Genomic DNA, 92,145 nt, shown 5'->3' on the forward strand with positions numbered 1-92,145 from the left:
ACGAACCTCTGGTGTGCCAGTTGTTCCGCCAGGAGCACCGCTGGTTGGCTACGTTCGGAAGGGATAACCGCTGAAAGCATCTAAGCGGGAAGCCTGCTTCAAGATGAGGTTTCCATACCCTACGGGGTGAGAGGCACCCAGCAGAACACTGGGTCGATAGGCCGGACGTGGAAGCGGGGACGAAAGACCCGTGCAGCTGACCGGTACTAATCAGCCGACAACTTCAACACCAACAACTTTTTGCTACGCGTCCACTGTGCGGTTCCCGAACCACCAGCACCACACCCCCACAACCGGGGGTGCCCAGTGTTGACAAAGGTTCCATAGAGTTACGGCGGTCACAGCGAAGGGGAAACGCCCGGTCCCATACCGAACCCGGAAGCTAAGCCCTTCAGCGCCGATGGTACTGCCCTGGAGACGGGGTGGGAGAGTAGGACGCCGCCGGACAACCCTTCACCGAAGGCCCACCCCACACGGGGTGGGCCTTCGGCATTTCCGCATACCCCCATGTTCCGCGTGACCCTGGCCCCACGCGGTCCTGCGTGGAGACGCCTCGCGGGCATGGGTCAAGCCCAGCCGTAGGCCGCCGACCAGCGCACGATCTCCGCGAAGAACCGGGAGCGCGGCTCGGGCGCCGAGAGCGAGAGGTCGTGCATCCCGCCGGGGATCCTGACGATGGTGACGACCCGTCCCAGGTGCGCGGAGCGGCGTGCCAGCGGCTCGACGTCGAGCACGATGTCAGCCGAACGCATCTCCTCGGACCAGCGGGTGCTGAACAGCGACTTCTCGGCGAGGAGCACGAGCACGGGGCAGTCGATCGCGAGTCCGGCCGCGACCCGGGCGTGGCCGGAGATGACCGCACGCAGCCAGCCGGCGCGGACGGGGAACGACGGGACGGGCCGCCAGGCGTCGTCGATGACCCAGGTGCCGTCGTCGCGGTCGCGCAACGTCCGGGCGTAGTAGCCAGGGTCGACGTTCGGCAGCGGCGTGCGCGGTTGGAAGCGTGCGAGCTGACGGATCGCGGGTCCCGAGACGGTTCTCGCGACGGACGATCCCTGGAGCTCGAGCCACGGGCTGTTGAGCACGAGCCCCCGGACGACGGCGGGGTGCCGGTGCGCCCAGAGCGCCGCGACGAGGCCGCCGGTGGAGTGACCCATGAGCATGATCGCCGCGTGCTGGCCGAGGTCCGCCCGGACGACCTCGAGCGCCGCGGCGATGTCGGCGTCGTACTCGGTGAGGTGGTCGGCGTACCCGGGCGTCTGGTGCGGGCGGAGGCTGCGTCCGTACTTGCGGAGGTCGACGGCGTAGAAGGCCGCGCCGAGCGCGTGCCAGGTCTCGGCGAGCTCGGTCTGGAAGAAGTAGTCGCTCCACCCGTGGACGTACAGCACCGCGCGCGCCGGTCGGATCGGCTCGTCGGTCGCCGGCGCGTGGCGGACCACGGTCACGACGACCTCGCCCTCGTCGTCGGGCTCCAGCTCGACCGTGCACTGCTCGTACCCGGCGCCGAGGACGTCCGGACCCCAGCCCGACGACGTCACGGCGTGAGCACCACCTTGCCGAACTGCTCCCCGGCGGCAAGTCGGGCGAGGCCGTCGCGAGCCTGCGTCAGAGGCAGCACCTGGTCGACGACGGGCCGCACCTCGCTCCGCGCGAGGAACCGCAGCAGCGCCGCCAGGTCGTCGCGCGTCCCCATCGTCACGCCCTCGATGCGGATCTCGTGGAAGAAGACGCGGGTCAGCTCGGCGGGCGACGCGTCCCCGCTCGTGGCTCCGGCGACGACGACGGTCCCGCCCGGGCGGACCGCGCGCAGCGAGTGTCGCCAGGTCGCCTGGCCGACCGTCTCGACGACGACGTCGACCGGCGCCGGCAGACGCGCACCGTGCTCGAACGTCGCGGCCGCCCCGAGCCTCACGGCGTCGGCGCGCTTGCCGGCGGAGCGGGAGGTCACCCACATCTCGAGCCCGGCGGCCGCGCCCAGGGCGACGGCCGCCGTCGCGACGCCACCGCCCGCGCCCTGGACGAGCACGCGGTCCCCGGGTGCGGCACCACCGGCGGTGAAGAGCATGCGGTACGCCGTCAGCCAGGCGGTCGGCACGCAGGCGGCCTCGACGAACGTCAGCTCCGGGGGCTTGGGGACGAGGTTGTGCGTCGGGACGGCGACGCGCTCGGCGAGCGTGCCCGGGTAGCGCTCGGAGAGGAGTGACCGACGCTCCGTCGGCCCGACCCCGTGCCCGTCCGCCCCGATCACCGCGTGCACGACGACCTCGCTGCCGTCGGGGGCGACGCCCGCGCCGTCCGTCCCGAGGATCATGGGGAGCCGGTCGGTGGGCAGCCCGACCCCGCGCAGCGACCACAGGTCGTGGTGGTTGAGCGACGCGGCGCGTACGTCGACGGTGGTCCAGTGCTCGCGAGGCTCGGGTTCGGGACGGTCCCCGACGACCAGGCCGGCCAGGGGGTCGTCGGGGTCGAGGTGGTCGGCGTAGGCGGCGAGCATGCCCCCAACCTACGGTCCGGTCCGCGCCGCAACCACGGGAGAGCGCGTGCCGCGCGTCACCCCACCGGTGGAGCGGTCAGAGCAGCGGGAGCATGCGGCCGAGGTCGGGGACCGCCTCGGAGGTGTGCACGGGCTCGAGCGCCCGCGCGAGCTCGTCGACGTCGTAGGGGACGCGGCCGCACGCGAGGCGCAGCCAGAGGCGGGGGTCGCGCACCTCGAGCGCCCAGCCGCCGCGCGTGACGACGACGTGCAGCAGCTCGGCCGCGACGGCGTCGAGCGCGCCGCGGTCCACCGGGTCGGTGACCACGCCCGGGAACGTGCGGGCGAGGTCGTCGGCATGGACGACGAGCTCGAGGACTCGTGAGCGCACCATGTCCTGGAGGGTGATGGGGCCGCGCCGCGCCTGCACGACGTGCTGGTCGCCGAGCTCGTCGAGCCGGGCGAAGCCGGCCGCGGCGAAGGCCTGGACGCGCCCGAGGCGGTCGTCGGCGATCTCCGCGTCGAGGGCGCGTGTCGAGTGCTCGATCTCCTCCGCACGCTCCGGGTACGTGCCGAGGTACTCCGCGAGCGTGAGGGGAACGGTGCCGGCGGGCACCGGCCCGCACAGCGCGAGGGTCTCCATGACACGACCGAGGTGGGTGACCAGCTCGCCGACGGTCCAGCCGTCGAGCACGCTCGCACGACCTGCGTCGCGGTCCAGCTCGCCCTCGAGGTCCCGCAGCCAGCGGTCGAGCCGCTCCCACTGGGTGCGCAGGTGCTGAGCCGCCTCGGTCACGTCGCTGTCCATCTCTTCATCGTGCCAGGACGGGGCGGGCACGCCCGCCACGGAGCCACCTCGTGGACAGGTCGGTCGGCGCGTCAGTCGCGGACGCGCGCCGGCTCCCCGAGGAAGTCCGCGACGATCGGTCCGAGCTGGTCGAACTCGATGAGGAACCCGTCGTGCCCGAAGTCGCTCGTGAGCGTGCGCAGCGGCTCGGCGCCGGGGATACCGGCCGCGATGCGCGCGCAGTCGGCGGGCAGGAAGAGCCGGTCCGTGTCGACCGCGACGACGAGCGCGTGCGCGGCGACCTGCGCGAGCGCCGCCTCGACCCCGCCGCGGTCGCGACCGAGGTCGTGCGTGAGCATCGACTCGGTGAGCACGACGTACGAGTTGGCGTCGAAGCGGCGCGCGAGCTTGTCGCCGTGGTGGTCGAGGTACGACTGCACGGCGTACCGGCCGTCGGTGAACGGGTCCTCGCCGCCCTGCGGGAGGCGGCCGAACCGCTCGTCGAGCTCGCGCGCGGACCGGTAGGTCGCGTGCGCGATCTGCCGCGCGATACCGAGCCCGACGTGCGGGCCGTCGCCGTCCGCGGCGTCGTAGTAGTCCCCGCCACGGAACCCGGGGTCGGCACGGACCGCGCCGAGCTGCGGGTGCGCCCAGGCGATCTGGTCACCGGTCGTCTGCGCGGTCGTCGCGATCGCGGCGAGCGAGACGACGTCGACCCCCGCCTCCGGTCCGAGCAGCGCCCACTCGAGGACGCGGTGCCCGCCCATCGAGGCGCCGACGACGAACGCCCACGACGTGATGCCGAGCGACCGCGCGAGCTCGATCTCGACCGCGACCTGGTCGCGCGTCGTGACGCGCGGGAAGCGGCTGCCCCACGGGCGGCCGTCGGGCGCGGTGGATGCCGGGCCGGTGGTCCCCTGGCACCCGCCGAGCACGTTGGGTGCGACGACGAACCAGCGGTCCGTGTCGATCGGCGCGCCAGGCCCGACGAGCGACTCCCACCAGCCCGCGGTGGCGTGCCCCTCCCCGGCGGGGCCGCTGACGTGGGAGTCGCCGGTGAGGGCGTGCAGCACGAGGACGGCGTTCGACCCGTCCGGTGCGAGCGTGCCCCACGTCTCGAACGCGACGCGGACGTCGGGCAGGCGAGAGCCGGACTCGAGGTCGAACGTGCCGACGTCGGCGAACTGCCGCCGCCCCACCGGGTCGCCCTCGCGCCAGGCGCCCGTCGCCGGGACCGGTGCCTTCACCCGCGCGCGCGACGGCGCGACGCCGCGCCCCGCCGAGGCGTCCGGGCGGTGGTCGCGCCGGGCGTCGGGGGCGGGGGAGAGAAGGTCGTCGTTCACAGGGCTCACCGTCGGCCACTGTACGGCCGGGGCGCGCAGGGCGCCCCGGCTGTCCAGATCCGTCATCGCAGTCCTCGTCGTCGTTTCGCCGGGCGTGCTGGGGTCGTCTCTCAGGTGTCCAGCGACGACTTGGCGGCGGTGAACCCGAGCTCGAGGTCGGCGAGGATGTCGTCGACGTGCTCGATGCCGACGGCGAGGCGGACGAGGCCGGGCGTCACGCCGGACTTCGCCTGCTCCTCGGGGCTGAGCTGGGCGTGCGTCGTCGACGCGGGGTGGATGACGAGCGAGCGCACGTCGCCGATGTTGGCGACGTTGGAGTGGAGCTGGAGCGCCGAGACGAACGCCTGCCCCGCCTCGCTGCCGCCGTCGAGCTCGAACGCGAGGACCGCGCCGGCGCCGCGCGGCAGGTACTTCTGCGCGTTCGCGTGCCACGGGCTCGACTCCAGCCCCGCGTAGTGCACCGTGCGGACGTCGTCGCGCGCCTCGAGCCACTCGGCGACCTTCTGCGCGTTCGCGACGTGGCGCTCGACGCGCAGCGACAGCGTCTCGATGCCCTGGGCGATGAGGAACGCGTTGAACGGCGAGATCGCCGAGCCCAGGTCGCGCAGGAGCTGCACGCGCGCCTTGAGCACGTAGGCCAGGTTCGCGCCGAGGATGCCGTCCACGCCGAGGTCGCGCGCGTAGACGAGGCCGTTGTACGACGGGTCGGGGGTGTTGTAGTTCGGGAACCGCTCCGGGTACGCCGCGTAGTCGAACGTGCCGCCGTCGACGATCACGCCGCCGATGGCGGAGCCGTGCCCGCCGAGGTACTTCGTCGCCGAGTGCACGACGACGTCCGCCCCGTGCTCGAGCGGCCGCAGCAGGTAGGGGGTCGCGACGGTGTTGTCGACGATCAGCGGCACGCCCACCTCGTGCGCGACCGCCGCGACGGCCTCGATGTCGAGGACGTCGGCCTGCGGGTTGGGGATCGTCTCGCCGAAGAACAGCTTCGTGTTCGGGCGTACGGCGTCGCGCCAGGCCTGCGGGTCGTGCGGGTCGGTGACGAACGTCGTCTCGACGCCGAGCTTGGCGAGCGAGTACTGCAGGAGGTTGTAGGTACCCCCGTAGAGGCTCGGCGAGGCGACGACGTGGTCGCCCGCCTCGGCGACGTTGAGGATCGCGAACGTCGTCGCGGCCTGCCCGGACGCGAGGAGCAGCGCGCCGACGCCGCCCTCGAGCGACGCGATGCGGTTCTCCACGACCTCCTGCGTCGGGTTGCCGATGCGCGTGTAGATCGGCCCGAGGTCCTTGAGCGCGAAGCGGTCGGCGGCCACCGATGCGTCGGGGAAGACGAACGACGTGGTCTGGTAGATCGGCAGCGCGCGGGCGCCGGTCGTCGGGTCGGCGGTCTGGCCGGCGTGGACCTGGCGCGTCTCGAAGGACCAGGCGGGTGCGTTCTCGGTGCTCATGGTGCTCTCCTGCGGGTGGTGGGGTGGGACGACGGCGCACGGCGCGCCGGGCGGACGGGTGCCGTGGGGGACGAGGAGGCGGGAGGCCGGCCGTCGACCGCGGCGAGGGGCGCACACGGGACGGGATCGCCACGGCGAGGGCGTCGTCGACGACGGCTCGCGGGCAGGCGAACGTGTGCTGGGGTCAGCGACACATTCGGCGGGACATGCTGGTGAGGCTAGGCCCGATCCGCGCCGCCCGACAGGGGTGTCTCGCGATGCGAGACCACATCCTGAGAAGGTCGGCACCGCCCCGATGGCGCATCGCGGACCTTCTGGGCAGACTCGTGCGGGTGCTGTCAACGGGACACGCCGGACGACCGATCGAAGGAGGGGCGATGGACGACGCGACGTCGGCGCACGCCGCCCGGCCGGGGCTCCTCGGGGGAGCGCGGCGTCGCCCGGCCACCGGTCCCCGTCGGCTCGCGTCCGCGTCCGCGGCGGGCCTGCTCGCGCTCGTGCTCGGCGTGGGGCTCGCGCCCTCCGCGTCGTCCGACCCGCCGTCGGACGACGACGCCCGCGCGGCGCGCGAGGCCGTGGACGGTGCCGCCCGGGACGTCGAGTCCGTCGAGCGTGAGCTGGCGTCGCTGCGGGACCGCCGGTCCAGCGCCGAGGCGGCCGTCGAGACCGCGGCGGAGGAGTACGCGGCCGCGCAGGACGCGCTCGAGACGGCCGACGCGGAGGTCCGCGACGCCCAGGAGGCGCTCGCGACCGCCCGGACGGGAGAGTCGGAGTCGCGCGCCGCGGTCGGTGCGCTGTTCCGTGCGTCCCGGCAGGGGTCGACCGACCTCGACGCGTTGCGTGCCGTCCTCGACGCGGACGGGGTGGGCCAGGTCGTCGAGCGGGAGAACGCCGAGCGCGTCGCCGGCCGGACCGCGGGTCGCGCGGTGGAGGCGCACGCGACGGCGCGCGCCGTCGCCGACACCGCCCGTGCCCGGGCCGACGCGGCGCTCGCGCACCAGGGCGAGGTCGAGGACCGTGCGCGGGACGCGCTCGCCGCCGCCCAGGTCTCGTCCGACGCGCTCGACGACGCGGTGCAGGAGTCCGCGACCCGGCGCGAGACGCTCCTCGCCGAGCTCGCCCGCGCGCGGGCCACGAGCGTCGACGTCGAGCGCCGGCGCCAGGACGCCCTCGACGCGCAGGCCGCGAGCGAGCGCGAGGCCGCGGCCCGGGCGCGCGTCGAGGCCCCGGCGGCGGGGACGTCGTCGCGCGCTCCCGCGGCGCCCCCGACGAGCAGCCCCGCACCCGCGAACCCGGCGCCCGACCCGGCGCCGGCGCCCGCGCCGGCCCCGAGTCCCGCGCCCGCGCCGAACCCCGCGCCCGCGCCGAACCCCGCGCCCGCGCCGAACCCGGCACCCGCCCCGACGCCCGACCCGCCGCCGGTCGTGACGCCGCCCCCGGGCACGGGCGTCGGCAGCGCGGCGCAGGGCCGGGCCGCCGTCGCGTGGGCGCGCACCAAGATCGGCGCCCCGTACGTGTTCGGGGGTACCGGACCGGGCTACGACTGCTCGGGCCTCACGTCGCGCGCGTGGTCCGCGGCGGGCGTCGACATCACCCGCACGTCGCGCTCCCAGTACCAGCGCGTGCAGAAGATCTCCTACGACCAGCTCCGCCCGGGCGACCTGATCTTCTACGCCAACGACACCGCGAACCCGTCGACCATCCGCCACGTCGCCATGTACACCGGGAACGGCAGGATGATCGAGGCCCGTCAGCCCGGCAGCCCCGTGCACGAGGTCGCGATGCGCTGGGCCGACGCGATGCCGTACGCGGGCCGTCCCTAGGCCCCTGCCTCGCGACCTCGGCGGACGACGACGGCCGCTCACCTCGGGAGGTGAGCGGCCGTCGTCGTATCGGGGACCGAGCGCGGGGCGTCAGTGGCCCGGCGTGTGGTACCCGGAGTCGATGGCGCGCTGGAGCGAGCGCTCGATCTCGGCCTCGGCGTCCGCGCGGCCGACCCAGTGGGCGCCCTCGACGGACTTCCCGGGCTCGAGGTCCTTGTAGACCTCGAAGAAGTGCTGGATCTCCAGGCGGTGGAAGTCGGAGACGTCGTCGATGTCCTGGCGCCACGCGGCGCGCTGGTCGCCCGTCGGGACGCAGAGGACCTTGTCGTCGCCGCCGGCCTCGTCGCGCATGCGGAACATGCCGAGCGCGCGGCACCGGATCAGGCAGCCGGGGAACGTGGGCTCCTCGAGCAGGACGAGCGCGTCCAGCGGGTCACCGTCCTCGCCGAGCGTCCCCTCGATGAACCCGTAGTCGTCGGGGTACCGCGTCGAGGTGAAGAGCATGCGGTCGAGACGGATGCGACCGGTCGCGTGGTCCACCTCGTACTTGTTGCGCTGCCCCTTGGGGATCTCGATCGTGACGTCGAACTCCACTGCTTCCTCCAGTCGTACCGGCACCGCGACGCTCGGGCGGTGGCTGGGTCTGTGGACGACGGACCACGCCGTCGTGCGGGAACTAGTGTGACACGTGCCGTCCCCGCGGGAGGGTTCCCACCGGGCTCCCGGGCGGGCGGGCTGAGTGATAATGCGCACGTGCCCGCACCCGACGTCCCGGTCCAGGCACCGGTGCCCGCCGGTGCCCCGGAGGCGCGCGCGCACGGGACGGAACGAGGGAGACGCATGGGCTGGGGGACGCGCACGGGCGTGGCCGTCGGCGTCGTGCTCGTCCTCGCGGGCGGCTACGTCGTGGCGGACGCGTACGACGTCGTCCCCGGCGTGCTGACGACCGCAGCGCCCTACCCGGAGCCGAACCCGTTCCCCGAGGCGCCGGGCGCCGTCGCGGCGCCACCGCTCGAGGTCGAGCTGCCGACCCTCGACCCTGCGGCCCCGGTCCCGGCCACGGGGAGCGTGCAGGACCTCGCGGACGACCTCGCGGCCGACACCCGGCTCGGTCCGCGCGTCGGCGTCCTGGTGACCGACGCCGTGACGGGCGACGTCCTCGGCGCGAGCGGCGACACCGTGGGCCACGTCCCGGCGTCGACCCTCAAGACGCTCACCGCGGCGGCGGCCCTCACGTCTCCCGGGGCGCACGCGACCCTCCCGACCCGCGCCGTCCTCGAGGGGCAGGAGACCGTGTACCTCGTGGGCGGCGGCGACATGATGCTCGCCGCGGGCGCCGGAGACCCGACGGCGGTCAACGGCCGGGCGGGCCTCGGCGACCTCGCCGCGCAGGTCGCGGGCGAGCTCAAGCTCACGGGCCGCACGACGATCTCGCTCCGCCTCGACGACACGCTCTTCACGGGTGCCGCGGTCGCGCCGACCGTCGACCCGGCGAGCGTGCGCAACGGCTACGTCGCGCCCGTCGCCGCGCTCGCGGTCGACGTCGCGCGGCTCGAGGACGAGGAGTACGCGCCGCGCGCGGAGGACCCGGCGGTGGCGGCCGCCGACGCGTTCGTCGCCGCGCTCGCCGAGCAGGGGGTCACCGTGGCCGGGGACGTGGTGCGCGCACCGGCGCCCGACGACGGGCGCGCGGTCGGCGAGGTGGAGTCCGCGCCGCTGAGCGAGGTCGTCGCGTACCTGCTCCAGCACTCCGACAACACCATCACGGAGGTGGTGGGCCGCGTCGTCGCGATCGACGCGGGGCTGCCCGGCTCCGCGGCGGGCGCGACGCAGGCCGTGCGGTCGGCGGTCGAGGGGCTCGGGGTCGACCTCACGGGCGCGACGCTCGCCGACCTCTCGGGTCTCGGCGACGGCTCGGTCGTCACGCCCGCCCAGCTCGACGAGGTCGTCGGCCTGCTCGCGGACCCGGCGCACCCGCAGCTGCGGCCCGGCGCCGTCGGGCTGCCGGTCGCGGGACTGTCCGGGACGCTCGGCGAGCGCTACCTCGAGAACGCGGGCCGCGGCGTCGTGCGGGCCAAGACGGGCAGCCTGCCGAACGTCACGTCGCTCGCGGGCACGGTCGTCACGGCCGACGACCGCCTCCTCGTGTTCTCCCTCATGGCCGACGCCGTGCCCGACGGGGGCACGTACGGCGCGCGCCTCATCTTCGACGACTTCGTCGCGGCGCTCGCGGAGTGCGGCTGCACCGCCTGACCCGGTGGGGCTCAGCGATCGCTCGGCGCTTCCGCCAGCCAGTCCTCGACCTCGAGGCCGGGGACGCGGGAGAGCTCCCGGACGTTGTTCGTCACCATGACGAGCCCGAGCGACCGGGCGTGCCCGGCGAGGAGGGCGTCATAGGGTCCGATGGGCGTGCCGCGGGCCGCGAGGCGCGCGCGGACGCGGCCGGCGTGCATCGCCGCGAGACCGTCGAAGGGGAGCACGTCCACGAGCGACAACAGGTCGTCGACAGCCTGACGGTTGCGATGCGGGTCTTCTGACCGCTCGATGCCGTACTCGAGCTCCATCTCGCTCACCGTCGAGACCGCGACGCGCCCCTCCGCCTCCCGAAGCCTCGGTCGCGCGGCCACGCCGTTCCCACGCAACAACGCGATCAGGACGTTCGTGTCCAGCAGGTAGAGCGAGCTCACAGGGCGCCGCGCTCCTCGGCCGTCCCTTGGTCGCGGTCGGGCAGGAAGTCGTCGGCGACGCGGAGCCCGTGGTCGAACCACTCGTCCCACCCGGTGCCAGCCGGCGTGATCACGCGGGACCTGCCGACGGTCCGGACCTCGACCTCGCGGACGTCGTCGGGCAGCGCGACCGCCTTGGGCAGGCGGACCGCCTGCGTCCTGTTGCTGCGGAACACCGTCGTGCGGACCATCGGGGAGCCTCCTCGGTCGTATATCCCTGGAGTATATCCCCGTCCCTCACATGACCACCGGTCCCGGGATACGGTGAGACGGTGACACTCGTCGAGCAGGACGGCCGTTCGGGCAGCGACCCGTCACGCGGCGACACGTCGATCGTCGACTGGTCGGCCGCCGCCCAGATCGCGGGCCGGCTCGCGCGCCCGGGCCCGCAGGCGTCGCGCGACGAGCTCGCCGACCTCGTCGAGGGGCTGCGCGCCGCGGCGGAGGCCGCCGTTCCCCACGTGCTCGACGTGACGCGCATGAGCCCCGGCGCGGGCGGTCCGACGACGGGCCAGACGGCTGCACCGACGACCGGCCTGGGCACCGTGTACGTCGTGGACCGTGCGCGCTGGGCCCGCGCCAACACCGAGATCATGGCGTCGCTCACCGATGGCGTGACCGACGCGCTCGTCGGCGAGCGCGGACGCGTCCCGCAGGCGACGGCGCTCGTCGGGGCCGCCCAGGTGGGGTCGGTGCTCGCCGTCCTCTCCAGCCGGGTCCTCGGTCAGTTCGACCCCTACAGCGGGCTGGGCGGCACCGCGCCCGCGGCCGCGACCGGCGTCGTGCCCGACGGCGGCCCGTCGCCTGCGGCCACCGGCTCGCCCGGGCGGCTCGTGCTCGTGGCGCCCAACGTGCTGCAGGTGGAGCGCGCCCTGGACCTCAAGCCCGCCGACTTCCGCCTCTGGGTGTGCCTGCACGAGCAGACGCACGCGCTGCAGTTCGCCGCCGCGCCGTGGCTCGCGGACCACCTCCGCACGCGCGCGAGCGCACTCCTCACCGAGCTCTCCGCGTCGTCGCGCCGGCTCGCCGAGGCGCGCCTGCGCGAGAAGCTCGCCACCGTGGGGCGCGCCGTCCTCCACGCCGTGCGCGGCGAGGACGGGACCCTCGTCGACGGCCTCCTCACACCCGAGGAGCAGGACCGCCTCGCCGACGTCACCGCCGTCATGGCCCTGCTGGAGGGGCACGCCGACGTGGCGATGGACGCCGTCGGGCCGCGCACCGTGCGCACGGTGCGGAGCATCCGCCGCAAGTTCGAGGCCCGGCGCGACGGCGAGGGGCGCTCCGGGTTCGACGTCGTGCTCCGGCGCGTGCTCGGCATGGACGCCAAGATCGCGCAGTACCGCGACGGCGCGGCCTTCGTGCGCGCGGTCGAGAAGGAGGTCGGGCGCGACGGGTTCAACGCCGTGTGGGCGTCGCCCGAGAACCTGCCGACCGCCCGCGAGATCGCCGACGCGCGCGCCTGGGTGCGCCGCGTCCACGGCTGAGCCGGTGGGCGGGCCGGCGCCCGTCGTCGCGACCGCGCGCCGCGCCGTGCGTCGCACGCTCGGGGACCTGCGGCCGGGCGACCTCGTGCTCGTCGCGTGCTCGGGCGGTGCGGACTCGACGGCGCTCGCCGCCGCCACGGCGTTCGTCGCGCCCCGGCTCGGGTTGCGCGCGGGCGCCGTCGTCGTGGACCACGGGCTCCAGGCGGGCAGCGCCGGTGTCGCGGCGGACGCCGCGGACCGCTGCCGCGGGCTGGGGCTCGACCCGGTCGAGGTGCGCCGCGTCGTCGTCCCGGCGTCCGGCGACGGCCCGGAGGCGGACGCGCGCGCGGCCCGGTACGCGGCGCTCGACGCCGCGGCGACCGAGCACGGCGCCGCCGCGGTGCTCCTGGGGCACACGCTCGACGACCAGGCGGAGACGGTGCTGCTGGGGCTCGCCCGCGGGGCCGGTGCCCGCTCGCTCGCCGGGATGGCGCCCCGACGCGGCGTCCACCGGCGCCCGCTCCTCGCCCTGCGGCGCGCGGAGACCGAGGCGGTGTGCCGCACGCTCGGGCTCGTGTGGTGGGACGACCCCACGAACGGACCGGCGGCGTCGGGCGACGCCCCGGGGGCTCCGGGCACCGCGGCGCTGCCCCTGCGCTCGCAGGTGCGCGCGCGCGTCGTGCCCGCGCTGGTCGACGTGCTCGGGCCCGGCGCGGTGCCGGCGCTCGCGCGGACCGCGGACCTCCTGCGCGACGACGCCGACCTGCTCGACGCGCTCGCCGCGGACCTCCTCGCGACGGCCCTCGTGGCGTCCCCGGACGACGGCGAGCGCGGGCCGGCGGCGTCGGGTGCCGAGAGCGTGGTGCTCGACGCTGAGGTGCTCGCGTCCGCGCACCCGGCCCTGCGCCGTCGTGCCCTGAGGTCCGCGGCGCTCCGCGCGGGCTGCCCGGCGAGCGACCTGTTCGCCGTGCACGTCGACGCGCTCGACGCGCTCGTCACGGCGTGGCGGGGCCAGGGCCCCGTGCACCTGCCGGGCGACCTGAGGGCCACGCGCGCGTGTGGCAGGCTTTCCCTGGGCCGCGAGACGACGCCCCGGCGCAGCCTCACCCCGCGAACCCTCAGCACCCCCACCCCCACACCTCAGGAGTGACCCCCGTGGAAGCATCGGACGTCGCAGGCGACCTCGAGAACATCCTGCTCACCGAGGAGCAGCTCGGTGCGCGGCTCGACGAGATCGCGGCGCAGATCGACCGCGACTACGCGGGCAAGGACCTCCTGCTCGTCGGCGTCCTCAAGGGCGCCGTCATGGTCATGGCGGACCTCGCGCGCCGCCTGCACAGCCACGTCGAGATGGACTGGATGGCCGTCTCGTCGTACGGGTCGGGCACCAAGTCCTCGGGCGTCGTGCGGATCCTCAAGGACCTCGACGCCGACCTCACGGGCCGCAACGTGCTCATCGTCGAGGACATCATCGACTCGGGTCTCACGCTCTCCTGGCTCCTGTCGAACCTGCGCTCGCGCGGGCCGGCGTCGGTCGAGATCGCGGCGATGCTGCGCAAGCCCGACGCCGCGAAGACGGACGTCGACGTGCGGTACGTCGGGTTCGACATCCCGAACGAGTTCGTCGTGGGCTACGGCCTCGACTACGCGGAGAAGTACCGCAACCTGCCGTTCGTCGGGACGCTCGCCCCGCACGTGTACTCGAGCTGAACGGGAGGCGGGGACGCCCCTCGCCGCGGTGGCGCGGCGGCGTCCCGCGTCCGGGCGCCGTGTCGCCCGCGCCCGGGGGACGTGGGCCACGCCCTGGGCGAACAGAGGCGTGATCCCCAGCAGGCGTCAAGGTCCAGAGTGTAGTTTCGAGCCCGAACACTTGCGCGAGCGGAGGGATCCGGGGCGCACGCCCCGTCGCCGATGAACATCAAGAAGATTCTCAGTGGGCCGATCGTCTGGATCGTCCTGGGCCTCGTGATCCTGTGGATCGCCTTCGCGACGTTGTCGCGCCCGACGGTCCAGCGCATCGACACGTCCCAGGGCCTCGAGCTGCTCTCGGGCGACACGGTCGAGCAGGCCCTCATCGTGGACGGCGACCAGCGCGTGCGCCTCACGCTGTCCGACGACTACGTGGTCGACGAAGGCACGGACACCGAGGAGAACAAGGGCAAGAACGTCGAGTTCTACTACGTCCAGCCCCAGGGCGAGGCCGTGGTCGACGCGGTCGTCGCGGCGGAGCCCAAGGACGGGTACAACTCCGAGGTCGCGCAGCCGTCGTTCTGGTCGTCCCTGCTCGGGCTGCTCATCCCGTTCCTCATCATCGGCGTGCTGTTCTGGTTCCTGCTCTCGCGCATGCAGGGCGGCGGCTCCCGCGTGATGGGCTTCGGCAAGTCGCGCGCCAAGCTGGTCTCCAAGGACACCCCGCAGGTGACGTTCGCGGACGTCGCCGGTGCGGACGAGGCGGTCGAGGAGCTCCACGAGATCAAGGAGTTCCTCGCGGAGCCGGACAAGTTCCAGGCCGTCGGGGCCAAGATCCCCAAGGGCGTGCTGCTCTACGGCCCGCCCGGGACGGGCAAGACGCTGCTCGCGCGCGCCGTGGCCGGCGAGGCGGGCGTGCCGTTCTACTCGATCTCCGGCTCGGACTTCGTCGAGATGTTCGTCGGCGTCGGCGCGAGCCGCGTCCGCGACCTGTTCACCCAGGCCAAGGAGAACTCGCCCGCCATCATCTTCGTCGACGAGATCGACGCCGTCGGCCGTCACCGCGGCGCCGGCATGGGCGGCGGGCACGACGAGCGCGAGCAGACGCTCAACCAGCTCCTCGTCGAGATGGACGGGTTCGACGTCAAGACGAACGTCATCCTCATCGCGGCGACGAACCGCCCCGACATCCTCGACCCGGCGCTCCTGCGCCCGGGCCGCTTCGACCGCCAGGTCGCCGTCGAGGCGCCCGACCTCAAGGGCCGCGAGGCGATCCTGCGCGTGCACGCCCAGGGCAAGCCGATCGTCCCCGAGATCGACCTCGCCGCGGTCGCGCGCCGCACGCCGGGCTTCACCGGAGCCGACCTCGCGAACGTGCTCAACGAGGCCGCGCTCCTCACCGCCCGCAGCGGCGCCCAGCTCATCGACGACCGCGCGCTCGACGAGGCGATCGACCGCGTCGTGGCCGGCCCGCAGAAGCGCACGCGCGTCATGAACGTCAAGGAGCAGAAGATCACGGCGTACCACGAGGGCGGGCACGCCCTCGTCGCCGCGGCCATGCGCTACACGGACCCCGTCACCAAGGTGACGATCCTGCCGCGCGGCCGCGCGCTCGGGTACACGATGGTCATGCCGACCGAGGACAAGTACTCCACGACGCGCAACGAGCTGCTCGACCAGCTCGCCTACGCCATGGGTGGGCGCGTCGCCGAGGAGCTCGTCTTCCACGACCCGACCACGGGCGCCTCGAACGACATCGAGAAGGCCACGGCGATCGCCAAGAAGATGGTCACCGAGTACGGCATGAGCGAGCGCGTCGGCGCGATCAAGCTGGGCACCGGCTCGGGCGAGCCCTTCATGGGCCGCGACATGGGCCACACGCGCGACTACTCCGAGTCCGTCGCGGGCACCGTGGACCACGAGGTGCGCAAGCTCGTCGAGGCCGCGCACGACGAGGCGTGGGAGGTGCTCACGCAGTACCGCGACGTGCTCGACGCGCTCGTGCTCGAGCTCCTCGAGAAGGAGACGCTGAACCAGGCGGAGCTCGCGCGGGTCTTCGCGCCGGTCGTCAAGCGCGACGCGCGCGACGTGTGGCTCTCGAGCGAGCAGCGCGCGGTGTCCCAGCGCGGTCCCGTCCTCACGGACGCCGAGAAGGCGGCGCAGAACGGCGCCCCGGTGATCCCGCAGGACGAGGCCGCCGCCGCGAACGACGAGCTGCCCCCCGAGCGCATCGGCGAGGTCCCGGCGGACAGCCCGCTCGACCGGGCGCTCGGCCGCGACGGCACGGTCGACGCGACGGACGTGCGCGAGCCGGGGCAGGACTGATGGGCACCTCCACGCACCCTGCTCCGGGCACGGGCACGGGCACGGGCACGGGCACGGGCACGGGCACGGGCGCCGCGCCGACCGCCATCACGCGGGCCCGTGCGGCCGAGGACCTGCGCGCCCCGGCGGACGTGCCGCCGTACGACCAGGAGCGTGCCGAGGCGGCGGTGCGCGAGCTCCTGCTCGCCGTCGGGGAGGACCCGGACCGCGAGGGGCTGCGCGAGACGCCCGCGCGCGTGGCGCGCGCCTACCGCGAGATCTTCGCGGGACTGCGCCAGGAGGCGGCGGACGTCCTCACGACGACCTTCGACCTCGGCCACGAGGAGATGGTGCTCGTCAAGGACATCGAGGTGTACTCGACGTGCGAGCACCACCTCGTGCCGTTCCACGGCGTCGCGCACATCGGCTACATCCCCAACGTCGACGGCCGCATCACGGGTCTGTCGAAGCTCGCGCGCCTCGTCGAGGTCTTCGCCCGCCGTCCGCAGGTCCAGGAGCGGCTCACGTCGCAGATCGCGGACGCGCTCGTGGAGCACCTGCAGCCGCGCGGCGCGATCGTCGTGGTCGAGTGCGAGCACCTGTGCATGTCGATGCGCGGCGTGCGCAAGCCGGGGTCGCGCACGGTGACGTCGGCGGTGCGAGGCCAGATGCGCGACGGCGCGACGCGGGCCGAGGCGATGAGCCTCATCCTGGGGCGCTAGTCCCGTGGACCGCTTCGTGGTCGCCGGGCTCGAGGAGCTGGCCGACGTCGGCCGGACGCTCGTCATGGGCGTCGTCAACGTCACGCCGGACTCGTTCTCCGACGGCGGCGAGTGGTACGAGCCCGACGCCGCGGTCGCGCACGGGCGCGAGCTGCTGGGCGAGGGCGCGGACGTCCTCGACGTGGGCGGCGAGTCGACCCGCCCCGGCGCGGGCCGCGTCCCCGTCGAGGCCGAGCTCGCGCGCGTGCTGCCCGTGATCTCCGCGCTCGCCGCGGAGGGTGCCGTCGTCAGCGTCGACACGACGCGCGCGGTCGTCGCCGAGCGCGCGGTCGCGGCGGGCGCGCGGATCGTCAACGACGTCTCGGGCGGCCTCGCCGACCCGGCCATGGCCGACGTGGTCGCACGGACGGGCGTCGCCTACGTCTGCATGCACTGGCGCGGCCACGCGGACGTCATGGACGACCTCGAGGAGTACGACGACGTCGTCACGGACGTGCGCGACGAGCTCGCCGTGCGCGTCGAGACGCTGCTCGCGGCCGGGGTGCGTCGCGACCAGCTCGTCCTCGACCCCGGCCTCGGGTTCTCCAAGGCGGGGTCGTCCAACTGGCCGCTGCTCGCCCGCCTCGGCGAGCTCGAGGAGCTCGGCCTGCCGGTGCTCGTCGGCGCATCCCGCAAGCGGTTCCTGGGGCACCTCCTCGCGCGGTCGGACGGGCAGCCCGTGCCGCCCCTGCTGCGCGACGACGCGACCGCCGCGATCACGACGCTCGCGGCCGCCGCGGGCGCGTGGTGCGTGCGGGTCCACACCGTCCGGGCGTCGGCCGACGCCGTGCGCGTCGCGGCGGCATGGTCCCGCGCCGGCGAGGCAGGGTCGGGTCGGCGGGGCGGGAGCGGGGGCGCGACCGACCGACCGAGGAGCGGGAGCGACTCGACGGCGCGGCCCACCACCTAGCAGGATGGGCGACGGGCCCCGCGGCGCGGCCGGCCCGGCGCAGCACGACACACGCAACGAGACACGGTGCCGAGAGGTCCGTCCGCCCGACCGGCGGGCGGCAGCGGAGCACCGGACGGGAGCACGACGTGACCACAGCGTTCGCAGGAGCGGTCCTCGACGCGGACGGACGGCCGTTCGACCGGATCCGGCTCACGGGCCTGAGCGCCACGGGGCACCACGGCGTCTTCGAGCACGAGAAGGCCGAGGGCCAGCTCTTCCGCGCCGACGTCGTGCTCCACCTGGACACGCGCGCCGCGGCGAGCGGGGACGACCTCGACCAGACCGTCAGCTACGCGGGCGTCGCCGAGGACGTCGTGGCCGTCCTCGCGGGCTCGCCCGCCGACCTCGTCGAGACGGTGGCCGAGCGCATCGCGGCGACGATCCTCACGCACGACGAGGTCGTCGCGGTCGACGTCGCCGTGCACAAGCCGCAGGCGCCGATCACGGTCCCGTTCGAGGACGTCGAGGTCGTCATCCGCCGCGACCGCGTCGTCGTGCCGGTCGTCGCGCCGCTCTCCCGCCGGTCCGAGCAGCTCGTCGCGCCGATCCCCGTGGGCTCGGTCGCGCCGGCCCTCATCCACGGTGTCGGGGACGCCCCGGTCGCCGAGGAGCGGGTCGAGATCGCCCCGGCGCACGACGTCATGCCGCCGAGCATCCCCCCGGGCTCGACCGCGCTCCCCGTCGAGCCCCCGTCGCCCGAGCCGGAGCACCAGGTCGCGGGCGGCGCCCCGGACCTCGACGACGAGCGCGACGCCACGCGCGAGGCCCCGGCGGTGCCCGCGCCGCCCGCACCGGCGCACGAGGTGCCGACGGCCGCCGCGCCCGCCCCCGAGGCACCGGCCCCCGCGCCGGAGCCGGTCCCGGCGCCGTACGAGGCGCTGCTCGAGGCCTCGGCGCCTCCGGCGCCGGCCGAGCCCGCCGCGGAGGGCGGGCCAGGCGCGGTGCCGGTGCCGACGCCGGCCGAGCCGGCCGACCCGCCCGCGTCCGAGCAGCAGGGGCAGGTCCCCGCCGCCGGACCCGTCGCGGAGCACGAGCCGGAGCCGGTCCACGACCAGGCGCCCGCGGTTCCCGCCGAGCCGCTTCCCGCGCCCTTCGGCGAGCCGACGTACGAGCCGACGTACGAGGGGCAGGGCGACGCGGCGCCCGAGGCGCCCGTCGCCGCCGCCGCGGTCGCAGCGGCAGCGCCCGACGCCGGTGCCCCGGTCGCGCCGTCCGAGGAGCCTGCCGCGCCGGTCGCCGCGGAGGAGGAGATCGCTGCTCCGCCCGTCGAGCACGACCGCATGGACGACGTGCCCGCCGGGTTCGTCGAGGTGGTGCTCGCCCTCGGGGCGAACCTCGGCGACGCCCAGCAGACGCTGCGCGACGCGATCACCGACCTCGACCGGATCTCCGGGCTCGAGATCACCGAGGTCTCCCCGCTCGCGCGGACGGCGGCGGTGGGCGGTCCCGACCAGCCCGACTTCCTCAACACGGTCCTGCTCGCCCGCACGCGCCTCTCGGCCCGCGACCTGCTGCACGCGTGCCAGGCCGTCGAGCAGGCGCACGGCCGCGTGCGTGACGAGCGGTGGGGGCCGCGCACCCTCGACGTGGACCTCATCGTGTACGGCACGCTCACGGCCGTCGCCGACGACCTGGAGCTGCCGCACCCGCGCGCCCACGAGCGGGCGTTCGTGCTCGAGCCGTGGTCGCAGATCGACCCGGACGCGGTGCTGCCCGGCCTCGGTGGGGGACCTGTCGCCGCGCTCGCGGCGACGGCGCCCGACCGCGGCGGCATCCGGTGGCTCGCGCTGGACTGGCTGACCGACGCGGCGCCCGAGCCCACGGGCGCGGTCCCGCTCGCGACCGGAGGCTCCGACGCGGCCCCCGCGCCGGCTGAGCCCGTGGTCGTCGACGACCCGTACCGGCAGCCGCCGACCGACGCCGCCCCCGGGCCGCACGACTCACCGTCGACGTCGGGACCGGTCGGTGTGCAGGCGGTCCCGGAGGACGTCCCCGTGCCGGCCGGGCCGCAGCACCCGCCCGTCCCGCCGCAGGCTCCGCACCAGGCGCTGCCCCAGCGGCCCTCGGTGCCGCAGCAGCCGCTGCCCGTGCAGGCCGCGCCGCCGCAGGCGACCTCGGCCCCGGGCGCGGTGCTCCCCGTCGCCCCGCCGCAGGCCGCGGTCCCGCCGCGGGCAGCCCCGGCGGAGCCCGTCGCGGCCCGGCCGGTCTTCGCCCCGGTGTCCGAGGGCGTGGCGCCCTCGGCCGAAGGCGCCCCGGCGGTCGTCCCGGACGGTTCGTTCGGCTCGCACGAGCCCGGGTCGCCGCCCGTCGCGCCGTTCCCCGGCCCGTCGCACCGGCCGGCGGCGCTGCCCGACCCCGAGTCGTCGCAGGACGTCGTGCAGCCTCCGGAGCCGGGCGCCCCCGTCTTCCCCGCCTTCGCGCCCGTCCGCCCGGCAGAGCCCCCGGTCGCTGTGCACCCCGCGGGGGCCCCGCCGGTGGCGGTCCCGCCCGCGCAGACCCCCGCCGACCCGGCCACCCCGGTCGACGACGGCATCATCCGGTCGGTGCCCTTCGCCCCGGTCACGGGGCCGGTCCAGCAGCAGGCTCAGCAGTCGGCGCAGGCGTCGGCACCCGGTCCGCTCGCCGACGCGTCCCTGCACCCGGCGACCGACCCGTGGCCGCCGTTCGGGCCGGTCTCGGGCGGCGCGCACGACGCCGAGCGCTGATGCGGCGCACCTCGGTCCGCACCCTGCTGCTCGTGGCCGTCGCCACGGCGGTCGTGGGCTGGTTCGTCGTGCGGCTCCTCCAGGGCCGCGGCACGCACCTGCCGGCGGTGCCGTGGATCGTCGACGTGGCGGTCGTCGCGCTCGCCGCGGCGGTGTTCTGGGCGGGGTGGACGGTCCGCGCCTACCAGCGGGGCAAGCGGCCCTCGCTCGACGCGATCCGGGCGGCGCGCACGTTCGTGCTCGCCAAGGCCGCTGCTCTCACGGGCGCCCTGCTCGCGGGCTGGTACGGCGCGCAGGTGCTCGTGGCCCTGCCCGACCTCTCGATCGAGGCGCAGCGCGACCGCGCGGTGGCGGCGGGGGTCGCGGTCGCGTGCGCGGTGCTGCTGGCCGTCGTCGGTCTCGTGGCCGAGCGGTTCTGCCAGCTCCCGCCCGAGGACCGCGGCGAGGGCCGCGAGAGCTCGACGACGCGCGAGGACCCGGAGACGCCGGGCGCGAGCACGCCCGCCTGACGTTCGCGTTCTTCGGCACGGCAGCGCACCGCGACCCGGGGGCGTCGGCGGCGCCCTGGCCGGCCGTGACGCGCGACCCCGGGCGCACCGGGACGGGATGGGAGAATCGACGCATGACCGACCCTGCACGGGGCCTGGACGCCCGCGGCACCGGCCCCTTCGACCCGCCCGGCATCGAGTGGACGCGCGTGTCGCCCCGGCTGGTCACCGCACGCCTGCTGTCGGTGGGCATCACGCTCGCGGTGCCGGCCGTCGCGGCGATCGTGCTGGCGATCCTCTTCCCGCACTGGTGGCAGTGGCTCGTGCTCGGGGTGCTCGTGCTCCTCGGGCTGTGGGCGCTCGTGCTGGTCCCGCGCCAGGTGCGCGCGATCGGGTACGCGGAGCGCGACGACGACCTGCTGATCCGGCACGGCATCATGTTCCGCCAGCTCGTCGTCGTGCCGTACGGCCGCATGCAGTACGTCGACGTGCAGGCCGGGCCGCTCGCGCGCAAGCTCGGCATCGCACAGGTGCAGCTCCACACCGCGTCGGCGTCCACCGACGCGACGATCGACGGCCTCGAGCCCGCCGAGGCGGAGCGTCTGCGCGACCGTCTCGCGTCGCGCGGCGAGGCGAGGCTGGCGGGCCTGTGAGCGAAGCACCGGCCACCGACGACCTCGTGTGGCACCGGGTGCACCCGGTCACCCCGCTCGTGCGCGGCTGGACCGTCATCGCGGTGCTGCTCGTCGTCGTCGGGCAGCAGACGCTCAACGGGCTGCCCGAGGGGGAGAACCTCCTCGAGGGGAACCGCTGGTGGATGATCCTCCTCGGCATCCTCGCGGTGGGGCTCGTGGGGCTGGGGTACTCGGCGCTCGCGTGGCGCATGACGAGCTACGCGGTGGACGACGAGTCGGTGCACCTGCGCACGGGCGTGCTCTTCCGGCAGCAGCGCAAGGCACGGCTGGACCGGCTCCAGGCGGTCGACGTCGTGCAGCCGCTCCTCGCGCGCTTCTTCGGCCTCGCGGAGCTCAAGCTCGAGGTCGCCGGGGGCGCGGACTCGGGCGTGAAGCTCGGCTTCCTCAAGGAGGTCGAGGCCAACCGGCTGCGCAACGACCTCCTCGCGCGCGCCGCCGGCCTGCGGGTCGCGCGCGAGCGTCCGGCCGGCGTCCCGACGGCGGCCGCGGAGGGGAGCGGGACGGGCGTCGGTGCCACGTCCCCGGCGGACCCGAGCACCCCGTCGTCGGTGCGGCCGATCGGCGGAGCGGCCGTGGGCGACGAGGTGCTGGTCGCCCCGGAGGCGCCCGAGCAGCCGGTCACCGCCGTCGGTCCGGGTCGGCTCGTCGCCTCGCTCGTCCGGTCGGGCGCGACGGTCGGCCTCGTCCTCGGTGTGCTGGGGATCGCCGGGGTCGTCATCGGCACGCGCGAGATCGGGGTGCTGTTCAGCGCGCTGCCCGCGGTCCTCGGGTTCGGCGGCTTCCTCTTCTCCCGGTTCTCGGGCGAGTTCGGCTTCCGCTCGGCGATCTCGCCGGACGGCATCCGCCTGCGGCACGGCCTCCTGGAGACCCGGTCGCAGACGATCCCGCCCGGCCGCGTCCAGGCGGTGCGGCTGCGCCAGGGCCCGTTCTGGCGCGGGCCGGACTGGTGGCGGGTCGACGTCAACGTGGCGGGCTACGGGGTGAGCTCCGACGGGTCGGACACGACGAGCGTGCTGCTGCCCGTCGGGACGCGCGACGAGGCGCTCGCCGCGCTGTGGCTCGTGCTGCCCGATCTCGGGACGCCCGACCCGCGCGCACTCCTCGACGAGGGCTTGTCCGGCCTCGACGCCGGTCAGCACTACGTCGTGACCCCGCGCCGTGCGCGGCTGCTCGACCTCGTGTCCTGGCGCCGCAACGGGTACACCGTGACCGACCGCGCGCTCCTCCTGCGCGGCGGGCGGGTGTTCCGCAGCCTCGTCGTCGTGCCGCACGAGCGGACGCAGTCGCTCGGGCTCGAGCAGGGCCCGCTCCAGCGTCGGTTCGACGTCGCGACGTTCGCGGTGCACTCGACGCCCGGCCCGGTCTCGCCCAAGGTCTGGCACCTCGACGCGGGCGACGCCGCGCGCCTCCTCGACACCCAGGCCGAGCGTGCCCGCGAGGCCCGTGCGCACGCGGGCCCGGAGCTGTGGATGCGCCGCGACGACGTGCCTCTGGTACCCGCCACCGAGCCGATCCCGGTGTCCGCCGTCGAGCCCGACGCGGTGCCCGCGGCAGACCCTGGTCGCGTGCCCGGTCGCGTGCCAGGCGCGGAAACCGCCGACCGCCGGGCCGAGGACGGGGAGCGGCCGTGAGCGCGGCGGGCGCGCGGCCCGGACGCCTCGGCGTGGGCGTCGTGGGGGCGGGCCGCGTCGGCGCGGTCCTCGGGAGCGCGCTGCGCGCGACCGGGCATGGCGTCGTCGGCGCGAGCGGCGTGTCCGACGCGTCGCGCGAGCGCATCGAGACCCTCCTCCCCGGCGTGCCGGTGCTCGAGGTCCCCCAGGTCGTGGAGCGCGCGGAGCTCGTGCTCCTCGCCGTGCCCGACGACGCGCTGGGCGACCTGGTCCGCGGCCTCGCCGACGTGGGGGCCTGGCAGCCGGGGCAGATCGTCGTGCACACGTCCGGCCGCTACGGGACCGCCGTGCTCGACCCGGCCCGCGCCGCCGGCGCGATCCCGCTCGCGCTGCACCCCGCGATGACGTTCACCGGCACGTCGCTCGACCTCGCGCGGCTCGAGGGCACGACGTTCGCCGTCACGGCGCCGGGGCCGGTCCTGCCGATCGGGCAGGCGCTCGTCGTCGAGCTCGGCGGAGAGCCCGTGGTCGTGGCCGAGGAGTCCCGCGGGCTCTACCACGCGGCCCTCGCGCACGGGGCGAACCACCTCGTCGTGCTCGTCGCCCAGGCCGCGCAGGCGCTCGAGGCCGCGGGCGTCGACCAGCCGGGCCGGGCGCTCGCCCCGCTGCTCGCCGCCGCGCTCGACGGCGCGACCCGCGGCGCGGACGCGGGCGCCGAGTCGGGCACGGGGGCGGGGGCGGGCGCGCTCCTCGGCCTCACCGGCCCCGTGGTGCGCGGCGACGTCGGCACGGTGCGCGAGCACCTGGAAGCCCTCGACGCGCTCGCGGCCACGAGCGACGCGTCCGACGTACCGCCGTCGTACCGCGCGCTGGGCCGCGCGGCGACCCACCGGGCGCTCGCGGGCGGACGTCTCGACGAGCCGACCGCCCGCACGCTCCTCGACGCGCTCGGGGACCCGCCCGACGCAGGGCCCGGTGCCGCACCGCACGACCCGCACGACCCGCACGACGACGAAGGAACGGCATGACCACCACCCCCGCCCCGGGCGTCCCGCCGACGCCCCGGCCGGACACCCCGCGCGTCGTGACGACGCGTGCCGACCTCCGCGCCGCCCTCGACGGCTGGGCGGCCGCCCACCCCGGCGCGCGCCGCGCCGTCGTCATGACGATGGGGGCGCTGCACGCGGGGCACCTCGAGCTCGTGCGCCGCGCGCGGGCCGAGGTCGGCCCGGACGGGCAGGTCGTCGTCACCGACTTCGTCAACCCGCTCCAGTTCGGTCCCGGCGAGGACTTCGAGCGCTACCCGCGCGACGTCGCGGCCGACGTCGCGCTGCTCGCCGCGGCGGGCGACGACGTCGCCGTGGACGTCGTCTTCGCCCCCGCCGTCGAGGAGCTGTACCCGGACCTCGGGCCGGCGGCAGGAGGCGCCGGCCCGATCGTCCGGGTCACCTCGGGCCGGATCGGCACCGTGCTCGAGGGCGCGTCGCGGCCCGGTCACTTCGACGGCGTGCTCACGGTCGTGCTCAAGCTGCTCCACCTGGTGCGGCCCGACGTCGCGGTGTTCGGCGCCAAGGACGCGCAGCAGCTCCTCGCGGTCCGACGCCTGGTCGCCGACCTCGACGTGGGCGTGGAGATCCTCGCGGTGCCCACGGTGCGCGAGGCGGACGGGCTCGCGCGCTCGTCGCGCAACGCCTACCTGTCGCCCGCGGAGCGCGACGAGGCGCTCGCGCTGAGCCGCGCGCTGCGCGCCGGTCGGGACGCGGCGGACGCGGGCGCCGACGCGCCGGGCGTCCTCGCCGCCGCGCGGGGAATCCTGGACGCCGCCGACGGCGTTGACCTGGATTACGTGGTGCTCGTCGATCCCGCTACCGTGGAGGACCTGGCGCCCGGCGCCGTCGGCCCCGGGCTCCTCCTGGTCGCGGCACGCGTGGGCACCACCCGTCTCATCGACAACGCGGCCGTCGAGATCGCGCCGCCCGCGACCCGGGCCGCCGACCCCGACGGCCGTGCCCCCGCACCTGGAGGTACCGCGTGACCGCGCAGACCCCGTCGAGCCCGCAGCGTCGTCCGGCGTCCTTGCAGCGCCCCATGATGATCGGCAAGATCCACCGCGCGACGGTGACGCAGGCCGACCTGCACTACGTCGGCTCGATCACCGTGGACGCCGACCTGCTCGACGCCGCGGACCTCTACCCGGGCCAGCAGGTCGACGTCGTGGACGTCACCAACGGCGCGCGCCTGACGACGTACGTCATCCCGGGGGAGCGCGGCGCCGGCGAGGTCTGCATCAACGGCGCCGCCGCGCACCTCGTGAAGCCGGGCGACGTCGTCATCCTCATCGCCTACGGCATGCTCGACGACGCCGACGCGCGCACCTACCTGCCGAACGTCGTCTTCGTGGACGAGCAGAACCGGATCGTCGAGCTCTCGGACGAGCCCGGCCTCGTGCCCGCGGGACACGGCCTCGAGGCGAGCGGCCTGCCGTTCGCCCCGTTCCGTGGCGGCGACGGCGGGGCCGGCGTCGCGTCCGCGGTGCGCCCCGCGTGAGCGGACGCGGCGGGCCCGGCGCTCCCGTGCTCGCCCGGACCCTCGCGGCCCCGGCGCCGGGCTGGACGACGACGGCGGACGTCGTCGTCGTCGGGTCGGGCATCGCGGGACTCACCGCGGCGCTCGAGCTGCGCACGCGCGTGCCGCGCGTCCTGCTCGTCACCAAGGGCGAGCTGTCGTCGGGCTCGACCGTGTGGGCGCAGGGCGGCATCGCGGCGGCCCTCGACCCCGAGGACTCGCCGGAGGCGCACCTGGCGGACACGCTCGTCGCGGGCGTCGGGGTGTGCGACCCGGCCGCGGTCGAGGTGCTCGTCACCGAGGGTCCCGCGCGCGTGCGCGAGCTCGTGGCCCGCGGCGCGAACTTCGACCGCGCCGAGAACGGCGACATCGCGCTGACGCGCGAGGGCGGTCACCACGCGGACCGCATCGCGCACGCGGGCGGCGACGCGACGGGGGCCGAGATCTCTCGTGCACTGGTCGCGCAGCTCGACGCGGTGCGCAGCGACCCGGGCATCGAGGTCATCGAGAACGCGCTCGTGCTCGACGTCCTCACGGGTGAGGGTCCCGACGGCGCCCCGCGTGCCTGCGGAGCCACGCTCCACGTGCGCGGCGAGGGCACGCGCGACGGCGTCGGCGCGGTGCTCGCGCGCGCGGTCGTGCTCGCGACCGGGGGAGTGGGCCAGGTGTTCCGCTCCTCGACCAACCCGCCGCAGGCGACGGGCGACGGCATCGCCGCGGCGCTCCGCGCGGGTGCGACGCTCGGCGACCTCGAGTTCGTCCAGTTCCACCCGACGGTCCTGTGGCTCGGGCTCGGCGCGCGCGGGCAGCTCCCGCTGATCTCCGAGGCGGTGCGCGGCGAGGGCGCGATCCTCCTCGACACCGACGGACACCGCTTCATGCCCGCGCAGCACCCCATGGCCGAGCTCGCGCCGCGCGACGTCGTCGCGCACGCGATCGTGCGGCAGATGGCTGCCACGGGTTCGGACCACGTGCTGCTCGACGCGCGACACCTCGGCGCCGACTTCCTGCGCTCGCGCTTCCCGACGATCACCGAGCGGCTCGCGGAGAACGGTCTCGACTGGACCGAGGAGCCCGTGCCCGTGGCGCCGGCCCAGCACTACCACTCGGGCGGCGTCGTGACGGACCTGCACGGGCGCTCGACCGTCGACGGGCTCTACGCCATCGGCGAGGTCGCGTGCACGGGGGTCCACGGCGCCAACCGGCTCGCGTCCAACTCGCTGCTCGAGGGGCTCGTGTTCGCGCACCGCGCGGCGCGCCAGATCACCGACCGGGTCGCGGCGGGCGAGCTCGAGCCGGTCGAGCCCGTCCGACGTCCCGGCGCGTCGGCGCTCGTCGCGGCCGCGGCGCGCTCGCGGATCCAGTCGATCGCCTCAGCCGGTCCCGGCGTGATCCGCGACGGCGACGGCCTCGCCGCCGCCGCGGCCCGCCTCGCCGCGGTCCGTACCGACGCGCACGAGGCGAGCGACGTCGTCGCGCAGCCGCAGGCCGCGGAGTGGGAGACGACGAACGTGCACCAGGTCGCGACCGCGCTCACCGCGGCCGCGGCGCTGCGCACCGAGAGCCGTGGCGGCCACTTCCGCACCGACTTCCCGGACACCGACCCGGCGTGGGAGCGCCGCGTGCTCGTGTCTCTCGACGCGGACGGGACGCTGCTCGTCCGTTGACGGACCCGCTCCGCTCGGCCGTGGCCGCCCCGCCGAACCCGGGGTTGTCGACGGGTTCGCGCCCATGTCGGACGACAACCCCGGGCTCGGCGCGGGTCGACGGGACGCGACCGCCGCCCCTGCCGGACGCGGAGCCTCTGCTCGCGGACGAGCGGATACGGTGGGGGACCGTGAGCAGCCCTGCCGAGCCCGTACCCGCCTCCCCGTCCGACGGCGCCGCGCCGCCCGCCCCGTCACGCGTCGAGCCGGGGCTCGACCCGGCGTGGATCGCCGAGACCGTCGCGCGGGCGCTCGACGAGGACCTGGGCGTCGCGCCGGGCCGCGACGTCACGACGCAGGCGACCGTGCCGCCGTCGGCCACCGGGACGGCGCACCTCGTGGCGCGCGCGGACGGGGTCGTCGCGGGGCTCGTCGTCGTCGAGGAGGTGACGCGGCAGGTCGCCGAGCGGTTCGGGCTCCCGCCCGTCGAGGTGACGTTCGTCGCGTCCGACGGCACGGCAGTGGGTCGCGGCCGCGTCCTCGCCGCGCTCACGGGGCCGGTCCAGGTGCTCCTCGCGGCCGAGCGCACGCTGCTCAACCTCGCGAGCCGCGCGTCGGGCGTCGCGACGGCGACGCGCGCGTGGGCGCGCGAGCTCGCCGGCACGGGCGCGCAGGTGCTCGACACGCGCAAGACGACGCCCGGCCTGCGCGCCCTGGAGAAGTACGCGGTGCGCGCCGGCGGAGGCACGAACAAGCGCATGGGCCTCTACGACGTCGCGATGGTCAAGGACAACCACGTCGTGGCCGCCGGCTCGGTGAGCGCCGCGATCGACGCGATCCGCCGCACGTTCCCCGACGTGCTCGTCCAGGTCGAGGCGGACACGACGGCGCAGGCGCTCGAGGCCGTCTCGGCGGGCGCGGACTTCCTCCTGCTCGACAACATGCCGACGCCGGTGCTCGCCGAGACGGTCGCCGCCGTCCGGGCCCGCGAGGGGAAGGACGGCGTCCCGGCGAAGGTCGAGCTCGAGGCCACGGGCAACCTCACCCTGGACCGCGCGCGCGAGGTCGCGGGCACCGGGGTCGACTACCTCTCGGTCGGCGCGCTCACCCACTCGGCCCCGATCCTCGACCTCGCCCTCGACCTCCTGCCCACCCTCCCGCCGAGGTAGAGCCCTGGTACCGCGAGGTAGAGCCCTGGTACCAGGCCTCTACCTCGACGGCGTGCGAGCGTCGGTAGAATCCTCGGGTGACCTCCCCCGCCGGAACCCCTTCTCCTGACGCGCGCGAGCCCGAGGAGCACGTCGACGACGTGCCGGAGCAGATGCAGGTCCGCCGCGAGAAGCGCGAGCGGATCCTCGCGCGCGGCGACCAGCCGTACCCCGTGTCCGTCCCGCGCACGACGACGATCGCCGACGTCCGGGCCGCGTACGCGCACCTGGAGACGGGCGAGGAGACGCAGGACGAGGTCGGCGTCGCCGGTCGCGTCGTGTTCCTGCGCAACACGGGCAAGCTGTGCTTCGTCACGCTCCAGGACGGCGAGGGCAACCGCCTCCAGGTCATGCTGAGCCAGGCCGTCGTCGGCGAGGAGTCGCTCGCGTCGTTCAAGGCGGACGTCGACCTGGGAGACCACCTCTTCGCGCACGGCCGCGTCATCAGCTCGCGCCGCGGCGAGCTGAGCGTTTTCGCCGACCGGTGGCAGATCGCCGCGAAGGCGCTGCGCCCGCTCCCCGTGCTCCACAAGGAGCTCTCGGAGGAGGCGCGCGTGCGCCAGCGCTACGTGGACCTCATCGCGCGCCCGGCCGCCCGGGACACGGTGCGCCTGCGGGCCGCCGTCGTGCGCTCGATCCGCGAGAACTTCTGGGAGCGTGGTTTCGTCGAGGTCGAGACGCCCATGCTCCAGACGCGTCCGGAAGGCGCGGCGGCGCGCCAGTTCGAGACGCACATGAATGCTTTCGACATCGACCTGTTCCTGCGTATCGCGCCGGAGCTGTTCCTCAAGCGCGCGGCCGTCGGCGGCGTCGAGAAGGTGTTCGAGATCAACCGCAACTTCCGCAACGAGGGCGTGGACTCCACGCACTCCCCGGAATTCGCGATGCTCGAGGCGTACGAGGCCTATGGCGACTACGACACCATGGCGGCGCTCACCCAGAACCTCGTGCAGCGGGCCGCGCAGGACGCGCTCGGGACGACCCTGGTCACGCTTGCCGACGGCACGGAATACGACCTCGGCGGCGAATGGACGCAGCTGAAGATGTACGACTCGCTCTCGGACGCGCTGGGCGAGGCGATCACGCCCGAGACGTCGGTCGAGTCGCTGCTGACGTACGCCGACAAGTTCGAGCTCACCTTCGACCCGAAGAACGTCAACCACGGAAAGCTCGTCGAGGGTCTCTGGGAGCACCTGGTGGGCGACCACCTCGTCGCGCCGACGTTCGTGCGCGACTTCCCCGTCGAGACCTCCCCGCTCACGCGCGACCACCGGGCGGTGCGTGGCCAGGTCGAGAAGTGGGACCTCTACGTGCGGGGCGTCGAGCTCGCGACGGCATACTCCGAGCTGGTGGACCCGGTGGTCCAGCGCCAGCGCTTCGAGGCGCAGGCGCTGCTCGCGGCCGCCGGCGACGAGGAGGCCATGCGCATCGACGAGGACTTCCTCACCGCGATGGAGTACGCGATGCCCCCGTCGGGCGGTATGGGCCTGGGCATCGACCGCCTGCTCATGGCGCTCACCGGCCTCGGCATCCGCGAGACCATCCTCTTCCCGCTCGTGAAGCCCGCGCAGCAATAACGCGCCCAAGACCTAGGATCGACAGCATGGACATCTGGCCCACCGTCGCGGCACTGATCCCCTCGATCGGTGTCGGCGTGCTCTTCTACGTGGCGATGCGCGCCATCGTGCGCGCCGACCGCAACGAGCGCGCCGCCCTCGCGCGCCTGGACGCGGAGCAGGAATCGGGTGTCGGCGGGAATGTCGCGCCCGCGCGCGACTCCTGAGCATCGCCCGTTAGCGCGTGCAAATAGCCGCGAGATGATGTACTTGCGTCCAGGAATGGTGGGCTAAGCCGCGAGAGACACGTGCCGGACAACGGCGCGGCCAATTGACGGTCCCGAGTTTTCGATGCATCCTGACGAGGACAATCATTCCTGTGAAGCGTGAGGTAACCACAGTGGCCCAGAAAGTCCAGGTAATTCTCGTCGACGACCTCGACGGGGGCGCGGCCGACGAGACCGTCACGTTCGCGCTCGACGGCGTCTCCTACGAGATCGACCTCAGCACCAAGAATGCGCAGGAGCTGCGCGACGCATTCGCGTCCTGGGTCGGCAACGCGCGCAAGGTCTCGTCCCGCACGAGCACGGCCCGCCCCGCACGCCGCAGCGGCCGATCCTCGGGCTCGGCCCGCGCGACCGAGGTCCGCGAGTGGGCACGCGCCAACGGCTACACGGTGAACGACCGCGGCCGCATCTCCCAGGAGATCCAGACGGCGTTCGACGCCGCGCACTGACGCGACGCCGCACGAGCACCGGAGCGCCCCGCCGACGAGTCCGTCGGCGGGGCGCTCTCGCGTCCGCGGACGTCGAGCCGACCGCCGGTCACGGTCCGGCGGGTGCCGGTGGCACGCGTCCGGAGAACTAGGCTCGGGTCATGACCTCCGCGACCCGCGCCCTCTGGATCGGCACCTACCCGCACCCGGCGAACGGCGGTGCGGAGGGCGTCTGGCGGGTCGGGCTCGACGTCGACGCCGCGGCCGGGACCGGGTCGTTCGTGGGCGGGGTGCTGGCAGCCGAGTCGCCGTCGCCGTCGTTCCTCGCGCTCGACGACGACACGCTGTACGCGGTGGGGGAGACGGAGGCCGGCTCGGTGTCGGCGTTCGCGGTCGGGCCCGACGGCGGCCTCGCGCCCCGGGGCGAGCGCGTCGCCACGGGCGGCTCGTACCCGTGCCACGTCGTCGTGAGCGGGGACGTGCTCGTCGCGAACTACGGGGACGGCGTCCTGACCGCCGTCGCGACCGCCGCGGACGGCGCGCTCGCCGCAGCGGACGACCGGCCCGGCACCGCGGTGCGCCGCCAGGGCCACGCGGGAACGGGTCCGGTCACCGACCGCCAGGAGGGCCCGCACGCCCACTTCGTCGCCCCGCTCGCGCACCTCGGCGCGGCGGACGACGGCAGCGGCGACGTGCTCGTCGTCGACCTGGGGACCGACGAGCTGCGCCGGCACGACCCCGCGGCACCCGACGGCTCGGCCCCGCGCGTCGTCGCGACCTTCCCGCCGGGGACCGGTCCGCGCCACCTCGCCGCGCTGCCGTCCGGGCACCTCGTCGTGGTCGGCGAGCTCGACCCGGCCCTGTTCGTCCTCGCCCCGGTCGACGGCCCCGACGGCGCGCGCACGTACGACGTGGTCGCGCGCTACGACGTCACGCACGCCGCCGCCCCTGCAAGCGGCGGGAACTACCCCTCGCACGTCGCGGTCTCGGCGGACGGCACGCGCGTCCTCGTCGCGGTGCGCGGCGCCGACGTGCTCGCCGTGCACGCGGTCGAGCCCGGGCCCGACGGCGGCGTCCCCTCGCTGCGCCACCTCGCGGACTCCCCGGTGGGCGGCGCCTGGCCGCGCCACTTCGCCGTCCTCGCCGGCTCCGGGGCTCCCGACGAGCCGCTGCACGACCTCGTCGTCGTCGCGAACCAGAACGACGACCCGCTCATCGAGCGGCCGGAGTCCGCCTCCGCGGGGGAGGGGCCGACGTCGAACCTCGCGCTCCTGCGCGTGCGCCGCTCGGACGGTGCCGCCCACGTGGTCGACGTGCTCGCGCTGCCCGCCCCGGCGTGCGTCGTGGAGGCCTGAGCCGCCGTGACCGCGCTCGAGCTGCCGGAGGGCGTCTCCCCGGACCCGTCGACCCCGCTGCGGGTCGCCATGCTCTCCGTGCACACGTCGCCCCTCGACCAGCCGGGCACGGGCGACGCGGGCGGCATGAACGTCTACGTCACGGAGCTCGCGCACGCGCTCGCCCGCCGCGGCACGCAGGTCGAGATCTTCACGCGCGCCACGGCCTCGAGCCAGCCCCGCAAGGTCGAGGTGTCCGACGGTGTGACGGTGCGCCACGTCGTCGCCGGGCCCTTCGAGGGGCTCGACAAGAACGACCTGCCCGGCCAGCTCTGCGCCTTCACGGCGGGGGTGCTGCGTGCGGAGGCGCGGCACCACGAGGGCTGGTACGACGTCGTCCACACCCACTACTGGCTCTCCGGGCAGGTGGGCTGGCTCGCGGCCGACCGCTGGGACGTCCCGCTCGTGCACACCATGCACACGCTCGCGCGCGTGAAGAACGCCGCGCTCGCCCCGGGCGACGCGCCCGAGCCCCTGGGGCGGATCATCGGGGAGGAGCAGGTCGTCGCCGAGGCGGACGCGCTCGTCGCGAGCACGGACGCCGAGGCGGACGACCTCGTGCGCGACTACGCCGCCGACCCCGCGCGCGTGCACGTCGTGCCGCCGGGCGTCGACCTCGACCTGTTCTCCCCGGACCCCGGCAGCGCGTCGGCGGCCGACGGCGCCGCGCGGCGGGAGCGGCGCCGGGCGCTGCGTGCCGGGCTGGGACTGCCGACCACCGGCGGCCTCGTGCTCTTCGCGGGGCGCGTGCAGCCGCTCAAGGGCCCGGACGTGCTCGTCCGGGCGCTCGGCGTCCTCGCGGAGCGCGGGGAGCCCGTGCCGACTCTCGTCGTGCTGGGCGGCCCGAGCGGGCGCCCGACGGCGGTGCGCGAGCTCGAGGCGCTCGCCTACCAGGTCGGGGTGAGCGACCGGCTCGTCGTGCGCCCGCCGGTCCCACGGGACGAGCTCGCGCAGTGGTACCGGGCGGCCGACGTCGTCGCCGTGCCGTCGCACAACGAGTCGTTCGGGCTCGTCGCGGCCGAGGCCGAGGCGAGCGGCACGCCCGTCGTCGCGGCCGCCGTCGGCGGGCTGCGGACGGTGGTCGAGGACCAGGTCTCCGGCGTCCTCGTGCCCGACCACGACCCGCAGACGTGGGCGCGCGTGCTCGGCGACCTGCTCGCCGACGACGAGCGCCTCGCCACGCTCGGCGACGGCGCCCGGCGCGCGGGCGAGCGGTTCGGCTGGGACACCGCCGCGCTGCGCATGCTCGACGTCTACGCGCAGGCGCGCAAGGTCCGCGCGGCGCGCTGACGCCGCGCGGACCTCGCTGCGGGTCAGGCGTCCGGTGCGGTGCGCTCCAGGACCAGGACGGGGATCTCGCGCGACGTCTTCTGCTGGTAGTCCGCGTACGGCGGGTAGGCCGCGACGGCGCGCTCCCACCAGAGCGCCTTCTCCTCGCCGTGGACCTCGCGCGCGACGTAGTCGTGGCGCTCGGCCTCGTCCTGGAGCTCGACCTGGGGGTGCGCCAGGACGTTGTGGTACCAGACGGGGTGCGCAGGGGCGCCGCCCAGCGACGCGACGACCGCGTACGCGCCGTCGTGCTCGACCCGCATGAGCGGCGTCTTGCGGACCTTGCCGGTGCGTCGGCCGAGGGTCGTGAGCACGACCACCGGCATCCCGTTCAGGGTCGTGCTGCGCGTCCCTCCGGACGACTCGTAGGACTCGGCCTGCTTGCGGGACCAGGCGCTCGGGCTGGGGGCGTACTCTCCGTCGATCGGCATGTCCGGGGCAACGTGCGCGCCGTCCGCCCGATTCCCGGACCTTCGTCCCACGCCCGACGGCGACGGTCACCACCACGTGGGACGCGGGTGCCCGCGCGGCGGGCCGTGCGGCAGGATGGAGCCCATGACCTACACCCTCGTGCTGCTCCGCCACGGCGAGAGCGAATGGAACGCCAAGAACCTGTTCACCGGCTGGGTGGACGTCGCCCTGTCGGAGAAGGGGACCGAGGAGGCGAAGCGCGGCGGTCAGCTCCTCACCGAGGCCGGCGTCCTGCCCGACGTCGTGCACACCTCGCTCCTGCGCCGCGCGATCACGACGGCGAACCTGTCGCTCGACGCCGCGGACCGTCACTGGATCCCCGTGAAGCGGTCGTGGCGCCTCAACGAGCGCCACTACGGCGCCCTCCAGGGCAAGAACAAGAAGCAGACGCTCGAGGAGTTCGGCGAGGAGCAGTTCATGCTCTGGCGCCGCTCGTACGACGTCCCGCCGCCCGAGATCGAGCTCGGCTCCGAGTTCTCGCAGGACGCGGACCCGCGCTACGCCGACGCCCCCGTCGTGCGCACCGAGTGCCTCAAGGACGTGCTCGAGCGCGCCCTGCCGTACTGGGACGGCGAGGTCGTCCCGGACCTGAAGGCGGGCAAGACCGTCCTCGTCGCGGCGCACGGCAACTCGCTGCGCGCGATCGTCAAGCACCTCGACGGCATCTCCGACGAGGACATCGCCGCGCTCAACATCCCGACCGGCATCCCGCTGCTCTACGAGCTCGACGAGGACCTCAAGCCGATCACCAAGGGCGGCCGCTACCTCGACCCCGAGGCCGCCGCCGAGGCCGCTGCCGCGGTCGCCAACCAGGGCCGCTGACAGCCCGCACGCAGAGACGACCGTGGCCCGTCCGGGAATCCGGACGGGCCACGGTCGTCTGTCGTGCGTGCGGTAGAAGCGTGGTCCCGCGAGGTAGAACCAACGGCACCGACGTAGAGCTTCGCGGGCTCTACCTCGAGGCCTGAGGCTCTACCTCGGGGGCAGGGCCGTGGCCCCGTCGTCAGGCAGACGCGCGGGCGGAGCCGGCGGGGGTGCCGCGGTCGTCGGCGAAGTCGCCGGTGACGAGGTACGTCACGCGCTTGGCGATGGAGACGCCGTGGTCGCCGAAGCGCTCGTAGTAGCGGCCCACGAGCGTGACGTCGACCGTCTCCTGCGGGGTCCCCGTCCACGTGCCGTCGAGCAGCGCGGTGAAGGTGTCCTGGTGGAGCTTGTCCAGCAGGTCGTCGTCGCGCTCGATGTTCGCGGCGACGGTGAGGTCGCGCGTGGTGAGGAGCGTCGTCGTCCGGCGGGCGACGCGCACGGCGGCGTCGTGCATCTGCTCGAACGTCCGGTGGAGCGACGGCTCGATGGCGCGGGCCGGGTAGCGGCCGCGCGCGACCTGGGCGATGTGCCGGGCGAGGTCGCCCATGCGCTCCAGGGTGGCGCTCATGCGCAGCGCGCTGACCACGACCCGCAGGTCGGTGGCGACGGGCTGCTGCTGCGCGAGGAGGAGCACGCAGCGCTCGTCGAGCTCGCGCTCGAGGGCGTCGATCGTGTGATCGTCGCCGATGACCGACTGCGCGAGCTGCAGGTCCGCCGTGAGCAGCGCCTGCCCGGCGCGGTTCACAGCGGACTCCACCAGCCGGCTCATCTCGGCCAGGTCGTCGCCGACCTGCTTCAGCTCGGCCTCGAAGATCTCCCGCATCGCTTCCCTCTCGTCGTGACCGGTCGGTCCGGTCCGTGACGGCGTGCACCCCTGCGCGCCGGGCGGCGCCCGGGCACGCCGTCGGCTCCTGTCACGCTCGCAGGCGCGGTCGACCGGGCGGTGAACTCCAGGGCGCCGCCAGGTGAACTCTTGGCGGCTCGCGCCTGCGGGGCGCCGTATCGACCGGTCGGGCGCGCACGCGACCGTAGGCTGGAGGTGTGCAAGCCGAGAGTCTCATCGAGGGCGCGACCGTGCTGGCCGCCGGCGTCGTGGGCGTCGTGGTCGGCGTGATCGCGGCCATCGCGTTCCGCGTGAGCGAGCGCCAGCAGCGTGCTGCGCGGGCGGAGCCGGCACCCGAGCTCGACGAGGGTCTCGTCCGGGTGCTGGCCGTGCTGCGGTCGGCCGCCGTCGTCCTGGACGAGGAGGGCGAGGTGGTGCGGGCCAGCCCGCCGGCGTACGCGCTGGGCGTGGTGCGGGGCGACGCGATCGCGCACGCGGCCATCCGGGACATGATCGACGACGTGCGCCGGGACGGCGTGATCCGTGACGAGGAGCTCGAGCTCCCGCGCGGTCCGGTCGGCCGGGGCACGGTCATGCTCCAGGTCCGCGTCGCGCAGGTGGGCCCGCAGCACATGCTCGTCCTCGCGGAGGACCGCACGGAGGCGCGGCGCGTCGAGGCGATCCGCCGCGACTTCGTCGTGAACGTGTCCCACGAGCTGAAGACGCCGGTCGGGGCGCTCGCGCTGCTCGCCGAGACGGTGCAGGACGCCGCCGACGACCCGGTGGCGGTGCGGCGGTTCTCCGCGCGCATGCAGTCGGAGGCGACGCGCCTCTCCGCGCTCGTGCAGGAGATCATCGAGCTCTCGCGGCTCCAGGTCGCGGGTGCGCTCCAGGAGGTCACGGTGGTGCCGGTGCGGGGCGTGATCGAGGAGGCGGTGGACCGCGCGCGCACGACCGCGCAGGGCAAGGGCATCACGCTCACGACCGGGGGAGAGCTCGACGCCGCCGTGTACGGGGACCACAACCTGCTCGTGACCGCTGTGCGCAACCTGCTCGACAACGCGGTCGCCTACTCGGGCGAGAACACGCGCGTCGGCGTCGGCGTCTCGCTCGCGGACGACCTGGTCGAGATCGCCGTGGTGGACCAGGGCATCGGCATCTCGGCCGACGAGCAGGCCCGCGTGTTCGAGCGGTTCTACCGGGTGGACCCCGCGCGCTCGCGCGACACCGGCGGGACAGGCCTCGGCCTCAGCATCGTCAAGCACGTCGCGGCCGACCACGGTGGCGAGGTCACCATGTGGTCCGAGCCCGGGCGCGGCTCGACCTTCACGCTCCGGATCCCCGCGGCGGACGTGCCGGCCGGGCAGGCGCACGTCGCGCCGTCGGGCACGGTCCACGACGCGGCGCGGGACGAGGGCACGGCCGGGGCCGTCCCCGTGCCCGTGCAGCACGACGTGCGGCGGGCCGTGGAGACCCCCGCACCCGACGACGTTCAGAACAAGGAGGTAGGCGCGTGACGCGCATCCTGGTGGTGGAGGACGAGGAGTCGTACCGCGACCCGTTGACGTACCAGCTGCGACGCGAGGGCTTCGACGTCGTCGAGGCGGCGACGGGCACCGAGGCGCTGGAGCGGTTCGACGCGGACGGGGCGGACCTCGTCCTGCTCGACCTCATGCTCCCCGGGCTGAGCGGCACCGAGGTGTGCCGCGAGCTGCGGCAGCGCGGCGACGTGCCCGTCATCATGCTCACGGCGAAGGACTCGGAGATCGACAAGGTCGTGGGTCTCGAGCTGGGCGCCGACGACTACGTGACGAAGCCGTACTCGTTCCGCGAGCTGCTCGCGCGCGTACGCGCCGTGCTGCGCCGCAAGGGCGGCGAGAACGGGGGCGAGGTCGTCGCGGAGAGCGCGCTCGAGGTCGGTCCGGTCCGCATGGACGTCGAGCGGCACACGGTGAGCGTCGACGGCGAGGTCGTGCCGTTCCCCCTCAAGGAGTTCGAGCTCCTCGAGCTGCTGCTGCGCAACGCGGGGCGCGTGCTCACACGCGGGCAGCTCATCGACCGGGTCTGGGGCACGGACTACGTGGGCGACACGAAGACGCTCGACGTCCACGTGAAGCGCATCCGGTCGAAGATCGAGCCCGAGCCCGCGAGCCCGCGCTACCTGCTCACGGTGCGTGGCCTGGGGTACAAGATCGCGGACGGCGTCGGCCAGGCCTGACCCCTCCGGCACAGCGCACGAACGGCCTCGGCGCGTCCCTCACGGACGCGCCGGGGCCGTCGTCGTGCGGCGCGGAGGCCCGGACCGACGCCTGCCCGACCCGGCCGGGAACGTGGCACGGAAGGTCTGTGCACTGTTCATCCCTCGTTCACCCGCTCTCGGGGAACGCGTCACCCGGCGCTCCTAGCGTCGGGCTCGTCACCGGCGCTCGCTGGTGCCACGAGACGCTTGAACAGGATGGAACGAAGAGTGAAGCTCAGCCGATTCTCCCGTGCTGGATCCGCCGTCGCGATCGGTGCGCTCGCGCTGACCCTCGCCGCCTGCGGGTCGGACGACCCCGTCGGCAGCGCCGACGGTGCCACCGACGGTTCCTCCGAGGGCTCCTCCGAGACCGCGAGCGACCTCAGCGGTGAGCTCAACGGTGCGGGCGCGAGCTCGCAGGAGTCCGCCATGGAGGCGTGGCGCGCCGGGTTCCAGAGCGCGAACCCCGACGTCACCGTGAACTACGACCCGGTCGGTTCCGGTGGCGGTCGCACCCAGTTCCTCGAGGGCGGCGTCGCGTTCGCCGGCTCGGACGCGGTGCTCAAGGAGGAGGAGATCACGCAGTCGCAGGCCGTGTGCGGCCCCGACGGCGCGATCGACCTCCCCGTCTACGTCAGCCCGATCGCCATCATCTACAACCTGCCGGACGTCGCGGAGCTCAACCTCGCGCCGGCCACGATCGCGGGCATCTTCAACGGCACGATCACGCAGTGGAACGCGCCGGAGATCGCCGCCGACAACCCCGACGCGACGCTCCCGGACCTCGCGATCACGCCGGTCCACCGCTCCGACGAGTCGGGCACGACCGAGAACTTCACCGAGTACCTCGCCGCGACGGCGGGCGACGCGTGGGGCCACGAGCCGAGCGGCGACTGGCCGACGCAGGGCGGCGAGTCCGCGCAGGGCACGTCCGGCGTCGTGCAGACCGTCCAGGGCGGCGAGGGCACGATCGGCTACGCCGACGCCTCGAAGGCCGGCGACCTCGGCACCGCGAGCATCAAGGTCGGCGAGGAGTGGGTCTCGTACTCGCCCGAGGCCGCCGCGAAGGTCGTCGACGCGTCGCCGCGCGTCGAGGGTCGTGCCGAGCACGACATCGCGGTCGAGCTGGACCGCACGACGACCGAGGCCGGCGCCTACCCGCTGGTCCTCGTCTCGTACGCGATCGCGTGCACCAGCTACGAGGACGAGGCGGCGGGCAACCTCGTCAAGGCGTTCCTCACCTACATCTCGAGCGAGGAGGGCCAGTCGGCCTCCGCGTCGGCCGCGGGCAACGCGCCGATCTCGGAGGACCTGCGCACGGACGTCCACGCGGCCATCGAGTCCATCACGGTCGGCGCCGCCGGCTGACGACTCTCGGACCAGGGGGGCGGCGGGGCCTACGGGCCCCGCCGCCCCTGATCCGCGAGATCGTCCGCAGCCCAGACCTCACGCAGCAGGACCGCATGCACCGGGAGCACGAGTGACCACCACAGCCCCACCCACGACGCCGGGCCCCGCGCCGGGCGGCCCGTCCGGCGCGCCACGCCCGGGCGCCCCGCGCCGTCGTGCGCGGAACACCGACCGCGGCGTGAACCGTGCGTTCCGATGGACGGCGACCGGCGCCGGGGGGCTCATCCTCGCCGTCCTCGCCGCGGTCGCGATCTTCCTCGTGCTCCGCGCGTGGCCCGCGCTCACCGCGGGCGGGGACGTGCTGTCCGAGGAGGTGTCCTGGTTCCCGGAGGGCGCGTCGCTCGTGTCCTTCGTGGGGCCGCTGATCTTCGGCACGCTCCTCGCGGCCGCGCTCTCGCTCCTGCTCGCGACGCCGGTCGCCATGGGGATCGCGCTCTTCATCTCGCACTACGCGCCGCGCCGTCTCGCGTCCACCCTCGGGTACGTCGTCGACCTGCTCGCGGCGATCCCCAGCGTCGTCTACGGCCTGTGGGGCTCGCTCGTGCTCCCGCCGATCGTCGTGCCGGTGTGGTCGTGGCTCGCGGACACGTTCGGCTGGTTCCCGCTCTTCGCCGGGCCTGCCTCGCCGACCGGCCGCGTCCTGCTCACCGTCGCGCTCGTGCTCGCCGTGATGATCCTGCCGATCATCACCGCCGTGAGCCGCGAGGTGTTCCTCCAGACGCCCAAGCTCCACGAGGAGGCGGCGCTCGCGCTCGGCGCGACGCGCTGGGAGATGATCCGCACGGCGGTCATCCCGTTCGGCCGCTCGGGCGTCATCTCGGCCGCGATGCTCGGCCTCGGTCGTGCGCTCGGCGAGACGATGGCCGTGCTGATGATCCTCTCGCCCGGGCTCCTCTACTCGTTCAAGATCCTGCAGGCCGGGCAGCAGCAGACGATCGCCGCGAACATCGCGGCCGACTTCCCCGAGGCCAACCCGCTCGGGGTGAGCGCGCTCATCGCGACCGGCCTCGCGCTGTTCCTCATCACCCTGCTCGTCAACATGGGCGCCCGCGCGATCGTCGCGCGGCGCAAGGACTTCTCGGGAGCCAACTGATGAGCGCCCTCAGCACCAGCCCCGCGCGCGGGGCCTCCGCCCCCGACCCGGAGCGCACCGCGTCCGTCCGCGCGCTCCTGCGCGGCGCGGACGCCCGCCGCCGCCGCAAGGACCGCACGATGACGGTCCTCATGTGGAGCGCGTTCGCCCTCGCGATGGTGCCGCTCGTGTCGGTCGCGTGGACCGTCGTCGTGCACGGCATGGAGCGGTTCGACGTCTACTTCCTCACGCACTCCATGCGCGGGGTGTTCGGCGGCATGGACGCAGGCGGCATCTACCACGCGATCCTCGGCACGCTGCTCATCACGCTGGGCGCCGCGGTGATCTCGGTCCCGATCGGCCTGCTCGCCGCGATCTACCTCGTCGAGTACGGCCGCGGGCCGCTGGCGCGCGCGGTGACGTTCTTCGTCGACGTCATGACGGGCATCCCGTCGATCGTCGCCGGCCTCTTCGCGTACGCGCTCTTCGCCGTGATCTTCGGGCCGGGGGTGCGCATGGGCATCGTCGGCTCGGTCGCGCTGTCCGTCCTCATGATCCCCGTCGTCGTCCGCTCGTGCGAGGAGATGCTCCGCCTCGTGCCCAACGAGCTGCGCGAGGCGGCCTACGCGCTCGGCGTGCCCAAGTGGCTCACCGTGGTGCGCGTCGTGCTGCGCACGTCGATCGCGGGCATCACGACGGGCGTCATGCTCGCCGTCGCGCGCGTCATCGGCGAGACCGCGCCGCTCCTCATCACCGTCGGCGTCGTCGACTCCATCAACGGCAACCTCTTCGAGGGCCGCATGATGACGCTGCCCGTGTACGTGTACCGGCAGTACAGCCAGGGCCTGGTGCCCTGCAGCAACGTCACCGACGTCGTGTGCATCCCCGACATCAACTACGACCGGGCCTGGGCGGCCGCCCTGACGCTGATCCTCATCGTCATGCTGCTCAACCTCGTCGGGCGACTCGTCACCCGCTGGTTCGCCCCCAAGACCCTCCGCTAGAACAGGACAGCTCCGATGGCACAGCGCATCGACGTCAAGGACCTCAACATCTATTACGGCGACTTCCTCGCCGTGCAGGACGTCGGCATGACGATCGACCCCAAGTCCGTGACGGCCTTCATCGGCCCGTCCGGCTGCGGCAAGTCGACCTTCCTGCGGACCCTCAACCGCATGCACGAGGTCATCCCCGGCGCGCGCGTCGAGGGGACGGTCGCGATGGAGGGCGTCGACCTCTACGGGGACGACGTCGACCCGGTCGCCGTCCGGCGTCAGGTCGGCATGGTCTTCCAGCGGCCCAACCCCTTCCCGACGATGTCCATCAAGGAGAACGTCCTCGCCGGGGTCAAGCTCAACAACAAGCGGATCTCGAAGTCCGACGCCGAGGACCTCGTCGAGTCGTCCCTGCGCGGCGCGAACCTGTGGAACGAGGTGAAGGACCGTCTTGACCGCCCGGGGTCGGGCCTCTCCGGCGGGCAGCAGCAGCGCCTGTGCATCGCACGCGCCATCGCGGTCAAGCCGCAGGTGCTCCTCATGGACGAGCCCTGCTCGGCGCTCGACCCGATCTCGACGCTCGCGATCGAGGACCTCATCGCGGAGCTCAAGGACGAGTACACGATCGTCATCGTCACGCACAACATGCAGCAGGCCGCGCGCGTGAGCGACCGCACGGCGTTCTTCAACATCGCGGGGACCGGCAAGCCGGGGCGCCTCATCGAGATGGACGACACCGCGACGATGTTCTCCTCGCCCACCCAGCAGGCCACGGAGGACTACATCTCCGGCCGCTTCGGGTGACCTGACCTCCGGCGGCCCTGGCGGGCCGGGCGAACCGACGACGGCGCCCCTCCCCATGCGGGGGAGGGGCGCCGTCGTGCGGGGCGTCAGGTCAGGACGCGGAGCCCTGGAGCGACCCGGTCACGTCTGTGCCGTTGGTGTCGAGGACGCACTGGACGACGCGGTCGCCCTGCGCGTTCCACCCGTCCTCGAGAGGCGTGAAGTACCAGTACTCGTGCGCCGACTCCTCGTACGGCAGGCCGACGAACGGCTCGAACTCCCCGGCGCAGAACTCCTCGGCGCTCGCCGTGATGGCCTCCTCGCCGGGGTATTCGCCCTCGGGGAGCTCGGTCTCGGCGTAGATCTCGAGGTCGTGCGGCTCGGCGCACGGGACGACGGGTACCGACTCGATCTCGGCCGCGTCGTCGAGCCGCGAGGACACGATGCAGTCGCCCACCTGGACCGAGAAGACGTCGGCGTCCGACGCCTCGGTCACCTCGCCACCGGGCTCGTCGCGCTGGGCCTCGGACGGCCCGCTGATCTCGTCGAGGATCGCGCCGCAGCCCGACGCGGTCAGGGCGAGGGCGACGGCGCTCACGACGAGGAGGAGCGGCCGACGGGTGGTACGGGACAGGGTCACCTGGGTTCCTTCGTGGAGGTGCCCCGACCACGACGGTCAGGGCGGGCACGCGAAGGCTAGCGGCAGCCGGTGACACGGCCCGAGCCCTTTTCCGGCCCGGGCCCGCACGTCACGGCAGCAGGTGCGCGTACTCCTCGAGGGTGCCGTCGAGGACGGGCAGCGACATGGCCTGCTCCTCGCCCGAGGTCACGCTGACCGTCACGGGCAGGACGCCGCCCGGCGCCGCGTCGACGCGGCCGATCTGCGCGTCGAACCCGTCCTCGGTGCCGAGGTAGACGGTCTCGCCGGCGGCGACGGGGATGGTCACGGGGTCGCCGCCCTCGGGCGTCACGTCGAACTCCACGTCCTCGGTCGAGTCGTTCGCGAAGGCACCGACGAGCGCGCCGGCGTCACCCTCGGCCGCGCTCACGACGAGGAGGTTGAGGCCGCGCAGGTCGTCGGTGAGGTTGACGCGCAGACCGTCCGACGGCGAGTAGGGGCGGTTCGTCTCGATGGGGGAGCAGGCTGCCGCGACGGCCACGCTCGCGACCACGAGGGGAACGGCCCAGTAGCGCGCGCGGCCGGTCGCTCGGGACGCCGCACGGGTCGCTGCTCGGGGGGTCGGGATGCGGGTCACGTGCACTCCAGGGCTGCGAGAGGGGGGACTGGATTCCGCGCCCAGCCTAGTGCGTCGGGCGAGGCGGGGCGGCCGGAACCGGCGCTGCGGGGCGTGGGCGTGAGCGGCGTCACGCGGCGTCGTGCGGGCGTCGGGAGCGGCCGGCGGCGGTCGGCGGGGCCCTGTGGCCCTCCCCGCGAGGTTCGTGAGGCGCGCTGACACGGCGCTGACCTGGGGAAACGTTGTCCTGGGCGGGTTGTCAAGGGGCGCAGGGGCTCGGATTTCCGCCCTTCCGCGTGGTAAGGTGGACCACCGCGAAAGGGGACATCTACAGATGACGTTCACAGTAGGCGAGACCGTTGTCTACCCGCACCACGGAGCCGCACTGATCGAGGAGATCAAGACGCGCACCATCCGCGGAGAGGACAAGATCTACCTCAAGCTCAAGGTCGCGCAGGGCGACCTGACCATCGAAGTCCCAGCCGAGAACGTCGACCTCGTCGGCGTGCGTGACGTCGTCGGCCAGGAGGGTCTCGACCGCGTTTTCGAGGTGCTGCGTGCACCCTACACCGAGGAGCCGACCAACTGGTCGCGTCGGTACAAGGCGAACCTCGAGAAGCTGGCGTCGGGCGACGTGATCAAGGTCGCGGAGGTCGTGCGCGACCTGTCGCGCCGCGACGCCGACCGTGGCCTTTCGGCGGGGGAGAAGCGCATGCTCTCGAAGGCCCGGCAGATCCTCGTCTCGGAGCTCGCGCTGGCCGAGCACACCGAGGAGGAGAAGGCCGAGGCCATCCTCGACGAGGTGCTGGCCTCCTGACGTCCCGGGCCTCGGCCCGAGCGACAGACCACCGGGGAGGGCGCCGTCCGTGCGGACGGCGCCCTCCCCGTCGTCCGCCCGGGTAGCGTGTGCCCGTGCCGACTCTTGCCGTCCTCACCGCCGCGGGCTCCGGGACCCGTCTCGGGCTCGACCTGCCCAAGGCCCTCGTCGAGCTCGACGGCCTGCCGCTGGTCGTGCACGCCGCGCGACGGCTGTGCGCGTCCGGTGCGGTCGACACGATCGTCGTCACGGCACCGCCCGGCCTGCGGGAGCACGTCGCGGCGCTGCTCCGGGACGACCCGGTGGTCGACCGGCCCGTGCGGGTCGTCGAGGGCGCGGGCACCCGCCAGGCCTCCGTCGCCGCGGGCCTGCTCGCGGGGCTGGACGCCGACGGGATCGACGCCGGGACCGGGGAGCGCTCGACCCCCGGGCAGCCCGCGGTCGACGTCGTGCTCGTCCACGACGCGGCGCGGCCGCTCGCGCCGCCCGCGCTGGTCCGCCGGGTCGTCGAGGCCGTGCGCGCGGGCCACGCCGCGGTCGTGCCGGGGCTGCCGGTCACGGACACGATCAAGCGCGTGACGGCCGCGCGGGCGGGCGACCCGTCGCACGCGGAGCCCGTGGCCGAGACCGTGGACAGGGCGGTCCTGCGCGCGGTGCAGACCCCGCAGGGGTTCGACCGGGCGCTCCTCGTCCGGGCGCACGAGTCCGCGGCCCACCGGGCGGACGACGAGCGGTCCGCCGCGACCGACGACGCCGGCCTCGTCGAGGCGCTCGGGCTCCCCGTCCACGTCGTGCCCGGGGACACCGCGGCGGCCAAGATCACCACCGCCCACGACCTGCGCGTCGCCGCGCTGACCCTCCGGGAGGAACGATGACGACGCCCGCCGAGCACCCCGAGGGCGCGCCGCCACGCGCCACCCTGCCGCTGCCGCGCACCGGCGTCGGCGTCGACGTGCACGCGTTCGCCCCTGAGGGCGAGGTGCGGGAGCTGTGGCTCGGCGGGCTGCTCTGGCCGGGCGAGCGCGGCCTCGCCGGGCACTCGGACGCGGACGTCGCGGCGCATGCCGCCGCCGACGCGCTGTTCTCGGCGACGGGGCTCGGGGACCTGGGGTCGAACTTCGGCACGAGCGCGCCCGAGTGGGCCGGGGCGAGCGGGTCGCGACTGCTCGCCGAGGCGGCGCGCCGCGTGCGCGCGGCGGGGTTCGAGATCGGGAACGTGGCCGTCCAGGTCATCGGCAACCGTCCGCGGCTCGGGACCCGGCGCGCGGAGGCCGAGGCGGCCCTCGGGGCCGCCGCGGGGGCCCCCGTCACGCTCACGGCCACGACGACCGACGGGCTCGGCCTCACGGGCCGCGGCGAGGGCGTCGCAGCCGTCGCGACGGCCCTCGTCGTCGCGGTCGGGGCGCCGACCGCATGAGCTCAGCCCGTGGGGGCGAGCTGCACGCTCTCGAGGATCGCGCGCGTCTGCGCGGCGGCGTCGTCGTCCCCGTCGGCGTACGAGGCCGTGAGGTCGACGACCCAGTCGTCCGGCGCGTCGCCCGTCCGGACCGCCAGGATCTCCTGCACGACGACCGTCCCGGCCGTCTCGTACGTGCCCGCGACCCGGAACGCGGGAAGCTCGCCGAGGGTGGTCGTGCCCTGGCCGTCGGCGTCCAGGATCCAGCCCGGGATCGCGTCGACGGACGTGGCGGTCCTCGTGCCGGCCTGCTCGAGCGTGGCCGCGGACTGGGTGCCCGTCACGACGACGTTCGCCCGGAAGCCCTGCGACCCCGACCCGCTCGGCGCGCGCAGCACGAAGGCTCCGTCGCGGGTGACGCGCTCCCAGCCCGGGGGAGCGGTGACCCGGACGGGGACCTCGGGGACGTCGTACGTGACCGGTGCGTCGTCGGCCCCGGCGTCCGCAGGACCACCACAGCCCGCGAGGGCGAGCGCCGCGGTCGCGAGGGTCGCGAGGGTCGCGAGGGTCCTGAGGGTGCGAGGGGGGCGCGGTCGGGGCACGGTCGTCCTTCGTCGGGAGCAGGGGGCGTGACGGGCTCAGCGGGCTCGGCTCGCCATTCTCGCCTCCCGGCGTCCCGGGTGCCAGGCCCACGAGCAGACACTACGATCGCTGAGAGCGCATCGATGTGTTTGACTTTCCCAAGAACGACACATGGGATGAATCGCACATGAACCGAATGTCCGTCGAAGAACGCCGAGCCCAGCTCGTCGACGCGGCGATGACCATCGCCGTCCGGGAGGGCGTCGAGGCCGTCACGATCCGTGGCGTCGCGGCCGAGGCCGGCGTGTCGCTCGGCGTCGTGCACTACTGCTTCGAGGACAAGGACGAGCTCCTCCAGGCGATGGGCAACAGCCTCGCCCTCGTCGCGTCCGAGCCGGTGCGCGCCGCCCTCGACGTCGACGGCGACGTCGTCCAGCTCGCGCACGCGGCGGCCGACGGGCTCTGGAGCGGGCTCACGCCCCGCCGGCACATGCGCCTCCTCACGTTCGAGTTCGCGACGGCGGGCGTGCGCAGCCGCGCGCTGCGGTCCGTGGCGCACACGCACCTGGAGCAGACGTGGGCGATGACCCGCGGCTTCCTCGAGAACGTCGCCGAGCGCGGGAACGTCACCTACTCGATGGACATGGGCTTCCTCTCGCGCGTCGTCGCCGGGTACATCGACGGCATCGAGATCGCCTGGCTCGTCGAGCAGGACGACGAGACCGCGGTCCGCAGCTTTCATGCGCTCGCCGAGTACGTCCTCTCCCTCATGCTCCGTCCCGACGGCTCGCCGGTGCGCGAGCACGGCCCGGAGCCCGTGTCCTGACCGACGGGCCCGCGGGCCGGACGAGCGGCGGTCAGCCGCGCGGGGCCGCGCCCGGCGCGCGCCCGAGCACCTGGTCCGTGTATGCGTTCGCGAACACCCCGTCGGGGTCCGCCGCGTCGCGGACCGCCACGGCGTCGTCGAACCGGGGGTAGAGCTCGCGGAACCTGTCGGCGCCGAGCCCGTGGAGCTTGCCCCAGTGAGGGCGCCCGCCGACCTCGGCGACGATGCGCTCGACGGCGTCGAAGTACCGCTCGTGCGGCAGGCGCGCGTACTGGTGCACCGCCACGTACGCGGTCTCGCGCCCGTGCGCCGTGGAGAGCCAGACGTCGTCGGGCGCCGCGAACCGGACCTCGACCGGGAAGGGCACGTGCTCGCCCGACCGGTTCAGCCAGCCGTCGATGCTCGACAGGACGTCCACCAGGTGCTCGCGCGGCACGGCGTACTCCATCTCGCGGAACCGGACGCGGCGCGAGGTGACGAAGACCTGGTGCGACGGCGCGACGTAGGTCCGGGGTGCGAGCGCGCGGGCCGAGACGGCGTTGAGCCGCGGCGTGACGCGCGGCACCGCGGTCGCGAGCCGGTTGACGAGCTCGAACGCGCCGTTGGACAGCAGCTCCTCGTCGACCCAGGTGCGCGCCCGCGCGACCGGCCCGGGGCCGGTGGTCCGCAGGCGCTCGAGCTCTGCCGCCTCCTCGTCGGGCGCGAGCCGGTTGTTGCGCTTGGTCAGCGCCCGGCGCGTGTGGGGGAACCAGTAGAACTCGAAGTGGTCGTTGCCCCCGACGAGCCCGTCGGGGTCGTCCGGCGTGCCGAGGCCCTCCAGCACGCGGTCCAGCGGCCACGGCTCCTCCTGCGCGCGGAGCAGGAACGCCGGCACCACCTCGAGCGTGACGGCCGACAGGACGCCCGTGACGCCGAGCCCCAGGCGGCTCACCTCGAACAGGTCGCGGTCCTGCGTCGCCGACGCCTCCCGCACCTCGCCGTCCGCCCCGACGACGCGGACGCCGCGCACCTGCGTGGCGAGCCCGCCGAGGCGGGCCCCGGTCCCGTGCGTGCCCGTGGAGATCGCGCCGGCGATCGACTGCCGGTCGATGTCGCCGAGGTTGCGCATCGCGAGACCCGCGGCCGCGAGGGCCTCGTTGAGCCGGTGCAGGCGGATGCCCGCCCCGACGGTCACGAGGATCGCGTCGGCGTCGGCCGCACCGGGCGCGCCCGTGCCGCGGGTGATCCGCTCGACGAGGCCGATGCGGTCCAGGTCGAGCAGGAGCCCGTCGGTGACGGCCGCGGGGGTGAAGGAGTGGCCCGCGCCGACGGCGCGCACCGGCACCCCGTCGGCGGCGGCGCGGGCGACGAGCTCGCCCAGCTCCGCCTCGTCGCGCGGCGAGGCCCGACGGCGCGGGGTGGCGGAGGCCGTGCGGGCCCAGTTGGTCCAGGAGAGGGCGTCGTCGCTGCTCACAGGTCGTACTGTCTCACGCTCCCCGGGTGGCGTACGTTCTCCCCATGACGAGCGACGCGGCACCCGGGACGAACGTGGGGACGGCCGACCGGGCCGCGGACGAGCGCGGCGCGACGCCGTCGCTGCTCGCCCGGCTCACACGCGCGACCGCCGACCTCGACGGGCCGCTCGCCGTCGTCGACCTCGACCGGTTCGACGCCAACGCCGACGAGCTCCTTGCACGCGCGGGCGGGGTACCCGTGCGGGTCGCGTCGAAGTCGGTGCGCGTCCGCTCGCTCGTGACGCGCGCCGGGGAGCGCGGTTTCCAGGGCGTCATGGCGTTCTCGGTGCGTGAGGCGCTGTGGCTCGTCGACGCGGGCGTCCGCGACGTCCTGGTGGGCTACCCGTCGGTGGACCGCGGCGCCCTCGCCGCGCTCGCGCGGCACGAGGCCGGGCGGCGCGAGATCACGCTCATGGTCGACGACCCCGCGCACCTCGAGCTCGTCCGGCAGGCGCTCGCGGAGACCGGCACGGGTGACGAGCCGCCCGTGCGCGTGTGCCTCGACGTCGACGCGTCGCTGCGCGTCGGCCTCGGGCTCGTCACGGTCCACCTCGGCACGCGGCGCTCGCCCCTGCACGACCCCCCGGACGTCGCGTCGCTCGCGGCGCGCGTGGCCTCGACGCCCGGCCTCGCGCTGCGCGGCCTCATGTTCTACGAGGCCCAGGTCGCCGGGATGCCCGACTCGAGCCTCGCCGTCCGCGCGGTCAAGCGGCTCTCGGTGCTCGAGCTGGGCGAGCGCCGCGGCGAGGTCGTCGCGGCGGTGCGCGACGTCGTCGGGCACGACCTCGAGCTCGTGAACTCGGGCGGCACGGGCTCGCTCGAGACGTCGTCGGCGGACGGCGTCGTCACGGAGGTCACCGCAGGGTCGGGGCTGTACGTCCCCGGGCTCTTCGACGAGTACCGATCCTTCCGGCCGCGGCCGTCCGCCTTCTTCGGCCTCGACGTCGTGCGCGTGCCGGCTCCCGGCTGGGCGACGGCGTTCGGCGGCGGGTACGTCGCGTCGGGTCCCGCGTCGCGCAGCCGCCTCCCGCGCGTCGCGACGCCCGGCTGGTCGCTCACGGGCCGCGAGGGGGCGGGCGAGGTCCAGACGCCGCTGCACCGGACCCGGGGCGCCGTGGGCGCGCCCGACCTCGGCGTCGGCGACCGCGTCTGGTTCCGGCACGGCAAGGCGGGCGAGGCGATGGAGCGGTTCGACCGCGTGCACCTCGTGCGCGGGGACGAGGTGGTCGACGTCGTGCCCACGTACCGCGGTGAGGGCAAGAGCTTCGGCTGACACGGGCCGGTCGTGGCCGCACCGGGATCGGCCGCGAGACCTGCCCGTGCCGCTTCGGCCGGGGTGGTACGTCCCCGGTACCCTTGCGGACGTGACTCTTCGCCTGTTCGACACCGCCACGCGGGACGTGCGCGACTTCGTGCCCCTGACTCCGGGCGAGGTCGGCATCTACCTGTGTGGCGCGACCGTCCAGGCGGCCCCCCACATCGGCCACATGCGCTCCGCCGTCGCGTTCGACGTGCTCGTGCGCTGGCTGCGGCGCGGCGGGTCGCGCGTGACGCTCATCCGCAACGTCACCGACATCGACGACAAGATCCTCGTGAAGTCCGCCGACGCCGGCGAGCCGTGGTGGGCCTGGGCCGCGACGTACGAGCGCGCGTTCACCGCCGCGTACGACGCGCTCGGTGTCCTGCCGCCCACGTACGAGCCGCGCGCGACCGGGCACGTGCCGGACATGGTCGAGCTCATGGAGCGGCTCGTGGAGCGCGGGCACGCGTACACGACCGGCCCGGGCGACGTGTGGTTCGACGTGCGCTCCTGGTCCGAGTACGGCTCGCTGACCAACCAGCGCCTCGAGGACCTCAACCCCGTGCCCGACGACGTCCCCGCGGACGCGGAGGAGGCCGCCGCCAAGCGCGACCCGCGCGACTTCGCGCTCTGGAAGGCCCCCAAGGACGGCGAGCCGGAGACCGCGTCCTGGCCGACGCCCTTCGGCCGCGGTCGGCCTGGCTGGCACCTCGAGTGCTCCGCGATGGCGCGCCGGTACCTCGGCGACACGTTCGACATCCACGGCGGCGGGCTCGACCTGCGCTTCCCGCACCACGAGAACGAGCAGGCGCAGTCGCGCGCCGCGGGCTACGGGTTCGCGCAGCACTGGCTGCACAGCGCGTGGGTCACGCAGGGCGGCGCCAAGATGAGCAAGTCCCTCGGCAACGGTCTGCTCGTGCGCGAGGTCCTCGCGACCACGAGCCCGGCCGTGCTGCGCTACGCCCTCGGGTCCGTGCAGTACCGCTCGATGCTCGAGTGGACGCCCGCGACGGTCGTCGAGGCCGAGGCCACGTGGGAGCGCCTCGCCGGGTTCGTCGAGCGCGCGACCGAGCGCGTGGGCGACGTCGGCGACGTGACCGAGGCCGAGCTGCCGACCGCGTTCACCGCCGCGATGGACGACGACCTCAACGTCCCGGCGGCGCTCGCCGTCGTGCACGAGCACCTGCGTGCGGGCAACGCGGCGCTCGCGGACCGCACGACCGCCGCCGACGCCGTCGCGCGGCACCACCTCGTCGCGGTGCGGGCCATGCTCGACGTCCTCGGGCTCGACCCGGGGGACGCGCAGTGGGCCGACCGCGGGGACTCCCGCTACGCGGCGGTGCTCGACGCGGTCGTGGGTGCGGAGCTCGCGGCACGCGCCGAGGCGCGCGCGGCGCGCGACTTCGCGACCGCCGACGCGATCCGCGACCGGCTCGCCGCGGCGGGCGTCGCGGTCGAGGACTCGGCCGACGGCGCGCGCTGGACCCTCGCCTGACGACCATCTCCGCGAGGTAGATGCCTGGCACCGCGCGGTAGAGGCGTGGTCATGACCATGCCTCTCCCTCGGTGGACCACGGCTCTCCCTCGGCGGGGTGTCTGAGGGACACTGGACTCGGTGGCGCACCTGCGCTCGCACGAACCGACCGACCTGACCGACCGGACCGGTGTCGATCCACCTGACCGACACCGACCGACCTGACCACGACACGACGGGTACACCCATGGCTGGCAACTCACAACGACGCGGCGCGACCCGCAAGCCCGGCAGCAAGAAGGGCGCGACCGTCGGCTCCGGTGGACAGCGCCGCAAGGGGCTCGAGGGCCGCGGGCCGACGCCGAAGGCCGAGGACCGCGTCTACCACGCGGCGCACAAGCGCAAGGTCGCGGAGGAGAAGCGCGCCACGACGCCGACCGGCCGCGGGGGCGCGACGCGGGGCGGCCCCGCCAAGGGCGGCGCCTCGCGCGGCGGCGGCCCGAAGGGCCGTGGCTCGGTGCAGGAGGTCGTGGCGGGCCGGAACTCCGTGCTCGAGGCGCTGCGGGCGCGTATCCCCGTCGAGGTCGTCTACCTCGCGTCGCGCCTCGACGCCGACGACCGCACGCGCGAGATCGTCGACATCGTCGCGGGCCGAGGCTACGACCTCCTCGAGGTCGGCAAGCCGGAGCTCGACCGCCTCACCGACGGCGCCGTGCACCAGGGCGTCGCGATCAAGGTGCCGCCGTACGAGTACGCCGACGTCGACGACCTGCTCGACGCGGCCGAGGCGACGGGTCGTCCGCCGCTGATCGTCGCGCTCGACGGCGTGACGGACCCCCGCAACCTGGGCGCAGTGCTGCGCTCGGCGGGCGCGTTCGGGGCGCACGGCGTGCTCGTCCCCGAGCGGCGTGCGGCGGGCGTCACGGCGTCCGCGTGGAAGGTCTCGGCCGGCGCCGCCGCCCGGGTGCCCGTCGCGCGCGCGACCAACCTCGTCCGCGCGCTCGGTGAGCTCAAGAAGGCGGGTTGCTTCGTCGTCGGGCTCGACGCCGGCGGCGAGACCGCGATCGGCGACCTCCAGCTCGCGACCGAGCCGCTCGTCGTCGTCGCCGGGTCCGAGGGCAAGGGCCTCTCGCGCCTCGTGCGCGAGGCGTGCGACGTCGTCGCGTCCATCCCCATCGGCTCGGACACCGAGTCGCTCAACGCGGCCGTCGCGACGGGCATCTCGCTCTACGAGGTCGCGCGCCTGCGCCGCGAGGCCTGACGGCCGCTCGACCAGTCAGCGCCCCACCGGTCCCTGACCCGTGGGGCGCTGACAGGTCTCAGCCGTAGTACTCGGGGTCCTTCTCGCCGGGCGCGAGGCCGAGGATCGCCTTCTCGTCCGGGCGGTGGCGCAGCACGTTCTCTACGTACGACTGCGTCGCCTCCGCCATCGGGACGTCGCGGCCCGCGCGCTCGGAGATGAACCAGCGGTGGTCGAGGATCTCGTGGAAGAGCTGCGCCGGCTCGAGCTTGCGGCGCAGGTTGCGCGGCACGGCCTGGATCGTGGGCTCGAACACGCCGCTCAGCCAGTCGTGCGCGACGAACTCCTCGTCGTCGTTCTGGCGCTCGGCCGCCGCCCGGAACGAGTCCAGGTCGTTCAGCAGCCGGCGGGCCTGGTTCTCCTGCACGTCGAGGCCGGTGAGACGCAGCAGGCGGCGCGAGTGGTGCCCCGCATCGACGACCTTCGGCTGGATCTGCACGGTCGTGCCGTCGATGTCGGTCGTGATCGCGAGTTCGTCCACGTCGAACCCGAGGTTGTTGAGGTGCTCGATGCGGGCCGCGACGCGCCACCGCTCGTTCGCGTCGAACGACTCCGACGTCGTCAGCGCCTCCCACAGCTCCTCGTAGCGCGCGACGAGCGCGTCGCCGATCGCGACCTCGTCCACGTCCTCGTCGAGCAGCTCGCCCGCGGAGAGGTCCATGAGCTCGCCGATGATGTTGGTGCGCGCGAGGTCGACGTCGTACGAGCGCTGACCGGGGGAGAGCTCGCGGTGCAGGTCGCCCGTCTCCGCGTCCACGAGGAACGCCGCGAAGGTCTCGGCGTCGCGCCGGAACAGCGTGTTCGACAGCGACACGTCGCCCCAGTAGAAGCCGATCAGGTGCAGGCGCACGAGGAGCACCGCGAGCGCGTCGATGAGGCGCGTCGCGGTGTCCGGGCGCAGGGACTGGCTGAACAGCGCGCGGTAGGGGAGCGAGAACTGGAGGTGCTCCGTGATGAGCACCGCCTCCAGCCGCTCGCCGTTCGCGTCCTGGCGCCCGGTGATGACCCCCACCGGGACGACGCTCGGCACCTCGAGCCGGCGGAGCTGGCGGAGCAGCTCGTACTCGCGGTACGCGACCGTCTCGCCGATCTCCTTGATCGCGATGACGCGCCCGGAGAGGCGGACGAACCGCACGATGTGCCGGGAGATACCGCGCGGCAGCGCCGCGAGGGTCTCGGCCGGCCACTCCTCGAGCGGGATGTCCCAGGGCAGGTCGAGGAGGGCCGGGTCGGGGGCCGACGCGGTGATCTGCAGGTTGTGCACCGTCACGGGGTCCATTGTCCACGGTCTCCGTCGGGCGGCCGACGTCCGTGCGTCGTCGTCCCTCGGCACGACGACGGCGCCCGTCGGCCTCAGGTCGAGGCCGGCGGGCGCCGGGGTCGGGCCGGGGTGCTCCCGGGTGCGGGCCGACGGCCCACGCACCCGGGAGCCGTCAGGCGCAGTCGAGCGCGTCGTGCTCGACGTCGACCGTCGAGGTGACCTTCTCGCCGTCGACCGTCGCGGTACCGCTGACGGACACCGAGCCGCTCGCGACCGAGGTCGAGCGCACCGCGAACGACTGGTACGCGTTCGAGCCCGGCGCGACGTCCGCGAACTCGCGGGTGCCGTACGCGGTCGCGAGGGTCACGTCGACCGGCGAGTCCTCGCCGTTCGCAGCGCGGACCGCGAGGTACGCCTGGCCGGCGAGGCACCGCGCCTGCACCGTGACGTCGAGGTCGAGCTGCCCGCGCGGGGTGCCGTAGACCTCGAGCTCGTAGAGCGAGAAGCCCCACTGCGTCGCGCGCTCGGTGAGGTAGAGGCGCACGTGGCGGCCCGTGCCCGCGACGTCCAGCTCGTCGTACCCACCGTCACCGTCGGCCACGGTGTGCACCGTGGTCCAGGTCTCGCCGTCCGGCGAGGTCTGGACCTCGTACCCCGACCCGTACGCGGTCTCCCAGTCGATCACGACCTTGCTGAGGTCGTAGCTCGCTCCGAGGTCCACCGCGATCCACTCCGGGTCGTTCCACGCGCTGCTCCAGCGGGTGCCGGCGTTGCCGTCGACCGCCATCTCGGGCTCGTGACCGGCCTCGTCGATGCTGGAAGCCGTCACCGGGCGGCCCAGGGCGAGCGACTCGTCGCCCTCGTTCCCGCCCCCGTCCTCGGACTCGAAGCAGCGGAGGTAGCGGTAGGACTCTGCCGAGGTCTCGAACGACGGCGCCCAGTCCCACTCGTAGGTGTAGTACTGCACGTACGGCTCGGCCGCGGCGATGATCGCCGGGAGGTCCAGGTCGCCCCGGCCGAGGGCGACCTGCCGCATGTCGCCCGGCGCGTTCACGTTCACGGCGTCCTTGATGTGCAGCAGCTCGATGCGGTCCCCGTGCTCCTCGATCCACGCGGGCACGTCGAGGCCGGCGTCGGCCGCCCAGCCGACGTCGAGCTCGAACGTGACGTAGCGCGGGTCGGTGTTCTCCTCGATGACCTCCCAGGCGCTGACCATCTCGCCCGTCACCGGGTCGGGGTACCGCGTGGTGAACTCGCTCTGGTGGTTGTGCAGCACGATCTTGTTCGCGCCGTTCTCGTGCGCGTACTGGCCGAGCTGGTTGACGTAGGCCGCGGTCGCGACCGCCTCGGCGTAGGTGCCGTAGCCACCGGCCATCCCGCCGGTCCCGATGTAATCCTGACCCAGCGCGACGGCGTACGCGACGGTCTGGGGCCACGAGCCCCAGTCCGTGCTGCCGTGGCTGGACGACACCGCGAGGCCGTGCTTGTCGAGGATCGCCTGGTACTCCTCGACGGGCATCGAGTAGGGCTGGTTGTACGGCTCCACGTTGGTGAACCCCGCGTTGGCCACCTCCCCGAGCACGCGGTCGATCGTCTCGGCGGACGGGGTCCCCGAGCCCCCGAGCTCGCCGACGTGCGTGTAGAGCTGGATGGAGATCTTGGAGTCGGGAAGCCCGTCTTCCGGGCCGCACGTCTCGGCCGCGGCGAGGGCGGTCGGGGGGCTGGTCTCCGCGGGCGGGGTCGCCACGGCCGGGGCGGCGGCGAGCGTGCACGCGACGAGCGCGCCGCCCGTCAGTGCCGCGCCGAGGCGCCGTGCGCGAGACGAAAGGTGGGGGATCTGCATGAGGCTCCAATTGACAGCGTTGTCGATTTGGCTGACGAACATGCGACTTCTGATGTCACGTGTGCAAAAGTAGTCTTGTGGCCGGCCATGACCCTGTCAAGGGCGATCCGACCGGCCGCGGCACGGGCACGGCACGGCACGCGAACGCTCAGCACGGAAACGCCGCAGGGCGGGTCCTCCCGATCGGGAGGACCCGCCCTGCGGCGGTACGGAGTGGCGGTGTCAGCTGCTGATGCGCTGGCCCGACGCCGCGCCGAAGACGTGCGAGTGACCCGGGCGGATCGTCACGTAGATGCGCTCGCCCTTGGCCGGGACGTTGCGCGGGTCGACGCGGACGATCACCTGGTTGTCGCCGGCGCCCGAGTGGACGTCGGCCTGCGCGGCCAGGTCGCCCTTGAGGGTGCCGTAGACGAACGCGTCGGAGCCGAGCTCCTCGACGATGTTCACCTCGACCGGGAACGCGGCCTCGTTCGCCTGCGACACGACGTCGAGCGACTCGGGGCGGAAGCCGATGGTGACCTTGCCGTTGTCCGCCTCGGTGAGCTTCGCGGCCGTCTCGCGCTCGAGCGTGATGCGGGCCGGGCCGACCTCGGCGACGCCGTTCTTGACCACGAACGTGCCGATGTTCATGGCCGGCGAGCCGATGAAGCCGGCGACGAAGACGTTGGCCGGGGTGTCGTACATCTCGCGCGGCGTGCCGACCTGCTGGAGCAGGCCGTCCTTGAGGACCGCGATGCGGTCGCCCATGGTGAGGGCCTCGGTCTGGTCGTGCGTGACGTAGACCGTCGTGACGCCGAGGCGGCGCTGGAGCGACGCGATCTGCGTACGGGTCTGGACGCGGAGCTTGGCGTCGAGGTTCGACAGCGGCTCGTCCATGAGGAACACCTGCGGCTGGCGGACGATCGCGCGGCCCATGGCGACACGCTGACGCTGACCACCGGAGAGCGCCTTCGGCTTGCGGTCGAGGTACTCGGTGAGGTCGAGGATCTTCGCGGCCTCCTCGACGCGCTGGCGGATCTCCGCCTTCGGCGTGCCGGCGATCTTCAGCGCGAAGCCCATGTTGTCCGCGACGGACATGTGCGGGTACAGCGCGTAGTTCTGGAACACCATCGCGATGTCGCGGTCCTTCGGCTGGACGTCCGTGACGTCGCGGTCGCCGATGTAGATGTGTCCGCCGTTGACGTCCTCGAGGCCCGCGAGCATGCGGAGCGAGGTCGACTTGCCACAGCCCGAGGGGCCGACGAGGACGAGGAACTCGCCGTCCTCGATGTGCAGGTTGAGCTGGTCCACGGCGGGACGCTCGGTCCCGGGGTAGAGCCGGGTTGCGTGGTCGTAGGTGACCGTAGCCATGACTGGTACATCCCTCCACCGGCAGGTACGTGCCGGACGATCCGTTGTGCAGTGACGTGCCACGTCGACGTAGCTGTTCGCGATGGCGGACGAGCGTGTCTTCGACGACACAGAAGAAGTCGGACCCCCTCTGGTTCGAGCAGGGGACCCGACGTCATCGTGGACCCGATACTACTCCGGCTTCTGAGTGCTTCGTCACAGCGCCGGTCACGATCGGGTAGCGGTTTCGTGGCGGCCCGTGACGCGCCCGTCAGGCCTCCGCGCGTCCCAGCAGGTCGGCGAGCAGGTCGAGCGCCGCGGCCAGCCCGTCGGCGTCGGGCACGCGCACGGTCGCCCGGGTCTCGCCGTCCCCGACCTTGACCCCCAGGTCGCCCGGGCCGAGCACGGCGAACGCGGTCTCGTCCGTGGTGTCGTCACCGGCGTACAGCACCCGCGTCCGCCCGTCGGCGAGCCCGGCGTCCTGCCCGACGACGTCCCGCAGCCGGTCGACCGCCTCGCCTTTGGACGTCTCGACGACGGCGACCTCCACCACGTCCTTGCCGTGCATCGCGTGCAGCCCGAGCCGCTCGGCCACGGCGTCCGCGACGTCCTCGGCCGCGCGCGTGTCCGCCGGGGACGCGAGCCGCGTGTGCAGGACGGCGGCACTCGGCTTGTCCTGGACCCACGCACCCTCGCGGCCCGCCACGGCGTCCGCGAGCCCCGCACGCAGCGTCGCGAGGGCGTCGGCCTGGTCCGCGGTCAGCTCGAGCGGGACGGCCTCGAGGCCCGACGGCGTGACGACGCCGGTCTCGGCGCCGTGGCTGCCCACGAGGAAGGTCCCGACGGGCGGCTCGCTCCGCTCGGCGAGGTCCGCGAGGTGGCGCCCCGAGACCAGGGCGAGGCGCGTCGTCGTCCCCGCGAGCACCCTCCCGAGGCGGTCGACCGCGGCCCGCGCCGAGGGCGCCATGCGCGCCGCGTGCGGGTCGTCCACGAGCGGCGCGAGCGTCCCGTCGAAGTCGAGCGCGACGAGCCGGGCGTGCGGGGAGTCGCTGCCGTCCGCCGCGAACGCGCGGACGGCGTCGGCGACGGGCCGGGGCAGGGACGGTGGCAGCTCGGGGCCGCCGTCGGGCCGGGTCACGCGCCCGCCTCCACGGCGAGGTCGGCCTGCGCCCCGTCGTGGCCGGCGTCGTCCGGCCGGCGGTGCGGCACGCGCGACGGCATGGCCGTGAGGACGCCGAGGAACGACTCCGACCACTTCGCGACGTCGTCGCTGAGGACCTTGCGGCGCAGGCGGCGCATGCGCTTGCGCTGCTCGCGGTGGTCCATGTGCGCGGCGGCCACGATGATGTCCTTCATCCCGTCGATGTCGTGCGGGTTGACCAGGAGCGCACCGGAGGAGAGCTCGTCGGCGGCCCCCGTGAACTCCGAGAGCACGAGGACGCCCCGGTCGTCGGAGCGCGCGGCGACGTACTCCTTGGCGACGAGGTTCATGCCGTCGCGCAGCGCGGTGACGAGCATGACGTCCGCCGCGAGGTACAGCGCGGCCATCTCCTCCGGGGGGTAGGAGTGGTGCAGGTAGTGGATCGCGGCGTGCCCGATCTCGGCGTACTCCCCGTTGATGCGCCCGACGGCGCCCTCCACGTGCTCGCGCAGCTCCTGGTAGGCGTCGACGTTCTCGCGGCTCGGGCTCGCGACCTGGACGAGCGTGGCGTGCTCGACGTCGAGGCGCCCGTCCTGGAGGAGCTCGCCGTACGCCTTGATGCGGTGCCGGATGCCCTTGGTGTAGTCCAGGCGGTCCACGCCGAGCATCATGATGTCCGGGTCGCCCAGGTCGGCGCGGATCTCGCGCGAGCGCTGCTGCACCTCGGGCGAGCGCGCGAGCTCGTCGAAGCGGCGCGAGTCGATCGAGATGGGGAACGCGGCGGCGCGCACGTGGCGGTCGCGACCGTCCTCGCCGGGGACGGTGATGATGGGGCCGCGCGTCGTGTGCGCGCGCAGGCGGCGCACGGCGCGGATGAAGTTCGCGGCGTCGCCCGCGCGCTGGAAGCCCACGAGGTCCGCGCCCAGGAGCCCGTCGAGCACCTGCCGGCGCCAGGGGAGCTGCTGGAACAGCTCGAGGGGCGGGAACGGGATGTGGTTGAAGAACCCGATCCGCACGTCCGGGCGCTGGGCGCGGATCATCTGCGGCACGAGCTGGAGCTGGTAGTCGTGCACCCACACGACGCCGCCCGGCGAGACCTGCGCGACCGCGGCGTCCGCGAAGCGCTGGTTGACGCGCCGGTACGCCTCCCACCAGGTGCGGTGGTACGTGGGCGGCGAGATGACGTCGTGGTAGAGCGGCCAGAGCGTGTCGTTGGAGAAGCCCTCGTAGTAGCGCTCGATCTCGTCGGCGGAGAGGGTGACGGGCACGAGCCGCATGTCGTCCGCGTCGAACGGCTCGCTCGCGAGGTCCGGGGCGCCGGACCAGCCGACCCACGCGCCGTCGGACGCCTGCATGACGGGCTCGAGCGCCGTGACGAGGCCGCCGGGCGAGCGGTTCCACTCGACGTCGCCACCGGGTCCGACCGTGAAGTCCACGGGCAGCCGGTTGGCCACCACGACGAGATCGAATCCCTCTTTGCCTGTCAATGGACTACTCCTTGAGCTTCGATGGATCGCGCCTGGGCGACCCAGGGTAGTCGGCCCGCCCGGCGCGCGGACGAGCCGTCCGTCCCGGGCCGAGTCGCCACCGGGCCCGTCGGGCCGGCCCGGAAGGCGATGCCCCGCCCGCTGCGGCTACCTTGTCACCATGGAGGAGCCCACGCAGCGCGTCGACGCGCGGTCCGCCCCCGGCGGGCCGGCGCGCGGCCCCGCGCCCGGCAGCGAGGTCGGGGGCTACCTCATCGGCGCGCGTCTCGGCTCGGGGGCCATGGGCACCGTCCACAGCGCGCACGACGGTGGCGGGAACCTCGTCGCGATCAAGCTCCTGCACGCGCACGTCGACCTCGACGCCGCGGCCCAGGGCCGCGAGCGGCTGCGGCGCGAGGCGCTCGCCCTCCAGCGCCTGCGCCACCCCGCCGTCGCGCAGATCCTCGACGTCGAGCTCGACGGCCCCGACGCGTTCATCGTCACCGAGCTCGTCGACGGTCCGACCCTCGAGGACGAGGTCGCCGAGGGCGGCCCGCTCGACGCGTGGGACCTCTACGAGCTCGCCGACCAGCTCGCGGCCGCGCTCGAGTCCGTGCACGCGGCGGGGGTCGTGCACCGCGACCTCAAGCCGAGCAACGTCATGGTCTCCTCGCGCGGCCCCGTGCTCATCGACTTCGGGATCGCCCAGGGCCTCGAGGACGCGCGCGTCACGTCGACCGGCCTCGTCATGGGCACGCCCGGCTACCTCGCGCCCGAGCTGCTGGAGGGCGCCGCCCCGAGCGTCGGGAGCGACTGGTGGGGTTGGGCCGCGCTCCTCGCCTACGCCGCGACGGGCCGTGCCCCGTTCGGGGTGCGGCCGACCGACGTCGTCCTGGCCCGCGCCCGCAGCGGGCGGCCCGACCTCGCCGGCCTCGGGCCCGTCACGGCGCGCGTGCTCGCCGGGGCCCTGCACGCGGACCCCGCGCAGCGGCTCGGCCCGACCGAGGTCGTCGCCGCGCTGCGGCACGCCGCCGACACGGGCGACGTCGCGCCCGCGACGCAGGTCGTCGGCCCGCCGACCGGCCCCACGCGGGTCGTGCCCCCCGTCGCCGTCGTGCCGGGCGCCACGGGCGCGCAGGCCTGGACCGGCGCGGCGCAGGTCGTGCCGCCGCCCCTGCCGACGTCGCAGTCCCAGGTCAACGACGGACGCACCGTAGCCGTCCCCGCCGGGCACGACCTCATGGACGACCTCGGCGCGCCCCCCGTGGGGGAGGACGGCGAGCCGCTCTACGCACGGCCCGTGCCCGCCGCGCGCCGCACCGCGCTGCTCCTCCTCGCGGCCCCGCTCGTCCTGCTCGGCATGCTTCACCCGGGCGTCGCGTTCGTGGTGCTCTCCGTGCTCGTCGTCCTCGCGCGCGTCGTCGGGGTGACGACGGAGACGCTGCACGCGCGACGCGAGCGGCGCGGCGTGTCGCCCCGCGACACCGTGCGGTCGGTCGCGGCGTCGCCCTGGTACGTCGTGCGCGCCGTCGTCGGGGCGCTCCCGTCGCTGCTCGTCGCGGCGTGCGCGGGGGTGCTCGTCGTCGTGGCCGGGTGGTGGCTCCTGGAGTCCGACCGCTGGGTCGTCGTCGAGGGCGCGGACGGCGGGAACTCCCCGGTCGTCACGACCGTGATCCTGGGACTCGCGTCGCTCGCGGCCGTCGTGCTCGCGTGGGCCGGGCCGCTGACCCACCTCACGCGCTACGGGACGCGCACCGCGCTCGCGCGGCTCGCCCCGGGCCGCACCGGGACCCTCGTGCTCGCCGGCGTCGGCCTCGCCCTCACGGTCCTGTGCGTCGTCCTCCTCGCCGGCGACCCCGAGGTGACGTGGTGGCCCTTCCCCGGGCCGCCGTCGTTGCGCTGAGCGGGAGTGCCGGCACCGGGGACCCCTCGTGGACCCGAACCCGGGCGTTCCCAGCCCGCTACCAGCACGCATGCGTAGGATGGGCGCCGTGCTCCGGACGACGGTGCCGCGCGCGTGGTCGCGCGGCGTGACGCGCACGTCCGTCGTGCCCGTGACCGGCCGGCTGCTCGGCCCCGCCCTCCTGCTCCTCACGCTCCTCGCCGCCCTGGTGACGCAGCTCGCCGACCGCGGGTACGCCGTCGTGCACCAGTGCGTCACGGTGCCGGGCGCGTGGGGCGTCGCCGGGATGCACCTCGCGCTCGTCCACGAGACCCCGGACTGCCCGTCCGGCACCGCGCTCGGCGGCGACCCGGCCGCCATGGTCACCGTGGTCGGCGTGCTCGCGCTGCCCGTCGTCGTCGCGCACGTCGTGGTCGCGGCCGTCGCGTGGGGCGTGTCGGCGTGGGCACGGCGCGCGCACGAGCGCTCCCGCGCCGTCGTGGCCGGGGCGGCGCGGACGCTGCGGGTGGTCGTGCGGGGCGCGCTCCATCCGGTGCGCGCGATCGTCGCGGGCGCCCGGCGGGTCGTCCGCCCGGTGCCCGACGCCGTCCCCGCCGCACTGCACCACCTCGCCGACGCGGTGGTGCGCACGCGGCGCGGGCCGCCGCGGCTCGCCCTGGTCTGACGACGCCGTCGGACGCACGGCCCGCGCGACCCCTGTCGGCGCGCACCCGACACATCCCAGCTCTCGGAACTCCCTCGGAGGACGACCATGCCCAGCAACGAAGCCCAGACCAAGGCCCAGCGCCGCGAGGCCGCGCGCGCCGAGGCCCTCGCGCTGCGCGAGGCGCAGGCCAAGCGCGACAAGCGGAACCGCCTCATCACGATCGGAGCGCTCGTCGCGGGCGTCCTCGTGCTCGTCGGCGTGTTCCTCGCCGTGTGGATCCCGGCCATGAAGGACCAGAACAAGACGATCGACGCCGTCGCGGCCGGGAACCTCGCCGACGTGACGAGCCCGTCCACGTCGCGCGACGACGGCGGCATCCCGATGGGTGCCGACGGCGCGGCCGGGACGGAGAACGAGGGCGCGGTCGAGGTCGGCGTCTACCTCGACTACATGTGCCCCATCTGCGGGCAGTTCGAGGAGACGAACGGCGCGACGCTCGACCAGCTCCGCGAGTCGGGCGACATCACCGTCGTCCTGCACCCCGTCTCGATCCTCGACCGCATGGCGAACGCGCAGCAGTTCTCGACCCGCTCGGCGGCCGCCGCCGCGTGGATCGCGGACCGCGCACCGGAGCAGATGAACGCGTTCAACGCGATCATGTTCCAGAACCAGCCCGAGGAGAACGTCTCGACCCTCACCGACGAGCAGATCGCGGACCTGGCCGAGCAGGCCGGCGTCCCGGCCGACGTCGCCGCGGGCATCGCCGACGGGACCGCCGTCGAGACCTACGGCGACTGGGCCGCCACCGCGACGAGCCTCGTCACGCAGGACGAGGCCCTCGTGAACCCGCAGTCGGGCGGCTTCGGCACGCCGACGATCACGATCGACGGCGAGCGCTGGGACGGCAACTGGAGCGACCCGAACGCGCTCTCGGACGCCGTCACGGCCGCGCAGGGCTGACCCGCAGGTCGGCGCCGCGCGCGGCGCCGGCCGCGGTCCGGGGCTCGCCGGGCGAGCAGGTAGTCTGTTCGCTCGCCCGGCAGCCCGGGCACGCCGCCTTAGCTCAGCTGGTAGAGCACTCGCCTTGTAAGCGAAAGGTCGTCGGTTCGAACCCGACAGGCGGCTCCACCACGACGCCCCCGGTTCGCGGAGCCGGGGGCGTCGTCGTGCCCGGTGGACGGGGGCGTCAGTCCTGCGCGAGCGGGACCGGCAACAGCTCGGGCGCCTTGGGGAGCCGACCGTCGCCCGACGACGTCCCCCGGATCCGGCGCTGCGCCCACGGCACGACGTGCGTGCGCACCCACTGCGCGTTCTGCCGCGCCCGGTCCAGCGCCGGGAGCGGCGGCAGGGGAGCGAGCGGGTCGTCCCACGCCGCGTCGTCGGGCGCCTGGCCCAGCCCGACGAGCGCGGCCTGCGCGACCCGCCGGTGCCCCTCGGGCGTCAGGTGGATGCGGTCCTCCGACCACACGCGCCAGTCCTGGAGCGCGCGCATGCCCCACAGGTCGAGCACGTACGCGCCCTGGCGGCGCGCGATCGACCAGATATGCGCGTTGTACACCCCGACGCGCGGGCGCGTGAGCCCTACGAGCGGCGACTGCGATGCGTCGAAGCCGGTGGCCATGAGCACGTCGATCCCTGCCGAGCGCAGGCGCGAGACCGCGTGCTCGAGGTTGCGCGCGAGCCGGTCGACGTCGGCGTTCGGCCGCAGGATGTCGTTGCCGCCACCGATGACGCTCACGAGGTCTGGCTTCAGCTCCAGCGCCGCCGGGACCTGCTCGGTGAGGATCGAGCGCAGCTTGCGCCCGCGGATCGCGAGGTTCGCGTAGCGCAGCGGCTCCTCGCCCGCCGCGACGCGTCGGGCCGCGAGGTGCTGGGCGAGGAGGTCGGCCCAGCCGCGCTGGTGGTCCGCCTCGCCGGGGTAGGGGTCCCACAGGCCCTCGCTGAACGAGTCGCCGATCGCGACGTAGCTCGACCAGCGGGGCGGGGCGTCGTCGGGTCGGTGTGCGTCAGAGGCGTCACCGGCCAGGGGAGTGGTCGTCGGGTTCTGCGTCGTCACCCGCCCATTCTGCTCCCGTCGGTCCCGTGCCCCACCGAGGCAGAACCCTGGTCGGTCGAGGTTGAGCCGTAGTCCGCCGAGGCAGAGCCGTGGTTCCGCGAGGTAGCGCCGTGGTTCCGCGAGGTAGAGGCCTGGTTGGTCGAGGTAGAGCCGAGGTCATGCCTGACGGCGGCCGGACACCGATCGCGATCAGGTCACCACGCGTGAGGGTTCGGCCGCTGCCCAGATGACCCGGAGGGCCGACCGGGCGGGTCGCAGCGGGTCCAGCGGGCGCTCGGACGTCTGGAGGCGTAGGACGAGCCCCGCCGCGCGGGGTTCGCCGGGGGCGAGCCCAGACCACGGTGAGACGAATCCGGGCGGGGTGAGTGGTGGCACCACCACCAACCCGACCTCTCAGGGCGACCCCGCGCCGTCGGGCACGAGAACCACGCCTCTACCTCGACCGACCAGGGCTCTACCTCGCCGGACCACGGGTCTACCTCGCCGGACCACGGGTCTACCTCGGCGGGGGGCGGGCTACGCGGTCGGGAGGGTCCAGTCGACGGGGGCGGCGCCCTGGGCGACGAGGAGCTCGTTGACGCGGGAGAACGGGCGGGAGCCGAAGAACCCGCGGCGCGCGGAGAGCGGGCTCGGGTGGGCGCTCGCGACGACGGGAGTGTCGCCGAGCATCGGGCGCAGCGTCGCGGCGTCGCGGCCCCACAGGATCGCGACCAGCGGGGCGTCGCGCGCGACGAGCGCCCGGATCGCGGCCTCCGTGACGGCCTCCCACCCCTGGCCGCGGTGCGAGCCGGGCTCGCCGGGGCGGACGGTGAGCACCCTGTTGAGGAGCATGACGCCCTGGTCGCTCCACGCGGTGAGGTCGCCGTTCGCGGGCGTGGGGGCACCGACGTCCTCCGCGAGCTCCGCGAAGATGTTCTGGAGCGAGCGCGGCACCGGGCGCACGTGCGGCTGCACGGAGAACGACAGCCCCATCGGGTGCCCCGGCGTGGGGTAGGGGTCCTGGCCGACGACGAGCACGCGCACGTCCGCGAGCGGCCGCGAGAACGCGTTCAGGATCGCCGACGGCGCGGGCAGGTACTCGCGTCCGGCTGCGACCTCGGTGCGGAGGAAGTCCCCGAGCGCGTGGAGCTGCGGCTCGACGGGCGCGAGGGCCTGGGCCCAGTCGGGCGCCATGATGCTCGCGAGCGGGGGGCGGGGGGCCGTCGCCGGATCGGTGACTGCCGGGGTGTTGCCCGGGTCGACGTCGACGGGCTGGGCGGGTGCGCTCTCCACGGCCACGAGCCTATCGGCCCCCGGGGACGCCTCCGGCGACTCCGGCGAGGATGAATGACACCCGTGTGGTTCGTGCGTACGCTGAGAGGCGGCCGGGCGCACCGGGGTGCGCAGGTCCCGTGACGAGAGAGTGCAGGGAGGGAACGATGAGCGAGGCGGCGTACGTGCTCGACGGACCCGACGGCGTCGGCGACCCGACCGCCCAGGAGGGCCCGGCGTCGGGCCTGAGCGAGCGGGACCAGGAGATCCTGGCGTTCGAGCGGCAGTGGTGGAAGTACTCGGGCGCCAAGGAGCAGGCGGTGCGCGAGCTCTTCGACATGACCGCGACGCGCTACTACCAGGTGCTCAACGCGCTCATCGACTCACCGGCGGCGCTCGCGCACGACCCGATGCTCGTCAAGCGGCTGCGCCGGATGCGTTCCACCAGGCAGCGGGCCCGGACGGCCCGCCGGCTCGAGGGTCTGTGACCTGAGGTGCACCCCTCGCCCGTGAAGTTCGCGCGAACCGGGCGTTTAGCCAACGGGCCCGACCGGGCTACCCTGTCGCCGTGACGAAGAGCCGCTACCCCTACGCGCCCGACGAGTTCGACGCGCCCGCGCAGCAGGGCGCGCCCGTGGGGGTGCACCGCACGCCGCGCAGCGGGTGGAGCAAGACGTGGCCGTTCCTGCTGGTCGCCGTCGTCTTCGCCGGCCTGGCGTACGGGGGCGTCGCGCTGCTGTCGGACAACGGCGCGACCGAGAACCCGCCGCAGGCGCAGTCCACCGAGCCCGCGGCCGAGGAGACCGAGGCGCCGCCCGCCGAGGAGACCGAGGAGCCTCCGGCGGAGGAGGAGCCCCCGGCCACGGAGGAGCCGCCCGTCGAGGAGACGCCCGCCGCGCCGGACCTCGCGACGCTCATGGCCGCTGCCGACCCGAGCGCGTACGTCCGCGTGCTGAACGACAGCGGGATCGGCGGAGAGGCGCGCAAGGGCAAGGACGCCCTCGACGCCCAGGGCTTCAGCAACACCGAAGCGGGAGACTTCCCCGCGGAGAGCGAGAGCCCCGACGTCACGACCGTCTGGTACGTGCCGGACCGCAGCGACACGGCCGCCGCCGTCGCGGCGACGCTCGGGATCCCGGCGGAGAACGTGGTCCAGGTCGACGCCCTCAACACCGGCGACGTCGCCGTCATCATCAAGTCGGAGCTCACCCCCGTCGGCTGACGGCTGCGCCCCGGATCTCTCGGGGGCGAGGTCGCACCCGTGTGACCTGCTCGTTCACCGGAGTTCCTTGCCCGCGTCGCGCCGCGCGTCCGACCTTCCGCGCGGGCCACGGGCGGGCTAGGCTCGGGCTACCACGGGGCGGGGGTCGCCTCGCGGGCGACGATGCACGAGGAGAACGTCAATGGCTCAGGGCACCGTGAAGTGGTTCAACTCCGAGAAGGGCTACGGGTTCATCACGCCCGCCGCCGGCGGACAGGACCTCTTCGTGCACTTCAGCGCGATCCAGACCGACGGCTACCGCACGCTCGACGAGGGCCAGGAGGTCGAGTTCGAGCTCGGCCAGGGCACCAAGGGCCCGCAGGCCGAGCAGGTGCGGCCGCTCTGACGCCGCTCGCGAGGGTCGCGTGACGGAGAACCTCGACGCCGTCGTCGTCGGTTCGGGCCCCAACGGGCTGGCCGCCGCCGTGACCCTCGCACGCGCCGGTCTCGCCGTGCGCGTCCTCGAGGCGCAGCCGACGATCGGTGGCGGCTCGCGCACGCTCGACCTCGGCCTCGCGGACGGGGTCGTGCACGACGTGTGCTCGGCCGTGCACCCGATGGCGTGGGCGTCCCCGTTCTTCGAGGCGTTCGACCTCGCTGCGCGGGGCGTGGAGCTGTTCGCGCCCGAGGTGTCGTACGCGCAGCCGCTCGACGGCGGCCGCGCGGGCATCGCGTACCACGACCTCGACCGCACGGTGGAGCGTCTCGGTGTCGACGGCGCAGCCTGGCGCGCGCTGCTCGGCCCGCTCGCCGAGGGCTGGCGCGACGTCGTCGCGGTCGCCCTGGGTGACAAGCGGTCGGTGCCGGGGCGCGTGCTGACGCCGAGCGGCGCAGGGGCGGCGGCACGGTTCGGCGCGGCGGTCCTCGAGCAGGGGAGCGCGGCGTGGACGCGGCGGTTCCGCACGGACGAGGCCGGGGCGCTGCTCACGGGCGTCGCGGCGCACGCGATCGCCCGCCTGCCGTCGCTGGCCGCCGCCGGGACGGCGCTCCTGCTGGCCTCGCTCGGTCACGCGCCGGGTGGGTGGCCGCTGCCACGGGGCGGTTCGGGCGCGATCGCCGCAGCACTCCTGGACGACCTGCGTGCTCACGGCGGGGAGGTCGTCACGGGCCACCGCGTCGGGACGCGGGCCGACCTGCCGCGGGCTCGGGCCTACGTGTTCGACACGGCGCCGCGCGTCGTCGCGGACGTGTTCGCCGACCGCCTGACGCCGCGCACCGAGTGGGCCCTCCGGAGGTTCCGGCACGGCGACGCGGCCGCGAAGGTCGACCTCGTGCTCTCCGGGCCGGTCCCGTGGGCGGACGCGGAGGTGGGGCATGCCGGCACGGTGCACCTCGGCGGCACGCGCGCCGAGATGGCGCGCGCCGAGGCCGACGTCGCGGCCGGGCGCCACGCCCCGCGCCCGGTGGTCCTGGTCAGCGACCCGACCGTCGTCGACCCCGGCCGTGGGACGGGCGGGCTGCGCCCGCTGTGGACGTATGCGCACGTGCCCGCCGGCTCGACGCGCGACGTGACCGAGGACGTCCTCGGTCAGCTCGAACGGTTCGCCCCGGGGGTCCGGGACCTCGTCGTCGCGTCCCGCTGCGTGCCTGCCGCGGAGATGGCGACGCACGACGAGAGCTACGTGGGCGGCGACATCGCGGGCGGCGCGGTGAGCATGTGGCAGATGGTCGCGCGCCCGACGCCCCGGCTCGACCCGTACGCCGTCGGGCTCGAGGGCGTGTACCTGTGCTCGGCCTCCACGCCGCCGGGGCCGGGCGTGCACGGGCTCGGCGGCTGGTACGCCGCGCGGCGCGTGCTGCGCCGGGAGTTCGACGTCCGCGCGGAGCCCGATCTGGCGCCGACGTCGGGAGTGGGTGCCAGGTAGCGCTCGCGGTCCGGGACCACGCCTCGACCCCAGGCGACCACGCCTCTACCTCGCCTGACCACGCCTCTACCTCGCCGGGGCGGCGGTGGTCGTGTCGAGCTCGACGAGCGCGAGCACGACGAGCGAGCTCCACGACAGCGGTGCGACGGCGGCGGGCGACCCGTCCGCGAGGACCTTCTCCGGGATCGCGCCCGACGCGGTGCGGTGGTCGTCGACCCACCGCAGCCACTCCTCGGCGTCCGCGACGTCCTCGGGCTCGGACGGCGACGCGGCGGTGAGCGCGTAGAGCGTCGTCTGCGGCGTCCAGAGATGCCGTCCTCACGCCAGCCCGCCCCGGGAGCGAGCCCACCGGCGGGGCGCAGCATCTCGGTGACGGACGCGCGCCACGCGACGTCCGCTCCCGCGAGCGGCTCGGGCTGGAACGGGGGCAGGACGAACGCGGTCGACGCGTCGCGCGCGCCGCCGGTGACGTGGCGCGGGTAGCCCTGCGACCCGAACGACCGCTCGACGGCCATGCGCAGCCGTGCGGCGCCGAGCGTCGCGTCGGTGGCGCGCGCCGTGTCGCCCGTCGCGGCGTAGACGTCGGCCGCGGCCTCGAGCCCGGCGAGCAGGGGACCGGCGGTGCCGAGGGCAGGGACCAGCACGCAGCCGGCCAGGGCTGCGGCGAGGCGCCACGACGGTGTTGCGCGGATCACACCGCGCATCCTAGGGCGATCGCGAGGTACGGCGGGTTTCGCCCGTCGCGATACGGGGGAGGGCCGTGGCGGGCTGTCTTGCACTCGCCCCCTGCGAGTGCCAATAATGGCGTTAGCACTCTCGTCATGAGAGTGACAGAAGTGACCAGCGCAGGCAGCCGCTCACCGCGGGTGCGGCGCACCACACCAGGTCGACAGGTGAGGCCCGCCCCGGCGGCGTGACATGAACGCCGCCCGTCGCGGGCCGTCCGTCGCGGGCGCCGGCCGACCGCCATACGCCACCAGCGGAGGATCATTCCCCATGGCCAAGATCATCGCCTTCGACGAGGAGGCTCGTCGGAGCATGGAGCGCGGGCTCAACGCCCTCGCCGACACCGTCAAGGTCACCCTCGGCCCCAAGGGCCGCAACGTCGTGCTCGACAAGAAGTGGGGCGCGCCGACCATCACGAACGACGGCGTCTCCATCGCCAAGGAGATCGAGCTCGAGGACCCGTACGAGAAGATCGGTGCGGAGCTCGTCAAGGAGGTCGCCAAGAAGACCGACGACGTCGCGGGTGACGGCACCACCACCGCGACCGTGCTCGCCCAGGCGCTCGTGCGCGAGGGCCTGCGCGTCGTCGCGGCCGGCGCCAACCCGATCGCCGTCAAGCGCGGCATCGAGAAGGCCGTCGACGCGGTGACCGAGCAGCTGCTCAACGCCGCCAAGGAGATCGAGACCAAGGAGGAGATCGCCGCCACGGCCGCCATCTCCGCCGGCGACCCCGCGATCGGCGAGCTCATCGCCGAGGCCCTCGACAAGGTGGGCAAGGAGGGCGTCATCACGGTCGAGGAGTCGAACACGTTCGGCCTCGAGCTCGAGCTCACCGAGGGCATGCGCTTCGACAAGGGCTTCCTCGCGCGCTACTTCGAGACGGACCCCGAGCGCCAGGAGGCCGTGCTCGAGGACCCGTACGTCCTCATCGTCGAGTCCAAGATCTCGAACGTGAAGGACCTGCTCCCGGTCCTCGACCAGGTCATGAAGGCCGGCCGCTCGCTCCTCATCATCGCCGAGGACGTCGAGGGCGAGGCGCTCGCGACCCTGGTGCTCAACAAGATCCGTGGCACGTTCAAGTCCGTCGCCGTCAAGGCTCCGGGCTTCGGCGACCGCCGCAAGGCCATGCTCCAGGACATCGCGATCCTCACCGGCGGCCAGGTCATCACCGAGACGGTGGGCCTCAAGCTCGAGAACGCGACGCTGGACCTGCTCGGCCAGGCGCGCAAGGTCGTCGTCACCAAGGACGAGACCACGATCGTCGAGGGTGCGGGCGACGCCGACCTGATCCAGGGTCGCGTCAACCAGATCCGTGGCGAGATCGAGAAGTCGGACTCCGACTACGACCGCGAGAAGCTCCAGGAGCGCCTCGCGAAGCTCGCCGGCGGCGTGGCCGTCATCAAGGCGGGTGCCGCGACGGAGGTCGAGCTCAAGGAGCGCAAGCACCGCATCGAGGACGCCGTGCGCAACGCGAAGGCGGCCGTCGAGGAGGGCATCGTCGCCGGTGGTGGCGTCGCGCTCATCCAGGCCGGTGCCGTGGCGTTCGAGAAGCTCGAGCTCGAGGGTGACGAGGCGACCGGCGCGCAGATCGTGCGCGCCGCGATCGACGCCCCGCTCAAGCAGATCGCCGTCAACGCGGGCCTCGAGGGTGGCGTCGTCGCGGAGAAGGTGCGCAACCTCCCGTCCGGCCAGGGCCTCAACGCCGCGACCGGTGTCTACGAGGACCTCCTCGCCGCCGGCGTGAACGACCCGGTCAAGGTCACGCGCTCCGCGCTCCAGAACGCCGCCTCCATCGCGGCGCTCTTCCTCACGACCGAGGCCGTCGTCGCCGACAAGCCGGAGAAGGCTCCGGCCGTCCCCGGTGGCGACGGTGGCATGGGCGGCATGGACTTCTGATCCACGCCTGACCCTCTCCCGGACTGGTCCGGGAGGTCGCAGGACATCGAAGGCCGTCGGCCGGGTTCTCCCGGTCGGCGGCCTTCGTCGTGCCCGGAGCCTCCCGGTACACGGACGTATAACGCGGTGTATACACGCCGGAAACGAACGCCCGGCAGGATCTCCGCCATGCACCTGACACCCGCGGACACCGAGAAGCTCCTGCTCGCCGTCGCGGGCATGGTCGCGCGCGACCGGCGCAAGCGCGGCGTGCTGCTCAACTACCCCGAGACCGTCGCCCTGCTCACCACGTGGGTGATCGAGCGCGCCCGCGAGGGGGCGGGCGTCGAGGAGCTCATGGTCTCCGGACGCGAGGTGCTCGGGCGCGACGAGGTGATGGACGGCGTCGCGGAGATGCTGCCCGACGTCCAGGTCGAGGCGACGTTCCCCGACGGACGCAAGCTCGTCACCATCCACCAGCCGATCGCCTGACCCGGCCCGGACCCTGCGGCACGGACGGCATCCCAGCGAGAGCGAGGCGAGACATGGCAGGCATCAGCACGAGCGGACCCGGCGCGATCCGGCTCAAGCGCGGCACCGAGGACGTGCCCGTCGTCCTCAACGCCGACCGCACCGACGACGAGCGCGTGACGCTGGTCGTGACGAACACCGGGGACCGCCCGGTCCAGATCGGCTCCCACCTGCACCTTCCCGACGCCAACGCCGCGCTCTCGTTCGACCGGGACGCCGCGCACGGGTTCCGGCTCGACGTCCCGTCCGGCACGTCGCGTCGCTTCGAGCCCGGCGCGTCGGCGGAGGTCGAGGCCGTCGCCCTCCGGGGCCGACGCCGCGTCCCCGGGCTCCAGCGCGGCAAGCCCGACGGCGGCGCGCTGGACCGCGTGCCCACGTCGCCCGAGGTGCCCGGGGGCCCGGGCGGGACGACGGCTCCGGGCGACCTGTCGCCGTCGGGCACGACCACCCCCGAGGAGGACTGACGCATGGTCGCGATCTCGCGCGAGCGCTACGTCGCGCTCTACGGCCCGACGACGGGCGACCAGGTGCGCCTCGGCGACACCGACCTGTGGATCGAGGTCGAGGAGGACCGCACGTTCGGGGGCGAGGAGGTCGTCTTCGGCGGCGGCAAGTCGATCCGCGAGTCGATGGCGCAGGGGTCCACGACCCGCGCCGAGGGCGCGCTCGACACGGTGATCACCAACGCCGTCGTGCTGGACTGGTGGGGGATCGTCAAGGCGGACGTCGGGATCCGGGACGGGCGGATCGTCGCGCTCGGGCGCGCGGGCAACCCCGACGTCGCGGACGGGGTGCACGCGGACCTGCACATCGGGCCGAGCACGGACGTCGTGAGCGGCGAGGGCAAGATCCTCACCGCGGGCGGCATCGACTCGCACGTGCACCTCATCTCGCCGTCCCAGGTGGTCGAGGCGCTCGCCACCGGCATCACGACCGTCGCGGGCGGCGGCACCGGGCCGAGCGAGGGCACCAAGGCCACGACCGTCACGCCCGGGGCCTGGCACCTCGAGGCGATCCACCGCTCGCTCGACCGCCTCCCCGTGAACGTCCTGCTGCTCGCCAAGGGCAACACCGTGAGCGCGGAAGGGCTGCGCGAGCAGGCCATGGCGGGCGCGGGCGGCTACAAGGTCCACGAGGACTGGGGGTCGACGCCGGCCGCGATCGACGCCGCGCTGCGCGCCGCCGACGACTGGGGGCTGCAGGTCGCGCTGCACTCGGACTCGCTCAACGAGGCCGGGTTCGTCGAGTCGACGCTGCGTGCGATCGACGGCCGCTCGATCCACGCCTTCCACGCCGAGGGCGCGGGCGGCGGCCATGCGCCGGACATTCTCACCGTCGCGAGCCACCCGAACGTCATCCCCGGCTCGACCAACCCGACCCTCCCGCACACCGTCAACACCGTCGCCGAGCACCTCGACATGCTCATGGTGTGCCACCACCTCAACCCGCAGGTCGCCGAGGACCTCGCGTTCGCCGAGTCGCGCATCCGCGGCACGACGATCGCCGCCGAGGACGTGCTCCACGACCTCGGCGCCATGTCCATCACGTCGTCCGACGCGCAGGCCATGGGCCGTATCGGCGAGGTCGTCACGCGCACGTGGCAGGTCGCGCACGTCATGAAGGCGCGGCGCGGCGCGCACCCGGGTGGGGCGCGCGGGCCGGAGCTGCCGGCGGACAACCTGCGCGCTCGCCGGTACGTCGCCAAGTACACGATCAACCCGGCCGTCGCGCACGGGATCGACGCGTACGTGGGATCGGTCGAGCCGGGCAAGGTCGCCGACCTCGTGCTGTGGGAGCCCAAGCTCTTCGGCGTCCGGCCGAGCGTCGTCATGAAGGGCGGCGCGCTCGTGTGGGGCGCGCTCGGCGACCCGAACGCGTCCATCCCGTCGCCGCAGCCCGTGCTCATGCGTCCGGCGCTCGCCGACGCGATCGGGGCCGACGTCTCGATGTCGTTCGTCTCGCCCGCCGCGCTCGACGACGGCCTCGAGGAGCGGCTCGGGCTCGCCCGACAGCTCCTCCCGGTCGCGGACACGCGCGGCGTCGGCAAGGCGCAGATGAAGAACAACGACTACCTGCCGCAGATCGTGATCGACCCGGAGTCCTTCGCGATCGAGGTCGACGGCGAGCTCGTCGTCCCCGCGCCCGCCGACCGGCTGCCCCTCGCGCAGCTCTACTCGCTGTTCTGAGCCGTGAGCGAGATGCGGGAGGTCGACGTGGAGGGGCGCGCGGAGCTCATGCTCGCGCTGCTCGCGGACGCGCGCCTGCCCACCGGCGGGCACACGCAGTCGGCGGGCCTCGAGCCCGCGCTGCGGGCGGGCATGCCCGCTCCGCGCGTGCCCGACTACGTGCGTGCCCGCCTCGCCACGGTCACGCGCGTCGAGGCGGCCACGGCGGTCGTCGCACGGCACGTGGCGCTCGCGGCCGGTCCCGGGCCCGACGGCGCCGGATCCGCCCCCGCGGATCGCGCACCGTCCGCCAGGGTGCCCGACGGCGTGGCGTCCGCGGCGCGCGACCTCGCCGACACCTGGCTCGCCTGGGCGGCGCGGACGCCGTCGCCCGCGCTCCGCGAGACGTCGCAGCGGCTCGGCCGCGGCTATCTGCGGCTCCTGCGCCGGCTGTGGGCCGGGCATCCCGCGGTCGCTGCGCTGGACGAGGCCGCGGTGCTCGTCGCCGACGCGCGCCGCGCCGACGGGATGTCCGACCCGCACGAGGGCGCCACGTCGGCCGCGCCGGCTCCGTCGGGCGCGGGACACGGCGCGGGGGGTCGGGGGGCGGCGGGACGCAGGGCACCGCAGCCCCCGCGACCGGTGGTGCTCGGCGTGACCGCCGCGTGCGCGGGGCTGTCCGCGCTGCAGGTCGCGCGCCTCGTCGGGTACGAGGACGTGCAGACCGTCGCCGCGGCGACGCTCAAGCTCGAGCCCGTCGATCCCGTCGTCGCGACGGGCTGGGTCGTCGCGGCCCAGCCCGCGATCGACGCGCTCGCTCACGACGTCGCCCTCCTGACCGACCCCCGCGCGATCCCCGCGCACGGCGCACCGCTCGTCGAGCAGTGGGCCGAGATCCACGCCCGCACCACCGAGAGGCTGTTCAGTGCCTGATCAGACGACCCCCGCCAGCACCCGTTCCCTGCGCCTCGGCGTCGCCGGCCCTGTCGGCACGGGCAAGAGCTCGCTCATCGCGCTCCTGTGCCGCGAGCTGTCCGGCGTGCTCCAGCTCGGCGTCATCACGAACGACATCTACACCGACGAGGACGCGCGGTTCCTGCGCTCCGCGGGCGTGCTCGACCCCGAGCGCATCCGCGCGGTCGAGACCGGCGCATGCCCGCACACCGCGATCCGCGACGACGTGACCGCGAACCTGCTCGCGGTCGAGGACCTCGAGGAGGACTTCGCGCCGCTCGACGTCGTGCTCGTCGAGTCGGGCGGCGACAACCTCACCGCCACGTTCTCGCCCGCGCTCGTCGACGCGCAGATCTTCGTGCTCGACGTCGCGGGCGGCGGCGACGTGGCGCGCAAGGGCGGGCCGGGCATCGCCCGGGCCGACCTGCTCGTCGTCAACAAGACGGACCTCGCGCCCTACGTGGGCGTCGACGTGCCGCGGATGGTCCTCGACGCGACGGCCGCGCGCGACGGCGCCTCGGTGCTCGCCCTCTCGCGCCTCGACCGCGAGTCGATCGACGCGCTCACCACGTGGGTGCAGACGCTGCTCGCGGCGCACCGCGCGGGCGCGCACGTGCCGCAGGACCCGGGTCCGATGGCGCCGCACTTCCATGCCGACGAGGACGGCAACGGCTTCCTCCACACGCACGAGGAGGGCGACACGTCGCACGCCCACGGGCACGACCACCCCCACGCCGACGGCGACGCGGCCACGGAGCCGGTGGCCGCCGTCGGGCGCGACTGAGGGCCCGGGGCGACGAGACGCTCGTGGACGACGTGACGCGGGTGGGGGCGTACCGGGACGCGGGCCGGGTGCGCTGCGACCTGCGCCCCGGCGTGCTCAGCCCGCGCGTCCTGTCCACGGGGCCGGGCGTGGCCCGGGTCGCGCTCGTCGCGACGCGCGCCCTGCTCCTCGGGGGCGACCGCGTGCGGGTCGAGGTGCACGTGGGCGAGGGCGTCGAGCTCGAGCTCGTCGAGGTGTCGGGGACCGTCGCGTACGCCGGGCGGGGCCGGTCGGCCTCGTGGGACGTGGACGTGCGGGTCGACGCCGGCGGGCTCCTCGTGTGGGACGCGCTGCCGTTCGTCGTGGCGGACGGGGCCGACGTCGAGCGCACCACGCGCGTGTCGCTCGCGGACGGCGGAGCGCGGCGTGAGCGGGGCATCGCGCTGCTGCGCGAGACGCTGGTCCTGGGCCGCTCGGGCGAGGTCGGCGGCCGGCTCCGGTCGCGCACGCGCGTCGACCTGTCGGCACCTGGTGCCGCCTCGACGTCCCGCGGGGTCGGCGGGACCGGTGAGTCCGCGGCACCGGACGGGTCGGGACCTGCATGGCGGAGCGACCTTGCTCGACCGGAGCGCGTGCGCGAGCTCTTCGTCGAGGACCTCGACCTCGACGACGACCGCGCCCTGCCCGGGATCCTCGGCGACGCGCGCGTCGTCGACTCGGTGCTGTGCCTCGGGACGCGCCCGCCGGCCCCGCTCGTCGCGCTCGCGGTGGACCGGCCCGTGAGCACCACGCCCGCACCGCTGCGGCTCGACCTCGACGGCCCCGGCGCGATCGGCCGCCACCTCGGCCCGAGCACCCACGACGCCGGGATCGACGCCGTCGTGGCGGCCTGGACGACGGCGGTGCGCGCCGCCCGTGGCATCGCTGGTGACCTGGCCGACGACCCGCGGCCCACCCACGCCGCGCCGTCGGACACCGACCTTCCCGAACCCCGCACGACACTGCTGACGACAGGAGCCTGACATGCACGTCCCCGACCACTTCCTCGACGACCCCACGTCGGCGACGACCGCCGTCGTGTCCCTCGCCGCCGTCGGCTACGCCGCGTACCGGGCCCGCGAGGACCTCACCCCGCGCCGCGTCGCGCTCACGGCCGCGACGACAGGGTTCGTCTTCGCCGTCCAGATGCTCAACTACCCCGTCGCGTCCGGGACGAGCGGCCACCTCATGGGCGGGGCGCTCGCGGCCGCGCTCGTCGGTCCGTGGCTCGGCGTGCTGTCCGTGACGCTCGTGCTGCTCGTCCAGGCACTCGTCTTCGCCGACGGCGGGCTCACCGCGCTGGGCACGAACGTGCTGCTCATGGCAGTGGTCGGGACGCTCGTCGGCTGGACGGCGACGCGCGGGGTGCTGCGCCTGACGCGGGGCCGGGGCGCCGCCGGTGCCGCGGGGGTGGGAGCCCTCGTGAGCGTGCCCGCCTCGGCCGCGGTGTTCGCGGGGCTCTTCGCCGTCGGTGGGACGGTCCCGGTCCCGGTGGGCGAGCTCGTGGGTCAGATGCTCTCCGTGCACGTGCTCGTCGGCCTCGGCGAGGCGCTCATCACCGCGGGCGTCGTGGGTCTCGTGCTCGCCGTCGCGCCAGGCGTCGCGGCGATCGAGGGCCCGGCTCGCTCCGCGGCGAACGGCGCCCTCGTGCCCGACGCCGTGACCTCGCCCGGTGCGGCGGTCTCGCCGGGTGCCACGTCGCTCGCGGCGGCCCCGGTCGGCGCGGTGCGGCGTGCGGTGCTCGCGCTCGGGTCGGGCGCGCTGCTCGCCGCGGTCGTCGTGTCGTCGTTCGCCGCAGCGACGCCTGACGGCCTCGAGGCGACGGCCGAGTCGGTCGGCTTCGCCGACGCGGCGCGCGACCACGCGTTCGCGGGGATGCCGCTCGCCGACTACGGCGAGGCCGGCGGGATCTTCGTCGGTGTCGCGGGCCTCGTGGGCGTGGCCCTCGTCGTCGCGCTCACGGCCGGGCTCCTCACCGCCGGTCTGCGCGCCACCGCCCGCCGCCGCACGGCGACCGCCCCGGCCGCCTGACGAGCAGCTGCACCCGCGGGAGACCACCGATGGAGAGCACCGGTCCACCGAGGTAGAGCCGCGCTCCGTCCAGGTAGAGCTCTGGTCGGCCGAGGTAGAGCCCTGGTCGACATCGGTCGATGGGCAGGTTGCACCTGGCGCCCCCGCGCTGGCGCTCCTCGGCCTTGCCCTATCGGACCAACCGGATCTCGACGAACCCGCCGAAGCGGGCGTCGGCGTGCCGAGGGCCGTCGGGCTCGAACCCGTTGCGCGCGTAGAAGCGCCGCGCGCGCGGGTTCTCCTCGGCCACCCAGACCTGCGCCGGCCCGGGCGGGACGACGACGTCGAGCAGGGCCTGTCCCGTCCCCGTCCCGTGGTGCTCGGGCAGCACGTACAGCGAGTACAGCTCAACGTCCCGCACAGGCGTGTGGCTGCCGACCTCCCGCGACGGGCCGCCGATGCCGAACCCGACCACCGCGTCGTCCATCTCCGCGACGATGATCCGGATGCGGCCGGACGAAGCCTCCGGCCCGAGCCAGCGCTTCCAGGACGAGGTGCGTTCCTCGAGGGTGGCGGTCTGCCAGAACGAGTCGGGCACGAGGTCGGCGTAGGTCGTGCGCCACACGGTGTGGTGCACGAGCGCGAGACGCGTGGCGTCGTCGGGCTCGGCGGGTCGGAACAGCACGGGGACGACCATAGTCGCGAGGTAGCGCTCCGGTCCCTCGCGGGAGAGACGAGGTTCGAGAACGCTCCACGACCACGGCTCTACCTCGGGTCTGCCTCGAGAGACGTTCTCGAGCGCGTGACCGGATCGTGACCGTGTGACACGCGCCGTTAACAGGACGGGCAGATCGGCCGAAACACGGCGTCACTAGCGTCGACATCAGTGGGCACCACCCCGGGCACAGGTAAGTATACAGACCTGTACCCGGTGTGCCTGCGGCGAGCGACCGCCTGCCCGGCGGCCGCCGGCCCCCTGCTGAGAAACCTGCGGAGACCTCCGCTGTGCGAACCTCGCTGAAAGGACTCTCGTGACACCTTCACGCGCCACGACCCGTCTCGCCCCGGCCGCCGCTCTCGTCGTCCTCGCGCTCACGCTCACCGCGTGCGGCGCGAAGACGGAGACCGGGGACGGCGCGGGCGCCGCGACCAGCGCCGCCGAGAGCTGCGTCGACACCTCCGGCGACACCGTCAAGATCGGCTTCCTCAACTCGCTCTCCGGCACCATGGCGATCTCCGAGCAGACCGTCGCCGACTCGCTCGCCCTCGCCGCCGAGGAGATCAACGCCGACGGCGGCGTGCTCGGCAAGCAGCTCGAGATCGTCCAGGAGGACGGCCAGTCCGAGCCCACGGTCTTCGCCGAGAAGGCGGAGAAGCTCATCACGAGCGACTGCGTCGCCGCGGTGTTCGGCGGCTGGACGTCCGCCTCGCGCAAGGCGATGCTCCCGGTCTTCGAGGCGCAGGACTCGCTGCTCTTCTACCCGGTCCAGTACGAGGGCCTCGAGTCGTCGCCGAACATCTTCTACACCGGCGCCACGACCAACCAGCAGATCGTCCCCGCGCTCGACTACCTCAAGGAGCAGGGGGTCACCTCGATCTTCCTCGTCGGCTCCGACTACGTCTTCCCGCGCACGGCGAACAAGATCATCAACGCCTACGCGGAGGCGAACGGCATCGAGGTCCTCGGCGAGGAGTACGCGCCCCTCGGCCACACCGACTTCTCGACGATCGTCAACAAGGTGAAGTCCGCCGGGGCGGACGCCGTCTTCAACACGCTCAACGGCGACTCCAACGTCGCGTTCTTCAAGGAGTACAAGAACGCCGGACTCGGCCCGGACACGATGCCCGTCGTGTCGGTGTCGATCGCCGAGGAGGAGGTCGGCGGCGTCGGTGTCGAGAACGTCGAGGGCCAGCTCACGGCCTGGAACTACTACCAGACCCTCGACAGCCCGGAGAACACCACGTTCGTCGAGGCGTTCCAGGCGAAGTACGGCGCCGACCGCGTGACGTCCGACCCGATGGAGGCGGCGTACACGTCGCTCTACCTCTGGAAGGGCATGGTCGAGAAGGCCGAGTCGTTCGACGTCGCCGACGTCCAGGAGGCCGCCGACGGCGTCACCTTCGACGCGCCGGAGGGCTCCGTCACCGTGAACGGCGACAACCACCACATCGCCAAGACCGCCCTGATCGGCAAGATCGGCCCCGACGGCCTCATCTACACCGAGTGGAGCTCGGGCGAGCCGATCGAGCCCGACCCGTACCTCGAGGGCTACGACTGGGCCGAGGGCCTCTCCTGACGACTTCGTCGCTCCCGACCCGCTGAGTCCGGCGGGGACCGGGGGTGTGCGTGCCGGGCCTACCATCCGCCCGCTCGTTCCTCGCGGGCTTCCGCCAGTCCCGCCACGACCCGGCACGCACACCCCCGGCCCCCACCTCGGCGGTCACGTCACCCGTCCTGCTACGCACCCACCGGAAGGCACGACGCCCATGGATGTGCTGTTCTCGCAGCTCTTCGCGGGGCTGAGCCTCGGCTCGGTCCTGCTCCTCGCCGCCCTCGGGCTGGCGCTCACGTTCGGCCAGATGGGCGTCATCAACATGGCGCACGGCGAGTTCATGATGGCGGGCGCCTACACGGCGTTCGTCGTGCAGGGGGTCGTCGGGAACGCCGGCGTCTCGCTGCTCGTGTCGCTGCCGCTCGGGTTCCTCGTCGGCGGGCTGCTCGGCCTGCTGCTCGAGGCGACGCTCATCCACCGCATGTACAAGCGGCCGCTCGACACGCTCCTCGTCACGTGGGGCGTCGCGCTCGTCCTCCAGCAGGTCGCGCGCGACGTGTTCGGCGCCCCGAACGTCGACGTGCGCGCCCCGGCCTGGCTGAGCGGCGCCGTCGACCTGTTCGGGCTCGCCGTCCCCAAGACGCGCGTGTTCATCCTCGCGCTGGCGCTCGTCGCGGTCGTCGCGCTGGCCGTCGTGCTCAAGGTGACGCCGCTCGGGCGGCGGATCCGCGCCGTCGTGCAGAACCGCGACCTCGCCGAGGCGAGCGGCGTCTCCACGCGGACCACGGACCGCCTGACGTTCTTCATCGGGTCCGGCCTCGCCGGGATCGCGGGCGTCGCGCTCACGCTCCTCGGGTCGGTCGGCCCGACGCTCGGCACGAGCTACATCGTCGACGCGTTCCTCGTGGTCGTGGCGGGCGGCATCGGCCAGATCAAGGGCACGGTCATCGCGGCGTTCGCGCTCGGGCTGCTCCAGGCGACCTTCGAGTACTCCACGACGGCGAGCATCGCCAAGGTGCTCGTGTTCGTCGTCATCGTCGTCTTCCTCCAGGTGCGACCCCAGGGCCTCGTGTCGGTCCGGACGAGGAGCCTCGCATGAGCGCCGTCACGACCGGGGGCACGTCCCGGCTCTCCGCCCTGTACCGCTCCTCGCGCGCCCGCGTGATCGTCGGGTTCGCCGTCGCGGCGGTCCTGCTGTTCGCCGTCGCGCCCGCGACGCTCTCCACGTTCCGCCTCGGTCTGCTCGGCAAGTTCCTGTGCCTCGCGATGGTCGCGGTCGGCATCGGCCTCGCCTGGGGGCGGGGCGGGATGCTCACGCTCGGGCAGGGCGTGTTCTTCGGCCTCGGCGCCTACATCATGGCGATGCACCTCAAGCTTGCCGACGCCGGGCCGGGCGGGGTGCCGGACTTCATGATGCTCTACGGCTCGGGCGAGGTGCCGGGCTGGTGGGAGCCGTTCCGGTCGCCGGTCGTGACGATCCTCGCCATCGCGGTCATACCTGCCGGTCTCGCGGCGCTGCTCGGGTTCGCTGTCTTCACGCGGCGCGTGCGGGGCGCGTACTTCGCGATCCTGTCGCAGGCGCTCGCGGCGGCGTTCGCGATCCTGCTCGTCGGTCAGCAGGCGACGACGGGCGGCACCAACGGCCTCAACGGGTTCCGGTCGTTCTTCGGCTACGACCTCGCCGACCCGGTGAACAAGCGCATGCTCTTCTTCATCGCCGCCGGCGCCCTGCTCGTCATGGTCGCGATCGCGCGCCAGCTCATGGTGTCGCGCTTCGGCGAGCTGCTCGTCGCGGTGCGCGACCAGGAGAACCGCGTCCGGTTCCTCGGCTACGACCCCGCGAAGGTCAAGGTCGTCGCGTACGCCGTCGCGGCATTCATGGCCGCCGTGGGCGGCGCGCTGTTCGTCCCGATCGTCGGGATCATCTCGCCCGCCGACGTGGGCGTCGTCCCGTCGATCGGGTTCCTCATCGGCGTCGCGATCGGCGGCCGGGCGACGCTCCTCGGCCCGGTGCTCGGGTCGATCGCCGTGAGCTGGGCGCAGACGAGCCTGTCCGAGACCTTCCCGTCCGGGTGGATCTACGCCCAGGGCGCGCTCTTCATCCTCGTCGTCGCGTTCCTGCCCGGCGGCCTCGCCGAGCTCTTCACGCGCTGGCGCCGCTCCCGCGGCGGCGCGGTGCCCGACGGCGGCGCCCCCGGCCCGGCCGACGACGGCGCCTCGGGCGCGCCGGACGACGAGGACGCGACCGCCGTCGACCACGACCCCGCGACCACCGGGAGGACCGCATGACCACGCAACCCACCGGACCGGCGTCGGGCACCGGAGAGACCGTGCTCGAGACCGGCGTCGCGGGCGACGGGCTCGACCTCGAGGCCGCGCAGTCCGTCCTCGGCGTCGACGACTCGCGCTTCCGGCACGACTACCTCGAGGTGCGCGGGCTGCGGGTCGAGTTCGACGGGTTCGTCGCCGTCCAGGGCGTCGACCTCACCGTCACGGCGGGCGACCTGCGGTTCCTCATCGGGCCCAACGGCGCGGGCAAGACGACGATCGTGGACGCGATCACGGGGCTCGCCAAGGCGTCGGGGTCCGTGCAGTTCGGTGGGGTCGACCTGCTCGGCAAGAAGACGCACCGCGTCGCGCGGGCCGGCGTCGGGCGCACGTTCCAGACGGCGAGCGTGTTCGAGGAGCTCAGCGTGCTCCAGAACCTCGACATCGCCGCGGGTGCGGGACGCGGGCCGCTCACGCTCCTGCGACGTCGCACGTCGACGCCCGAGACCGTCGAGCAGGCGCTCGAGACCGTCGGGCTCGCGCACCTGCGCGACGTCCAAGCCGGGATCCTCGCGCACGGGCAGAAGCAGTGGCTCGAGATCGGGATGCTGCTCGTCCAGGACGCCCGGCTGCTGCTGCTCGACGAGCCCGTCGCGGGCATGAGCCAGTCCGAGCGCGAGCAGACCGGCGAGCTGCTCCAGCGCATCGGCGCCCAGCGGACGGTCGTCGTCGTCGAGCACGACATGGAGTTCCTCCGGGCCTTCGCGAGCTCCGTGACCGTGCTGCACCTGGGCCAGGTGCTCGCCGAGGGCACGTACGCCGAGGTCCAGGCCGACCCGCGCGTGCAGGAGGTCTACCTCGGCAGCGCAGGCGCGACCCGCGGTGCCCGGCGACGGGGCACGGCGCCCACGTCGGCCACGACGACCGACGAGAAGGAGGCGTGATGCTCGAGCTCACGGGACTGCACGCGGGCTACGGCCGGACCATGGTGCTGCACGGCGTCGACCTCACGGTGCCCGCGGGCGGCGTCGCCGCCGTGCTGGGGCACAACGGAGCCGGCAAGACGACGCTCCTGCGGACCGCGCTCGGGCTGCTCAAGGCCCGGTCGGGCAGCGTCGTGCTCGACGGCGAGGACGTCACCCGGCTGCCCACGCACCAGCGCGTGCGGCGCGGGCTCGCGTACGTGCCGCAGGGGCAGCAGTCGTTCGGCGACCTCACGGCGCGCGAGAACCTCCAGCTCGTCGCCGACACGTCGCGCGAGGGGCCGCGGCGCCTCGATGAAGCGCTCGACCTGTTCCCGGCGCTGCGCGGGCTCCTCGGGCGGCGCGCCGGGCTCCTGTCCGGCGGCCAGCGCCAGCAGCTCGCCATCGCGCGCGCCCTCATCACCGGCCCGCGCGTGCTCGTGCTCGACGAGCCGACCGAGGGCATCCAGCCGTCCGTCGTCACCGAGATCGAGGACGCGATCCTCGCGCTCACCGACGCGGGCGGGCTCTCGGTGCTGCTGGTCGAGCAGCACGTCGGGTTCGCGCTCGGCGCCGCGCGCGACTACGTCGTCCTCCAGTCCGGGCGCGTGACGAGCCGGGGGTCGGGCGGCGAGGCGGCCGAGGAGCGCGTCCGTGCGGCGATGGCCGTGTAGCCGACGCGGCGTCGACCCTCGGGCCGTGCCCGGCACCGCCGCCGGGTCACGGTGCGGGATGATGACAGGGCAGGACCACGACGCACGGGCCGGACGACCAGGAGACCCCGCATGGACATCGTGACCGCGCCGGAACCCGCCGCGACCTCGTTGCGCGACGCCGTCTACACGCGGCTGCGCGCCGAGATCCTCAACGGCCGGGTCGACCCGCGCGAGCGGCTCACCGAGCCCAAGCTGAGCCGGCGGTTCGAGGTGTCGCGCACGCCCGTGCGCGAGGCGCTGTCCCGGCTCCTCTCCGACGGTCTCATCCAGCGCACCGACTTCGGGTACGCCGTCGTCGTGCCCAGCCTCGCCGAGCTGCGCGACCTGTACGAGCTGCGCGTGACCCTCGAGCTGCGCGGCGTCGAGCGCATCATCGAGAACACCGAGCTGCACTACGACACCGACGCGCTGCGCGACGAGCTCGGCCGGTGGGTCGAGCTCCGCGCCGCGCCGCCGGAGCCCGACCCGAGCTTCGTGCTCCTCGACGAGCGCTTCCACACCGTGCTGTCCCGCGCCGCGGGCAACGAGCGCCTGACCGAGGCGCTCGTCGAGGTCAACGAGAAGGTGCGCGCCGTGCGCATGTACGACTTCGTCGAGTCCGAGCGCATCCGCATCACCATCGACGAGCACATCGAGATCCTCGAGCTCGCGCTCGCGGACCGCCTCCCCGAGGCCCGCACCGCGCTCCACCTGCACGTCGGCGAGTCGCTCGCGGTCGTCATGGAACGCGCGGCGCGCGCGCTCTCCCGCATGGCCCTCGCCGTCTGACGCTCGGCGCCGGTTCGCCGAGGTAGAGCCGTGGTCTCGCGAGGTAGAGCCGTGGTTGCGTGAGGTAGAGCCGTGGTTCTTGTGCTCGACGGCGTGTGGTTGGCCTGGGTGGTCGGGGTGGGTGGTGGTGCCGCGTCTACCATCCGCCGCTCGTTCCTCGCGGCTCCCGCCAGGCCCGCCACGACGCGGCACCACCACCCACCCCGCCCTGCTCCGTCTCACCCTGGTCGTGGCTCGCCTGGGCGACTGCCCGCGGTGCCGAGTCGCCTTTCGCCCCACCACGCGGTGCCGTCGCGTCCAGCAGGCGGCTTGTGTGCGTCCGGGTCGCGGGACGCGGCCACGTCGCCTGCCCGACCCGCCGGGTCGGCCTGGTCGTGCTCGTGCCGAGCCAGCATCCGCAAGTCCGGCCGGGCAGGCCATCCGCGCCGCGGACGCCATCACGCGGACCGGGGAGCCGAGGTGGGAGGGCTCGGCGCGGCGCGGTGGGCTCTAGGCTGGGGCCGTTCTGTCCGACGGCGAGGCGCGGCCTCGCGCCCGTACCGGCCCGGGGAGGGCGATGGCCGCCACGCTGCTCGTCGCGAACCGCGGCGAGATCGCCTGTCGTGTGCTGCGCAGCGCGCGGCAGCTCGGTCTGCGCACGGTCGCCGTGCACTCCGACGCGGACCGTGGGGCGCGGCACGTCCGGCTCGCGGACGAGGCGGTGCGGATCGGTCCGGCACCGGTCGCCGACTCGTACGACGACGGTCGCCGGCTCCTCGATGCGGCGCTCGCCTCGGGGGCGGACGTGCTGCACCCGGGCTACGGCTTCCGCGCGGAGGACGCGGAGTTCGCCGCGGCGGTCGAGGCGGCCGGGGTCGCGTTCGCGGGCCCGACCCCGGAGCAGCTCCGCGCCCTCGGCGACAAGGCCCGCGCCCGCGCGCTCGCGCAGGAGTGCGGCCTGCGGGTGCTGCCGGGGTCGCCCGTGCTGGGCGGCCTCGAGGACGCGCTCGGGTGGGCGGACGAGATCGGCTTCCCGCTCGTGCTCAAGGACGCCGGTGGCGGGGGCGGGACCGGCGTGCACGTGTGCCGCGACGCGGCGGCGCTCGCGGGGGCGTGGCGGCGGGAGTCGTCGCGGCCGGGATCGTCCGGGCGGTTGTTCGTCGAGCGCCACGTCGACCGGGCACGCCACCTCGAGGTGCAGCTCTTCGGTGACGGGGCGGGCCGGGTCGTCTCGCTCGGCGACCGCGACTGCTCGCTCCAGCGCCGCCACCAGAAGGTCGTCGAGGTCGCGCCCGCGCCCGGCCTCGATCCTAGCGTGCGCGCGACCCTGCACGACGGCGCCCGTCGCCTCGCGGCGCGGGTCGGGCTCCGCTCGGCCGCGACGCTGGAGGCGCTGCTCGACGTCGGCACCGGCGAGGTGACGTTCCTCGAGGTGAACCCGCGGATCCAGGTCGAGCACACCGTGACCGAGGAGGTCACCGGCGTCGACCTGGTGGCCTGGATGCTGCGTCTCGCCCTCGGCGACACGACCGTGCTCGACGACGTGCCGCCGTCGGGCCCCGCGGTCCGGGGGGTGGCGGCGCAGGCGCGCGTCTATGCCGAGGACGTGCGCCACGGGCGACCCGCCGCAGGCACGCTCGCCCGGCTCGACCTTCCGCGTTCGGGCGCGGGGTCGGACGTCCGCGTCGAGACCGGCGCGAGCGCGGGCGACGAGCTCGGTCCCGCCGCAGACCCGCTGCTCGCGAAGGTCGTCGTGCACGCGGCGTCGCACGCGCGCGCGGTCGCGGGGCTGCGCGCGGCGCTCGGGGACGTGCGCGTGGACGGCGTCCCCACGAACGTCTCGCTGCTGCGCGCGGCGCTCGCCGACCCCGCCGTCGCCGAGGGGTCGGCGACCACCACCACGCTCGCGACCGTGCACGACCCGGAGCCCTGGGTCGACGTGCTCGACCCCGGCGTGCTGACCACGGTGCAGGACTGGCCGGGACGCACCGGCTACTGGGGTGTGGGCATCCCGCCCTCGGGCCCGATGGACGACCTGTCGTTCCGCACCGGCAACCGCGCGCTCGGCAACCCCGAGGGCGCGGCGGGGCTCGAGTGCACCCTCACCGGCCCGACCCTGCGGTTCTCGCACGAGGCGACGGTGTGCGTCACGGGCGCGCCGGCGCCCGTGACGGTCGACGGCGAGCCCGTACGGCAGTGGGAGCCCGTCGTCGTCCCCGCGGGCGGCGTGCTCGCCGTGGGCGCGCCGCACGCCGTCGGGCTGCGGACGTACGTGCTCGTCGCGGGCGGCCTGGACGCCCCGGAGTATCTCGGGTCGGCGGGGACCTTCGTCCTCGGCGCCGTCGGCGGCCCGGCCGGGCGCGCGCTCGTCGCGGGCGACGCGCTGCATCCTCGGACCACCGGTCCCGGGACAGCCGGTCGGCCGGGCGCGCCGGTGTCTCCCGGGCTCGGTGCGACGGGCTCGGTGCCGCCCGACGCCCGCCCCCGGATGGGGCACTCGTGGGAGCTCGCGGTGACGACGGGACCGCAGTCCGCGGCGCTCACCGCCGCCGCGCTCGGTCGGCTGCGGACGTCCTGGTGGCGGGTGCTCCCGCACGCGGACCGGACGGGCGTGCGGCTCGCCGGGCCGCCGCTCACGTGGGTGCGGCCCGACGGCGGCGACGCGGGGCTGCACCCGTCCAACGTGCTCGACAACCCGTACTCGGTGGGTGCGCTGAACATCAGCGGGGACACGCCGATCCTGCTCGGCCCGGACGGGCCGAGCCTCGGCGGATTCGTGTGCGCGCTCACCGTCGTCGCCGGCTCCCGGTGGAAGCTCGGGCAGATGCGGCCGGGCGACGTCGTGCGGTTCGTGACCGTCCACGACGACGGCGCCGAGAGGCTGCGTCGCGACGACACAGCCCGGGCGGCGGCGCGCGTCCCGACGGCGGTGCGTGCCGTCCGGGGCCGGGACGTCGGGGCCTTCGTCGGCGACGACGTCCGACCCTCGGGCGAACTGACGCCGCGCGCCGACCGGCGACCTGCGGTCCGCTACCTCCGCGGCGCCGACGACGCGCTCCTCGTCGAGTACGACGGCGGAGCGGGGCTCGACCTGCACGACCGTCTGCGCGTCCACGCCCTGGCGAGCGGTCTCGAGGCCGCGGCCCCGCGGGGCGTGCTCGACGTGACACCGGGCGTCCGCACGCTCCACCTGCACGTCGATCCCGAGACCCTGCCCGTGCCACGGCTCGTCGGGCTGCTGCGCGAGCTGGAGGAGGACCTGCCGCCGAGCGACGAGATCGAGGTGCCGAGCCGCGTGCTCCGGCTGCCGCTGAGCTGGGACGACCCCGCGATCCGGGACGCCGTCGAGCGGTACGCGGCCGGGGTCCGGTCGGACGCGCCGTGGCTGCCGTCCAACGTCGACTTCGTCCGGCGGGCCAACGGACTGGCGAGCGTCGAGGACGTGCGACGGACCGTCCTCGACGCCGAGTACCTCGTGCTCGGGCTCGGGGACGTGTACCTGGGCGCGCCGCTCGCCGTGCCGGTCGACCCGCGACACCGCCTGCTCACCACCAAGTACACCCCGGCGCGCACCTGGACCCCGTCCGACGCCGTCGGCCTCGGGGGCGCGTTCCTGTGCGTGTACGGGATGGCGAGCCCCGGGGGCTACCAGCTCGTGGGCCGGACCGTCCCCGTCTGGTCGGCCCATGCGCAGCACCCGCCGTTCCGCCCGGGCGTCCCATGGCTGTTCCGACACTTCGACCGGATCGTGTGGGAGCCGGTCGACGCGGACGAGCTCGGCGAGCGTCGCGCGGCGGCCCGTGCGGGAGTCCTGGAGGTCCCGGTCGAGGACGGCGTCTTCTTCGGCCGGGAGCACGCCGCGCTCCTCGCGCGCGAGGCCGACGACATCGCCACGGTCGGGGCGGCGCGCCGCGCGGCGTTCGCACGCGAGGCCGCGGCCTGGGCACAGGCGGGCGAGCTCGTCGGGTCCGCCGCCCGCGCGACCGCGCGCGGCGGACCCGGCCCGGCGCCGGCCGGTGCACGCGACACCGAGCTCGCCTCCGCCGGCCTCGACGACCCGGCCCGCGTCGTGCTGCGCGCGCCGCTGGGTGGGGTGGTGTGGCGCGTGGAGGCGCTGCCGGGGCGGCGCGTCGCGGAGGGAACCCCCGTGGTCGTGCTCGAGGCGATGAAGCTCGAGCTGCCGGTCCTGGCACCGTCCGACGGCGTCGTCGTCGACGTCCACGTGCGGCCGGGCGACCACGTGCGTGCCGGCGACCGGCTCGCCGTCGTGCACCTCGACGCATGACGCGCCCAGCGCCGACGCGCCCGGGTGCCTACCGCGTGGTGAACAGCCGCGCGGCCTGGGACTCGGCGTCGGCGTAGGTCTGGGCGGCCGCACCGAGCGCCGCCGTGATGTCGTCGAGCGCGAGCTCGACCTGGTTCTGCGTGGTCTGCCACTGCGCCATCACGCCCGTGAAGGACGTCGCCGCGCCACCGCGCCACGACGCCTGAAGGTCGGTGAGATGGCGCATCATGGCCCCGACCTCCGCCCGGATCGCCGTGACCGAGCCGTTCACCGCCGCACTCGCCTGGGCGACCCGTGCGCTGTCGACCTCGTATCGGCTCATGTCGTCCTCCGTCGTCTCGTCGGCCCGCGGGCCGTCCCGCACGCGGCGGGCGCCGGTGCGACGACGACGCTAGCCACGGGACGCCGGGAGCCGCGGGCGCGGCGACGTCCCTGTGGACGACGGATCAGGAAGCGGGGCCTGTGGACGGCGCCGACGCTTCTGCCAGCTTGAGCTGCTCCTTGCGCAGCCGCTGGAGCTCCGCGTCGAGGTTCTGCCGCGCGGGCTCCTCCCACGCGGCGCCGAGCGGGCTCGAGAAGAGCGACCGGCGGTCGAGCAGCTTGGTGAGGATCGCGATGCGGGCCCGCACGTAGTCGGGCTTCGGGATGTGCGCGTACTCGTCGCGCACGTCCTTGAGGTACTCCTTGTAACGCTGCGGCTCCGCGGCGAGCATCGCGAGGTCGGCGTCGCACAGCACCGCGCAGTCGAAGTCCGACGCGTCCGGCGCGTGCCGCACGAGCGCGTTCACGAGGTACGCGACGCGACGGACCGCCTGCTCGGGGACCCCCAGGCTCGTGAGCTCGGCGCTCGCGAGCGCGGCGCTCGCCGACTCGTCCTCGCCGCCCTTGTTCGCGTACGTCGCACGGCTCTTCGCGTCGAAGATCGCGCCGTGGTACCAGGCGGCGAGGCGTACCAGGTCGGGGTCGTGCGTCTCCTGGGAGAGCTCGTCGACCCGCCCGAGCACGTCGGCGAGGTGGCGCAGGTTGTGGAAGTGGCGGTCCGGCTGGTCCCAGCGGTCGAGCAGCCCCTGCCCGACGGCGCGGACCTCGTCGTCCGGGGCGGTCGCCCCGGCGCCACGGGCGCTGCGGACGAACGAGGAGAGGAACCACTGCGGTGCGTCGGCGCTGTTGACGCCCATGAACTTTCGCCTTCTTCGACGGACACTTCGACGGACACGAGGAGATGACGGAGGTGGTCGTCACCAGGCGTGGTGCCTGGTGCGGAGGCCCCCGCGTCGCCGCGCGGCCTCTCCACCAGCCTAGGTCTCGCGGGACGACCCGCCATCGTAGCCGCACTCGGAGGTGCCTCGGGAACCTGGAAGCCGCCTCCGCGCGGCGCGTCAGGCGCGCCGCGGCAGACCCGCAGGTGGGGCGGGGTGCGCGCCCGTCAGGAGGCGAGCGGGAGGTCCACGCGGACGGTGAGGCCGCCACCCGTCGTCTCGTGCACCGACACCCGACCCCGGTGCGCGCCGGCGATCGCGGCGACGATCGCCAGGCCGAGGCCCGAGCCGCCCGACGCCCGGTTGCGCGAGGAGTCCGCGCGGTAGAACCGCTCGAACACCCGGCCGCGCTGGTCGCTCGGGACGCCCGGTCCGTGGTCGCGCACCTCGAGCACGGCGACCGTGCCGGGGGAGCCGGCCTGCGCGTCGTCGGTGGGCGTCGCGGGACGCACGGCGCCCAGCGCGATCTCGACCGGCGTCCCCGCGGGCGTGTGGCGCGCGACGTTGCCGACGAGGTTCGCGAGCACCTGCCGCAGCCGGTCCTCGTCGCCGACGACGCGCAGCGCCGCGGGCGCCTTCGCACCGGTGCCCAGGCCTACCAGCCGGACGTCCCGGGTCGGGTCGAGCGCGTGCAGGTCCTGCGCGGAGTCGCGCGCGAGCGAGACGAGGTCCACGGGCTCGTGCCGCAGCGGCCGGCCCTCGTCGAGGCGGGCGAGCGCCAGCAGGTCGTTGACGAGCGTCCCCATGCGGGTCGCCGAGTCCTCGATGCGCCCCATCGTGTCGTCGACCTTGTCGGGCGTGTCGAGCGCACCCATCCGGTACAGCTCGCCGTAGCCGCGGATCGTCGCGAGCGGGGTGCGCAGCTCGTGGCTCGCGTCGGACACGAACCGCCGCATCCGTTCCTCCGACGCCTCCTGGACCGCGAAGGCCTCCTCGATCTGCGAGAGCATCGCGTTGAGCGACGCGGCCAGCGAGCCCACCTCCGTCGTCGGCGGGGCGGGACGCACGCGCCGCGACAGGTCACCTGCCGCGATGTCCGCCGCCGTCTCCTCGATCTCGCGCAGCGGGCGCAGCGCGCGGTGCACCGCGAGGTAGGCCACGGCGCCGCCGACGAGCGCGATCCCCAGCGCCGAGAGCGCGAGCGCGCGACCCAGCACCTTGACCGTCTCGTGGATGCCGGTGAGCGGGAGGGCGACGAACGCGGTGCCGCCGAGCTCGCCGCTGAACTTGTCGTAGAAGAAGAACGTCGTGACGCGCCACTCGGCAGGATCGGTCCCGCCCACGGAGTCCACGGTGAACGGCTCGTTCTGGCTCGCCTCGACCTCGGGGTCGGACATCGCGGGGATGTCCGGGACGCCGTAGAGGTGCACCGTCTGCGGCCACCGGAGCGGGATCTCCTCGCCGCCCTTCGGCCGGACGAGCACGTAGTAGTCGCTGGGCAGCTGTGAGCCGCTGCCCACCCGGTCGTTCAGCGTGATGTTCGCGACCGCCGCCGCGGACCGCTCGAGCTGTACGTCGACCTGCCGCACGAGATAACTCGACACGACCGTCGTCGTCACCGCCGACGCCAGACCGAGCCCCGCGGCGAGCAGGAGCACCGTGATGGCGACGAGGCGGGCGCGCAGCGGCACGCGCGCGAACCAGCCCCACCCCTCGGTGGGGACGGGACGGCCGAAGGGGCGCTCCGCCGTCGGGCCGCCGTCGCCCGGTGAGGCGGGGGCTCCCGACCCGGGGGCGTCGCCCGTGCCCGACGGCGCGGGGTCGGCGGGGGTCGTGCTCGACCCGGGAGG

At 74.5% G+C, this 92,145-nt stretch carries 84 protein-coding genes, 1 tRNA gene and 2 rRNA genes; 62 read left to right on the forward strand and 25 right to left on the reverse strand.

Annotation, left to right across the window (positions count from 1 at the left end; translation table 11 throughout):
• Positions 1–230: ribosomal RNA gene (locus tag A0J59_RS02840) — 23S ribosomal RNA — on the forward strand; the annotation flags it as partial.
• A gap of 100 nt (positions 231–330) precedes the next feature.
• A 5S ribosomal RNA gene (gene rrf, locus A0J59_RS02845) occupies positions 331–447 on the forward strand.
• A 119-nt stretch (positions 448–566) separates the two neighbouring features.
• On the opposite strand, the gene A0J59_RS02850 is transcribed toward rrf, so the two are convergent.
• From A0J59_RS02850 to A0J59_RS02870, 5 genes are all read right to left on the reverse strand, one after another.
• Positions 567–1,538 carry an alpha/beta hydrolase gene (locus A0J59_RS02850; RefSeq protein WP_064315169.1) on the reverse strand — a complete coding sequence of 324 codons (972 nt, stop codon included), beginning with the start codon at positions 1,536–1,538 and terminating at the stop codon, positions 567–569.
• Positions 1,535–2,494 (reverse strand): zinc-binding dehydrogenase, encoded by a 960-nt coding sequence (locus A0J59_RS02855; protein WP_064315170.1) that lies wholly within the window; start codon positions 2,492–2,494, stop codon positions 1,535–1,537. Before A0J59_RS02855 ends, A0J59_RS02850 begins: the two co-directional genes overlap by 4 nt.
• Positions 2,495–2,570: 76 nt before the next feature.
• Positions 2,571–3,281, reverse strand: a complete 711-nt coding sequence (locus A0J59_RS02860; protein ID WP_047233916.1) for a maleylpyruvate isomerase N-terminal domain-containing protein — start codon at positions 3,279–3,281, stop codon at positions 2,571–2,573.
• Positions 3,282–3,352: 71 nt separating this feature from the next.
• Positions 3,353–4,612, reverse strand: coding sequence for a homoserine O-acetyltransferase (locus A0J59_RS02865; protein ID WP_369799741.1), 1,260 nt, complete (start codon positions 4,610–4,612; stop codon positions 3,353–3,355).
• A 101-nt stretch (positions 4,613–4,713) separates the two neighbouring features.
• Positions 4,714–6,051 carry a bifunctional o-acetylhomoserine/o-acetylserine sulfhydrylase gene (locus tag A0J59_RS02870; protein WP_064315171.1) on the reverse strand — a complete coding sequence of 446 codons (1,338 nt, stop codon included), beginning with the start codon at positions 6,049–6,051 and terminating at the stop codon, positions 4,714–4,716.
• Positions 6,052–6,428: 377 nt separating this feature from the next.
• Between A0J59_RS02870 and A0J59_RS02875 the strand changes: the two genes are divergently transcribed.
• A complete protein-coding gene (locus tag A0J59_RS02875; RefSeq protein WP_082918693.1) occupies positions 6,429–7,874 on the forward strand; it encodes a C40 family peptidase in 1,446 nt (481 codons plus the stop codon).
• Between the two features lie 90 nt (positions 7,875–7,964).
• Here A0J59_RS02875 and A0J59_RS02880 read toward each other — a convergent pair whose 3' ends face one another.
• The gene (locus A0J59_RS02880; protein ID WP_034655165.1) at positions 7,965–8,468 is read right to left on the reverse strand and encodes an inorganic diphosphatase; all 504 of its coding nucleotides are present in this window, start codon (positions 8,466–8,468) and stop codon (positions 7,965–7,967) included.
• A 159-nt stretch (positions 8,469–8,627) separates the two neighbouring features.
• Here A0J59_RS02880 and dacB point away from each other — a divergent pair, with 159 nt between their 5' ends.
• Entirely contained in the window at positions 8,628–10,127 is a 1,500-nt protein-coding gene (gene dacB / locus A0J59_RS02885) for a D-alanyl-D-alanine carboxypeptidase/D-alanyl-D-alanine-endopeptidase (RefSeq protein WP_369799742.1), read from the forward strand.
• A gap of 11 nt (positions 10,128–10,138) precedes the next feature.
• Here the strand turns inward: dacB and A0J59_RS02890 are convergent, their stop codons facing one another.
• A complete protein-coding gene (locus A0J59_RS02890; protein WP_064315173.1) occupies positions 10,139–10,561 on the reverse strand; it encodes a type II toxin-antitoxin system VapC family toxin in 423 nt (140 codons plus the stop codon).
• A complete protein-coding gene (gene vapB, locus A0J59_RS02895) occupies positions 10,558–10,791 on the reverse strand; it encodes a type II toxin-antitoxin system VapB family antitoxin (protein WP_047233911.1) in 234 nt (77 codons plus the stop codon). Before vapB ends, A0J59_RS02890 begins: the two co-directional genes overlap by 4 nt.
• An 81-nt stretch (positions 10,792–10,872) precedes the next feature.
• Here vapB and A0J59_RS02900 point away from each other — a divergent pair, with 81 nt between their 5' ends.
• The 20 genes from A0J59_RS02900 (at position 10,873) to mshA (ending at position 33,641) form a co-directional block, all read left to right on the forward strand.
• Entirely contained in the window at positions 10,873–12,084 is a 1,212-nt protein-coding gene (locus A0J59_RS02900; protein WP_082918694.1) for a zinc-dependent metalloprotease, read from the forward strand.
• Between the two features lie 4 nt (positions 12,085–12,088).
• On the forward strand, positions 12,089–13,213 hold the full coding sequence (gene tilS / locus A0J59_RS02905; protein ID WP_064315174.1) for a tRNA lysidine(34) synthetase TilS: 1,125 nt from the start codon (positions 12,089–12,091) through the stop codon (positions 13,211–13,213).
• Between the two features lie 5 nt (positions 13,214–13,218).
• Positions 13,219–13,773 (forward strand): hypoxanthine phosphoribosyltransferase, encoded by a 555-nt coding sequence (gene hpt, locus A0J59_RS02910; RefSeq protein WP_047233909.1) that lies wholly within the window; start codon positions 13,219–13,221, stop codon positions 13,771–13,773.
• Between the two features lie 201 nt (positions 13,774–13,974).
• Positions 13,975–16,077 carry an ATP-dependent zinc metalloprotease FtsH gene (ftsH, locus tag A0J59_RS02915; protein WP_047233908.1) on the forward strand — a complete coding sequence of 701 codons (2,103 nt, stop codon included), beginning with the start codon at positions 13,975–13,977 and terminating at the stop codon, positions 16,075–16,077.
• The gene (folE, locus tag A0J59_RS02920) at positions 16,077–16,778 is read left to right on the forward strand and encodes a GTP cyclohydrolase I FolE (protein WP_255364932.1); all 702 of its coding nucleotides are present in this window, start codon (positions 16,077–16,079) and stop codon (positions 16,776–16,778) included. The genes ftsH and folE overlap by 1 nt, the downstream gene beginning before the upstream one ends.
• A 64-nt stretch (positions 16,779–16,842) precedes the next feature.
• Positions 16,843–17,727: a dihydropteroate synthase gene (gene folP, locus A0J59_RS02925; protein ID WP_082918701.1), complete on the forward strand. Its 885-nt coding sequence runs from the start codon at positions 16,843–16,845 to the stop codon at positions 17,725–17,727.
• Between the two features lie 128 nt (positions 17,728–17,855).
• Complete coding sequence (gene folK, locus A0J59_RS22220; protein ID WP_064315176.1) at positions 17,856–20,474, forward strand: 2-amino-4-hydroxy-6-hydroxymethyldihydropteridine diphosphokinase; 2,619 nt, start codon at positions 17,856–17,858, stop codon at positions 20,472–20,474.
• The gene (locus A0J59_RS02935; RefSeq protein ID WP_064315177.1) at positions 20,474–20,983 is read left to right on the forward strand and encodes a DUF3180 domain-containing protein; all 510 of its coding nucleotides are present in this window, start codon (positions 20,474–20,476) and stop codon (positions 20,981–20,983) included. Before folK ends, A0J59_RS02935 begins: the two co-directional genes overlap by 1 nt.
• Before the next feature lie 113 nt (positions 20,984–21,096).
• Entirely contained in the window at positions 21,097–21,615 is a 519-nt protein-coding gene (locus A0J59_RS02940; protein ID WP_064315178.1) for a PH domain-containing protein, read from the forward strand.
• Positions 21,612–23,288: a PH domain-containing protein gene (locus tag A0J59_RS02945; protein WP_082918695.1), complete on the forward strand. Its 1,677-nt coding sequence runs from the start codon at positions 21,612–21,614 to the stop codon at positions 23,286–23,288. Before A0J59_RS02940 ends, A0J59_RS02945 begins: the two co-directional genes overlap by 4 nt.
• Positions 23,285–24,295 (forward strand): Rossmann-like and DUF2520 domain-containing protein, encoded by a 1,011-nt coding sequence (locus A0J59_RS02950; RefSeq protein WP_064315179.1) that lies wholly within the window; start codon positions 23,285–23,287, stop codon positions 24,293–24,295. Before A0J59_RS02945 ends, A0J59_RS02950 begins: the two co-directional genes overlap by 4 nt.
• Entirely contained in the window at positions 24,292–25,302 is a 1,011-nt protein-coding gene (gene panC / locus A0J59_RS02955) for a pantoate--beta-alanine ligase (protein WP_064315180.1), read from the forward strand. The genes A0J59_RS02950 and panC overlap by 4 nt, the downstream gene beginning before the upstream one ends.
• Before the next feature lie 53 nt (positions 25,303–25,355).
• A complete protein-coding gene (panD, locus tag A0J59_RS02960; protein WP_053370242.1) occupies positions 25,356–25,814 on the forward strand; it encodes an aspartate 1-decarboxylase in 459 nt (152 codons plus the stop codon).
• A complete protein-coding gene (locus tag A0J59_RS02965; protein WP_064315181.1) occupies positions 25,811–27,499 on the forward strand; it encodes an L-aspartate oxidase in 1,689 nt (562 codons plus the stop codon). Before panD ends, A0J59_RS02965 begins: the two co-directional genes overlap by 4 nt.
• 266 nt (positions 27,500–27,765) lie before the next feature.
• A complete protein-coding gene (gene nadC / locus A0J59_RS02970; RefSeq protein WP_255364938.1) occupies positions 27,766–28,647 on the forward strand; it encodes a carboxylating nicotinate-nucleotide diphosphorylase in 882 nt (293 codons plus the stop codon).
• Between the two features lie 152 nt (positions 28,648–28,799).
• Positions 28,800–30,263, forward strand: coding sequence for a lysine--tRNA ligase (lysS, locus tag A0J59_RS02975; protein ID WP_082918703.1), 1,464 nt, complete (start codon positions 28,800–28,802; stop codon positions 30,261–30,263).
• Between the two features lie 26 nt (positions 30,264–30,289).
• Positions 30,290–30,469 (forward strand): hypothetical protein, encoded by a 180-nt coding sequence (locus A0J59_RS02980; RefSeq protein ID WP_047233899.1) that lies wholly within the window; start codon positions 30,290–30,292, stop codon positions 30,467–30,469.
• Positions 30,470–30,642: 173 nt separating this feature from the next.
• On the forward strand, positions 30,643–30,978 hold the full coding sequence (locus A0J59_RS02985) for an Lsr2 family protein (RefSeq protein ID WP_047233898.1): 336 nt from the start codon (positions 30,643–30,645) through the stop codon (positions 30,976–30,978).
• Between the two features lie 140 nt (positions 30,979–31,118).
• Positions 31,119–32,312, forward strand: a complete 1,194-nt coding sequence (locus tag A0J59_RS02990; protein ID WP_064315183.1) for a beta-propeller fold lactonase family protein — start codon at positions 31,119–31,121, stop codon at positions 32,310–32,312.
• 69 nt (positions 32,313–32,381) lie between these two features.
• Positions 32,382–33,641, forward strand: a complete 1,260-nt coding sequence (gene mshA / locus A0J59_RS02995; protein WP_064315208.1) for a D-inositol-3-phosphate glycosyltransferase — start codon at positions 32,382–32,384, stop codon at positions 33,639–33,641.
• A 23-nt stretch (positions 33,642–33,664) separates the two neighbouring features.
• On the opposite strand, the gene A0J59_RS03000 is transcribed toward mshA, so the two are convergent.
• The gene (locus A0J59_RS03000) at positions 33,665–34,111 is read right to left on the reverse strand and encodes a nitroreductase family deazaflavin-dependent oxidoreductase (protein WP_064315184.1); all 447 of its coding nucleotides are present in this window, start codon (positions 34,109–34,111) and stop codon (positions 33,665–33,667) included.
• Between the two features lie 124 nt (positions 34,112–34,235).
• Here A0J59_RS03000 and A0J59_RS03005 point away from each other — a divergent pair, with 124 nt between their 5' ends.
• Positions 34,236–34,973 carry a phosphoglyceromutase gene (locus A0J59_RS03005; protein ID WP_047233895.1) on the forward strand — a complete coding sequence of 246 codons (738 nt, stop codon included), beginning with the start codon at positions 34,236–34,238 and terminating at the stop codon, positions 34,971–34,973.
• Between the two features lie 181 nt (positions 34,974–35,154).
• On the opposite strand, the gene phoU is transcribed toward A0J59_RS03005, so the two are convergent.
• Complete coding sequence (gene phoU, locus A0J59_RS03010) at positions 35,155–35,838, reverse strand: phosphate signaling complex protein PhoU (protein ID WP_053370239.1); 684 nt, start codon at positions 35,836–35,838, stop codon at positions 35,155–35,157.
• 218 nt (positions 35,839–36,056) lie between these two features.
• On the opposite strand from phoU, the gene A0J59_RS03015 reads away from it, so the two are divergent.
• The 6 genes from A0J59_RS03015 to pstB all read left to right on the forward strand — a co-directional run bounded on the left by A0J59_RS03015 (position 36,057) and on the right by pstB (position 42,358).
• The gene (locus A0J59_RS03015; protein ID WP_231581895.1) at positions 36,057–37,355 is read left to right on the forward strand and encodes a cell wall metabolism sensor histidine kinase WalK; all 1,299 of its coding nucleotides are present in this window, start codon (positions 36,057–36,059) and stop codon (positions 37,353–37,355) included.
• On the forward strand, positions 37,352–38,056 hold the full coding sequence (locus A0J59_RS03020; RefSeq protein WP_047233893.1) for a response regulator transcription factor: 705 nt from the start codon (positions 37,352–37,354) through the stop codon (positions 38,054–38,056). Before A0J59_RS03015 ends, A0J59_RS03020 begins: the two co-directional genes overlap by 4 nt.
• 249 nt (positions 38,057–38,305) lie before the next feature.
• Complete coding sequence (pstS, locus tag A0J59_RS03025) at positions 38,306–39,445, forward strand: phosphate ABC transporter substrate-binding protein PstS (RefSeq protein ID WP_231581894.1); 1,140 nt, start codon at positions 38,306–38,308, stop codon at positions 39,443–39,445.
• Between the two features lie 112 nt (positions 39,446–39,557).
• A complete protein-coding gene (pstC, locus tag A0J59_RS03030; RefSeq protein ID WP_053370237.1) occupies positions 39,558–40,580 on the forward strand; it encodes a phosphate ABC transporter permease subunit PstC in 1,023 nt (340 codons plus the stop codon).
• Positions 40,580–41,563 (forward strand): phosphate ABC transporter permease PstA, encoded by a 984-nt coding sequence (gene pstA, locus A0J59_RS03035; RefSeq protein WP_047233891.1) that lies wholly within the window; start codon positions 40,580–40,582, stop codon positions 41,561–41,563. The genes pstC and pstA overlap by 1 nt, the downstream gene beginning before the upstream one ends.
• A gap of 15 nt (positions 41,564–41,578) precedes the next feature.
• The gene (gene pstB, locus A0J59_RS03040; protein ID WP_047233890.1) at positions 41,579–42,358 is read left to right on the forward strand and encodes a phosphate ABC transporter ATP-binding protein PstB; all 780 of its coding nucleotides are present in this window, start codon (positions 41,579–41,581) and stop codon (positions 42,356–42,358) included.
• A gap of 91 nt (positions 42,359–42,449) precedes the next feature.
• Here pstB and A0J59_RS03045 read toward each other — a convergent pair whose 3' ends face one another.
• Both A0J59_RS03045 and A0J59_RS03050 read right to left on the reverse strand, forming a co-directional pair.
• Entirely contained in the window at positions 42,450–42,977 is a 528-nt protein-coding gene (locus tag A0J59_RS03045; RefSeq protein ID WP_064315185.1) for a septum formation family protein, read from the reverse strand.
• Between the two features lie 109 nt (positions 42,978–43,086).
• Positions 43,087–43,593 carry a hypothetical protein gene (locus A0J59_RS03050; RefSeq protein ID WP_231581893.1) on the reverse strand — a complete coding sequence of 169 codons (507 nt, stop codon included), beginning with the start codon at positions 43,591–43,593 and terminating at the stop codon, positions 43,087–43,089.
• A 313-nt stretch (positions 43,594–43,906) separates the two neighbouring features.
• Here A0J59_RS03050 and A0J59_RS03055 point away from each other — a divergent pair, with 313 nt between their 5' ends.
• The 3 genes from A0J59_RS03055 to ispF all read left to right on the forward strand — a co-directional run bounded on the left by A0J59_RS03055 (position 43,907) and on the right by ispF (position 45,806).
• Positions 43,907–44,389, forward strand: a complete 483-nt coding sequence (locus A0J59_RS03055) for a CarD family transcriptional regulator (protein ID WP_024841917.1) — start codon at positions 43,907–43,909, stop codon at positions 44,387–44,389.
• Between the two features lie 95 nt (positions 44,390–44,484).
• A complete protein-coding gene (ispD, locus tag A0J59_RS03060) occupies positions 44,485–45,264 on the forward strand; it encodes a 2-C-methyl-D-erythritol 4-phosphate cytidylyltransferase (RefSeq protein ID WP_064315210.1) in 780 nt (259 codons plus the stop codon).
• A complete protein-coding gene (gene ispF, locus A0J59_RS03065; RefSeq protein ID WP_064315186.1) occupies positions 45,261–45,806 on the forward strand; it encodes a 2-C-methyl-D-erythritol 2,4-cyclodiphosphate synthase in 546 nt (181 codons plus the stop codon). Before ispD ends, ispF begins: the two co-directional genes overlap by 4 nt.
• 2 nt (positions 45,807–45,808) lie before the next feature.
• On the opposite strand, the gene A0J59_RS03070 is transcribed toward ispF, so the two are convergent.
• A complete protein-coding gene (locus tag A0J59_RS03070; protein ID WP_064315187.1) occupies positions 45,809–46,387 on the reverse strand; it encodes an LpqN/LpqT family lipoprotein in 579 nt (192 codons plus the stop codon).
• Between the two features lie 167 nt (positions 46,388–46,554).
• Between A0J59_RS03070 and A0J59_RS03075 the strand changes: the two genes are divergently transcribed.
• On the forward strand, positions 46,555–47,193 hold the full coding sequence (locus tag A0J59_RS03075) for a TetR/AcrR family transcriptional regulator (RefSeq protein ID WP_047233885.1): 639 nt from the start codon (positions 46,555–46,557) through the stop codon (positions 47,191–47,193).
• A 31-nt stretch (positions 47,194–47,224) separates the two neighbouring features.
• Here the strand turns inward: A0J59_RS03075 and A0J59_RS03080 are convergent, their stop codons facing one another.
• Positions 47,225–48,646, reverse strand: a complete 1,422-nt coding sequence (locus tag A0J59_RS03080; protein ID WP_064315188.1) for a D-arabinono-1,4-lactone oxidase — start codon at positions 48,644–48,646, stop codon at positions 47,225–47,227.
• Between the two features lie 44 nt (positions 48,647–48,690).
• On the opposite strand from A0J59_RS03080, the gene A0J59_RS03085 reads away from it, so the two are divergent.
• From A0J59_RS03085 to rlmB, 3 genes are all read left to right on the forward strand, one after another.
• A complete protein-coding gene (locus A0J59_RS03085; RefSeq protein WP_082918696.1) occupies positions 48,691–49,959 on the forward strand; it encodes an alanine racemase in 1,269 nt (422 codons plus the stop codon).
• A gap of 91 nt (positions 49,960–50,050) precedes the next feature.
• Entirely contained in the window at positions 50,051–51,481 is a 1,431-nt protein-coding gene (cysS, locus tag A0J59_RS03090) for a cysteine--tRNA ligase (RefSeq protein WP_047233883.1), read from the forward strand.
• 226 nt (positions 51,482–51,707) lie between these two features.
• Positions 51,708–52,721, forward strand: a complete 1,014-nt coding sequence (gene rlmB / locus A0J59_RS03095) for a 23S rRNA (guanosine(2251)-2'-O)-methyltransferase RlmB (protein WP_064315189.1) — start codon at positions 51,708–51,710, stop codon at positions 52,719–52,721.
• A 58-nt stretch (positions 52,722–52,779) separates the two neighbouring features.
• On the opposite strand, the gene A0J59_RS03100 is transcribed toward rlmB, so the two are convergent.
• The 5 genes from A0J59_RS03100 to A0J59_RS22230 form a co-directional block, all read right to left on the reverse strand.
• Positions 52,780–54,039 carry a DUF4032 domain-containing protein gene (locus A0J59_RS03100; RefSeq protein WP_047233882.1) on the reverse strand — a complete coding sequence of 420 codons (1,260 nt, stop codon included), beginning with the start codon at positions 54,037–54,039 and terminating at the stop codon, positions 52,780–52,782.
• 154 nt (positions 54,040–54,193) lie between these two features.
• Complete coding sequence (locus tag A0J59_RS03105) at positions 54,194–55,906, reverse strand: discoidin domain-containing protein (protein ID WP_082918697.1); 1,713 nt, start codon at positions 55,904–55,906, stop codon at positions 54,194–54,196.
• A 180-nt stretch (positions 55,907–56,086) separates the two neighbouring features.
• Complete coding sequence (locus A0J59_RS03110) at positions 56,087–57,214, reverse strand: ABC transporter ATP-binding protein (RefSeq protein ID WP_047232391.1); 1,128 nt, start codon at positions 57,212–57,214, stop codon at positions 56,087–56,089.
• A 250-nt stretch (positions 57,215–57,464) separates the two neighbouring features.
• Entirely contained in the window at positions 57,465–58,331 is an 867-nt protein-coding gene (gene otsB, locus A0J59_RS22225) for a trehalose-phosphatase (protein ID WP_255364934.1), read from the reverse strand.
• The gene (locus A0J59_RS22230) at positions 58,328–59,791 is read right to left on the reverse strand and encodes a trehalose-6-phosphate synthase (RefSeq protein ID WP_304439882.1); all 1,464 of its coding nucleotides are present in this window, start codon (positions 59,789–59,791) and stop codon (positions 58,328–58,330) included. Before A0J59_RS22230 ends, otsB begins: the two co-directional genes overlap by 4 nt.
• A 190-nt stretch (positions 59,792–59,981) precedes the next feature.
• Here A0J59_RS22230 and A0J59_RS03125 point away from each other — a divergent pair, with 190 nt between their 5' ends.
• The 4 genes from A0J59_RS03125 (at position 59,982) to A0J59_RS03140 (ending at position 63,477) form a co-directional block, all read left to right on the forward strand.
• Positions 59,982–61,703, forward strand: a complete 1,722-nt coding sequence (locus tag A0J59_RS03125) for a serine/threonine-protein kinase (RefSeq protein ID WP_064315191.1) — start codon at positions 59,982–59,984, stop codon at positions 61,701–61,703.
• 88 nt (positions 61,704–61,791) lie between these two features.
• Positions 61,792–62,367 (forward strand): hypothetical protein, encoded by a 576-nt coding sequence (locus A0J59_RS03130; protein ID WP_064315192.1) that lies wholly within the window; start codon positions 61,792–61,794, stop codon positions 62,365–62,367.
• A gap of 87 nt (positions 62,368–62,454) precedes the next feature.
• Positions 62,455–63,309 (forward strand): thioredoxin domain-containing protein, encoded by an 855-nt coding sequence (locus tag A0J59_RS03135; RefSeq protein WP_047232394.1) that lies wholly within the window; start codon positions 62,455–62,457, stop codon positions 63,307–63,309.
• Positions 63,310–63,401: 92 nt separating this feature from the next.
• Positions 63,402–63,477, forward strand: a tRNA-Thr gene (locus tag A0J59_RS03140).
• Between the two features lie 58 nt (positions 63,478–63,535).
• Here the strand turns inward: A0J59_RS03140 and A0J59_RS03145 are convergent.
• Together A0J59_RS03145 and A0J59_RS03150 are read right to left on the reverse strand one after the other, a co-directional pair.
• A complete protein-coding gene (locus tag A0J59_RS03145) occupies positions 63,536–64,405 on the reverse strand; it encodes an SGNH/GDSL hydrolase family protein (protein ID WP_369799743.1) in 870 nt (289 codons plus the stop codon).
• A 516-nt stretch (positions 64,406–64,921) separates the two neighbouring features.
• Positions 64,922–65,581, reverse strand: coding sequence for a uracil-DNA glycosylase (locus A0J59_RS03150; RefSeq protein ID WP_255364939.1), 660 nt, complete (start codon positions 65,579–65,581; stop codon positions 64,922–64,924).
• A 242-nt stretch (positions 65,582–65,823) separates the two neighbouring features.
• On the opposite strand from A0J59_RS03150, the gene A0J59_RS03155 reads away from it, so the two are divergent.
• The 13 genes from A0J59_RS03155 (at position 65,824) to A0J59_RS22235 (ending at position 77,866) form a co-directional block, all read left to right on the forward strand.
• Positions 65,824–66,144, forward strand: coding sequence for a DUF3263 domain-containing protein (locus A0J59_RS03155; protein ID WP_047232395.1), 321 nt, complete (start codon positions 65,824–65,826; stop codon positions 66,142–66,144).
• An 80-nt stretch (positions 66,145–66,224) separates the two neighbouring features.
• Positions 66,225–66,878, forward strand: a complete 654-nt coding sequence (locus tag A0J59_RS03160) for a LytR C-terminal domain-containing protein (protein WP_064315193.1) — start codon at positions 66,225–66,227, stop codon at positions 66,876–66,878.
• A gap of 181 nt (positions 66,879–67,059) precedes the next feature.
• Positions 67,060–67,263 (forward strand): cold-shock protein, encoded by a 204-nt coding sequence (locus tag A0J59_RS03165; protein WP_047232397.1) that lies wholly within the window; start codon positions 67,060–67,062, stop codon positions 67,261–67,263.
• A gap of 19 nt (positions 67,264–67,282) precedes the next feature.
• A complete protein-coding gene (locus A0J59_RS03170) occupies positions 67,283–68,782 on the forward strand; it encodes an NAD(P)/FAD-dependent oxidoreductase (protein WP_064315194.1) in 1,500 nt (499 codons plus the stop codon).
• Between the two features lie 91 nt (positions 68,783–68,873).
• Complete coding sequence (locus tag A0J59_RS03175; protein ID WP_156532770.1) at positions 68,874–69,068, forward strand: hypothetical protein; 195 nt, start codon at positions 68,874–68,876, stop codon at positions 69,066–69,068.
• Positions 69,069–69,778: 710 nt separating this feature from the next.
• Entirely contained in the window at positions 69,779–71,404 is a 1,626-nt protein-coding gene (groL, locus tag A0J59_RS03180) for a chaperonin GroEL (RefSeq protein WP_047232400.1), read from the forward strand.
• A 168-nt stretch (positions 71,405–71,572) separates the two neighbouring features.
• Positions 71,573–71,875, forward strand: a complete 303-nt coding sequence (locus A0J59_RS03185) for an urease subunit gamma (protein ID WP_064315196.1) — start codon at positions 71,573–71,575, stop codon at positions 71,873–71,875.
• 53 nt (positions 71,876–71,928) lie between these two features.
• The gene (gene ureB / locus A0J59_RS03190; protein ID WP_082918698.1) at positions 71,929–72,378 is read left to right on the forward strand and encodes an urease subunit beta; all 450 of its coding nucleotides are present in this window, start codon (positions 71,929–71,931) and stop codon (positions 72,376–72,378) included.
• Between the two features lie 3 nt (positions 72,379–72,381).
• On the forward strand, positions 72,382–74,100 hold the full coding sequence (locus A0J59_RS03195; protein ID WP_064315197.1) for an urease subunit alpha: 1,719 nt from the start codon (positions 72,382–72,384) through the stop codon (positions 74,098–74,100).
• Positions 74,101–74,112: 12 nt separating this feature from the next.
• Positions 74,113–75,012, forward strand: a complete 900-nt coding sequence (locus A0J59_RS03200; protein ID WP_255364940.1) for an urease accessory UreF family protein — start codon at positions 74,113–74,115, stop codon at positions 75,010–75,012.
• A complete protein-coding gene (gene ureG / locus A0J59_RS03205) occupies positions 75,005–75,817 on the forward strand; it encodes an urease accessory protein UreG (protein ID WP_064315198.1) in 813 nt (270 codons plus the stop codon). Before A0J59_RS03200 ends, ureG begins: the two co-directional genes overlap by 8 nt.
• A 23-nt stretch (positions 75,818–75,840) precedes the next feature.
• Positions 75,841–76,818, forward strand: a complete 978-nt coding sequence (locus A0J59_RS03210) for an urease accessory protein UreD (protein ID WP_064315199.1) — start codon at positions 75,841–75,843, stop codon at positions 76,816–76,818.
• Position 76,819: 1 nt separating this feature from the next.
• The gene (locus tag A0J59_RS22235; protein WP_064315200.1) at positions 76,820–77,866 is read left to right on the forward strand and encodes an energy-coupling factor ABC transporter permease; all 1,047 of its coding nucleotides are present in this window, start codon (positions 76,820–76,822) and stop codon (positions 77,864–77,866) included.
• 169 nt (positions 77,867–78,035) lie between these two features.
• Here the strand turns inward: A0J59_RS22235 and A0J59_RS03220 are convergent, their stop codons facing one another.
• On the reverse strand, positions 78,036–78,530 hold the full coding sequence (locus tag A0J59_RS03220) for a GNAT family N-acetyltransferase (protein ID WP_255364935.1): 495 nt from the start codon (positions 78,528–78,530) through the stop codon (positions 78,036–78,038).
• Between the two features lie 346 nt (positions 78,531–78,876).
• On the opposite strand from A0J59_RS03220, the gene urtA reads away from it, so the two are divergent.
• From urtA to uca, 7 genes are all read left to right on the forward strand, one after another.
• Entirely contained in the window at positions 78,877–80,142 is a 1,266-nt protein-coding gene (gene urtA, locus A0J59_RS03225) for an urea ABC transporter substrate-binding protein (protein ID WP_064315202.1), read from the forward strand.
• 190 nt (positions 80,143–80,332) lie between these two features.
• Positions 80,333–81,217, forward strand: coding sequence for an urea ABC transporter permease subunit UrtB (gene urtB, locus A0J59_RS03230; RefSeq protein WP_047232406.1), 885 nt, complete (start codon positions 80,333–80,335; stop codon positions 81,215–81,217).
• Positions 81,214–82,407: an urea ABC transporter permease subunit UrtC gene (gene urtC / locus A0J59_RS03235; protein ID WP_082918699.1), complete on the forward strand. Its 1,194-nt coding sequence runs from the start codon at positions 81,214–81,216 to the stop codon at positions 82,405–82,407. Before urtB ends, urtC begins: the two co-directional genes overlap by 4 nt.
• Positions 82,404–83,330 carry an urea ABC transporter ATP-binding protein UrtD gene (urtD, locus tag A0J59_RS03240; protein ID WP_082918700.1) on the forward strand — a complete coding sequence of 309 codons (927 nt, stop codon included), beginning with the start codon at positions 82,404–82,406 and terminating at the stop codon, positions 83,328–83,330. Before urtC ends, urtD begins: the two co-directional genes overlap by 4 nt.
• Positions 83,330–84,022 (forward strand): urea ABC transporter ATP-binding subunit UrtE, encoded by a 693-nt coding sequence (urtE, locus tag A0J59_RS03245; protein WP_047232407.1) that lies wholly within the window; start codon positions 83,330–83,332, stop codon positions 84,020–84,022. Before urtD ends, urtE begins: the two co-directional genes overlap by 1 nt.
• Positions 84,023–84,133: 111 nt before the next feature.
• On the forward strand, positions 84,134–84,832 hold the full coding sequence (locus tag A0J59_RS03250) for a GntR family transcriptional regulator (protein ID WP_047232408.1): 699 nt from the start codon (positions 84,134–84,136) through the stop codon (positions 84,830–84,832).
• A 556-nt stretch (positions 84,833–85,388) separates the two neighbouring features.
• Positions 85,389–89,096, forward strand: a complete 3,708-nt coding sequence (uca, locus tag A0J59_RS03255; RefSeq protein ID WP_064315203.1) for an urea carboxylase — start codon at positions 85,389–85,391, stop codon at positions 89,094–89,096.
• 28 nt (positions 89,097–89,124) lie between these two features.
• Here uca and A0J59_RS03260 read toward each other — a convergent pair whose 3' ends face one another.
• From A0J59_RS03260 to A0J59_RS03270, 3 genes are all read right to left on the reverse strand, one after another.
• Entirely contained in the window at positions 89,125–89,418 is a 294-nt protein-coding gene (locus A0J59_RS03260; RefSeq protein WP_047232478.1) for a WXG100 family type VII secretion target, read from the reverse strand.
• 124 nt (positions 89,419–89,542) lie between these two features.
• On the reverse strand, positions 89,543–90,274 hold the full coding sequence (locus A0J59_RS03265; protein ID WP_047232410.1) for a hypothetical protein: 732 nt from the start codon (positions 90,272–90,274) through the stop codon (positions 89,543–89,545).
• A gap of 248 nt (positions 90,275–90,522) precedes the next feature.
• The coding region (locus A0J59_RS03270; RefSeq protein WP_369799744.1) for a sensor histidine kinase at positions 90,523–92,145 on the reverse strand (1,623 nt) is incomplete at its 5' end.

The organism is Cellulosimicrobium sp. I38E (assembly GCF_001647255.1).
GTDB lineage: Bacteria > Actinomycetota > Actinomycetes > Actinomycetales > Cellulomonadaceae > Cellulosimicrobium > Cellulosimicrobium cellulans_E.

Bases quoted from the DNA above. Each gene is read 5' to 3' on its own strand.
- A0J59_RS02855 (WP_064315170.1), bottom strand. From the start codon at position 2,494: ATGCTCGCCGCCTACGCCGACCACCTCGACCCCGACGACCCCCTGGCC.
- A0J59_RS02860 (WP_047233916.1), bottom strand. From the start codon at position 3,281: ATGGACAGCGACGTGACCGAGGCGGCTCAGCACCTGCGCACCCAGTGG.
- A0J59_RS02870 (WP_064315171.1), bottom strand. From the start codon at position 6,051: ATGAGCACCGAGAACGCACCCGCCTGGTCCTTCGAGACGCGCCAGGTC.
- A0J59_RS02875 (WP_082918693.1), top strand. From the start codon at position 6,429: ATGGACGACGCGACGTCGGCGCACGCCGCCCGGCCGGGGCTCCTCGGG.
- vapB (WP_047233911.1), bottom strand. From the start codon at position 10,791: ATGGTCCGCACGACGGTGTTCCGCAGCAACAGGACGCAGGCGGTCCGC.
- ftsH (WP_047233908.1), top strand. From the start codon at position 13,975: ATGAACATCAAGAAGATTCTCAGTGGGCCGATCGTCTGGATCGTCCTG.
- folE (WP_255364932.1), top strand. From the start codon at position 16,077: ATGGGCACCTCCACGCACCCTGCTCCGGGCACGGGCACGGGCACGGGC.
- folP (WP_082918701.1), top strand. From the start codon at position 16,843: ATGGGCGTCGTCAACGTCACGCCGGACTCGTTCTCCGACGGCGGCGAG.
- A0J59_RS02935 (WP_064315177.1), top strand. From the start codon at position 20,474: ATGCGGCGCACCTCGGTCCGCACCCTGCTGCTCGTGGCCGTCGCCACG.
- A0J59_RS02940 (WP_064315178.1), top strand. From the start codon at position 21,097: ATGACCGACCCTGCACGGGGCCTGGACGCCCGCGGCACCGGCCCCTTC.
- panC (WP_064315180.1), top strand. From the start codon at position 24,292: ATGACCACCACCCCCGCCCCGGGCGTCCCGCCGACGCCCCGGCCGGAC.
- panD (WP_053370242.1), top strand. From the start codon at position 25,356: ATGATGATCGGCAAGATCCACCGCGCGACGGTGACGCAGGCCGACCTG.
- lysS (WP_082918703.1), top strand. From the start codon at position 28,800: ATGCAGGTCCGCCGCGAGAAGCGCGAGCGGATCCTCGCGCGCGGCGAC.
- A0J59_RS02980 (WP_047233899.1), top strand. From the start codon at position 30,290: ATGGACATCTGGCCCACCGTCGCGGCACTGATCCCCTCGATCGGTGTC.
- A0J59_RS02990 (WP_064315183.1), top strand. From the start codon at position 31,119: ATGACCTCCGCGACCCGCGCCCTCTGGATCGGCACCTACCCGCACCCG.
- mshA (WP_064315208.1), top strand. From the start codon at position 32,382: ATGCTCTCCGTGCACACGTCGCCCCTCGACCAGCCGGGCACGGGCGAC.
- A0J59_RS03000 (WP_064315184.1), bottom strand. From the start codon at position 34,111: ATGCCGATCGACGGAGAGTACGCCCCCAGCCCGAGCGCCTGGTCCCGC.
- A0J59_RS03005 (WP_047233895.1), top strand. From the start codon at position 34,236: ATGACCTACACCCTCGTGCTGCTCCGCCACGGCGAGAGCGAATGGAAC.
- phoU (WP_053370239.1), bottom strand. From the start codon at position 35,838: ATGCGGGAGATCTTCGAGGCCGAGCTGAAGCAGGTCGGCGACGACCTG.
- pstA (WP_047233891.1), top strand. From the start codon at position 40,580: ATGAGCGCCCTCAGCACCAGCCCCGCGCGCGGGGCCTCCGCCCCCGAC.
- pstB (WP_047233890.1), top strand. From the start codon at position 41,579: ATGGCACAGCGCATCGACGTCAAGGACCTCAACATCTATTACGGCGAC.
- A0J59_RS03055 (WP_024841917.1), top strand. From the start codon at position 43,907: ATGACGTTCACAGTAGGCGAGACCGTTGTCTACCCGCACCACGGAGCC.
- ispF (WP_064315186.1), top strand. From the start codon at position 45,261: ATGACGACGCCCGCCGAGCACCCCGAGGGCGCGCCGCCACGCGCCACC.
- A0J59_RS03075 (WP_047233885.1), top strand. From the start codon at position 46,555: ATGAACCGAATGTCCGTCGAAGAACGCCGAGCCCAGCTCGTCGACGCG.
- A0J59_RS03085 (WP_082918696.1), top strand. From the start codon at position 48,691: ATGACGAGCGACGCGGCACCCGGGACGAACGTGGGGACGGCCGACCGG.
- rlmB (WP_064315189.1), top strand. From the start codon at position 51,708: ATGGCTGGCAACTCACAACGACGCGGCGCGACCCGCAAGCCCGGCAGC.
- A0J59_RS03100 (WP_047233882.1), bottom strand. From the start codon at position 54,039: ATGGACCCCGTGACGGTGCACAACCTGCAGATCACCGCGTCGGCCCCC.
- A0J59_RS03105 (WP_082918697.1), bottom strand. From the start codon at position 55,906: ATGTTCGTCAGCCAAATCGACAACGCTGTCAATTGGAGCCTCATGCAG.
- A0J59_RS03110 (WP_047232391.1), bottom strand. From the start codon at position 57,214: ATGGCTACGGTCACCTACGACCACGCAACCCGGCTCTACCCCGGGACC.
- A0J59_RS03125 (WP_064315191.1), top strand. From the start codon at position 59,982: ATGGAGGAGCCCACGCAGCGCGTCGACGCGCGGTCCGCCCCCGGCGGG.
- A0J59_RS03135 (WP_047232394.1), top strand. From the start codon at position 62,455: ATGCCCAGCAACGAAGCCCAGACCAAGGCCCAGCGCCGCGAGGCCGCG.
- A0J59_RS03155 (WP_047232395.1), top strand. From the start codon at position 65,824: ATGAGCGAGGCGGCGTACGTGCTCGACGGACCCGACGGCGTCGGCGAC.
- A0J59_RS03165 (WP_047232397.1), top strand. From the start codon at position 67,060: ATGGCTCAGGGCACCGTGAAGTGGTTCAACTCCGAGAAGGGCTACGGG.
- groL (WP_047232400.1), top strand. From the start codon at position 69,779: ATGGCCAAGATCATCGCCTTCGACGAGGAGGCTCGTCGGAGCATGGAG.
- A0J59_RS03185 (WP_064315196.1), top strand. From the start codon at position 71,573: ATGCACCTGACACCCGCGGACACCGAGAAGCTCCTGCTCGCCGTCGCG.
- ureB (WP_082918698.1), top strand. From the start codon at position 71,929: ATGGCAGGCATCAGCACGAGCGGACCCGGCGCGATCCGGCTCAAGCGC.
- A0J59_RS03195 (WP_064315197.1), top strand. From the start codon at position 72,382: ATGGTCGCGATCTCGCGCGAGCGCTACGTCGCGCTCTACGGCCCGACG.
- A0J59_RS03200 (WP_255364940.1), top strand. From the start codon at position 74,113: ATGCGGGAGGTCGACGTGGAGGGGCGCGCGGAGCTCATGCTCGCGCTG.
- A0J59_RS22235 (WP_064315200.1), top strand. From the start codon at position 76,820: ATGCACGTCCCCGACCACTTCCTCGACGACCCCACGTCGGCGACGACC.
- urtB (WP_047232406.1), top strand. From the start codon at position 80,333: ATGGATGTGCTGTTCTCGCAGCTCTTCGCGGGGCTGAGCCTCGGCTCG.
- urtC (WP_082918699.1), top strand. From the start codon at position 81,214: ATGAGCGCCGTCACGACCGGGGGCACGTCCCGGCTCTCCGCCCTGTAC.
- urtD (WP_082918700.1), top strand. From the start codon at position 82,404: ATGACCACGCAACCCACCGGACCGGCGTCGGGCACCGGAGAGACCGTG.
- urtE (WP_047232407.1), top strand. From the start codon at position 83,330: ATGCTCGAGCTCACGGGACTGCACGCGGGCTACGGCCGGACCATGGTG.
- A0J59_RS03250 (WP_047232408.1), top strand. From the start codon at position 84,134: ATGGACATCGTGACCGCGCCGGAACCCGCCGCGACCTCGTTGCGCGAC.
- uca (WP_064315203.1), top strand. From the start codon at position 85,389: ATGGCCGCCACGCTGCTCGTCGCGAACCGCGGCGAGATCGCCTGTCGT.
- A0J59_RS03260 (WP_047232478.1), bottom strand. From the start codon at position 89,418: ATGAGCCGATACGAGGTCGACAGCGCACGGGTCGCCCAGGCGAGTGCG.
- A0J59_RS03265 (WP_047232410.1), bottom strand. From the start codon at position 90,274: ATGGGCGTCAACAGCGCCGACGCACCGCAGTGGTTCCTCTCCTCGTTC.